Origin of the sequence: Massilia sp. Bi118, assembly GCF_918697865.1 — a bacterium.
Classification (GTDB): Bacteria; Pseudomonadota; Gammaproteobacteria; order Burkholderiales; family Burkholderiaceae_D; genus Telluria.
The window spans coordinates 113,967-211,296 of the sequence record NZ_CAKKMV010000011.1 but is presented as its reverse complement, the minus strand read 5'-3'; the positions used below and the strand labels follow the sequence as shown (position 1 = coordinate 211,296).

Annotated in this window: 91 protein-coding genes, 2 tRNA genes and 1 pseudogene (1 of these 94 running past the window's edge); 42 read left to right on the top strand and 52 right to left on the bottom strand. The window is 64.3% G+C overall.

From position 1 onward, the window contains the following. Positions 1-1,194 (bottom strand): TonB-dependent receptor (locus LQV39_RS17795; RefSeq protein WP_230027472.1); only part of this gene is annotated, 1,194 nt, incomplete at its 3' end. A 12-nt stretch (positions 1,195-1,206) separates the two neighbouring features. Continuing rightward, positions 1,207-4,077, bottom strand: coding sequence for a TonB-dependent receptor (locus tag LQV39_RS17790; protein WP_230027471.1), 2,871 nt, complete (start codon positions 4,075-4,077; stop codon positions 1,207-1,209). Positions 4,078-4,487: 410 nt separating this feature from the next. Here LQV39_RS17790 and aroG point away from each other — a divergent pair, with 410 nt between their 5' ends. Then, on the top strand, positions 4,488-5,546 hold the full coding sequence (gene aroG, locus LQV39_RS17785; protein WP_230027470.1) for a 3-deoxy-7-phosphoheptulonate synthase AroG: 1,059 nt from the start codon (positions 4,488-4,490) through the stop codon (positions 5,544-5,546). Between the two features lie 17 nt (positions 5,547-5,563). On the opposite strand, the gene LQV39_RS17780 is transcribed toward aroG, so the two are convergent. Together LQV39_RS17780 and LQV39_RS17775 are read right to left on the bottom strand one after the other, a co-directional pair. After that, complete coding sequence (locus LQV39_RS17780) at positions 5,564-6,109, bottom strand: PEP-CTERM sorting domain-containing protein (RefSeq protein WP_230027469.1); 546 nt, start codon at positions 6,107-6,109, stop codon at positions 5,564-5,566. A gap of 268 nt (positions 6,110-6,377) precedes the next feature. Then, on the bottom strand, positions 6,378-9,152 hold the full coding sequence (locus LQV39_RS17775; RefSeq protein ID WP_230027468.1) for a TonB-dependent receptor: 2,775 nt from the start codon (positions 9,150-9,152) through the stop codon (positions 6,378-6,380). A 307-nt stretch (positions 9,153-9,459) separates the two neighbouring features. Here LQV39_RS17775 and LQV39_RS17770 point away from each other — a divergent pair, with 307 nt between their 5' ends. The 17 genes and pseudogenes from LQV39_RS17770 to LQV39_RS17690 all read left to right on the top strand — a co-directional run bounded on the left by LQV39_RS17770 (position 9,460) and on the right by LQV39_RS17690 (position 30,498). Beyond that, complete coding sequence (locus LQV39_RS17770; RefSeq protein ID WP_230027467.1) at positions 9,460-10,398, top strand: ABC transporter permease; 939 nt, start codon at positions 9,460-9,462, stop codon at positions 10,396-10,398. Positions 10,399-10,419: 21 nt separating this feature from the next. Next, positions 10,420-11,436, top strand: a complete 1,017-nt coding sequence (locus LQV39_RS17765) for an ABC transporter permease (RefSeq protein ID WP_230027466.1) — start codon at positions 10,420-10,422, stop codon at positions 11,434-11,436. 7 nt (positions 11,437-11,443) lie between these two features. Further along, entirely contained in the window at positions 11,444-13,144 is a 1,701-nt protein-coding gene (locus tag LQV39_RS17760) for an ABC transporter ATP-binding protein (protein ID WP_230027465.1), read from the top strand. Between the two features lie 203 nt (positions 13,145-13,347). After that, complete coding sequence (locus tag LQV39_RS17755) at positions 13,348-14,301, top strand: DedA family protein/thiosulfate sulfurtransferase GlpE (protein ID WP_230027464.1); 954 nt, start codon at positions 13,348-13,350, stop codon at positions 14,299-14,301. A gap of 158 nt (positions 14,302-14,459) precedes the next feature. Beyond that, positions 14,460-15,500, top strand: coding sequence for a glucokinase (locus LQV39_RS17750; protein WP_230027463.1), 1,041 nt, complete (start codon positions 14,460-14,462; stop codon positions 15,498-15,500). Between the two features lie 355 nt (positions 15,501-15,855). Beyond that, positions 15,856-16,479: pseudogene (gene scpB / locus LQV39_RS17745) on the top strand (SMC-Scp complex subunit ScpB); the annotation flags it as partial. A gap of 23 nt (positions 16,480-16,502) precedes the next feature. Then, positions 16,503-18,611 carry a 23S rRNA pseudouridine(2605) synthase RluB gene (gene rluB / locus LQV39_RS17740; RefSeq protein WP_230027479.1) on the top strand — a complete coding sequence of 703 codons (2,109 nt, stop codon included), beginning with the start codon at positions 16,503-16,505 and terminating at the stop codon, positions 18,609-18,611. 287 nt (positions 18,612-18,898) lie between these two features. After that, positions 18,899-19,387, top strand: a complete 489-nt coding sequence (gene rimP / locus LQV39_RS17735; RefSeq protein ID WP_230027462.1) for a ribosome maturation factor RimP — start codon at positions 18,899-18,901, stop codon at positions 19,385-19,387. Further along, the gene (nusA, locus tag LQV39_RS17730) at positions 19,384-20,949 is read left to right on the top strand and encodes a transcription termination factor NusA (protein ID WP_230027461.1); all 1,566 of its coding nucleotides are present in this window, start codon (positions 19,384-19,386) and stop codon (positions 20,947-20,949) included. The genes rimP and nusA overlap by 4 nt, the downstream gene beginning before the upstream one ends. Positions 20,950-20,993: 44 nt before the next feature. Beyond that, positions 20,994-23,867: a translation initiation factor IF-2 gene (gene infB, locus LQV39_RS17725; RefSeq protein WP_230027460.1), complete on the top strand. Its 2,874-nt coding sequence runs from the start codon at positions 20,994-20,996 to the stop codon at positions 23,865-23,867. A 181-nt stretch (positions 23,868-24,048) separates the two neighbouring features. Then, positions 24,049-24,477: a 30S ribosome-binding factor RbfA gene (gene rbfA, locus LQV39_RS17720; RefSeq protein ID WP_230027459.1), complete on the top strand. Its 429-nt coding sequence runs from the start codon at positions 24,049-24,051 to the stop codon at positions 24,475-24,477. Beyond that, positions 24,474-25,394, top strand: coding sequence for a tRNA pseudouridine(55) synthase TruB (gene truB / locus LQV39_RS17715; RefSeq protein WP_230027458.1), 921 nt, complete (start codon positions 24,474-24,476; stop codon positions 25,392-25,394). The genes rbfA and truB overlap by 4 nt, the downstream gene beginning before the upstream one ends. A gap of 303 nt (positions 25,395-25,697) precedes the next feature. Continuing rightward, positions 25,698-27,533, top strand: coding sequence for a translational GTPase TypA (gene typA, locus LQV39_RS17710; RefSeq protein ID WP_230027457.1), 1,836 nt, complete (start codon positions 25,698-25,700; stop codon positions 27,531-27,533). 247 nt (positions 27,534-27,780) lie between these two features. Next, positions 27,781-28,320 carry a DUF6160 family protein gene (locus LQV39_RS17705; RefSeq protein WP_230027456.1) on the top strand — a complete coding sequence of 180 codons (540 nt, stop codon included), beginning with the start codon at positions 27,781-27,783 and terminating at the stop codon, positions 28,318-28,320. Between the two features lie 77 nt (positions 28,321-28,397). Beyond that, entirely contained in the window at positions 28,398-29,177 is a 780-nt protein-coding gene (locus tag LQV39_RS17700) for a hypothetical protein (protein WP_230027455.1), read from the top strand. Continuing rightward, entirely contained in the window at positions 29,177-30,043 is an 867-nt protein-coding gene (locus LQV39_RS17695) for a hypothetical protein (protein ID WP_230027454.1), read from the top strand. The genes LQV39_RS17700 and LQV39_RS17695 overlap by 1 nt, the downstream gene beginning before the upstream one ends. Then, the gene (locus LQV39_RS17690) at positions 30,040-30,498 is read left to right on the top strand and encodes a hypothetical protein (RefSeq protein WP_230027453.1); all 459 of its coding nucleotides are present in this window, start codon (positions 30,040-30,042) and stop codon (positions 30,496-30,498) included. Before LQV39_RS17695 ends, LQV39_RS17690 begins: the two co-directional genes overlap by 4 nt. Here LQV39_RS17690 and LQV39_RS17685 read toward each other — a convergent pair. Further along, positions 30,495-31,529, bottom strand: coding sequence for an AraC family transcriptional regulator (locus LQV39_RS17685; RefSeq protein ID WP_230027452.1), 1,035 nt, complete (start codon positions 31,527-31,529; stop codon positions 30,495-30,497). The two genes, LQV39_RS17690 and LQV39_RS17685, sit on opposite strands and share 4 nt — an antisense overlap. A 139-nt stretch (positions 31,530-31,668) precedes the next feature. Continuing rightward, positions 31,669-32,520 carry a helix-turn-helix domain-containing protein gene (locus LQV39_RS17680; RefSeq protein ID WP_230027451.1) on the bottom strand — a complete coding sequence of 284 codons (852 nt, stop codon included), beginning with the start codon at positions 32,518-32,520 and terminating at the stop codon, positions 31,669-31,671. Between the two features lie 169 nt (positions 32,521-32,689). On the opposite strand from LQV39_RS17680, the gene LQV39_RS17675 reads away from it, so the two are divergent. Genes LQV39_RS17675 through LQV39_RS17655 form a run of 5 tightly spaced genes read left to right on the top strand, consistent with a single transcriptional unit; the run spans position 32,690 to position 37,472 of the window. Beyond that, positions 32,690-33,451 (top strand): C39 family peptidase, encoded by a 762-nt coding sequence (locus LQV39_RS17675; protein WP_230027450.1) that lies wholly within the window; start codon positions 32,690-32,692, stop codon positions 33,449-33,451. Positions 33,452-33,476: 25 nt separating this feature from the next. After that, positions 33,477-34,511 (top strand): transporter, encoded by a 1,035-nt coding sequence (locus LQV39_RS17670; protein ID WP_230027449.1) that lies wholly within the window; start codon positions 33,477-33,479, stop codon positions 34,509-34,511. Next, positions 34,508-36,106, top strand: a complete 1,599-nt coding sequence (locus LQV39_RS17665; protein ID WP_230027448.1) for an OmpP1/FadL family transporter — start codon at positions 34,508-34,510, stop codon at positions 36,104-36,106. Before LQV39_RS17670 ends, LQV39_RS17665 begins: the two co-directional genes overlap by 4 nt. 21 nt (positions 36,107-36,127) lie before the next feature. Then, positions 36,128-36,697: a DUF2059 domain-containing protein gene (locus LQV39_RS17660; protein ID WP_230027447.1), complete on the top strand. Its 570-nt coding sequence runs from the start codon at positions 36,128-36,130 to the stop codon at positions 36,695-36,697. A 22-nt stretch (positions 36,698-36,719) separates the two neighbouring features. After that, positions 36,720-37,472 carry a hypothetical protein gene (locus LQV39_RS17655; RefSeq protein WP_230027446.1) on the top strand — a complete coding sequence of 251 codons (753 nt, stop codon included), beginning with the start codon at positions 36,720-36,722 and terminating at the stop codon, positions 37,470-37,472. Between the two features lie 106 nt (positions 37,473-37,578). Here LQV39_RS17655 and LQV39_RS17650 read toward each other — a convergent pair whose 3' ends face one another. From LQV39_RS17650 to flgB, 12 genes are all read right to left on the bottom strand, one after another. Further along, the gene (locus LQV39_RS17650; protein ID WP_230027445.1) at positions 37,579-38,649 is read right to left on the bottom strand and encodes a hypothetical protein; all 1,071 of its coding nucleotides are present in this window, start codon (positions 38,647-38,649) and stop codon (positions 37,579-37,581) included. Then, a complete protein-coding gene (flgL, locus tag LQV39_RS17645; RefSeq protein ID WP_230027444.1) occupies positions 38,649-39,560 on the bottom strand; it encodes a flagellar hook-associated protein FlgL in 912 nt (303 codons plus the stop codon). Before flgL ends, LQV39_RS17650 begins: the two co-directional genes overlap by 1 nt. Positions 39,561-39,572: 12 nt before the next feature. Then, positions 39,573-40,943: a flagellar hook-associated protein FlgK gene (gene flgK / locus LQV39_RS17640; protein ID WP_230027443.1), complete on the bottom strand. Its 1,371-nt coding sequence runs from the start codon at positions 40,941-40,943 to the stop codon at positions 39,573-39,575. Between the two features lie 47 nt (positions 40,944-40,990). Next, on the bottom strand, positions 40,991-41,338 hold the full coding sequence (locus LQV39_RS17635; RefSeq protein ID WP_230027442.1) for a rod-binding protein: 348 nt from the start codon (positions 41,336-41,338) through the stop codon (positions 40,991-40,993). A 2-nt stretch (positions 41,339-41,340) separates the two neighbouring features. Continuing rightward, entirely contained in the window at positions 41,341-42,516 is a 1,176-nt protein-coding gene (locus tag LQV39_RS17630; RefSeq protein WP_230027441.1) for a flagellar basal body P-ring protein FlgI, read from the bottom strand. A gap of 8 nt (positions 42,517-42,524) precedes the next feature. Then, the gene (gene flgH / locus LQV39_RS17625; protein ID WP_230027440.1) at positions 42,525-43,190 is read right to left on the bottom strand and encodes a flagellar basal body L-ring protein FlgH; all 666 of its coding nucleotides are present in this window, start codon (positions 43,188-43,190) and stop codon (positions 42,525-42,527) included. 13 nt (positions 43,191-43,203) lie between these two features. Continuing rightward, positions 43,204-43,989: a flagellar basal-body rod protein FlgG gene (gene flgG / locus LQV39_RS17620; protein WP_230027439.1), complete on the bottom strand. Its 786-nt coding sequence runs from the start codon at positions 43,987-43,989 to the stop codon at positions 43,204-43,206. Between the two features lie 69 nt (positions 43,990-44,058). Beyond that, positions 44,059-44,784 (bottom strand): flagellar basal body rod protein FlgF, encoded by a 726-nt coding sequence (locus tag LQV39_RS17615; protein ID WP_230027438.1) that lies wholly within the window; start codon positions 44,782-44,784, stop codon positions 44,059-44,061. Positions 44,785-44,787: 3 nt separating this feature from the next. Continuing rightward, the gene (locus LQV39_RS17610; RefSeq protein ID WP_230027437.1) at positions 44,788-45,975 is read right to left on the bottom strand and encodes a flagellar hook protein FlgE; all 1,188 of its coding nucleotides are present in this window, start codon (positions 45,973-45,975) and stop codon (positions 44,788-44,790) included. A 16-nt stretch (positions 45,976-45,991) separates the two neighbouring features. Next, a complete protein-coding gene (locus LQV39_RS17605) occupies positions 45,992-46,657 on the bottom strand; it encodes a flagellar hook capping FlgD N-terminal domain-containing protein (RefSeq protein WP_230027436.1) in 666 nt (221 codons plus the stop codon). Beyond that, positions 46,657-47,061, bottom strand: coding sequence for a flagellar basal body rod protein FlgC (gene flgC, locus LQV39_RS17600; protein ID WP_230027435.1), 405 nt, complete (start codon positions 47,059-47,061; stop codon positions 46,657-46,659). The genes LQV39_RS17605 and flgC overlap by 1 nt, the downstream gene beginning before the upstream one ends. 5 nt (positions 47,062-47,066) lie before the next feature. Beyond that, the gene (gene flgB, locus LQV39_RS17595; protein ID WP_230027434.1) at positions 47,067-47,438 is read right to left on the bottom strand and encodes a flagellar basal body rod protein FlgB; all 372 of its coding nucleotides are present in this window, start codon (positions 47,436-47,438) and stop codon (positions 47,067-47,069) included. 160 nt (positions 47,439-47,598) lie between these two features. On the opposite strand from flgB, the gene flgA reads away from it, so the two are divergent. Beyond that, positions 47,599-48,225, top strand: a complete 627-nt coding sequence (flgA, locus tag LQV39_RS17590) for a flagellar basal body P-ring formation chaperone FlgA (protein ID WP_230027433.1) — start codon at positions 47,599-47,601, stop codon at positions 48,223-48,225. On the opposite strand, the gene LQV39_RS17585 is transcribed toward flgA, so the two are convergent. From LQV39_RS17585 to LQV39_RS17505, 17 genes are read right to left on the bottom strand one after another with little or no spacing between them, the layout of a single operon-like run. Then, positions 48,215-48,949 carry a glycoside hydrolase family 73 protein gene (locus tag LQV39_RS17585; protein ID WP_230027432.1) on the bottom strand — a complete coding sequence of 245 codons (735 nt, stop codon included), beginning with the start codon at positions 48,947-48,949 and terminating at the stop codon, positions 48,215-48,217. The genes flgA and LQV39_RS17585 overlap by 11 nt on opposite strands. Beyond that, on the bottom strand, positions 48,936-49,364 hold the full coding sequence (gene flgN, locus LQV39_RS17580; RefSeq protein ID WP_230027431.1) for a flagellar export chaperone FlgN: 429 nt from the start codon (positions 49,362-49,364) through the stop codon (positions 48,936-48,938). Before flgN ends, LQV39_RS17585 begins: the two co-directional genes overlap by 14 nt. 1 nt (position 49,365) lies before the next feature. Then, positions 49,366-49,650 (bottom strand): flagellar biosynthesis anti-sigma factor FlgM, encoded by a 285-nt coding sequence (flgM, locus tag LQV39_RS17575; RefSeq protein WP_230027430.1) that lies wholly within the window; start codon positions 49,648-49,650, stop codon positions 49,366-49,368. Positions 49,651-49,679: 29 nt separating this feature from the next. Further along, positions 49,680-50,645, bottom strand: a complete 966-nt coding sequence (locus LQV39_RS17570) for a flagellar motor protein MotB (protein ID WP_230027429.1) — start codon at positions 50,643-50,645, stop codon at positions 49,680-49,682. Positions 50,646-50,663: 18 nt separating this feature from the next. Further along, a complete protein-coding gene (gene motA, locus LQV39_RS17565; RefSeq protein ID WP_230027428.1) occupies positions 50,664-51,554 on the bottom strand; it encodes a flagellar motor stator protein MotA in 891 nt (296 codons plus the stop codon). Between the two features lie 33 nt (positions 51,555-51,587). After that, on the bottom strand, positions 51,588-52,319 hold the full coding sequence (locus LQV39_RS17560) for a FliA/WhiG family RNA polymerase sigma factor (RefSeq protein ID WP_230027427.1): 732 nt from the start codon (positions 52,317-52,319) through the stop codon (positions 51,588-51,590). Positions 52,320-52,342: 23 nt separating this feature from the next. Beyond that, positions 52,343-52,795, bottom strand: coding sequence for a flagellar basal body-associated FliL family protein (gene fliL / locus LQV39_RS17555; RefSeq protein WP_307727857.1), 453 nt, complete (start codon positions 52,793-52,795; stop codon positions 52,343-52,345). A 15-nt stretch (positions 52,796-52,810) separates the two neighbouring features. Further along, a complete protein-coding gene (locus LQV39_RS17550; protein ID WP_230027425.1) occupies positions 52,811-54,001 on the bottom strand; it encodes a flagellar hook-length control protein FliK in 1,191 nt (396 codons plus the stop codon). Positions 54,002-54,003: 2 nt separating this feature from the next. Then, a complete protein-coding gene (locus LQV39_RS17545; RefSeq protein ID WP_230027424.1) occupies positions 54,004-54,297 on the bottom strand; it encodes a hypothetical protein in 294 nt (97 codons plus the stop codon). Beyond that, a complete protein-coding gene (gene fliS, locus LQV39_RS17540; protein ID WP_230027423.1) occupies positions 54,290-54,679 on the bottom strand; it encodes a flagellar export chaperone FliS in 390 nt (129 codons plus the stop codon). The genes LQV39_RS17545 and fliS overlap by 8 nt, the downstream gene beginning before the upstream one ends. Positions 54,680-54,690: 11 nt before the next feature. Further along, positions 54,691-56,100 carry a flagellar filament capping protein FliD gene (gene fliD, locus LQV39_RS17535; protein ID WP_230027422.1) on the bottom strand — a complete coding sequence of 470 codons (1,410 nt, stop codon included), beginning with the start codon at positions 56,098-56,100 and terminating at the stop codon, positions 54,691-54,693. A gap of 9 nt (positions 56,101-56,109) precedes the next feature. Continuing rightward, positions 56,110-56,565: a flagellar export protein FliJ gene (locus LQV39_RS17530; RefSeq protein ID WP_230027421.1), complete on the bottom strand. Its 456-nt coding sequence runs from the start codon at positions 56,563-56,565 to the stop codon at positions 56,110-56,112. Then, a complete protein-coding gene (fliI, locus tag LQV39_RS17525; protein ID WP_230027420.1) occupies positions 56,562-57,878 on the bottom strand; it encodes a flagellar protein export ATPase FliI in 1,317 nt (438 codons plus the stop codon). The genes LQV39_RS17530 and fliI overlap by 4 nt, the downstream gene beginning before the upstream one ends. Continuing rightward, positions 57,875-58,570 carry a flagellar assembly protein FliH gene (gene fliH, locus LQV39_RS17520; protein ID WP_230027419.1) on the bottom strand — a complete coding sequence of 232 codons (696 nt, stop codon included), beginning with the start codon at positions 58,568-58,570 and terminating at the stop codon, positions 57,875-57,877. Before fliH ends, fliI begins: the two co-directional genes overlap by 4 nt. Next, a complete protein-coding gene (locus LQV39_RS17515; protein WP_230027418.1) occupies positions 58,567-59,589 on the bottom strand; it encodes a FliG C-terminal domain-containing protein in 1,023 nt (340 codons plus the stop codon). The genes fliH and LQV39_RS17515 overlap by 4 nt, the downstream gene beginning before the upstream one ends. Further along, positions 59,570-61,306, bottom strand: a complete 1,737-nt coding sequence (fliF, locus tag LQV39_RS17510; RefSeq protein ID WP_374199441.1) for a flagellar basal-body MS-ring/collar protein FliF — start codon at positions 61,304-61,306, stop codon at positions 59,570-59,572. The genes LQV39_RS17515 and fliF overlap by 20 nt, the downstream gene beginning before the upstream one ends. A 17-nt stretch (positions 61,307-61,323) precedes the next feature. Continuing rightward, positions 61,324-61,668: a flagellar hook-basal body complex protein FliE gene (locus LQV39_RS17505; protein WP_230027417.1), complete on the bottom strand. Its 345-nt coding sequence runs from the start codon at positions 61,666-61,668 to the stop codon at positions 61,324-61,326. Between the two features lie 349 nt (positions 61,669-62,017). Here LQV39_RS17505 and LQV39_RS17500 point away from each other — a divergent pair, with 349 nt between their 5' ends. From LQV39_RS17500 to LQV39_RS17470, 7 genes are read left to right on the top strand one after another with little or no spacing between them, the layout of a single operon-like run. Next, entirely contained in the window at positions 62,018-62,872 is an 855-nt protein-coding gene (locus LQV39_RS17500) for a FliM/FliN family flagellar motor switch protein (protein ID WP_230027416.1), read from the top strand. Beyond that, positions 62,873-63,229, top strand: coding sequence for a FliM/FliN family flagellar motor switch protein (locus LQV39_RS17495; protein WP_230027415.1), 357 nt, complete (start codon positions 62,873-62,875; stop codon positions 63,227-63,229). After that, entirely contained in the window at positions 63,226-64,014 is a 789-nt protein-coding gene (fliP, locus tag LQV39_RS17490) for a flagellar type III secretion system pore protein FliP (RefSeq protein WP_230027414.1), read from the top strand. The genes LQV39_RS17495 and fliP overlap by 4 nt, the downstream gene beginning before the upstream one ends. Positions 64,015-64,028: 14 nt before the next feature. Beyond that, on the top strand, positions 64,029-64,298 hold the full coding sequence (gene fliQ / locus LQV39_RS17485) for a flagellar biosynthesis protein FliQ (protein WP_230027413.1): 270 nt from the start codon (positions 64,029-64,031) through the stop codon (positions 64,296-64,298). Beyond that, entirely contained in the window at positions 64,299-65,078 is a 780-nt protein-coding gene (fliR, locus tag LQV39_RS17480; RefSeq protein ID WP_230027412.1) for a flagellar biosynthetic protein FliR, read from the top strand. 5 nt (positions 65,079-65,083) lie between these two features. Further along, on the top strand, positions 65,084-66,226 hold the full coding sequence (gene flhB, locus LQV39_RS17475) for a flagellar type III secretion system protein FlhB (protein WP_230027411.1): 1,143 nt from the start codon (positions 65,084-65,086) through the stop codon (positions 66,224-66,226). Beyond that, positions 66,223-68,316, top strand: a complete 2,094-nt coding sequence (locus LQV39_RS17470; RefSeq protein WP_290368601.1) for a flagellar biosynthesis protein FlhA — start codon at positions 66,223-66,225, stop codon at positions 68,314-68,316. The genes flhB and LQV39_RS17470 overlap by 4 nt, the downstream gene beginning before the upstream one ends. Here the strand turns inward: LQV39_RS17470 and LQV39_RS17465 are convergent. Both LQV39_RS17465 and LQV39_RS17460 read right to left on the bottom strand, forming a co-directional pair. Further along, complete coding sequence (locus LQV39_RS17465) at positions 68,313-69,164, bottom strand: hypothetical protein (RefSeq protein ID WP_230027410.1); 852 nt, start codon at positions 69,162-69,164, stop codon at positions 68,313-68,315. The two genes, LQV39_RS17470 and LQV39_RS17465, sit on opposite strands and share 4 nt — an antisense overlap. Before the next feature lie 67 nt (positions 69,165-69,231). Beyond that, positions 69,232-70,104, bottom strand: a complete 873-nt coding sequence (locus tag LQV39_RS17460) for a flagellin (protein ID WP_230027409.1) — start codon at positions 70,102-70,104, stop codon at positions 69,232-69,234. A 278-nt stretch (positions 70,105-70,382) separates the two neighbouring features. On the opposite strand from LQV39_RS17460, the gene LQV39_RS17455 reads away from it, so the two are divergent. The 5 genes from LQV39_RS17455 (at position 70,383) to LQV39_RS17435 (ending at position 77,037) form a co-directional block, all read left to right on the top strand. Further along, positions 70,383-72,617, top strand: a complete 2,235-nt coding sequence (locus tag LQV39_RS17455; protein ID WP_230027408.1) for a tetratricopeptide repeat protein — start codon at positions 70,383-70,385, stop codon at positions 72,615-72,617. A gap of 4 nt (positions 72,618-72,621) precedes the next feature. Further along, positions 72,622-73,419 (top strand): FkbM family methyltransferase, encoded by a 798-nt coding sequence (locus LQV39_RS17450; RefSeq protein WP_230027407.1) that lies wholly within the window; start codon positions 72,622-72,624, stop codon positions 73,417-73,419. 45 nt (positions 73,420-73,464) lie between these two features. Further along, the gene (gene dusA, locus LQV39_RS17445) at positions 73,465-74,469 is read left to right on the top strand and encodes a tRNA dihydrouridine(20/20a) synthase DusA (RefSeq protein ID WP_290368600.1); all 1,005 of its coding nucleotides are present in this window, start codon (positions 73,465-73,467) and stop codon (positions 74,467-74,469) included. 346 nt (positions 74,470-74,815) lie between these two features. Next, positions 74,816-76,621 carry a methyl-accepting chemotaxis protein gene (locus LQV39_RS17440; RefSeq protein WP_230027405.1) on the top strand — a complete coding sequence of 602 codons (1,806 nt, stop codon included), beginning with the start codon at positions 74,816-74,818 and terminating at the stop codon, positions 76,619-76,621. A gap of 74 nt (positions 76,622-76,695) precedes the next feature. Next, positions 76,696-77,037: an energy transducer TonB gene (locus LQV39_RS17435; RefSeq protein ID WP_230027404.1), complete on the top strand. Its 342-nt coding sequence runs from the start codon at positions 76,696-76,698 to the stop codon at positions 77,035-77,037. Positions 77,038-77,093: 56 nt separating this feature from the next. On the opposite strand, the gene LQV39_RS17430 is transcribed toward LQV39_RS17435, so the two are convergent. After that, positions 77,094-77,609, bottom strand: a complete 516-nt coding sequence (locus tag LQV39_RS17430; RefSeq protein ID WP_230027403.1) for a vanadium-dependent haloperoxidase — start codon at positions 77,607-77,609, stop codon at positions 77,094-77,096. A gap of 126 nt (positions 77,610-77,735) precedes the next feature. After that, positions 77,736-78,605 carry a hypothetical protein gene (locus LQV39_RS17425; RefSeq protein WP_230027402.1) on the bottom strand — a complete coding sequence of 290 codons (870 nt, stop codon included), beginning with the start codon at positions 78,603-78,605 and terminating at the stop codon, positions 77,736-77,738. A 305-nt stretch (positions 78,606-78,910) separates the two neighbouring features. On the opposite strand from LQV39_RS17425, the gene LQV39_RS17420 reads away from it, so the two are divergent. Then, positions 78,911-79,285, top strand: a complete 375-nt coding sequence (locus LQV39_RS17420) for a thrombospondin type 3 repeat-containing protein (RefSeq protein ID WP_230027401.1) — start codon at positions 78,911-78,913, stop codon at positions 79,283-79,285. A 610-nt stretch (positions 79,286-79,895) separates the two neighbouring features. On the opposite strand, the gene LQV39_RS17415 is transcribed toward LQV39_RS17420, so the two are convergent. The 4 genes from LQV39_RS17415 to LQV39_RS17400 form a co-directional block, all read right to left on the bottom strand. Continuing rightward, a tRNA-His gene (locus tag LQV39_RS17415) sits at positions 79,896-79,971 on the bottom strand. Positions 79,972-80,045: 74 nt separating this feature from the next. Beyond that, positions 80,046-80,942, bottom strand: coding sequence for a glutamate racemase (gene murI, locus LQV39_RS17410; protein ID WP_230027400.1), 897 nt, complete (start codon positions 80,940-80,942; stop codon positions 80,046-80,048). Positions 80,943-81,002: 60 nt separating this feature from the next. Then, complete coding sequence (locus LQV39_RS17405; RefSeq protein ID WP_230027399.1) at positions 81,003-82,538, bottom strand: fumarate hydratase; 1,536 nt, start codon at positions 82,536-82,538, stop codon at positions 81,003-81,005. A gap of 16 nt (positions 82,539-82,554) precedes the next feature. Beyond that, complete coding sequence (locus LQV39_RS17400; RefSeq protein WP_230027398.1) at positions 82,555-83,163, bottom strand: YqhA family protein; 609 nt, start codon at positions 83,161-83,163, stop codon at positions 82,555-82,557. A gap of 193 nt (positions 83,164-83,356) precedes the next feature. Here LQV39_RS17400 and acs point away from each other — a divergent pair, with 193 nt between their 5' ends. Together acs and LQV39_RS17390 are read left to right on the top strand one after the other, a co-directional pair. Next, positions 83,357-85,351: an acetate--CoA ligase gene (gene acs, locus LQV39_RS17395; protein WP_230027397.1), complete on the top strand. Its 1,995-nt coding sequence runs from the start codon at positions 83,357-83,359 to the stop codon at positions 85,349-85,351. Between the two features lie 163 nt (positions 85,352-85,514). Beyond that, positions 85,515-85,961, top strand: coding sequence for a hypothetical protein (locus LQV39_RS17390; protein WP_230027396.1), 447 nt, complete (start codon positions 85,515-85,517; stop codon positions 85,959-85,961). 4 nt (positions 85,962-85,965) lie between these two features. Here the strand turns inward: LQV39_RS17390 and LQV39_RS17385 are convergent, their stop codons facing one another. The 4 genes from LQV39_RS17385 to LQV39_RS17370 form a co-directional block, all read right to left on the bottom strand. After that, complete coding sequence (locus LQV39_RS17385; RefSeq protein ID WP_230027395.1) at positions 85,966-86,292, bottom strand: KTSC domain-containing protein; 327 nt, start codon at positions 86,290-86,292, stop codon at positions 85,966-85,968. Between the two features lie 98 nt (positions 86,293-86,390). Continuing rightward, the gene (locus tag LQV39_RS17380) at positions 86,391-89,087 is read right to left on the bottom strand and encodes a polysaccharide deacetylase family protein (RefSeq protein ID WP_230027394.1); all 2,697 of its coding nucleotides are present in this window, start codon (positions 89,085-89,087) and stop codon (positions 86,391-86,393) included. A 102-nt stretch (positions 89,088-89,189) separates the two neighbouring features. Continuing rightward, entirely contained in the window at positions 89,190-89,849 is a 660-nt protein-coding gene (locus LQV39_RS17375; protein WP_230027393.1) for a PEP-CTERM sorting domain-containing protein, read from the bottom strand. A gap of 302 nt (positions 89,850-90,151) precedes the next feature. Then, complete coding sequence (locus LQV39_RS17370) at positions 90,152-90,517, bottom strand: VOC family protein (RefSeq protein WP_230027392.1); 366 nt, start codon at positions 90,515-90,517, stop codon at positions 90,152-90,154. Positions 90,518-90,598: 81 nt separating this feature from the next. On the opposite strand from LQV39_RS17370, the gene LQV39_RS17365 reads away from it, so the two are divergent. Both LQV39_RS17365 and LQV39_RS17360 read left to right on the top strand, forming a co-directional pair. Further along, on the top strand, positions 90,599-90,928 hold the full coding sequence (locus tag LQV39_RS17365) for a helix-turn-helix domain-containing protein (RefSeq protein WP_230027391.1): 330 nt from the start codon (positions 90,599-90,601) through the stop codon (positions 90,926-90,928). A gap of 77 nt (positions 90,929-91,005) precedes the next feature. After that, positions 91,006-91,096: transfer RNA gene (locus tag LQV39_RS17360), tRNA-Ser, on the top strand. A 651-nt stretch (positions 91,097-91,747) separates the two neighbouring features. Here the strand turns inward: LQV39_RS17360 and LQV39_RS17355 are convergent. The 3 genes from LQV39_RS17355 to LQV39_RS17345 all read right to left on the bottom strand — a co-directional run bounded on the left by LQV39_RS17355 (position 91,748) and on the right by LQV39_RS17345 (position 94,745). Continuing rightward, a complete protein-coding gene (locus LQV39_RS17355; protein ID WP_230027390.1) occupies positions 91,748-92,488 on the bottom strand; it encodes a hypothetical protein in 741 nt (246 codons plus the stop codon). Next, positions 92,485-93,780 (bottom strand): hypothetical protein, encoded by a 1,296-nt coding sequence (locus LQV39_RS17350; protein ID WP_230027389.1) that lies wholly within the window; start codon positions 93,778-93,780, stop codon positions 92,485-92,487. The genes LQV39_RS17355 and LQV39_RS17350 overlap by 4 nt, the downstream gene beginning before the upstream one ends. Positions 93,781-94,328: 548 nt before the next feature. Then, complete coding sequence (locus tag LQV39_RS17345) at positions 94,329-94,745, bottom strand: hypothetical protein (protein WP_230027388.1); 417 nt, start codon at positions 94,743-94,745, stop codon at positions 94,329-94,331. 1,030 nt (positions 94,746-95,775) lie between these two features. Between LQV39_RS17345 and dinD the strand changes: the two genes are divergently transcribed. After that, positions 95,776-96,792 carry a DNA damage-inducible protein D gene (gene dinD, locus LQV39_RS17340; RefSeq protein ID WP_230027387.1) on the top strand — a complete coding sequence of 339 codons (1,017 nt, stop codon included), beginning with the start codon at positions 95,776-95,778 and terminating at the stop codon, positions 96,790-96,792. A 126-nt stretch (positions 96,793-96,918) separates the two neighbouring features. Here dinD and LQV39_RS17335 read toward each other — a convergent pair whose 3' ends face one another. Beyond that, positions 96,919-97,296 carry a hypothetical protein gene (locus LQV39_RS17335; protein ID WP_230027386.1) on the bottom strand — a complete coding sequence of 126 codons (378 nt, stop codon included), beginning with the start codon at positions 97,294-97,296 and terminating at the stop codon, positions 96,919-96,921. Position 97,297: 1 nt separating this feature from the next. Continuing rightward, positions 97,298-97,330, bottom strand: the end of a protein-coding gene (locus LQV39_RS17330; protein ID WP_230027385.1) for a penicillin-insensitive murein endopeptidase. The gene runs 438 nt beyond the window's last position; the window shows 33 of its 471 coding nt (coding positions 439-471); its start codon lies off the right edge, out of view; it ends in the stop codon at positions 97,298-97,300.

Genomic DNA, 97,330 nt, shown 5'->3' with positions numbered 1-97,330 from the left:
GTCCGGGTGGGTCGGGCCGAGGCGGTTGATGCTGTTGCTGACCGGGCCGCCGGGATAGCCGACCGAGGCGCTGACCCCCGAGGGTGCGGCCGCGGTGCTGGTCTGGCTGGTGTAATAGTTGAGCTCGCTGTAGGCCTGGATGGCCGGGTTTAGCTGCCAGGTGCCGCGCGCGAAGAAGCTGAGGTTTTCCTGCTTCGGTATGGCCTGGTTGTAGAGATTGTCGGCGTCGATCACGCAGCCGCCGCCGGGGTCGCCCTGCGGGTGCGAGGTGAAGCGCGAGCAGGCCGCAGCCGGGATCAAGGTGCCGCGGTTGACGAAATCGTCGGTCGAGCCGACCGGGCGCACGTTGCCGTTGATGGCGCTGCCGGCGGTGCCGCTGCCGGGAATGATGGCGCCGACGCCGCCGAGGCCCTGTTCCGACGAATAACCCCAGGGTCGCAGGTCGTCCTTGCCGATCCAGTCGCGGCTGGTCCGGTCGCGATACCAGATCGGATTGAACTTCTTGTATTCGACGCTGAACAGGAAGTTGTAGCGGTCGGTGTCGAGGTTGCCGTAGCCCGAGGTGATGGCGGCCGTGGTTTCGTGGCCGTCCCAGTACTTGGTGATGCCGCGCTCGGCGCGCATGGTGGTGCCGGTGTAGTCCTTGCGCAGGATGACGTTGACCACGCCGGCGATGGCGTCGGAACCGTAGATGGCCGAGGCGCCGTCCTTCAGGACCTCGATGCGGTCGACCGCGTCGCTGGGGATGATGTTGAGGTCGGAGAACTGCTTCTGGCCGTCATCGGCAAGGCCGTAGGGCGCCATGCGGCGGCCGTTCAGCAGCACCAGGGTCGAGGCCGCGCCCAGGCCGCGCAGGGAGATGCCGGAGGCGCCGGCCGCGAAGCCGGCGCCGAAGCTGGCCGGCACCGAGCCCTGGTTGTCGACCGCCAGGGTCTGCAGCAGCTCGGCCACGCTGGCCTTGCCGGACTTCTCGATGTCGGCGCGGTTCATGGTGATCACCGACGACGCCGTTTCGGCTTCGGAGCGGCGGATGTTCGAACCGGTGATCTCGACGCGGGGAACCGGCTTGGCCTCGGGAGCGGGCGCGGCTTCCTGGGCCAGGCCAGGGGCCGGCAGGGCGAGCAGGGCCAGGCCGACGGCGCCGCCCCCGGCGAACAGGCGGCGTATCGAGCGGGATAGTGGGGTTTCAGTCATGTCCAACTCCATTTAGAAGGAATAGCGTGCGCCCAGCTGGTAGTAGCGGCCGCGGGCGCCGGCATAGTCGAGCGGGTTGTAGGCCTGGGCGCCGTAGGTGAGGGGATCGAGCGGCGCGACCTTGTCGAACACGTTTTCGATCGAGCCGAAGATTTCCCATTTCGGCATCGGCTTCCAGCGCGCGACCAGGTCGAGCGTGGTGAAGGAGGCCAGTTCGCAGTCGCCGGGCGCGTCGGCGCCGTTCGCCAGGTGGCTGGCGCAATCCGGATCGTCCTTGAACAGCCGGTTGTCCAGCTTGCCGCGGAAGTTCACGTTGGCCGAGACCCGCCAGGCGTCGCGTTCCCAGCCGAGACGCAGGTTGGCGCGGTTGTCCGGCGTGCCGGTGCAGTTGGTAACGTCGCAGTTGCCGTGGGTGCCGGCAAAATCGCGCGAGCTGCCGTCCCGCTCGGTGCGGGTCCACTCGAACATGTGGGTGTACTTGATGTCGAAGGTGGCCATGCCCCAGTTGTCCGGCAGCCGGTGGGCGTAGCGGGCGTCGATGTCGAGCCCGCGCACCTTGGTCTGGGCCGAGTTGACGTAGCGCGTCAGCACCGCGGTGATGGCGCCGGGGTCGCCCGGGATGTTGCTGACGCTGGCCGGGTCGCGCACCACGCTGCCGGCGGCGATGGCCGCATCCACCTGGTCCTGGTTGATCTCGTTCTTGCGCTTGATGGTCCAGTAGTCGACCGAGATGCTGGTGCGCGGCAGCGGGTCCCAGATCATGCCCAGGTTGTAGCTGCGCGAGCGCTCCGGCGACAGGTCGGGATTGGGTGAGGTGATCAGGGCGATGGCGGCGGGATTGCAGACGCTGGTCACGCCGAGTGCGCAGCGCAGGGGATCGGCCGCCGTAGAAAAGGCAGCCAGTCCGCCGACGCCGTTCTCGGCCGGGCTCGGCGCGCGGAAGCCGCGGGCAAAGGTGCCGCGCAGGGCGAACTCGCGCATCGGGGTCCACTTCAGGCCGAATTTCGGGGTGTAGGAGTTGCCGACGTCGGTGAAATGGTCCCAGCGCAGCGCCGCCGAGGCTTCGATGTTGTAGGGCAGCGGCGCCAGGGCCTCGCCGTACAGCGCGAACACGTTGCGCTGGCCGGCATAGGCGGAATATCCCAGGCCGATGATGTTGCCGCGCTCGGTGCCGGAGGTCGGCTGCAGCTCCGTCTTCTCGTGGCGCCATTCGCCGCCGAGCGCCAGGCCCAGCGGGCCGGCCAGCCAAGGCATGCCGCCGAACTCGCGCGTGGCCTTGAAGTCCCACTGGCCGATCTTGCTGTTGGCGCGGTTGCCGATGGTGGGCGACAGGGCCGCGTACAGTTCCGGCGAGTTCAGGCCGGCGTTCTCGCCGATGCGCCAGACCGTACCGATCGGCAGGGCCGCATACGCCGGGCTGTTCAGCAGCGCGTTGGCGATGTTGGTGGGGCTCGGATCGAGCAGGGCGAAGGTGACGTCGCGCTGCAGGTAGCCGGTCCGGATGTTGTTCACGTGGCTGTGCGAGAACAGCAGCGAGCTGTCCCAGTCCCAGCCGAAATTGCTGCCCTTGGCGCCGCCCAGCCAGCGGATGAAGTTCGACTCGATGCCCGAACGGCGCGGACCGACGTCCCAGGCCAGGTAGCGCAGGCGCGCGGCGGTGCCGAAGTAGGGGTTGTCCGGGTGGGACGCGCCGAGCTGGACGCCGGCGTTGTTGACCGGCCCGCCGGGATAGCCCACCGATGTGCTGATTGCCGAGGGCGTGGTCGAGGTGTCGCTCTGGCTGGTGTACCAGTTCAGTTCGCTGTAGAGCTGGATGTCGGGCGTGAATTGCCAGGTGCCGCGTGTGAAGAAGCTCAGGTTTTCCTGCTTGGGCTCGATCTGGTTGTATTCCTGGGTCGAGTCGATGATGCAGCCGCCGCCGGGATCGCCCTGCGGGTGCGAGGTCAGGTTGGCGCAGGCCGCGCCCGGGAAGGTCCGGGTGAAGCCGGGTCCGGCCAGGTTGCCGCGGTTGTAGTAGTTGGCGATGTCGGCCGGATTGCGCACGTTGCCGTTGATGGCGTTGCCGGCCGCGCCGCTGTTCGGCACGATGGCGCCGGTGCCGCCCAGCGCCTCGTTGGCCGAATAGCCCCAGGGCCGCAGGTCGATGCGGCCGATGTAGTCGCGGTCGGCGCGGTCGCGGTACCAGATTTCGTCGAACTTCTTGTACTCGAGGCTGAACAGCAGGTTGTAGCGGTCGGTGTCGAGGTTGCCGAAGCCCTGGGTGTACGCGACATTGGTGCGCTTGCCGTCCCAGTCCTGGGTCGCGCCGCGCGAGGCGCGTATCGTGGTGCCGGTGTAGTCCTTGCGCAGGATGACGTTGACCACGCCGGCGATGGCGTCGGAGCCGTAGATGGCCGAGGCGCCGTCCTTCAGCACCTCGATGCGGTCGACGGCGTCGCTGGGGATCACGTTGAGGTCGGAGAACTGCTTCTGGCCGTCGTCGGCAAGGCCGTAGGGCGCCATGCGGCGGCCGTTCAGCAGCACCAGGGTCGAGGCCGCACCCAGGCCGCGCAGGGAGATGCCGGAGGCGCCGGAGGCGAAGCCGTTGCCGAAGGTGGTCGGTACCGAGCCCTGGTTGTCGACCGCCAGGGTCTGCAGCAGTTCGGCGACGGTGGCCTTGCCGGATTTTTCGATGTCGGCGCGGTTCACGGCGATGACCGACGAGGCGGTCTCGGCTTCCGAGCGGCGGATGTTCGAGCCGGTGATCTCGACGCGCTGGATCTTGGGCGCGGGCGCGGCCTCCTGCGCCGCGGCCGGCGCCGGCAAGGCGAGCAGGGCCAGGCCGACGGCGCCGCCACCGGCGAACAGACGGCGCACGGATAGGGATATAGGGGTTTCAGTCATGTCCAACTCCAGTGGCTATGGGGATCCCTGCCGGATTGGCCGGGGCATGCCGCGACTTTTGCATTCCAACGGCATAAGCGACTGACATCCCTCAACCGTCTCTGGGAGACCCCGGAACGGTGTCGGATTCATGCAACCGGATCGCCTGTAAGGACATTCGCATCCGACGGCGTGTTGCGGATAAAGCGCTTGCCAATGCTCATATATTGTTGTTATAGTCAGTCGGACCATCCCGGACGACACCATGCGCCACACTGCCTCCTTTACCTTTTATTTTTGGTTTAGCCATTCCAGCCCAACGGCGGTGGAGTAGCGGCAGGTTCACGCGACAGCAGAACGAAGTCCGACGCAAAATTCCAGAAAAACCGCCAGCGATGGCGGTTTTTTCATTTACAGAACGGAGAACAGCAATGCCACGTACCGACGATTTACGCATCCGCGAAATGAAGGAACTGACGCCGCCGGCGCACCTGATCCGCGAGTTTCCGGTGACGCCGGCGGCCGAGCAGACCGCGGCCGCCGCGCGCGTGGCGCTGCACCGCATCCTGCACGGCCAGGACGACCGCCTGCTGGTGGTGATCGGCCCGTGCTCGATCCACGATACGAAGGCGGCCATGGAGTACGCGCGCCGCCTGGCCGAGCAGCGCACGCGCTTTGCCGGCGAGCTGGAGATCGTGATGCGGGTGTACTTCGAGAAGCCGCGCACCACGGTCGGCTGGAAGGGTCTGATCAACGACCCCTACATGGACAACAGCTTCCGCATCAACGACGGCCTGCGCATGGCGCGCGAGCTGCTGCGCGACATCAACGAGCTGGGCCTGCCGGCCGGCACCGAGTTCCTCGACGTGATCAGCCCGCAGTACATCGCCGACCTGGTGAGCTGGGGCGCGATCGGCGCCAGGACCACCGAGTCGCAGGTGCACCGCGAGCTGGCTTCCGGCCTGTCCTGCCCGGTCGGCTTCAAGAACGGCACCGACGGCAACATCAAGATCGCAGCCGACGCCATCAAGGCGGCCTCGCAGCCTCACCACTTCCTGTCGGTGACCAAGGGCGGCCATTCGGCGATCGTGTCGACCGCGGGCAACGAGGACTGCCACATCATCCTGCGCGGCGGAAAAGCGCCGAACTACGACGCCGCTAGCGTCGAGGACGCCTGCAAGCAACTGGCCGCCAACGGCCTGGCCAGCCGCCTGATGATCGACGCCTCGCACGCGAACTCGAGCAAGAACCCGCAGAACCAGGTGCCGGTGTGCGCCGACATCGCCGGCCAGATAGCAAGCGGCGACGACCGCATCGTCGGCGTGATGGTCGAGTCCCACCTGGTGGCGGGGCGCCAGGACCTGGTGCCGGGGCAGGAGCTGACCTACGGCCAGTCGGTGACCGACGGCTGCATCGACTGGGAGACCAGTGTCGGCGTGCTGGAGGGATTGGCGGCGGCGGTGCGCCAGCGGCGGGTGCGCCAGGAGTAAGTCCTTATCGACAACAATCAGGCGGGCAGCTTGCGGCGGCGCTGCAGGCGGATGCCGGCCAGGCCCATGCCCAGCAGCGCCAGCGTTGCCGGCTCGGGCACGTCGCCAGTGTCGCCGACCGTGATCGCTGCGCCGGTATTGTCGTAGGTGTAGCTCGCCAGGATTTGCTCGCCGCCCTGATAGTTAATGGTGAGATAGCCGAAATAGTTACCGATCGATGTGTTACGAACGGCCAGGTAGTTAGCACCAGCTAGCGTATTCGCGACTGGGGTGTAGCCATAGGTGTGGGATACCCAGTTGAGCGAACCATCGACGACCGAACCAGCGTTGACCCATGCTGACTGGAAACTGGTAGCAAAACTTTCGCCATTGATGTAGGTCTGGTTCGGGGTGCAGCAGTCACGGGCCAGACCGAGATCGTTCACAGCGTCGCCATCCAGGTCGTACAGTTTAAAGCCTGATGGTGGCAGGATTGCGTCAATGTTGGAAGTGATGATGGCTGCCGATGCCATAGTCGACGCGAACAAGGTCGATACGAGGACTGCTGCGGTAAGTGCTTTCATGGTAATCCCTAATTTATGAGTGGCAGAAGCGAATTGCTGACCAAAGGTGAACAACACCGCGTTATAAGCAAAAGCAATGCCAGGCACGTATTTACTTAAAAAAACAAGAAGTTAAAAACCCCTGGCGTCTAAATCTTTAACTTCTGTAAGATTTATCGACAGCAATACAATAAAAAACGGCGAACCGAGGTTCGCCGTTTTGCCAAGCACCGAACCCCGCCTTCGCGGGGGCGACGCCGATGAAGCGCGGGGTTGCCGCGCTGCTGACTTACATCGTCCAGCGCAGGCCGGCCTTGAAGTAGCGGCCGATGGCGCCGCTGGCGTCCATCGGGTTGTAGCTCATGCCGCCGTAGGTCAGCGGATCGAGCGGCGCGATCTTGTCGAACAGGTTCTGGATCGAGCCGTAGATCTGCAGCTGGCGGGTCACGTTGTAGCGTGCCGACAGGTCCAGGGTGGTGAACGAGGCCAGGCGGCAGTTGCCCGGTGCGGCCGAACCGTTCGCGAAGCTCGAGGCGCACTTGTCGCCGGCGAAGTACACGTTCTGCATGTCGGCGCGGTAGTTGGCGGTCGCGGTCACGTTCAGCTTGTTACTGTAGTCCCACGAGGCGCTGGCGCTGATCTTGTCCTTCGGCGTACCGGCGCAGTTCGAGGTGTCGCAGTTGCCGTGGGTGCCGGCGTACTGGAAGCGCGTGCCGCTCTTCTCGGCGCGCACCCACGAAGCGATGTGGGTCCAGGTCAGGCCGAACACGGCGCGGCCGTAATCGCCCAGGCGGACGCGCTGCTTGACGTCGACGTCCACGCCCTTGATCTCGGTGAAGCTCGAGTTCTGGTACGGTGCGTTCGACAGCAGCAGGGTGCCGGTGTTCGGGATCGCGACGCCGTTCACGACCAGGTTGTTGTCGTTGCGGATCGCGGTCGGCAGGGCGGCTGCTTCGACGTAGGACAGCGGGTTGATCTCGTTTTCACGGCGGATCTTGAAGCCGTCGAAGGACAGGCTGGTGTTGGCCAGCGGATCCCAGACCATGCCCAGGGTGTAGCCCTTCGAGGTTTCAGGCTGCAGATTCGGGTTGCCGACCTTGACGGCGCCGATCGAGATCGCGCAGTCGGCCGCGGTGGCGCCACCGGCTGCCGGGACGTTGTTCGGGCAGCGGACCGGATCGCGCACCGAGGAGCTGCCGGTGCTCTGGGAGTCCGTGCCTGCCTCGGCCGGGCCCGGAGCGCGGAAGCCTTCCGAGTAGGTGCCGCGCAGGGCGAAGGTCTTCAGCGGGGTCCACTTGGCGCCCACTTTCGGGGTGGTCGACGAGAAGTTCTTGTACTTGTCGTAGCGGACCGCACCGGTCAGTTCGACGGTCGGGATCACCGGCGCGGCGACTTCCAGGAAGACTGCCGAGATGTTCTGGTCACCCTTGGCGGCCACGTAGGAGGCGTTGATCGAGCCATCCGAGGTGCCCGACAGCGACGGGTTGTCCAGCTTCTCGCGGCGGTGCTCGGCGCCGAAGGCCAGGCCCAGGCCGCCGCCCGGCAGCTGCATCAGCTCGCGCGAGGCCTTGAAGTCGACGATGTCGAGCTGGGTGGTCGAGTGCGAGGTCGCGTTCGTCACCATCGCGGCGTACAGCGAGGCCGGGTTCTTGCTGGCCTGGGTGCCGATGTAGTACGGGAAGTACTGGCTGGCCGGGTTGCCCAGGGCAGCTTGCAGTACCTTCATGTTGATCATGTTGCTGTAGTTCAGGTCCAGCTCGGACTTCGAGTGCAGGTAGGCGGTGTCGAAGTCCCAGCCGAATTTCTGGCCCTTGAGGCCGACCACGATGCGGCTGAAGGCGTTGTCGACGGCGCGGGTCTGCGGGCCGACGTCGAACATCGAGTAGCGCAGGCGCACGTCGGCGCCGTACGGGTTCTGCGGATGCGCGGCTGACACCAGGATCGAGTTGCCGTAGGTGATCACGCCGGTCGGGCTGGCCGCGTTCGGCGGGAAGGCGACGGTCGAGCTGGTGGCCGACGGGGTCAGGGTGAACGAGGTGTCGCGCTTGGAGTAGCCGGCTTCCGCGTACAGCTGCAGGCCGCCGTCCAGGTTGCGGGTAGCACGCGCGTACAGGTTGAAGCCGTCGATTGCCGGCTGCATCGAGCGGAACTGGTCCTGGTACCACAGGCAGCCGCCGGCCGGGTCCTGGTTCACGACCGGCGAGAACTGCGAGCAGCCCGGCAGCGAGACGTAGTTGCCGGTCTTCGGATCGCGCAGCGCGCCGGCCGGGGTCGGGCTGGAAGCGCCCGGGGTGATGTAGCCGCCGGCGAACTGGGTGTTCGCGGCATAGCCCCACGGACGGATGTCGCCCTGGCCGATCCACTTGCGGCCGGCGCGGTCCTTGTTCATCAGTTCGTGGTTGCTGTAGATCTCGACGTTGGTCATGACGTTGTAGCCGTCATTGTCCAGGTCGCCCTTGCCCCAGGTCAGGGTGCCCTTGGCCATCTCGGCGTCGCGGTAGCGCGATTCGCCGAGCTCGACCTTGGTCACCAGGCCGGTGAAGTCCTTGCGCAGGATGATGTTGACCACGCCGGCGATCGCATCGGCGCCATAGGTCGAGGAGGCGCCGTCCTTCAGGATCTCGATGCGTTCCACCGCTTCCATCGGCACGGTCGACAGGTCGGTGAAGCTCTTCTGGCCGTCGTCGGCGCGCGCGAACGGGGCCATGCGGCGGCCGTTCAGCAGCACAAGGGTCGAGGTGGCGCCCAGGCCGCGCAGCGAGATCGCGGTCGAACCGGCGGCGAAGCCGTTGCCGAAACCGGTCGGCAGCGAACCGGCGCCGTCGGCGGTCAGGGTCTGCAGGTATTCGGCGACGGTGCCCTTGCCGGACTTGACCAGGTCTTCACGGCTGATGACCTGGACCGGCGAGGCGGTTTCGGCGGTGGCGCGCTTGATGCTCGAACCGGTGACTTCCACGCGCTGCATCGGGGCGGATGCGGTCTCCTGCGCGTAGGCGGCGACGCCCACGGCCGCGTAGGCGAGGGCGAAGGTGACTGCTTGGGCTACAGCTTTTCTTTTCAACATTGCTACTCCAAGAAATGGTCTGAAGATTGGACTACAAATACATATGCTTTTCTTGCAATTTTTGGCATGCATATGCCAAGAAGTACGAGCACTAGATGTAACCAATTGGCGTTCAGTGAAAATTTAGAATGTTTTCACTTAACGGGCTCATCAAAACACCTGGCTTCACATAGTGTCAATATGATTCATACGTGGCATTGCAAAAATGCCACAGTTGTATTGCTATTCCCCTCGCGCTGGCGGGAGATTTTTTTTCTGCAACAGGTGCGTTCTGGTCTATAGTTTTGTTTTTCATCCGGAATCACCGATGTTTGCTTATATCCTCCGGCGGCTATGGCAGATGCTGCCGACCATGGCCGGCGTCGTGGTGCTGGTTTTTGTCCTGTTCAACTGGGTCGGCGGCGATCCGTCTTACCTGCTGGCGGGGAAGATGGCGGATGCGCAGGCGATCGCCAACATCCGCACGCAGCTGGGCCTGGACCAGCCCTGGTACGTGCAGCTCGGGATCTTCGTCAGGCAAATCCTGAGCTTCGACTTCGGCAATGCCTGGAGCACCGGCGAGCCGGTCTCGCACATCCTGTCGACCAGGCTGGGGCCCTCGCTGACGGTGCTGGTGCCGCTGACGGTGCTGGAGACCCTGATCGGGATCGCGCTGGCGCTGGCCATTGCCTTCGTCCGCGGCTCGCTGACCGACCGCATGGTGATGGTCGCCTGCACGGTCGGCATGTCGATCTCGATCCTGGTCTACATCATCGTGTTCCAGTACGGCCTGGCCTATAAGCTCGGCCTGTTCCCGGTGCAGGGCTGGGGCGACCACTTCCTGGAAAACCTGCTGCGCTACGCCACGCTGCCGATCCTGATCGGCCTGACGGTGTCGGTGGCGCCGACCCTGCGCCTGTTCCGCAGCTTCGTGCTGGACGAAGTGGGCCAGGACTATGTGCGCACCGCGCGCGCCAAGGGCCTGTCAGAGCGCCGCATCGTCTGGGTGCACGTGCTGCGCAATGCCGCCATCCCCATCATCACCTACGTCATGGCCAACCTGCCGGCGCTGCTGATCGGCGCCTTCCTGCTGGAGCGCTTTTTCGGCATCCCGGGCATCGGGCGCGAAGTGATCCTGGCGGTCGAGCGCAGCGACTTCCCGGTGATCAAGGCGATCACGGTTTACGTGGCCGCGGCGACCATGCTGTTCAACCTGCTGGCGGACTTGATGTACCAGGCGGTGGATCCGCGGGTTCAGCTGAAGTAAGCAGCTCAAATGAGTATTTGAATGAATCAAACGATCGAAAATGTGTCGCCCGGCCTGTGGGCGCTCGCCTGGCGGCGTCTGCGTGCCGACCGCGTCGCGATGGCTGCGCTGGCGGTGGTGATCCTGTTCCTGCTGTCGGTGCTGCTGTCCGCTACCGGCCTGGTGGCTGCCGACTGGGAGGATGAGGTGGCGGTGAACTATGCGCCGCCTGGTTTTATCGGTCCCGATCCCGCGCTGGCGGCCCTGAGCCGGCCGCCCGCGCCCACGCCGCCGAATGCCTTCGATCCGCTGGCTTCCGATCTGGCTGCGCTGAAGGCCGAGCTGGCTTCGCATGGCCATGCCGCGCAGGTGGTGAAGGCATCGACCTTGCCCTTCGGCGCCGACAAATGGGGCCACGACATCGTCAAGAAGACCATCAAGGGCGGCCAGACCTCGATCGTGGTCGGTCTGGTGGCGGCCGTGGTGGCGGTGGCGCTGGGGACCCTGTTCGGCGCCATCTCCGGTTTCTACGGCGGCAAGGTCGACGATTTGTTCAACTGGTTCTACAGCATCTTCACTTCGATCCCCTCGATCCTGATGATCCTGACGGTGGCTGCGGTGCTGCAGACCAAGGGCGTGCTGACCATCGTGCTGATCCTGGGCCTGACCGGCTGGACCGGGCCTTACCGCCTGATCCGCGCCGAGTACATCAAGCACAAGGCGCGCGAGTACGTGATGGCGGCGGACGCGATCGGCGCTTCTTCCTGGCGGCGCATGTTCTCGCACATCCTGCCGAATGTCTCGCACGTGGCGCTGGTGCAGATGTCGATCCTGGTGGTCGGCTTCATCAAGGCCGAAGTCATCCTGTCCTTCCTGGGCTTCGGCGTGCCGGTGGGCGTGGTGTCCTGGGGCAGCATGTTGAACGAGGCGCAGAATGAACTCATCCTCGGCAAGTGGTGGCAGCTGGCAGCGGCGGCCACTGCGATGGCCCTGCTGGTGACGGCATTTTCCCTGTTTGCCGATGCGCTGCGCGATGCGCTCGATCCGAAATTGAAGTGAGTTCCAGATGACGCTTGATCAGCCCTTGCCTGACGTACTGCTTGAGGTGCGCGATTTGCGCGTTTCCTTCCGCATCGATAAGAAGCGGACCTTCGAAGCCGTCAAAGGCATCTCCTTCAGCCTGCCGAAGAACGCCACCGTGGCCCTGGTGGGCGAATCCGGCAGCGGCAAGTCGGTCAGCTCGCTGGCGGTGATGGGCCTGCTGCCGGTCGAGACCACGATCATGCACGAGGGCTCCTCGATCCGCTTCGACGGTCGTGAGCTGCTGGGCCAGTCCATCGAGGCGCGGCGCAAGCTGTGCGGGAAGGACATCGCGATGATCTTCCAGGAGCCGATGTCCTCGCTGAACCCGGTGTTCACGGTCGGTTTCCAGATCGGCGAAGTGCTGCGCCAGCACCTGGGCATGGACAAGCGCCAGGCGCGTGCCCGCACGCTCGAGCTGCTGGACGAAGTCGGCATTCCCGACCCTGCGGCCAAGATCGACGCCTACCCGAGCCAGATGTCGGGCGGCCAGCAGCAGCGCGTGATGATCGCAATGGCGATCGCCTGTGAGCCGCGCCTGCTGATTGCCGACGAGCCGACCACGGCGCTGGACGTGACCATCCAGAAGCAGATCATGGAGCTGATCGCGCGCCTGCAGAAGAAGCACCAGATGTCGGTGCTGTTCATCACCCACGACCTGGGGCTGGTGGGCGAGATTGCCGACCGCGTGATCGTGATGCGGCATGGCGAGGTGCGGGAGGAGGGGGCTGCATCTCAGGTTCTTGGCCAGCCGGCCGATGCTTATACGCGCGCGCTGCTGCATTGCCGGCCGAAGCTGGACGAGCGGCCGGTGCGGCTGCCGGTCATCGACGATTATCTGAGCGGGCGTTTTACGGCGGACGCCGAGCTGCCGCAGCGTGCGCGGGGCTATGCTGCGTCGGATGACAATGTCCTGGAAGTGCGCGGGCTGGCGAAGAGTTTTTATCTGCGCGAAGGCCTGTTCGGCAAGCGCGAGTTCAAGGCGGTGAAGGACGTCTCGTTCACCCTGCCGCGCGGGAAGACCCTGGGCGTGGTCGGCGAATCGGGTTCCGGCAAGACCACGGTCGGCCTGACCCTGCTGCGCCTGCACCGCGCCACCGGCGGCAGCGCCCTGTTCGAAGGCCGCGACCTGCTGGCGATGAGCGACCGCGAGTACCAGGCCTATAAGCGCCGGATCCAGATCATCTTCCAGAATCCCTATGCCTCGCTGAACCCGCGCTTCACGGTGGGCCAGATTCTGCTGGAACCGATGCGCATCCACCGCATCGGCGCGAACGATACCGAGCGGGTCGAGCATGCGCATTACCTGTTGAAGCGGGTCGGACTGCCGGAGCAGGCCTTCCACCGCTATCCGCACGAATTCTCGGGCGGCCAGCGCCAGCGCATCGCCATCGCGCGCTGCCTGACGATGAAGCCGGAGATCCTGGTGTGCGACGAGTCGGTGTCGGCACTGGACGTGTCGGTCCAGGCCCAGGTGCTGAACCTGCTGCAGGACCTGCAGGACGAGTACAAGATGAGCTACATCTTCATCTCGCACGACCTGTCGGTGGTGAAGTACATCTCCGACCGCGTGATGGTCATGCATCACGGCAGCGTGGTCGAAATGGCCGACTCGGACGAGCTCTACCGCAACCCCCAGCACCCCTACACCCAAACCCTGCTCGCCGCCATTCCACGCGGCGCCTGAAAATTCGGGGTCGGAAAATTCGGGGTCAGAGCACTTTTTGGCGAAAATTCGGGGTCAGAGCACTTTTTGTTATCTCGATAATAGGGTCGATCTGGCCGGAAGCTCGGCGAACAGGAAAGGTCGGCCGGGTTTCAAAATATCGCTCTGACCCCGAATTTTTCGAGAAATGTGCTCTGACCCCGAATTACCGATAACATACCGGCATGGCCCAGCTGTCCCACCTCATTACTACGTATGGCGCGTTGATCGTGTTCGGCGTCGTGCTGCTCGAGCAGATCGGCCTGCCGATTCCCGCGTTTCCGGTGCTGATCATTGCGGGGGCGCTGGCGGTGGACAAGGGCGCAAACTGGCCGCTGTTCCTGGCGGCCAGCGTCGTGGCCTGCCTGATCAGCGACTTTTTCTGGTTCCGCGCCGGCCGCTTCTACGGCAAGCGCGTGCTGCGCCTGCTGTGCAAGATTTCGCTGTCGCCGGATTCCTGCGTCAGCCAGACCGAAGACAATTTCACGCGCTGGGGCGCCAAGTCCCTGGTGGTGGCCAAGTTCATCCCCGGCTTCAACACAATCGCGCCGCCGCTGGCCGGCGCCATGGGCACCACCACCCAGCGCTTCTTCTGGCTGTCGGTGGCGGGCGGCCTGCTGTGGAGCGGCGTGGGCATGGGCCTGGGCGCCTGGTTCCACGGCAGCGTCGACGATGTCATCGGCTGGTTCGAGACCCTCGGCAGCACCGCGCTGATGGTGGTGGGCGCCTTGTTGGCCCTGTTCGTGTTGCTCAAGTACATAGAGCGCCGCCGCAACCTCGGCGCCGCCGACCTGCCGCGCATCACCGCCGAGGAACTCAAGGGGCTGCTCGAAGCCGGCCACGACCCGCTGATCGTCGACGCCCGCGGCGTCACCGCGCGCCAGCTGGAAGAGGGCATTCCGGGCGCGCTCATCTATGGCGACGAAAAACCCGAGCGGCTGATGGCCACCCTCGACCGCGAGCGCCACATCGTGGTCTATTGCACCTGCCCGAACGACGTCACCGCGGCCCAGGTCGCGAAAACCTTCGTCGCCAACGGTTTTCATCGCGCGCGCCCGCTGCGCGGCGGCCTCGACGCCTGGAACGCCCAGTGCGCCGCGGCCAAGCCGGAAGCCGAACTCAGGCCGAAAGCCGGCTGAATCGCCCCCTGGCTTGGTAGCTCGACTACTCGCCATTTGTGGCGCTTTTGCGCCCAATTCCCAGCGCATCGCAGGTCTATGTACCTAAACTACAATAAACGCTTGCGCGCAAGCCAATAAATCCTTAAGCTTCTGGAATCTGTTTCCGAGCATTCGCCATGACCGTTGCACCTGCATCCTCCGCTCTCCAGCCATCCGCCGCGTCCGTGACCCCGCTTGCCGCTCACGCCAGCCCGTGCCTGCTCGCCGACATCGGCGGCACCAATGCGCGCTTCGCGCTGGAACTGGGCCCGGGCCGCGTCAACCACATCGAGGTGCTGGCCTGCAGCGCTTATCCGACCATCGGCGATGCGATGCGCGCCTATCTCGCTCTGCCGGAAGTGGCTGCAGCCGGTGCGGTGCGCCATGCGGCGATCGCCATCGCCAACCCGGTGATGGGCGACATGGTGCGCATGACCAATCACCACTGGGAATTCTCGATCGAAGCCCTGCGCCGCGAGTGCGGCTTCGATACCTTTGTCGTGGTCAACGATTTCGAGGCGCTGGCGATGGCGCTGCCCTGGCTGCTCGACAGCGACAAGGTGCAGGTCGGCGGCGGTGCGCCGGTGACGGGCGCGCCGATCGGCCTGCTGGGCGCCGGCACCGGCCTCGGCGTGTCGGGCCTGGTCCCGGCCCCGGATGGCAAGAGCTGGACCGCGCTGCGCAGCGAAGGCGGCCACGTCACCTTTTCGCCGGCCAACGAGACCGAAGTCGCGATCCTGCAATACGCATGGCGCGAATTCGAGCACGTGTCGGCCGAGCGCCTGCTGTCCGGCGCCGGCGTCGAGCTGATCTACCGCGCGCTGGCCGACTACCGCAAGGTGGCGGCCGAGCCGCTGGACGCGCCGGAAATCTCGCGCCGCGCCCTGGCCGGCGAATGCGCGATCTGCGAGGAAGTCGTCGAAGTCTTCTGCGGCATGCTGGGCACGGTGGCCGGCAACCTGGCCGTCACCCTCGGCGCGCAGGGCGGCGTCTATATTGGCGGCGGCATCGTGCCGCGCCTGGGCGAACGCTTCGCGCGCTCCTGCTTCCGCCGCCGTTTCGAGCAGAAGGGCCGCTTCGCCGGCTACCTGGCGGCCGTTCCCACCTATGTGATCACGGCCGAGTATCCGGCCTTCCTGGGCGTTTCCGCGATCCTGGCCGAGCGCCTCGGCGCTTGAGCGGGCGCAGGCCGGCCGCCCGCCGCGCGTTCCTCTGCGCGCGGCATCGCCCTTTCCGGGTTTTATCGGGTACAATGGCCGCCAATTGGTAGAAACGATGTCGTACGCTTGCCTGGCACGCCCTGGAGCCTGGCCTCCTTAGCCTGGTTTCCTCCCTGCGCCAGCAGCCCGTTTCTCCTGAAAGTCAATCTTTGCAGCCCGCTTGCCGTCGGGCTGCCGCGTAGCGGCCCCTGAGGCTTCTACGGTACTCCGCCCGGTGCTCCCCACCTGGCCACGGAACCCAGTTTCAACGCTACTGTCTCATCCGGGGGCGTAAGCCGTTGAGCGGTTTGTATGTGATTTTTTCTATGGTGTTATGAACACTGATGAGGCCAAGAAGGTCCTCGAGACCGCCTTGCTGTGCGCACGCGAGCCGCTGACCATCCACGGCATGAAGAAACTGTTTGCCGACGTGGATGCGAACGGCCGGCAGCTTGGCGCGGGCGTGGGCGCCGACACGATCAAGATTCTGCTGGAAGAACTGCGCCAGGACTGGCAGGACCGCGGCATCGAGATCGTCAGCCTGGCATCCGGCTGGCGCTTCCAGAGCCGGCCCGAAATGAAGCCTTACCTGGACCGGATCGCATCGGAAAAACCGCCGAAATACTCGCGCGCAACGCTGGAAACGCTGGCGATCATCGCCTACCGCCAGCCGGTCACGCGCGGCGATATCGAAGAAATCCGCGGAGTGGCCGTCAACTCGCAGACGATCAAGATGCTGGAAGACCGGGGCTGGATCGACGTGCTCGGCCACCGCGAGGTGCCGGGACGGCCGGCCCTGCTGGGCACGACCCGGCAATTTCTCGACGACCTGGGCCTGGCCTCGCTGTCGCAGCTGCCACCGTTGCAGCAGGTGGGAGACGGCACCGAAGGGCGCAGCCTGGCAGCGCTGGAAGCGGCCCTGCAACAATTTGATGAACACGAACCTGCGCCCGCAACCGGCGAATAAGTAAAACACGAATGATGAATCCAACCGACACCAACGAGACGACCCCTGCCGAAGCAGGGCTGGACGCGGCCGCCAAGCCGAAGCGCCGCACGCGCGCGCAGGCCGCCGCCGAGGGCGCGCAGACGGAAGCCGCCGCAGCAGGCGCTGCGGAGGCCAAGCCGAAGCGCACCCGAAAGGCCGCCGCCAAGCCGGCCGAAGGCGAAGCCAGCCCGGCCGCCGCGCCGGCGCTTGAGGCTGCGCCGGCGGAGCAGGCCGCCAAGCCGGCCCGCAAGCCGCGCGCCAGGAAGGCCGATGTGGAGCAGGCCGCAGTAGCACCGGTGTCGGCGCCCGCCGCGCCTGCGGCCGAAGCCGCCCCGGCTGCACAGCCGGCCGCGGCAAGCCAGGCCGAAGGCCAGGATGCGCAGGACGGCGCCCAGCGCAAGCCGCGCGGACCGCGCCAGATGCGCGAACAGCGCCAGGTGCGCGAAGCGCGCCAGCCGCGTCCGCAAGCCGAGGCGGCCGATACCGCCGGAGCTGAGGCGGTCGCCGCCCAGCCGGCCCAGCCGGCCCAGGCCGCTGCGGAGCAGGACGCCGAGCCGCGTGGCGAACAGCGCACCGAGCAGCGCCGCGACGCGCGCCCGGGCCAGAAGAAAGGCAAGAAAGGCCAGCAGCGCGGCCAGCAAGGCCAGCAGGGTCAACAGGCCCAGGGCGGCCAGCCGGGGCAGCAAGCCCAGCAGGGCCAGGCAGCCCAGCAAGGCAAGCAGCAGGGGCAGGGCAAGAACAAGAACACCCGCGGCGGCAAGGACAACAAGGGCGGCAAGCCCAACGACGCCGATGCCGTGTTCTCCTTCGTCACCTCGGGCGATTTCGACGCCAGCGAGGGCGGGCGTGGCCAGGCCCAGCCGTCGAAGGCGCGCCGCGACCTGACCTCGGACGACGACGCGCCGAAGCTGCACAAGGTGCTGGCCGAGGCCGGCCTGGGTTCGCGCCGCGACATGGAAGAGCTGATCATCGCCGGCCGCGTGTCGGTGAACGGCGAGCCGGCCCACATCGGCCAGCGCATCCTGCCGACCGACGCCGTGCGCATCAACGGCAAGCTGCTGCAGCGCCGCGTGAACAACAACAAGCCGCCGCGCGTGCTGGTGTACCACAAGCCGGCCGGCGAAATCGTCAGCGCGGACGATCCGGAAGGCCGTCCGTCCGTGTTCGACCGCCTGCCGAACATGAAGACCGGCAAGTGGCTGGCCGTCGGCCGTCTCGACTTCAACACCGAGGGCCTGCTGCTGTTCACGAATTCCGGCGACCTGGCAAACCGCCTGATGCACCCGCGCTATAACATCGACCGCGAGTACGCCGTGCGCACCCTGGGTGAGCTGGAAGAAGGCATGCGCCAGAAGCTGCTGGCCGGCGTCGAGCTGGAAGACGGCCTGGCGTCCTTCACCAAGATCGCCGACGGCGGCGGCGAGGGCGTCAACCGCTGGTACCGCGTGGTGATCGGCGAAGGCCGCAATCGCGAGGTGCGCCGCATGTTCGAGGCGGTCGGCCTGACCGTCTCGCGCCTGATCCGCACCCGTTACGGCGCGATGACCCTGCCGACCGGCCTGAAGCGCGGCCGCTGGGAAGAAATGGAAGAAAACGACGTTCGCAACTTCATGAGCGCCTTCGGCATCGAGAAGAAGGGCGGCGCCGGCCAGGGGCAAGGCCAGGGCCAGGGCGGCCAGAAGCAGAAGCAGGGCGGCGGCAAGGACCGCGGCGGCCCCGCGCAGGACCGCAGCAACGGCAATCGCATCGACCGCGCCGACGCCAACCGCAATGTCGACCCCTTCGGTCCGCCGGTGGCGCGCGTGGGCAGCCAGCAGGGCGGCCGCGGCCAGCCCGGCATGCCGGGCGCCCAGGGACGCGGCGGCAACGGCGGCGGCTTCGGCGGCGGCCAGGGCCGCAACGGCGGTGGTCAGGGCAGGAATGCCGGCCAGGGTCAGGGCCAGGGCCGCAGCGGTGGCGGCAGTGGCGGTGGCGGCAAGGGTCCGCGTCAGCCGGATCCGCTGCAGACCACCTTCGGCTTTGCCGGCGCCGGCCAGAACCGCCGTCCGCATGGTCCGCGCGTGGCCGATAACGGCATGCCAAGACGCGGCCGCCGAGGCTGATTCAATGGCGATCGGAACGATGTTTGCGCGCGTAAATCAGAGCGCTTTCATCGCTCCGGTCGCCAAAGGTGTAAACTGTTGCATACCTGTTCATTTTGCAGCGCAGCGATTGCGGGCTGCCCTGTATCGGGTTATAATTCGCAACCAATTAAAGTTCTTCCCAGCGTTTAGTTTGGTGCAGGCACTTTCATCTGGTTGGAAATATAAGAAGATGGGCAGTTGCCCATTTTTTTTTTGTTGAATCGTTTTACGAGGTCCGGACCCGGACCGGGAATCTGGAGAAGTCAGTGCAGCTGTTTGATTTGATTGCCACGACAGTCGGAGGACTGGGCTACGAACTCGTCGATATCGAGCGTGCCGAGCGAGGCATCCTGCGCGTGTACATCGATTTTCCGGCGGCGGTAGCGGACGAAAAAGGACCGATCTCGGTCGAGGATTGCGCCACGGTGAGCCACCAGCTGTCGCACGTGTTCACGGTCGAAAACGTGGATTACGAGCGCCTGGAAGTGTCGTCGCCCGGACTGGACCGTCCGGTGCGTACCCTGGCCGACTTCGAGCGCTTTGCCGGCCATGAATGCACCGTCAAATTGCGCGTCGCGATGCCCGGCACCGCGAACCGCAAGACCTGGACGGGCATCCTGCATGCACCGGAAGGCGAGAAGATCGGATTGGAATTTGAAGGCAAGGATGGTCCGGCGTTATTGGAATTTACGCTGGCCGAACTGGACAAGGCACGCCTGGTGCCGAAGGTGGATTTTAGGAGTCGCAAAGCATGAGTCGCGAAATTTTGTTACTGGTTGATGCGCTGGCGCGCGAAAAAAACGTCGATAAAGAGGTCGTCTTCGGCGCGCTCGAATTCGCGCTGGCGCAGGCCACGAAAAAACGCTACGAGGGCGACGTCGACATCCGCGTGAGCATCGACCGCGACAGCGGCGAGTTCGAAACCTTCCGCCGCTGGCACGTGGTGCCGGACGAAGCCGGCCTGCAGCTGCCTGACCAGGAAATCCTGCACTTCGAAGCGAAAGAGCAGATCGCCGACATCGAAGTCGACGAATACATCGAAGAGCCGATCGAGTCGGTCGAGTTCGGCCGCCGTTTCGCCCAGGACACCAAGCAGGTCGTGCTGCAGCGCGTCCGCGACGCCGAGCGCGAGCAGATCCTGCAGGACTTCCTGGAGCGCGGCGACTCGATGGTCACCGGCACCATCAAGCGCATGGAACGCGGCGATGCGATCGTCGAGTCGGGCAAGATCGAAGCGCGCCTGCCGCGCGACCAGATGATCCCGAAGGAAAACCTGCGTATTGGCGACCGCGTCCGCGCCTTCATTCTGCGCGTCGACCGCAACATGCGCGGCCCGCAGGTGATCCTGTCGCGCACCGCGCCGGAATTCATCATGAAGCTGTTCGAGCTGGAAGTGCCGGAAATCGAACAGGGCCTGCTGCAGATTAAATCCGCTGCCCGCGATGCCGGCGTGCGCGCCAAGATCGCCGTCTTCACGGCCGACAAGCGCATCGACCCGATCGGCACCTGCGTCGGCATGCGCGGTTCGCGCGTGCAGGCCGTGACCGGCGAGCTGGGCGGCGAGCGCGTGGACATCGTGCTGTGGTCGGAAGACCCGGCGCAGTTCGTGATCGGCGCGCTGGCCCCGGCCAATGTGTCCTCGATCATGGTCGACGAAGAGAAGCACGCGATGGACGTCGTGGTGGACGAGGAAAACCTGGCGATCGCGATCGGCCGTTCGGGCCAGAACGTGCGCCTGGCGTCGGAGCTGACCGGCTGGAAGATCAACATCATGACCGCCGAAGAGTCCGCCAACAAGGCCGAGCAGGAAACCGCGGTCGTGCGTGCGCTGTTCATGGAAAAGCTGGATGTGGACGAGGAAGTGGCGAACATCCTGGTCGAGGAAGGTTTCTCGAGCCTTGAGGAAATCGCTTACGTCCCCATTTCGGAAATGCTCGAAATCGAATCCTTCGACGAAGACACCGTCAACGAGCTGCGCACCCGTGCCCGTGACGCGCTGGTGACCGAAGCGATCGCTTCCGAAGAAGGCCTCGAGGGAATGGAAGAGGCGCTGGCCAACCTGGAAGGGATGGACCGCACCACCGCCGGCAAGCTTGGCCTGGCCGGTATCAAGACCCTCGAACAATTCGCCGGCCTGGCTTACGACGAGTTCAGCGCCATCCTGGCACTGCCGACCGACCGTGCCCGCGAACTGATCCAAAACGAATTTAATGATGTGACCGACGATGAGATGAAGCTGGTCGACAGTAAATATGATGACCGCGCCAAGGCGCTGCAGGCGAAAGCCTGGAGCCTGGCAGAAACGGCCAAGGCATAATTTGCAAATCTTTATCATCTCGCGACACAAGAAAAGAGGACTGAATGGCGAGTAACAACGTAGCCCAATTTGCCACCGAACTGAAGATGCCTGCGGACTTGCTGCTGACGCAGCTGCGTTCTGCCGGCGTCGAAAAAAGCTCGACGTCAGATCCCTTGTCCAAAGATGATAAGGATAAGCTGCTGAACCACCTGCGCCGTACCCACGGCGCCACCGAATCGGGCGAAAAGAAAAAGATCACGGTCACCCGCAAGGAAACTTCCGAGATCAAGCAGGCTGACGCCAGCGGCAAATCGCGCACCATCCAGGTTGAAGTCCGCAAGAAGCGCACCTTCGTGCAGCGCGACGACCTGGTGACGGCCAAGGCCGCCGCAACCCCGGTCGTCGACGCCGCCGAGCAGGCGCGCCGCGACGAGGAAGCACGCCGCCAGTCGGAACTGCTGGCGCGCCAGGAAGCGGAACTGCGTGAAAAGCAGGAACGCCTGGCCAAGCTCGAATCCGAAAAGGCCGCACAGGCCGCCGCGGCCGAAGAGCAGGCCAAGCGCGACGCCGAGGAGCGCGCCCAGCGTGAAGCCGCTGCCGCCGCCCAGGCCGATGCAGCTGCCCAGGCCGACGCCGCAGCCGGCGCCGCCGATGCCGCAGCCGAAGCCAAGAAGGCAGCCGCCGACGAAGCCAAGAAAGCAGCCGCCGAGGAATCCAAGCGCAAATCCGACGAAGCCGCCAAGGAAGCCGCCGAACGCGCTGCCGCCACCGAGCGCGCACGCAAGGCCGTGGCTGACGAAGTGGCCCAGATCAAGGCCATGATGGCGCAGCCGCGCCGCGTCATCAAGGCGCCGGAAGTGCCGGCACCGAAGCCGAAGACGGCCGAAGCCGCCACCCTGCACAAGCCGGCAACGACGGCCAAGCCGGGCGAAGCCAAGCCGGGCGATGCGACCAGCAACGGCGCGCGTCCGAAGCCGGGCGACAAGAAATCGATCAAGTCGGCCAATGTGGCCTCGACCTGGTCGGACGAGAAGAAGCGCGGCGCCCCTGGCGGCGGCATGAAGGGCCGTGGCGCGCCGTCGACCGGCGGCCGCGATGGCTGGCGTGCCGGCGGCGGCCGTGGCGGCCGTCGTGGTCACGACGATCGCGAATCGAACTTCCAGGCCCCGACCGAGGCGATCGTCAAGGACGTCCATGTGCCGGAAACCATTACCGTGGCCGAACTGGCGCACAAGATGTCCGTCAAGGCATCCGAGGTCATCAAGCAGCTGATGAAGCTGGGCCAGATGTGCACCATCAACCAGGTGCTGGACCAGGAAACCGCGATGATCGTGGTGGAAGAGATGGGCCACAAGGCCTTCGCTGCCGCCGAGGACGATCCGGAAGCGCTGCTGGCCGACCAGGGCGAGCACGCCGAGTTCGAAGCCAAGCCGCGTGCGCCGGTCGTGACCGTCATGGGCCACGTCGACCACGGCAAGACTTCGCTGCTGGACTACATCCGTCGTGCAAAAGTGGCTGCTGGCGAAGCCGGCGGTATTACCCAGCACATCGGTGCTTACCACGTGGATACCCCGCGCGGCATGGTCACCTTCCTGGATACCCCGGGCCACGAGGCGTTCACCGCCATGCGTGCCCGCGGCGCCAAGGCGACCGACATCGTCATCCTGGTGGTGGCGGCGGACGACGGCGTGATGCCGCAGACTAAGGAAGCAATTGCCCACGCGAAAGCGGCCGGCGTGCCCCTGGTCGTGGCGATCAACAAGATCGACAAGCAGGGCGCCAACACCGACCGCGTGACCCAGGAACTGGTCGCCGAAGGCGTGGTGCCGGAAGAATACGGCGGCGAGTCGCCGTTCGTCCCGGTGTCGGCCAAGACCGGCCAGGGCATCGACGACCTGCTGGAAAACGTGCTGCTGCAAGCCGAAGTGCTGGAACTGAAGGCGCCGGTGGAATCGCTGGCGCGCGGCCTGGTGGTCGAAGCCCGCCTGGACAAGGGCCGCGGCCCGGTCGCCACCATCCTGGTGCAGTCGGGTACCCTGAAGCGCGGCGATGTCGTGCTGGCGGGTTCGTCCTTCGGCCGCGTCCGTGCGATGCTGGACGAGAACGGCAAGTCGGTCACCGAAGCAGGTCCGTCCTTCCCGGTCGAGATCCAGGGCCTGACCGAAGTGCCGAGCGCCGGTGAAGAAGTCATGGTCATGGCCGACGAGCGCAAGGCGCGCGAAATCGCCCTGTTCCGTCAAGGTAAGTTCCGCGACGTGAAGCTGGCCAAGCAGCAGGCAGCGAAACTGGAAAACATGTTCGATCAGATGGGCGAGGGTGAAGTCAAGAACCTGCCGCTCATCATCAAGACCGACGTGCAGGGTTCGCAGGAAGCGCTGGTCGGTTCGCTGCAGAAGCTGTCGACCTCGGAAGTGCGTGTGCAGATCGTCCACGCGGCGGTCGGCGGCATCACCGAATCGGACGTCAACCTGGCAACCGCCTCGAAGGCAGTCATCATCGGCTTCAATGCCCGTGCCGACGCCCAGGCGCGCAAGGTGGCGGAGACCAACGGCGTCGACATCCGTTACTACAGCATCATTTACGATGCGATCGACGAGATCAAGACTGCACTGTCGGGCATGCTGGCGCCGGAGAAGCGCGAGCACATCACCGGCCAGGTCGAAATCCGCCAGGTCATCCTGGTGTCGAAGGTCGGCGCGATCGCGGGCTGCCTGGTCACCGATGGCGTGGTCAAGCGTACCTCTTCGGTCCGCCTGCTGCGCAACAACATCGTGATCTGGACCGGCGAGATCGATTCGCTGAAGCGCTTCAAGGACGACGCGAAAGAAGTCCGCGCTGGCCTCGAGTGCGGCCTGTCGCTGAAGAACAACAACGAAATCCAGGTCGGCGACGTTCTGGAAGTGTTCGAAGTGCAGGAAGTGGCGCGTACGCTGTAAGTATTAGCTTGGTAGTACCATTTGGGGTCAGGAGGCTCGCGCCATGTGGCGTGGACCACTGGCCCCAAGTTTTTGTTACCCCGTCGTTCCCGCGCAGGCGGGAACCCAAGTTTTTCGATTCGCCACCGAACTTGGATTCCCGCCTGCGCGGGCATGACGAATCAAAGGCTGTCGAAAAAATATGCCAAAACATAGCAAAAGCATTCCATCGCGCGGCCTGCGCGTGGCCGACCAGATCCAGAAGGATTTGTCGGAACTCATCGCGTACGAGCTCAAGGATCCGCGCGTGGGAATGGTCACCATCAGCGAAGTCAAGCTGACGCCGGACTACGCGCATGCGAAGATCTGGTTCACCCTGCTCAAGGACAGCCCGGACGAGATCAAGCAGACCCTCGAAGGCCTGAACAAGGCTTCCGGCTACCTGCGCAACCTGCTCGGCAAGCGCCTGCATATCCACACGCTGCCGCAGCTGCATTTCCTGCACGACACCTCGACCACCCGCGGCCTCGCCATGTCGGCCCTGATCGACCAGGCCAACGCCACACGCGCCGCTGACTATGTGGACGAGTCCGCCGCGGCCGATACTGACGAAGACGCAGACTCCGAGTGAACGCGCGCCCTCCGAAAAAGCCCCGCGACCTGGTCGACGGGGTGCTATTGATCGACAAGCCGGTCGGCTTCTCCTCGAACGATGCGCTGATGAAAGTGAAACGCATCGTCAACGCCAAGAAGGCCGGCCACACCGGCACCCTCGACCCCTTCGCCACCGGCCTGCTGCCGCTGTGCTTCGGCGAGGCGACCAAGTTCTCGCAAGACCTGCTGGAAGCGGACAAGACCTACCTGGCCACCGTCCACCTGGGCATCACCACCACCACCGGCGACACCGAGGGCGAGGTGCTGGAGACGCGCGACGTGTCCGTGACCACCGAGCAGGTCGAAGCCGCGCTGGCGCGCTTCCGCGGTCCCATCCTGCAGGTGCCGCCGATGTATTCGGCGCTCAAGCGCGACGGCAAGGCGCTGTACGAATATGCGCGCGAAGGCGTGACGCTGGAGCGCGAGGCGCGCCCGGTCACCATCCACGAGCTGGAACTGGTCGCGATTGCCGCCCCGTTTCTGACCATCCGCGTCAAGTGCAGCAAGGGAACCTATGTGCGCGTGCTGGGCGAGGACATCGGCGCCACGCTCGGCTGCGGCGCCCACCTGAGCGCGCTGCGCCGGGTGCAGGTCGGCTCGCTGACCACGGACAACATGGTGACCCTGGAAGAGCTGCAGGCGATTGAAAATCCGCTGTCGCTGCTGGCCCCGGTCGACGCGCTGCTGTCGACCTTCCCGCGCGTCGACCTGACGCCCGAGCTGGAGAAGCGCTTCCTGAACGGCCAGCGCCTGGCGTTGGGCAAGGAGCCGGTGACGGTGCCGCCGGAGCAGGGCAGGGTGCGGGTGTACGCCGATGGCAGGCTGCTGGGCACGGCTGTGTTGCAGGAGTATGCGATTCTGGCGCCGGAGCGCCTGATCGCGGCGAAACAGTAAATATCGGCGGCGGGCCTTGAAATCCGCCGCTGCCCCTCCATATCGTCCCTGCTCCCGGAAAGGCAGCCCCGTGCTGCCGGCGGCGTCCGGGACCTCATCGACATTCAACATTTCGCCGCTACGCTGCTTATTGGCAGCAAATCGTCGGAAATTCAGGTGTTTTCCCGTCGCTGCGGCGCAGCACGACGCATAACCGTGCTATAGTAGCGGGTTCTGGAAATCGGCTATGCCGAGCGCCACTAGCCGAGCGCCCCTGAGCGGACGCCTCCACCCATCACGCAACATTTACTGTTGAAAACGCATATGTCAGACACCAAACGCGCGATTCGTAATATCGCAATCATCGCCCACGTTGACCACGGCAAGACCACCCTGGTGGACCAGCTGCTGCGCCAATCCGGCACTTTCCGTGAAAACCAGGCGGTCGACACCCGCGTGATGGACTCGAACGATCTCGAAAAGGAACGTGGCATCACGATTCTGTCGAAGAACTGCGCAGTCGAGTACGAAGGCACCCACATCAACATCGTCGACACCCCTGGCCACGCCGACTTCGGCGGTGAGGTCGAGCGCGTGCTGTCGATGGTCGACTCGGTGCTGCTGCTGGTCGACGCCCAGGAAGGCCCGATGCCGCAGACCCGCTTCGTGACCCGCAAGGCGCTGGCCCTGGGCCTGAAGCCGATCGTGGTCGTCAACAAGATCGACCGTCCGGGCGCACGCGCCGACTGGGCGATCAACCAGACTTTCGAACTGTTCGACAAGCTGGGCGCCACCGATGAGCAGCTGGACTTCCCGATCGTCTACGCTTCGGGCCTGAACGGCTACGCCGGCATGGACGAAAGCGTGCGCGGCGGCGACATGAAGCCGCTGTTCGACGCCATCCTGAAATACGTGCCGGTGCGTGACGACAATCCGGACGGCCCGCTGCAGATGCAGATCACCTCGCTGGACTACTCGTCCTACGTCGGCAAGATCGGTATCGGCCGCGTGAACCGTGGCCGCGTCAAGACCGGCCAGGATGTGATCATCCTGAACGGCCCGGATTCGACCCCGATCAAGGGCCGCATCAACCAGGTGCTGAACTTCAAGGGCCTGGAGCGCGTGCTGGTCGATGAAGCCGTTGCCGGTGACATCTGCCTGATCAACGGTATCGAAGACATCGGCATCGGTTCGACCGTCTGCGCCGTGGACGTGCCGGAAGCGCTGCCGATGCTGACCGTCGACGAGCCGACCCTGACCATGAACTTCATGGTCAACAGCTCGCCGCTGGCCGGCCGCGAAGGCAAGTTCGTCACCAGCCGCCAGCTGCGCGAGCGTCTCGAGCGCGAACTGAAGGCCAACGTGGCGCTGCGCGTCTCGCCGACCGACGACGACACCGTGTTCGAAGTCTCGGGCCGCGGCGAACTGCACCTGACCATCCTGCTGGAAAACATGCGTCGTGAAGGCTTCGAGCTCGCCGTGTCGCGTCCGCGCGTGGTCTACAAGATGGTCGATGGCGTGCGCCACGAGCCGTACGAAAACCTGACCGTCGACGTCGAAGAAGTCAACCAGGGCGGCGTCATGGAAGAGCTGGGCCGCCGCCGTGGCGACCTGCAGAACATGGAATCGGACGGCAAGGGCCGTGTCCGCCTCGAATACCTGATCCCGGCCCGTGGCCTGATCGGCTTCCAGGGCGAATTCATGACCCTGACCCGCGGCACTGGCCTGATGAGCCACGTGTTCCACGAATACGCACCGGTCGACAACAGCAAGGGCGAACTTGCCGGCCGCCGTAACGGCGTGCTGATCTCGCAGGACGACGGCGCCGCCGTGGCCTACGCGATCTGGAAGCTGCAGGATCGCGGCCGCATGTTCGTCGAGCACAACACCCCGGTGTACGAAGGCATGATCATCGGCATCCACTCGCGCGACAACGACCTGGTCGTCAACCCGATCAAGGGCAAGCAGCTGACCAACGTGCGTTCGTCGGGTACCGACGAAGCCGTGCGCCTGGTGCCGCCGATCCAGATGTCGCTGGAATACGCTGTGGAATTCATCGAGGACGACGAACTGGTCGAGATCACCCCGAAGAGCATCCGCCTGCGCAAGCGTCACCTGAAAGAGCACGAGCGCAAGAAGGCCAGCCGCGAAGCTGCGTAATCCGCGCTTCCTGCTGCATGAAAAGACCCGCTGCTTGCAGCGGGTTTTTTTATGCCTTCGCCAACCGCCAAACGACTGGCTCAGGAATCCATCGATTTGGCTCGTTGAGCCAAGACAAAAAATGCCTTAAATGAAACGGAAGTAATAACATCCTTATCACTTAATTGACTTCCAATTAAGAAATAAGCTCCCAGGCGCTGCGGAGCCGAAGAGACACCCGTCGATCACAATAATTACTGGAGATACCATGAAACTGCTGAAACAACTCGCCGTCGTCGCCGCCCTGTCCTCGATCGCTTCCTACGCATCGGCCCTGACCCCGATCGCCGACAGCGACCTGTCCAAGGTTTCGGGCCGTGATGGCGTGTCGATCGCTGCCGACCTGCATATCAACATCGGTGAATTCAAGTACACCGACACCGATACCAACGGCGGCTCGGTGAGCTTCAACAACATCAAGGTCACCGGTGCAATCGCCGCCACGATCGACATCGTCAACAACGCCACCTTCCAGTCGGAAGCCATGGCAGCCCTGCCGACCGGCGCAGGCGGCGCCATGGTCCCGAACGCCAACACCACCCTGGGCGTGAGCGGCGGTGCCGGCCTGGCTGCCTTCGCACCGACCGGCGACGTCGTCAAGATCGCGATCCCGCTGGTCGACACCACCAAGAACCTGTCGATGAGCGTCGACTCGATCAAGATGGGCAACTCGAGCGCCTCCTACGGCAGCTTCGAAATGAAAGACATCAAGCTGCAAGGCACCACCGTCTACATCTGGGCTCACTAATCCCTGGTTGGTGATGGGACGGCCCGTGGGCGCTTGCCCCGGGCCGTTTTTGACTTGAAGCGCTCGTCGGGATCTCCATGAGCAGACGTTTTTTCCTCGCACTGGCACTCGCCGCATGCAGCCTGCTGGCAGCAGGGCAGGCCGCGGCCCAGATGCGCGCGCTGTCGGACAGCGAGATGTCCACCGTGAGCGGGCAGGGCCTGTTCACCGTCAGTAATTCCAGCTACAACGGTTTCGATTTCACCCGCATCGCTCTCGATGCCGACGTGACCCTGAACGCCAACCTGGCGAACATGCGCCTGGGCGAATACACCTACGGCCCACGCAACGGCAGCGGCGCCGACCTCGACATCAGCGCCTTGCGCTTCGGCCGCAGCGACGCCGGCGACGCCCAGCGCTTGGTACAAATCTCCAATCCCTATTTCGAATTCGTCTACCGTAACACCGGCACCGCCGGCCAGCGCGAAGTCATCGGCATGCGCCTGGGTTTCGACAGCATCGCCGGCGACATCGGCATGAAGATCGCGACCCTGTCCGGCGCGATGCGCATCGACGCCGGCGCGCAAGGCGCCATCGACACCCTCATGGACCCGGGCGGCGGCAAGCGCTGGGACGGCACCTGCAGCGACTGCACGCTCAAGCTGTCCGATGTCGGCGCCGTCACCGCCGGCGACGCCAATGGCCCGAGCCGCGACTTCTGGATCTCGGTGCTCAAGACGCCGGTGACCTTCCAGGCCGCGGCCGGCATGCCGGCCTTGACGGAAGCCCAGGCCGGCGTCTGGCTGAACTGGCGCGACAAGCTGATGGCGCTGAACCTGAACGGCATGGTGCCGGTCAATAATCCGCCGGGACACTGATGCGCCGCGCCCTCACGCCTTGCCTGACTGCGCTGTTGCTGGTTCCGTGCGCCGCGTTCGCGCTGGAGTCGCTGTCCGACAGCGCGCTCGCCAAGATCGGCGGCCGCGACGGCATGAGCTTCAACCTGTCGAACTTCGCGATGTCCGGCAATGCCACGATGCGCTACACCACGCCGGACGGCCGCGGCAGCATCGGCATCGGCAACCTGTCGGCCTCGCGCTCGGACAATCTCGACGCACCCTTTGCCGACCCCTATCGCCTGGATGTGATCCAGCGGGGACAGGGCGGGGCGGAGATCGTCAACATCGCCATGCCGCAGAACGTGCTGGGGCGCGAAGCCTGGCAGATGGCCTTCGACTTCGACGTCGGCGACAACGGTGTCAATGTCTATGGCGGCAGCGTGATCCTGAAGGACCTCGTGTATTACGGCGGCGGCTTCCAGTGGTCGACGCCGGTGACGGGCGAGGGCCTGGCCTTCGGCATGTCTACCCGCATGGAGATCGGCAGCCTGTCGCTGCAGCCGAACGGCCGCGCGGCGACGGGCGAGGCGATGGTGCTGTCCGGCGTGAAGATCGGCGCCGCGCTTGATGACGGCTCGGCGCCGGTGGGGCCATGGCGACTGGCCGACGTCTCGGCCCAAGCCGGCATCTTCAATGCCCGCACCGATGAAGCCGGCAATTCGCGCCTGCACATCGGCATCAACTGGCCGGAGGCCGGCGCGGCGGCCGCCGCCGGCACCCTGCAGATCGAAAACATCAGCTTCCGCAGCGACGCCGGCGGCACCGTGGCGCCGAACGTGGACCTCGGCAGCTCGCGCATCGGCTCGATCCAGCTGCAGTACCTGGACATCAAGTTCCGGCCATGATGAAAATGCCCGCCGCCTTTGGTTTGCTGCTGCCGCTCGCCGCGCTGGCCGGCGGCCCGAAGCCGCTGCCGGACAGCGAACTGGCCACGGTGCGCGGCGCCGACGGCATCAGCTTCGCGGTCGACCTGAACCTGAACCGCCAGCCCGACAACACCACTGGCGACAGCCGCCTGGTCATCGGCCAGAAGGTCGACGAGCGCATGACTTATATCGTGGTCAGGAACCCCGGCGGCAGGATCCAGATGCTCGGCCTGAACATCAGCCCGCAAACAAGCGCCGACGGCACCAATTACGTGGCGCTGACCCTGCCGGGCTACACCCGCTTCACGGACACCGGCTTCGACTCGATCAGCGTGCAGGCCGATCCGCATGGCGCGGTCAGCGGCAACCTGGGGAGGATCAGCCTGAATGGCGAGATGACGATGCAGGGGCAACTGCGCCTGTGGTCACATTAGGCGCTCTTGGCTTTCTGTTGCTGGAACTCGCCGGGCGCCTTGCCGAACCAGCGCAGGCAGGCGCGGTGGAAGGCGCTGGGATCGGAGAAGCCCAGCTTGTAGCTGAGGTTCTTCACGCTGATGCGGTCGCTGCCCAGGTATTGCTGGGCGATGGTGCGCCGCACTTCGTCGACCAGGGTCGAGAAGTCGGTGCCTTCGTCGGCCAGGCGCCGCTGCAGGGTGCGTTCGCTGATCGCGAGGCGCCGGGCGACGGCATCGCGCAGGGCGCCGCCCTGGTCGATCATGGCCGGCAGCATCTCGCGCACGCGCGCCGCGAAGCTGCTGCGCTCGGCCTGCACCAGGCGCTCGTCGAGCAGGCGGAACAAGCCTTCGGCGGCGAGCGGGTTGGCGGTCGGGATCGGCGCGGTGATGTCGGCGTTGGCGAATTCGAGGGCGTTGGCGGGCGCGCCGAAACGCACCGGGCAGCCGAAGCGCTCGGCGTAGGGGGCGCTGTCGCCGGGCGCCGGATAGGCGTATTCGACGGCGACCGGCTTCAGGTCGGGGCGGCCGCCGACGAAGCGCAGGGTGTCGAGCAGCAGGCTCCAGGTGAAGTCGTAGCGCTGCACCGGCACCGGGCGCACGCCGCCGACCAGGTTCAGGCCAACGCGCACGCGGTCGCTCTTCGGTTCGATGGTGGCGCGTACCACCGGCGTCACCAGCGGCATGTAGCGCATCAGGTTGTCCGCGGCCTGCTTCAGGGTCGGCGAGGCCAACATCAGGTGGCCCAGCACCCCGAGCCAGCTGAGCGGATCCGGGGCGCACACGCGAAAGCCGATCAGCGGATCGCCGCTGGCCAGGGCCAGGCCTTCCCAGAGCTGGCTGAACTGGTCGGATAGCGCCAGCAGGTCGGCGGCGCGTTCGGCGCCATCGGCCTGGACCTTGCCGAACCAGCCGAGCCCGGCTTTGCCGAACAGGCCGTCGACGTCGACGCCTTCGGCCGAGAGGCAGCTCCTGATGCGCTGCACCACGTCCGTGGCCGACAAATACTTCACGCCGGCGCCCGCGTTGCGGACGCGCCTTGTGCTGGACCCATGTGCTGTCTCCTTCTTATTTTTTTTATTATGTGTGCATGTGAAATACCCTTGCGTCGGAAAATGATCCTTTCTTTTTCAAAAAACGATCATTTTTTCTTTATAAGCGCGACTGCTGGCGTGCGCGCGCCGGGGTGATGCCGTAGGCGCTGGAAAAGCAGGACGTCATATGGCTCTGGCTGTTAAAGCCGCATTGCGCCGCAACACGGGCGATCGAAAAACTGGTGCGGGTCAGCAGTTCATGCACGCGCTCCAGGCGCAGGCGCAGCACGTAGCGGTGCGGCGTCATGCCCATCGCTTCCTGGAAGATGCGGCGGAAGTGCGACTCCGACACGCCGGCCCGTTCGGCCAGCTCGGCGTTCGAGAGTTCGTTCGACAGATTCTCGCCTATCCATTCCAGCACACCCTGCAGGCGCCCCAGTTGCAGGGCGTCGTGCGGCGCGTGGCGCCCGGTCTTGCCCTCGAGGACGCGGCAGGTCTGCTCGATCATCAGCTGCGAAAGGCGTTCGACGAAACCATGGTCCGGCGTGCTGGTGCGCGCCAGTTCGCCCAGCAGCTGCTGCGCGCTGGCGTTGACGAGCGGGTCGGAAAAGGGCGGGGCCTTGGTGCGCGCGTTCAGCAGGCGCTGCAGATGGCGCACCAGTTCGTGGCCGGGGTCGATGACGTGGAACATCGCCATGTCGATCGCGCCGCAGAAGGTCCAGCGGCTGGCGAAGCCGGGCTGGAACACGGTCGAGGCGCCGGCCAGGAAGTCGAAGGAGCGGCCGGCGCTGCGGCCGGCGGTGGCGCGCGCCCCGCCCAGATGGCAGGCCAGCACCAGCGAATCCAGCGGCGGCACCTCGCAGCCGCCGAGCTGGAAGATGTAGCGCTCGGCGCGCAGCGGCACCCCGCCGATCTCGACGCTGACCACCGGTTCTCCCAATGCACTGCTAATCCTGTCCCAGCTATTCATAGCCGCACTTTCGAATGAGCGCTTTTTTACAAAATCGACAGCGTTTTATAACACCGGGAAAGCTTGCCTGCATACAAAATATAGAAAAACTGCAATAAACGTGGTCAAAACGCCACGCTCGCAAGCAGACAAATTAAGGGAACGCAAGACGCGTCCCGGGGAGACATGAATGATCGCAATCCTGCTGGGAGTCCTGGCGGCGATGCTGGGAGGCGCGGGCGTGCTGGCCAAGCATGAGGCCAAGGACCGTCCGCTCGAACGCTTCGATATCCCGACCACGATGTCGGTGGCCGCCGCCGGTGTGCAGACGGTGAGCATGGAGCCGTTCTCCGAGCTCAAGTACAAGAACATCGTCCACCAGGCTTACGACTACAGCTGCGGCTCCGCGGCCCTGGTCACCATCCTCAAATACCACCTCGGCATCGACGTCAGCGAGCAGCAGTCGATGGAAGGCATGATGGCCTTCGGCGAGAAGGACAAGATCATCGAGCGCCGCGGCTTCTCCCTGCTCGACATGAAGCGCTACCTGGCGTCGATCAACGTGCAGAGCGCAGGCTTCCGCGCCGAGATCGCCGACCTCCTGACCCTCGACCAGCCCGGCATCGTGCCGATCGACTACGCCGGCTTCAAGCACTTCGTGGTGCTGCGCGGCGTGCGCGGCGGCCTGGTGTTCCTCGCCGATCCGGCGATGGGCAACATCACCTTCCCGGTCGAGGAGTTCGCCACGCTGTGGGACCGCAACACCCTGTTCATCGCCTATCCGCCCAAGGACAGGACGCCGGCCCTGAAGCTGGCGCTGTCCGACAACGAGCTGGGCGTGACCGACATGGACCGCGTGCGCGACCGCGGCCTGCTGCGTCCGATCGACGACCAGTTGCGCATGGAGCGCCTGCTGAACGGCTTCGGCGGCGTCTCGATCCGCAAACAATAAACAGACCAATCACGAAGGACCACCAATGAAGATCCGTTCCCTGCTGGCCTTGGCCGTATGCAGCCTGTTCCTGCAACCCCTGGCCTTTGCCCAGCAGTCGTCCACGCCTGCAACCAGTGCGCCGTCTTCCGATGCAGTGCGCGACGCCCTGGCCAAGAAGGAGGGCGATGCCGACAACACCACGCTGCTGAAGGAGACCCTGACCGCCGTCGACAAGCAGTATTCGCTGATCCGCAAGGGGCAGGTGCAGCTGAACTACGAGCTGAATTACGCCTACATCGGCCAGGACAAGATCAACACCGACCTGAGCTCCGGCCTGGCGACCCTGTTCTCGATCGAGAACAGCAGCTCGCACACCGTCACCAACACCCTGATGCTCGACTACGGCGTGCGCAACAACCTGACCGCCAACGTCGTCATGCCCTTCATCAGCCGCTACGCGGACAACGCCGGCTACTCGGGTGTCTCGCACACGCTCGGCGACCTGGGCCTGAACGTGCGCTGGCAGCCGCTCGAAGTCAAGCGCGACGAGCCGACGGTCACCGTGACCAGCGGCGTGCGCCTGGCGACCGGCGAAAGCCCGTTCAAGGTCGACAGCGAAAAGGGCCTCGCCACCGGCGCCGGCATCAACACCTTCAGCCTGGGCGCCAACGTGACCCGCATCGTCGATCCGGTCGCGCTGTTCGGCTCCGTCAACGTCGGCTACGGCCTGAAGGCCAAGCACCTGCACCAGCAACTGTCCGGCGCCACGCTGCGCGAAGTGAAGCCGGGCGCCAGCTTCGGCTTCGGCCTCGGCTTCGCCTACGCGCTGTCGTACAAGATCACGACCTCGTTCTCGTTCCAGGAATCGATCTCGGCGCGCTCCACCCTGACCTTCGAGAACGCCGCCGGTGAGCTGGCCAAGGCGCAGACCCAGACCCAGAGCGCCGGCATCCTGTCGATCGGCCTCGGCTACCGCTTCACGCCCAAGACCACGGTCAACGTCACCGTCGGCGCGGGCCTGACGGCGTCGGCGCCGAACCTGTCGCTGACCATGAGCGTGCCGCTGCTGCTGAAATGATGCGCCGCCTGCTCGCCATCGCCGCAGGATTGTCCGTGCTCGCGCCGGCGGCGCGCGCAGGCGTGACCGACAACCTGGCCACCAGCCCGACCGCGATGGCGATGGGGAATGCGGTGACGGCCGATCCGCCCGGGATCGAGTCGATCCACTTCAACCCGGCCGGCCTGGCGCGCCTGACCGGCAGCCACCACATCGACACCCTCTTCGTGGCGTCGATCCGCAACCCGAACAAGTTCGTGACCGCGCCCGACATCGACATCGGCGGCTTCAAGGACGACCCGATCAACGGCACATCTTCCGGACCGGTGCGGCAGGCGGTGGCGCTGCCCTTCATCGGCATCCCGAAGGCGCGCCTGCCGGCGGTGGCGGTGCCTGGGCTGGGCTTCTCGTACAACGCGCCCGGTTCCAACTGGACCTTCGGCACCCTGGTCTACCTGTCGCAGGCGATGAGCGTGGACCGCACCAAGGACCCGAACGACCCTGCGCGCTTCGACGGCCGCCTGATCCAGCTGCAGCGCCTGAACTACCTGTCGCCGACCGCCGCCTATAAAGTCTCGGACACGCTGCGCATCGGCCTGGCGGTGCCGATCGCGTACACGAACTTCGCGATCAACACCGACTTCCGCGCGCCCAACAAGCTGCTCGGCACCGTCGGCCAGCTACAAAAGGCGATGTGCCCGGACGGTAACGGCACGGTGATCGACACGCTCACCTTCGGCCTGTGCGGCGGCGGCCCGGAAGGCATGGTCGACCCGTTCAAGCGCGCGGCCAACATCGACTTCGACATGCACGCCTCCTTCGATCCGACCTTCAACATCGGCATCCTGTGGGAGCCGAAGAAGTGGATCGCGCTCGGGCTGGTGTACCAGGGCGGCAGCGACACCACTTTCCGCGGCCAGTACATGGTCCACGCCGATCCGATGCTGCGCAGCTTCGTGCGCGGGCTGAATTCGAGCCTGCTCGGACCCATCGTCGGCGCCGTCACCGGCATGCCGGCCGAGATCCCCGAGTACCAGAGCGGGAACATGACCGCCAAGATTCCCTTCCCGTGGCGGGTCCAGGCCGGCATCAAGCTGATGGCCACCGACTACGTGCAGCTGAACGCCGACGTCAGCTACGCCGACTGGAACAAGTGGAACCAGCTGACCTTCGAATTCGACCAGAGCGTCAAGCTGCTCGAGATGGCGCGCCTGTTCGGCTATGCGAACTCGCACCAGGCGACCTTCAAGATGGGCTTCAAGAGCGTGGTCAACTACAGCTTCGGCACCCAGATCAACGTGACGAAAAAGCTCTCGCTGCGCGCCGGCTACGAGCCGCGCAAGAGTTCGATCCCGGGCAACCAGATGAGTCTCCTGGCCCCGCTGCCGGACACCAAGCTGAAGAGCCTGGGCCTGCGCTACAAGTTCGACAGCGGCGCCGAGATCAACGTCACGGGCAGCTACATCAAGGGCAGCTACAACATCCCGGCCCGCAGCAACTGCAACCTGAACTGCGACGATTTCTTCAACCTGATCTACAACCCGTATGCGGCGACCACCGTGTCGGGCAGTCTGATCGTGCGGTACTTTGGCGCGTCCTACGTGCGCCCGTTCTGAACTTTTACCTGGAGTGTGGTGATGAGCATGTCCCGATCGATGTCTGTAACCGCGGTGGCCCTGGGCCTGGTCTTCGGCGGCAGCGCCTGCGCCCAGGCGGCGCCCGCCGTGCCGGCCGAGAAGCAGGCGGTTGTGAACCGCGTCCTGGCCAAGATGGCGCTCGAGAACGTCGGCCTGCAGATGCTGCAGGCGCCGGTGGCCGAGATGGTGCGCCAGTCGCGCGTGGTGGTGACCAGCCGGGTGCCGGCCGAAAAACAGGAAGCGGCGATGAAGGACGTGACGGCGGAAGCGACCGCCTTCCTCGAGAAGGAAGCGCCGCCGCTGCGCGTCAGCACTCAGTCGGTGGTGCAGTCCAGTGTGGCGCCGCTGCTGGCGCAGAAGTTCAGCCTTGAAGAGCTGAAGCAGCTGGCCGACATCCTCGAATCGCCGGTGCTGGCCAAGTTCGAGGGTCTGGTGCCGGAAATGAAGAAGACGGTTGGCGACAACGTGGCCAAGGCCAACGGCCCGCAGATCCAGCCGAAGATGACGGAGCTGCAGAACCGCGTGGGCCTGCGCCTGCGCGCGGCGGTCGGCCAGGCGGGCGGCCAATAAAACCTGAGGGGAGGGCAGGGCGATGAACTGGAGCACGCAGACCCGCGAGAAATCGCAGCTCGGGCAGATCCTGCTCGGCAAGAAGCTGATCTCGGAAGACCAGCTGGACGCGGCAATCCGCGAGCAGGGCAAGAGCGGCCGACGGCTGGGCGAGATCCTGGCCGACATGAAGCTGATCACCGAAGCCCAGGTGCGCGGCGCGATCCGGCGCCAGCGCAACCTGAGGATGGCGGCGGCGCTGGCGACGGCCTTGCTGGGACCCTTGCACGCCTACGCCGCGGTGACGGCGGCGCCGGCCGCCGCGGTCTCGACCCGCGCGCTGGGCGAACGCTCGCTGCGCGAACTGTCCGACGAGGAGCTGGGCGAGATCATGGCCCAGGGCCGCGACGACGACGCGCTGCGCGACCAGGCCCGCCAGCTGGACCAGCGCCTGGCCTCGCTGACCGCCATGGCCGGTACCCACACCGCGCAGAACACGGCGCACACGCTGCCGGACGGCGGGGTGCGCGTGCTGGGCGAACTGGTACAGGTCTTCAATCCGCTGGCGATGTTCCTGTCGGCCGACACCACAGTGCGTGGCGTGACCTACGATGCCGCGAATTCGCACGCGGTGGTGAACAAGGACGGGTCGATCACGCTGCGCATGCCGAGTACCATCGGCGAGATCGCTTTCAAGAATATTCGCGTGGGGAGCGCGCCGGGGCCGAGCTTTGGCAGCGTGGAGATCCGGGATATCGATTTGCGCGGGACGACGATCAGTGTGAAGCCCAGATAGCCGATTGAGCTGAACGTCGTCCCCGCGAAGGCGGGGACCCAAGTTCGTCGAGTATTCGCAAAACTTGGGGCCTCGCGCAGCGAGGCGCCTCCGCGGGAACGACGTGCTAACTTTGTTTCAGGCCCAGCAGCGCCAGCACCCGCTCCCGGCTCACCCCCACCAGCGCCGAAGTCAGCGACAGCAGCGACTCATAATCCGGATTCGACGCGGTAGTCGCGAATTCCTGCGCCGCGTCCTGAGCTTCCGGCGGCGGCGTAGTGGCCTGGGTCATTTCGACCGTGGCGGCCGACAGCGCGTTGCTGGCGGCATCGCGCGAGCGGCGTACGCGTTCCAGGGCCTGCACCACTTCGCGCAGGCTGGCCCGGAGGGCGTCGCCGCTGCCGTTGCCATTTCCCCCGTTGCCGGTCCACTGCTGCGGCGCCAGTTCGGGCGCGACTTCTTCGGTGCCCACGCGGCCGCGGCCGCTGATCGCGATGCTGTCCTTCACCGCAGGCCAGTTGCTTTCCGGCGTGGTGAACACGAAGCCGCCCTGGCCATCGAGGCCGGCGTTCACGCCCATCGGCGCCAGCGCCTGGTTGACGGCGGCGGCGATCTCTTCGTCGGTCTGGCTGGGGTCGATGTTCACCGACAGTTGCGGGCCGCCGATGCCGCCGACCGAGAAGGCCAGGCTTTGCGGGCCGCTGCTGCGCAGCGAAGCAAGATCGAGGCCGTGGATGCGGAAGCGCTGGACGGCCGGCTTGCTGCTGAAATTCAGGTTGCTGTCGACGCCGCCGCCCGCTTTCTTGCGGCGCGCTGCGAGGGTCGAGACCAGCTGGCGCACCTGGGTGTTCAGCTGGGCGCTTGATGCTTGCTGGCGGGTGGCGGAGCGGGCGCCGGCCAGACGCGAGCTCAGTTCGCCTTTCACGGATTCCAGCTGGCCCGCCACCTGGTCGAGGTAATCGAGGGCCTGCTGGGCGCGTGCGACCTGGTCCTGCAGTGCGCCGCCGATGCTGGCGGCCCGGCTGCGCAGCGGCGCGGCGGCGGGCGCGGCGCCGGCTGCGCTATTGTCGGTCGCGGTGTCCGTTGCCGGCTCGGCAGCGCGCGATTGCACCAGGCGCGCCGAGGCGTTGGCGCGCGTGCCGAGGGTGCTGCCGGTGGCGCCGGCAGTCGTTGGTCGAATCGTTGTATCCATTGCCATCAGAGCGCTGCGAACAGGGAGAGATTACCGATCTTGCTGTATGCCTTGTAGCTTGCCTGAAGTGCGGTCGAATAGCCGTTCAATTCGATCGCGGCGGCGCCGACGTCGAGCTGGCCGATGTTGGTGATCGCCATCTGGTTAGACAGGCTGACGTTCTCGTGGTTGGCGTCGATCGTCTTGAGGATGTTCTGCTGGCCGCCGAGCACGGCGATCTTGCCCGACAACAGATCCATGGCGTCGTCGAAGCCGTCCAGGTTGTTCGAGACGACCGTGCGCACGGCCGGGTCGTTGGCGCTCACGCCCGGCGCCGACAGCGTGGCGATGGTCTGGTCGAGCTGGTTCAGCAGCTTTTCCAGGCCATTCACGTTCTGGTTCGCGACCTGGGTGATGCCGTTGCCGACCACCACGGTCTGGTCGTTGGTATTGCCGGCGTAGCTGTAGCGCGAGCCCAGCGGGGCGCCGGCGTCGAAGGCGATCGGCCTGGCATTGGTGACGGTGCCGGCGAAGATGGTGCGGCCTTCCTGGTCGACCGAATTCGCGGTGTACATCAGGCTGTCGCGCAGGGCGGTCAGCGAAGTCACCATCGCGTTCAGGTCGTCGGGGGCGTTCGAGCCGTCGGCGGCCCAGACCAGCAGGTCGCGGCCCGAGTTCATGTCGTTGACCATGTTGCTCAGGTAGCCTTCGTTCTTCGACATGCGCTGGCTGACCGCGGCGATGTTGTCGCGGTACTGGTCGATGGCGGCCTCCTCGCGCTTCAGGCGCGAGATGCGCACGCTGTCGACCGGATCGTCGGACGGCACCTGGATGCGGTTACCGTTGGCCATCTGCTCGGTCAGTTCGGTGATGCGGGTCTGGTTCTTCTGCAGCGATGCATTCATCATCGCCTGGTATTGCGCGGTTGCGATACGCATGATCTTCTTCCTTTAGCCCATCATCGCCAGGGTGGCGTCGAACAGCGCGTTCGCGACCGACATCACCTTCATGTTGGCCTGGTACATATTCTGGTATTCGACCAGGTTCACCGCTTCTTCGTCCTGGTTGACGCCGCTGGTCGACTGCCAGTCCGCCTCGGCCTGCTGGCGCATGGTCTGGAAGGTGTCGAGCGCGCCCTTGTTCTGCTGGCTGTCGACGGCCAGCTTGCCGACCAGCTGGGTGTCGGCGTCGCTCAGCAGCACCGAGCCGAGGCCGGTGAGGGTGAGGGTCTGGTTCTTGATGTCGGCCAGCTTCTGCAGGTTGCCGGTATCGCCGGGCGTGCCGTCGCCGGAGAAGGCCAGGTCGGCGGTCTGGAAGCCGCTCGCCACCTGCAGCATGTTCGAGGTGCTGCCGGTGTTGTAGACGAACAGCGGCTTGCCCGGGTTGCCGTCCATGGTCTTGCCGAGCGCCAGCTGGGCGTTGACCTTGTCGGCGATCTGCCTGGCCATCTCGGCCACGTTGTTCTGCATCGGCAGCAGCACGTCCTTCTCGTAGGTCGTGAGGCCGCCCAGCTGGCCGCCGGCGCGGGTCACGTCGAGGTCGAAGGTGGTGCCGGCGAAGGTCAGGCTGAAGGCCTGGTCGGCGCCGCCGCTGACGGCCAGCTTGCCGGCCACGCCGCCCAGCACCAGCGCCTGGCCGGTCTTCAGCGAGACGTTGCGGGTGCCGTCCGGCTGGTCGCTGACTTCGAGGCCCATCTGGCTGGCCAGGCTGTCGATCGCCTGGTCGCGCTGGTCGATCAGCGAGGAAGCATTGCTGCCGGTGGCGTTGGCGTTGGCGATGCGGCCGTTCAGCGAGGCGATCGCGGCGATCGCGGTGTTGGCCGAGTCGACGATCGCGGTGCGCTGCTGGCGCACCGACTGCAGCTGCGAGTTGTAGACGTTGTTCAGGCTATTGAAACGCTGGGCCAGCAGGCCGGCCGCGGTCACGACCTGCTGTCGCAGCGGGGTCGAGGTCGGGTCGACGCCGGCCACCGCGTTCAGGGCCGCGAAGAATTTGTCGATGCCGCCGGACAGGTTGGCGTCGTCGTTGCCCATCACGGTTTCCAGCTGGGTCATGTAGGGCTGGGTCTGGGCATGCTGGCCGAGGTCGGACGCGGTGCGCCACAGCTGTTGGGTCTTGTAGTTGTCCGAGAAGCGCAGCAGCGAGGTGATGCGCACGCCATTGCCGGCCTGGGTCGAGCCGGCCGCCGGCGCGACGGCGCTCAGCAGCGCAGCCTGGCGGGTATAGCCCTTGGTCTGCAGGTTGGCGATGTTCTGGCTGCTCGAGGAGAGTGCCAGCTGGGAGGCCAGGGCGCCGGACAGTGCGTTGTTCAGGATGCTCATGTGCGCGTCTTTCTTGTGCGGTATCAGTAACTACAGGCGACCGTTCATCAGCCTTTATTAAGTCCCTGCGGCAACAATTGTTTGAGAATCGCGTCCGCCACGCCGAAAGCGCGCTGGCCCGCCATGTGGCCGGACAGCAGTTTGTCGGCCATGTCGATCATGTCGCTGTTGACCGGGTCCTTGGTCGGGCTGTCTTCGGGCGCCAGGGTCTTCGCGCTTTCGCGCATCTGGTGCAGCATGTTCTGGATGAAGAAGCTTTCGAATTCGACCGCGGCCTTGGTGGCCTGCTTGACATAGGCAGGATCGGGCTTGTCGGCGGCGCGCGCCACTTTTTCCAGAGCGGAGGACTCGGCGGCTTGCGCCTGTGCGTTCAGCGGGTTCAGTTTGTCGAGCATGATCAGATCACCACCAGTTCGCCTTCGATTGCGCCGGCCTGGTCCAGCGCCTGCAGGATCGCCATGATGTCGTCCGGCGACGCGCCCAGGCTGTTGACCACGTCGATGATGGTCTGCAGCTTGGCGCCGGCCGGCCAGTGGAACATCTGGCCCGAGCCCTGGTCCACGCTGACCTTCGATTGCGGCGTCACCTGCGTCTGGCCCTTCGAGAAGGGACCCGGCTGGCTGACCATCGAGCTTTCCGAGATCACGACCTTGAGCGCGCCATGGGTGATGGCGGCCGACTTCACGCGCAGGCCGTCGGAGATCACCACGGTGCCCGTGCGCGAGTTGAACACGACCTTCGGCACTTCCAGGCCGGCTTCGACCGGCATGTTTTCCAGCTTGGCCACGAAGGCTACGCGCTCGGTCGGATTGGTCGGCGCAATCACTTCGACGCTGGTGCCGTCGGCGGTGGTCGCGACCTGGCCGTAGCGGCGGTTGATGGCCTCGACGACGTTGGTGGCGGTGTCGAAGTTCGGGTGGCGCAGGCGCAGCACGACCTGCTGACGGGTCGAGAAATCGGTCGGGATCTCGCGCTCGATCTGGGCGCCGTTCGGGATGCGGCCGCCGGTCGGGGTGTTGACCGTAACCGAGGAACCGCTCTTGCCGGAGGCGGACAGGCCGCCGACCACCAGGTTGCCCTGGGCCAGCGCATAGACCTCATTGTCGGCCGCGCGCATCTGGGTCAGCAGCAGGGTGCCGCCGCGCAGGCTTTTCGCATCGCCCAGCGAGGACACGGTCACGTCGATCGCCTGGCCGCGGCGGTAACCCGGCGGGAACACGGCCGACACCATCACGGCAGCGACGTTCTTGTTCTTCGCATCCTGGCCTTCCGGCAGCTTGACGCCGAACTGCTTGAGCATGTTGACGACCGACTGGCTCGAATACTTCACCTGGGTCGAGTCGCCGCTGCCGTTCAGGCCGACGACCAGGCCGTAGCCGACCAGCGGATTCTCGCGCACGCCTTCGACGCTGGCCAGATTGCGCAGCGGCTGCATGCGGGTCTGCGGCAGGGCGGCTGCGGCTGCCGGGCGCGCCACGGCGGCCGGCGCGGCGAAGGAGGGCAGGGCGATGGCCGCCGCCAGCAGCGCGGAAGCGATACGGAAAATCGAAGCTGTTACTGAAATTCGAGTCATGTCGAACCTTAGAAGGGCATCAGCGGACCGGTGAAGAACCGGGTCAGCCAGCCAGGCTGGTTGGCGTCGGCCAGCGAACCTTGGCCGGAGTAGGCGATGCGGGCATTCGCCACGCGCAGCGAGGACACCTGGTTGTCGTTGTCGATGTCGGCGGCGCGCAGGTAGCCGGCCAGGCGCAGGAATTCCTCGCCCTGGTTCAGCTGCAGGCGCTTTTCGCCGGCCACGCGCAGCAGGCCGTTGGGCAGCACTTCCTGCACGATCACGGTGACGGCGCCGGTCAGCGCGTTCTGCTGGGTGCTGGTGGCGTCGCCCTGGAAGCTGCGGTCGGCGCTGACGTCGATGCCGGTGCGGCCGAAGGTCTTGCCCAGCGCCGTGACCGGGTTCACGCCGACGCTCGAGCCTTTGGAAAAGCTGGTGCCGGCCTTCTTGCTGGCTTGCGTGGTTTCCTGCAGCAGGACGGTGACGACGTCGCCGACGCGGAAGGCGCGCGCGTCCGAGGTCAGCGACACGGTATCGGCCGAGAACACGCCGCCGGAGACGCCGGCGCGGACGGTCGATGCCTTCGGCAGGGCCAGCGTTTCGTCGGCCGGCTTCGGATTGTTCAGCGGGACTTTCGAGGCGCAGCCCGCGAGCAGCAGCGTTGCGGCGGCTGCCGCGGTGATCAAGCGGATCATAAGAATAGATAGATTAACGCGAAGCGGAAGCCAGGTACTGCAGCATATTGTCGGCAGCCGACAGCACCTTGGTGTTCATCTCGTAGGTGCGCTGGGCGGCGATCATGTCGACCATCTCTTCGACGACCTGCACGTTCGAGCCTTCCAGCGAACCCTGTTTCAGGGTGCCGAAGCCGCCGGTGCCGGGCTGGCCTTCGTTCGGGTTGCCGCTGGCGGTGGTTTCCTGGAACAGGTTCTCACCGAGCGCCAGCAGGCCGGCCGGGTTGACGAAGGTGGTCAGCGTCAGCTGGCCGAGTTCCTGCGGGGCGGTCTGGCCCGGCATGGTCGCGCTGACCATGCCGTTGGCGCCGATGGTGATGCCGGTCGCGGTATTCGGTACGGTGATCTGCGGCACCAGCGGCAGGCCCTGGGCGTTGGTCATCACGCCGTTGGCGTCGACCTGCAGCTGGCCGGCGCGGGTATAGGCCGGCTGGCCGTCCGGACGGCGCACCTGCAGGAAGCCGTTGCCGGAGATCGCCACGTCGAGCGACTGGCCGGTGGTCTGGAGGCTACCGTTGGTGAAGACCTTCTGGGTGCCGACGATGTGGGTGCCGTTACCCAGCTGGACGCCGTTCGAGACGGTGTTGTCCGCGGTCTGGGCGCCCGGCTGCTTGTCGACCTGGTAGAACAGGTCTTCGAAAACCACGCGGTCGCGCTTGAAGCCGACGGTGTTCACGTTCGCCAGGTTGTTGGCGATGGCCTGCAGTTTCGCGTCCTGGGCCTGCACACCGGTCTTGCTGATCCACATTGCTGGATTCATGGGCTATTCCTTGTTCATGGGGTCAGAGCCCGGTTTTCTCGGGTGGGCTCTGACCCCATCTGATTATGATTAAGCGCCGATGAGACGGTTGCCCGCTTCATTCATGCTGTCGCTGGCCTTGAACAGGCGCATCTGGATTTCGAAACTGCGGTTCAGGCTCATGGTCGCGACCATCTCCTCGACCGCCGAGACGTTCGAGCCTTCGAGGGCGCGCGGCTTGACGCTGACCGCCGGGTCGGCCGCCAGCTGGGCGCCGTCGCGGGTGACGATCAGGCCGGCCTCGTTCTTGGTCAGCTCCGCGCCTTCAGCGTTCACGAGCTTCAGCTTGTCGACCACCTGCATCTGGGTCGCGCCTTCGGTCAGCACCGAGATGGTGCCGTCGGTACCGATCTCCACTGCGGTATGCGGCGGCAGGGTGATCGGGCCGCCTTCGCCCAGCAGCGCGCGGCCGTGCACCGACAGCGCGCCGTCGGCGCCGATATCGATCTCGCCCGAGCGGGTATAGGCTTCGCTGTCGCCGTACTGCACCGCCAGATAACCCTGGCCGCCGATCGCCACGTCCAGCGGGCGCCCGGTTTCGCGCACCGCGCCGGCGCGGGTCGAGACGGTGTCGGCCTGCATGGTCGACAGGTGGCGGTCGTCGTAGCCGAAGCCGGCGAGTTCGCGGTTAGCCGCCACTTCCATGCTGGCGCGGAAGCCGGCGGTGTCCATGTTCGCCAGATTGTTGGCGTGGACCTGCTGCGATCGCAGCAGGCGCTCGGCGCCGGAGACGGCGGTGAAGATGAGCTTGTCCATCGATTACAGCGCCTGCATCAGCGACTGCATCATCTGGCTCTCGGTGGTCAGCACCTTCGAGTTGGCCTGGTAGTTGCGCTGCGAGGTCATCAGGCCGACCAGCTCCGAGGTGATGTCGACGTTCGAGCCTTCCAGTGCGCCGGTGGACAGCTTGCCCGACAGGCCCACGCCAGGGACGTTGTACAGGGCGGCGCCGGAATCGGCGTTGGCGGTCCAGCTGGTGTCGCTGATGGACTGCAGGGCGCCTTCGTTGGCGAAGGTGGCGATGGCGACGGTGCCGACCACCTGCGACTGGTCGTTGCTGTACTTGGCGACCAGCGAGCCGTCCGATGCCAGTTCGACGCCGATGAACGCGCCCGAGGCGTAGCCGTCGCTGCGGTTGGTGGTGGTGGTGGCTTCGCCGGCGAACTTGGTGGTGCCGCTGTAGTCGACGGTGAAGGCGACCGGGTTGGCGCCGCCGGCCGGGGTCAGGGTCAGCGAAGCCGGCGTGGTGCCGGTGACCAGCTGGCCCTTGGCGTCGAATTTCAGGTCCTTGGTGGTCGCTTCCGCTGCGCCGTCGTCGAACTTGTAGTGGACGGTGACGGTGTCGGACGCGGTCTTCACGAAGAACTGCGACACGGTGTGCTGCGAGCCCAGCGAGTCGTAGACGATCGACTGCTTGACCATGTTGTAGCTGGTCGAGTCCTTCGGATCGAAGGTGGGAGTCTTCGGCGCGGTCCAGTCGGCGGACAGGTTGCCGACGAAGGCGATGCCGGTGGTCGGCGAAGCGTCGATCTGGCCGGTCGGCACCTGGATGTCGCCCATCGCGCCCAGCGCGCCGCCCTTGGACGGGCCGTAGCCTTGCACCTTCTTGCCGTTGCTGTCGATCAGATAGCCCTTGGTGTCGGTCGAGAAGATGCCGACGCGGGTATAGGTCATGCCGCCCTGCGGGTCGCGGCTGACGAAGAAGCCGCGGCCGTCGATGGCGGCGTCGAGGCCGCGGCCGGTGGTCTGGGTCGAGCCGTTCTGGCCGATGGTCTGGGTCAGCGAGCCGACCTCCACGCCGTTCGCCGAGGTGCCGGCGTAGACCGACGCGAAGTTCGCGCGGCTGCTCTTGAAGCCGTAGGTGGCGGCGTTGGCGATGTTGTTGGAGGTCGTGTTCAGCGATTCGTTGATGGCCTGGATGCCGGAAAGTGCGATGTCGAAGCTCATGTCGATTCCTTGTTCTTTAAGATTCGGTTTTACCGTTGAAGCCGGTGATGGACGAGGGGGTGACCTCGCCGATGTTCGCCACCTGCAGCACCACGCCGCCGTTCGCGACGCGCACGCTGTTGAGGCGTGCCGCGACTTCGATCTGCGGGGAGGTGCCGTCCGACGGCCTGGCCTGGATCGCATAGGTTCCCGGAGGCAGGCCAAGGGCATCCGGATCGATCGTGAAGCTTTGCGAACCGGAGCCGTGGGCGCCCAGTTCGATCGTGTGCTGCTGGCCATCCTGGCCGGTCAGCACCAGCGAGGTGGCGCTGCTGGCGCCGTTCAGCTGGATGCTGCCGCGGACCGTGCCGCCGTCCAGCTTGAGGGTATCGGTGGCCACCGTGACTTCCGAGCCGACCTGGCTGCCCATGGCCAGGGTCTGCATGCTCTGCAGGATGCTGGCGTTGGCGCTGGTCATCTGGGACAGGTTCTGCAGGGACTCGGTCTGGGACAGCTGCGACAGCTGGTTGACGTAGGTGGTCGGGTCCTGCGGCGCCAGCGGATCCTGGTTCTGGATCTGCGCGACCAGCAGCTTGGTGAACATGTCGCGGTTTTCGTTGGTGCCCGCCTGGGCCGCCACCTTGTCGGTGCCCTTGGCGCCAGTGTTGAACTGGCTATTGGTGGTGGAGGTGGTGGTGACCATCAGCCTTCTCCCAGCTTCAGCAGCAATTGCTGCATGCCCTTGATGCGGCCCAGCACCTCGACGTTGGTCTCGAAGGCGCGCGAGGCCGACATCATGTCCGCCATCTCGGCCACTTCGTTGACGTTGGTGTAATAGACCATGCCTTCGGCGTCGGCCTTGGGATTGTCCGGCTCGTGCACGCGGCGCAGCGGCTCGGCGCTTTGCACCACGTCCAGCACGCGCACGCCGCCGCCGGCGGCATTGTCCATCACCGCCGCGAACACCGGTTTGCGGGCGCGGTAGGCTTCGGCCTCGGAGCCGGCCGAGACGTCGGCGTTGGCCAGGTTGCTGGCGATCGTGTTCAGGCGCACCGACTGCGCCGCCATCGCCGAACCGGCGATCTGGGAGATGTCCTTGAAGCCCATGTCGATTATTGACCGTTGATTGCTTTTGCCAGACCGCGCAGCTGCATGTTGATGAAGGTGAGGCTGGTATTGAAATCCGAGGCGTTCTGCGAGAACGCGGCCTGCTCGACGCCGATTTCGACGGTGTTGCCGTCGGCGCTGGGGTGGTAGGGCACACGGTACAGCGGCGAATCCTCGCTCAGGCTGAGCTGGCCGCTCAGTTGAGCACCTTCGGCATCCTGGCGTTCCTGCAGCATGGCGCCGAAATCGAGGTCGCGCGCGGTGTAGCCAGGCGTGCTCTCGTTCGCGATGTTGGCGGCCAACACCTTGGTGCGCTCGGCGCGCAACTCGAGCGCGTCGGCATGCACCCCGAGCGCGTCCTTGAAGTTAATTATCATGTGCAGGAACCTCCGTGATGGGAAATCTGTGTGATTGGTTAGAATCAGGTTTTTTCGCTGACGCTATTCTCTAATGATTGCTTTCTGTAAGGCAACCCTTGTTGCTTCGACATTTGCGCTATTTTGTGCGTCCGCGCAAGCTGCGGCGCTTTCGCTTCCCATGCAAATCGAACAAGCCGCCCGTGCCGAGCTGGACCGGCAGATGGCCGCCGCCGGCTTGACCGAACCGCAATTCGAGGTTGCCGTCGTTGCCGCCCGCGCCGCGCCGCCGTGTTCGCAAACCGTCGCCATCGAGCCCCTGGATACCCGTTCTCCCCAGCGGATGCGCTTCCTGGCGCGTTGCAACGACACGCCCGGGTGGAGGTACGAATACATCGTCCGCGCCCGTGTGACGGCCATGGTGGCCATCGCCGCGGCGCCGGTGGCGGCCAACGAAGCCTTGACGGACGCACAAGTCACGATAGAGCGCCGTGATATTTCGAACATTGCCGACCCGATCAGTTCGCCTGATGAAGCTGTCGGACAAATGTCACGCCGCATGTTGCGTCCAGGAGACATTTTGCGCAGCGGGCAGCTCAGCGCCCCGGTCCTGGTCAAGCGCGGCGATGCAGTACTCATGATTGCGCGCCGCGACGGCATCGAAGTCAGCACCGCCGGCGAGGCGCTGGACGCCGGCGCGCGCGGCGCCATGGTCCGGGTGCGCAACGCCGGCAGCGGCCAGGTCGTGCGCATGCGCGTGGCTGGGCCGGGCACCGTCGAGCCCATCGACAGCCCGCTCAGCCGCTGATTCCCTGCAGGCGGCCGGCCAGGCGCGACAGCTTGGCCGCGTAAGCCGGGTCGGTCGCATAGCCGCCCTTGGCCAGCCCGGAGGCGAAGGCATGGGCGTCGCTGCCGGTGCCCAGGGCGCCGCGGAAGCGCGGGTTATCGATCAGCATCTGCGCATAGTCGCGGAAGGCGCTGGCCTGGTCCGGATAGGCGCGGAAGCGCGCACTCGTCTTGAGCGCTGCGCCGCCGACATATTCGGTGGTGGCGGATTCGGCAACGTCGCCGGACCAGCTCTTGCCGGCCTTGATGCCAAACAGATTGTGGGTCGAGCTGCCGTCCGCGTTCTTCAGCGGGCGCTGGCCCCAGCCCGATTCCAGCGCGGCGTGGGCCGACACCAGTTCCGGCGCCACGCCCAGCTTGTCGGCCGCTTCCTTGGCCCAGGGCGCGATGCTTTGCAGGAAAGCCTGCTGGTCCAGCGATTGATTGTCGTCGCCATCGCCGAGGATGGCGTTGGCGGCCTGGCTGGCGCGCGCCTGCCACATGCTGCCCTCGGGACTCAGCGCGGCGCTGCTGCCGGCGCTGAAGGAATCGCCGCCGCCGTTCTGGATGAAGGACGTGACTTCTTCCTGCACCGACCCGAACACGCCGCCGAAGCCGTTGCCGCCGCCGATGCCGGCGGTGGGGCGGGTCGGGGCGGTGGGCGCCGTCGCCGGGGTGAAGGCGGTGTTCAGGTCAGCGTGGCGCATACAGCTGGTCCTCGCCGTGCAGCACGCGCTGCATCACGGTGTATTGGTCGGCCATCAGGCTGCCGTTGCGGGCGGTGGCCTGCTTGCAGTCGCGTACCAGCGCTTCCAGGCGCGCCCAGTCGGCGCTGGCGCTGCTGCGTTGCGCCGGGGGCAGGCCATTCAGCAGCTGGTCCATGCCGGCATTGGCGCCGTGCAGGGCGCGCACCAGCTGCACGCGCTGCTGGCGGCGCTGCTCCATGCTGTCCAGCTGGGGCATGAGTTGTTCTGCAAGGCCGCTCAATTCGGCGGCGCGGTGGCGCAGCGCGGCTTCGAACTGGCGCTCGAGCAGTTCGCGGACGACGCCGCAGGCCTCGATATCGGACTGGATGCCGTCCAGCAGGCGGGCGACGGCCTGGTCGCGGGTCAGGCGGCCCATGTCAGCCCTGGCTGCCGTGGAAGCGCTGGATCAGGCCAGCCAGGCGGCCTGCGTCGAACGGCAGTTCTCCCTTTTGCAGGGCGTCGCGCAGTTCGGCGACCTTGGCGGCATCGAAGTCGGGCAGGGCTTTCAGCGCGCTTTGCGCCGGCTGCAGCACCGCCGATTCGAGGGCTTCATTGGGACGGTCCGGCGTACCGGCCGATGGCACGACGGCCGGCGCGGCCGCGGGGCCGCCGGCTTGCGGCGTGATCGTGATGGAAGGAGTGGAGGCGCCAGTGATCTTCATTCGGGATCCTCGGGTTTTGGATTGAATCGTCATGGTTTCTTCGGCAATTGGCTGCGCAGTTCCTTGAGCGCGTCCTCGCCCGGCTTGGTGATCGACACGCCTTCCCGCAGTTCTTCGGACTGGGCGGGCGTGCCGAACATCGCGGTAAGGGAGGCGGCCTGCTTCGTGGTCAGGATCAGCAGTTCGATACGGCGGTTGACGGCGGCGTCGGGTTTGGCGGCGTCGACAGGTGCGCGGTCGGCCATGCCGACCACCTGCAGGACGCTTTCCTTGTGCATGCCGCCGATCAGGAGCTGGGAGCGCGCAGCCAGCGCGCGGTGAGCCGACAGGCTCCAGTTGGAGTAGCTGTTCGGGTCCTTGCTAGTGTACTGCAAGGCGTCCGTATGACCTACGATCAGCATCTGATTTTCCATTTTTTCGAACAGCGGCGCCATTGCGCGCAACAGTTTTGAAAAACGGTCAACGGGAATCGGGCTGCCGCGCACGAACATGCCCTGGCGGTCGGTATCGTGCAGCATCACGCGCAGGCCTTCCGGCGTGACCACGGTGGCAAGGTTCGATGCCAGACCGGCATCGGCGCTCATCTGCTGCAGCGCGTGGGCCAGCGCCGCCAGCTCGGACGGCGATTCGTATTTCGTGCGGGCGGTGGCGGAAGTGGCCTTGCCGCCGCTGTCCGGACCCTGAGCGCCGCCGTTCGCCTTCGGCAGCGGGAAGCGTTCGATCAGGCTGCCGGCCGGGTTGCCGGCGATTTCGTGCTTGCCGCCGCTGCCTTCGATCAGGCCGGCCGCGGTGTTGTCGCGCACGATGTTCTTCAGCGCCGACGACTCGCGCGCGGCGATCAGCCACAGCACCAGGAACAGCGCCATCAGCGCCATGCAGAAGTCGGCGAACGCGACTTTCCACGCGCCGCCATGTTCGTCGTCGTGGTGCTTGCCGCCGCCACGCTTGACGATGGTCTCTTCGTGGTGCTTTTCGCCCTTCTTAGCTGCTTGCATGCTTGTCAGCCTTGGTCTTTAGGCGCGCTTGCGGGACGTGCCGGCGTCTTCGCCGTCGGCCATCGCATTGATCCAGGCTTCCAACTGGGCGAAGCTTGGCTTGGTGTTCAGCTGGATCAGGCGGCGCCCGGCGTCGATCGCCAGCAGCGGCGGCTTGCCGGCCACGTGGGTGCACAGCACGACCTTCACGGTTTCCATGGTCGAGGCTTCCGAATTGACCAGCTGCTTCATCATGTTCGAGATCGGATCCAGCACGCCGTAGCAGAAGAAGATGCCGATGAAGGTGCCGACCATCGCCGCGCCGATGTGTTCCGCGATCTCTGCGGTGTCCGCGCCTTCGCCGACCGAGTTCATGGTCATCACGATGCCCAGCACCGCGGCCAGGATGCCGAAGCCCGGCATCGCCTCGGCCACCTTGTGCAGCGACTTCGAGGGCTGGGTCAGCTCTTCGTGGATGGCATCCAGTTCCTGCTCCAGCACGCCCTCCAGTTCGTGGGCGTTGATCTTACCCATCGCCATCAGGCGGAAGTTATCGACGATGAAAGCCAGCAGCTTCGGCTCTTCGAGGATCAGCGGATAACGCTGGAACATCGGGCTTTCCTTCGGCGCTTCGACGTGGGCGTCGAGGGCCTTCAGGCCGCCGGCGGCGGTCTGCAGCAGTTCGTACATCAGCAGCAGCAGCTGGCGCTGGAATTCCGAGTCGTGCTTCTGGCGGCCGATGATCTTCTTGAACTGGACCAGCAATTCGGCCAGCACGTGCTTGGGATTGCCCACGATGAGGGCGCCGACGGCGGCGCCGACGATGATGAGGAGCTCGATGGGCTGCCAGATGGCGCCGACGGTGCCGCCCATGAAGGCGAAGCCGCCGAACACGGCGCCGAGCACGATGAGGATGCCGAGAATTTGCATGGTGTTGTTACCTTTCTTTTGGTCCGGTCAGGCTCAGGCCTGGGCCAGCGCCGCCTTCATCTTGGCCAGCGCGCTCTTGTTGAGCTGGCAGACGCGGGCGTCGGACAGATCGAGCACGGCGGCGATTTCCTTGTAGCTGAGCTCGAATTCGTAAATCATCTGGATCACGCGCTGCTCGCGCTCGGACAGCGCGCCCAGGGCCTGCTCCAGGCTGCGCCGCACCATGAACTGTTCTTCCGGGCCGGGCGCGCTGTGGGCGCGGTCGGTCGCTTCCTGCAGCACGTCGTCGAAGCTGAGCAGCTCCTCGGCGACGTCGTCCAGCAGGAACTGGCGCCACTCTTCCTGGCTCAGGCCGAGGGCCTCCGCGGCTTCCTTGTCGTTCGGCTCGCGGCCCAGCTTGCGGGTGAGGGCGCGCACGGCGTCGCGCATCCTGTGGCTGTCCTGGCGCACCGCGCGCGGACGCCAGTCCTGGCGGCGCAGTTCGTCGAGGATGGCGCCGCGCACGCGCAGGGACGCATAGCTGGCGAAGCCGGTGTCGGGCGTGCCGTAGCGGCGCAGCGCTTCCAGCAGGCCGATCAAGCCGATCTGCTCCATGTCCTCACGGCCCATTGCTCCCGAGACCTGCGAGTTGAGCTGGCGCGCGATGCGCTTGACCAGCGGCGCGTAGGCGACCAGGTGGCGCTGCTCGTCCTTGGCGCTCATCGCCGCGTGGATGGCGGCGCCGGCGTATTCGGTACTGGCGTAGCTGTCGGCGTAGTCGGTCATGTAACCCACAATGTCCCCGGCTGTTATTCGATGATCAGCTTGCCGATCATGACTTCCGCAAACGGCTTTTCCGCGTGCGTGCGCTCATACTCGGCGTTGAAGGAATGGTTCAGCTGCTCGGCATACTTCTCGACGGTCATGGTGGACGCCTGGTCCATCGTGTAGCTCGACAGCGTGCGCACGGCCAGGCTGCGCAGCAGCGGCAGGTTTTCCTTGGTTTCCTTTTCCTTGGCCGGCTCGGTGGCCAGCACCAGGTCGGTCGACAGGTAATGGCTTTCGCCTTCGTTCGGACCGCGGCGCAGCATCACGATCACCTTGTCGAGGGTGACGTACTTGACCGGCTTGGCTTCCTTTTTCTCTTCTTTCTTTTCCGTGCCCGCGGCGGCGGCCGGCTTGGGCATGAACCACCAGACGGCGCCCCCGGCGCCGGCGGCAGCGATGATCACGGCGCCTGCGATGGCGATGACTTTTTTCATTTTGCTCATTATTGGTTATGCCTGGTCGCGTCCACCGAGGGAGAACGCGGATCCATTGTTGCCCGCCTCGGCCAGTGCGCGGCCGGGCTGGTTCTCTTCCTGTTCGCGGTCCTGCTGGCGGCCGCGGCCCTGTTGCTGATCGTTCGCGAACGCCGCACCGTTCTTCGGCGCCGGCGACACCGTCACGGCGACCTCGGTGAACTGGCGCTGCGACAGGTCGCTGCGCAGGTTGTCGCTGACGGTCTGCAGCTGGCGCAGCACCTCGCTGTTGGAGGCCGAGATGTTCACTTCCAGCGAACCGGCGCTGTGGCGGATCGCGATGTCGATGCGGCCCAGCTGCGGCGGCTCGAGACGGATCGTGGCCTGCTCGATGCCCTTGCCGACCTGGAGATGCATGCGCTCGCCCAGTGCTTCCTGTAGGCTCTGGCGCCAGGCGGTCGGCGGGCCGGCCAGCTTGACGCTGTCGCTTGCCGGTGCTGCGGATACCGGTTGCGAGGCCGCGGCGCCGGCGATCGCTGCCGCCGATGCGGTGTTGCCGTTGCCATTGCCGCCGGCAGCGTGCTCACCGCCGTCCTGGGCGCCGCTGTTGGCGCCTGCGTCGGCCTGGGCGTGGGCGGCGATGCGGATCGCAGGTGCGGCGTCGGCCTGGCTTGCTGCCGGACGCGCGGCCGGTGCGGCGGCGCCGTCCGGCGCCTGGGGCAGGCCCAGGCCACGGTCGGTGGCCGCGGCGCGGCGGCCGGCGTCGTTGCCAATAGTCGCAACGGCTTGTGCGCCGGCGGCCGTAGCGCCATCCTCATCGCCGGCCTGCGCGGCGGCCGGCTGCGCGGCCTGCACGGCTTGCGCCACCTGCACGGGCGTCAGGGGCATCAGCGGCATCGCCATCGCGGCCAGCAGCGCGCCGTCCTGCGGCAGGGCAGCGGTGCTCGCCCCGTCTTCGCCGGCGCCATCGCTGGCGGCATCCGCATCCGCAGCCCGGGCAGCGGCATCCTGCGCGGCGCCATCCGCCGACTGATTGGCCTGGACCGCCAGCGCGGCGGCCTGGGCCTGGTTGCCGAGCCAGGCGGCGAAGGGCTGGGCAGGCGCGCTTTCCTGGGCGGGATTCGGCTGGGCGCCCGCGCCTTGCGCGTCCGCGGCCTGGACCGGCTGGGCCTTGTCAACGCCTTTGGCCGAGGCGGCAGCGGATTGGGTCACGGTATTCATCATCATGTTCAAGCTTCCTGCATCGCGTAGGCGATCCAGCCATCCTTGTTGGCGCGCATGTCGTCCATGCGGTGTTTCAGCGCGTCGGCCGCGGCGGCTACTGCATCGGCGGCATGGTCGTGGGCTTCGCGCAGGCGCTGCAGGGCGCTGCGTTCGGCGCTGCTCAGCGGGCCGCCGGCGGCCAGCGCGTCGAGCTGCGGCGCCAGCGTGCGCGTCATCTGCGCCAGCTGTTCCCAGGCGGCGCCGTCGGCGGCGCTGCGCAGCGAGTCGGCGACCCGCAGGATGGCGGCCGACTTATCCATTGCGCGCCTGCACGCCGGCCCAGCCCTGGCGGATGGTGGTCATGATCTTCACGACTTCGTCGACCATCTTCGGATCCTGCTTGACGCCGGCCGCGTTCAGGTGGGTCGCGCAGAACTCGTACAGGTTGGCGAGGTTGGCCACGACCTGGCCGCCGCTCTCGAAATCGAGGGAGCTGGACAGGCCGTTGATGATGTCGACGCACTTGTTGATGCTGGCGGCGCGGGCTTCATAGCGCTTGCCGACGATGTGGGCGCGGGCGCGGGCCAGCTCTTCGAGCAGGCCGTCGGTGAGGAGCAGCACCAGCTCGATCGGCGAGGCGCGCGAAGTCTGGGCGTCCAGGTTGGTCGCGTGATAGCTGCTGTAGGCTTCTTGATAGGACATCGGAATACCTCTTAATTGGACTTGTCGCTGCTGAAGAGCGCGTCGAACAGCGACACATTGCTGGTCATGGTCGACTGCAGCGTCTGCAGCTGGGTGAATTGTTTCAGGTAGCGGCTGTAGGCAGAGTCGAACTGCGCATCCAGGTCGGTCTGGCGCTGGCTCAGCGTCGACTGCAGCTTGGTGACGGCGTCGTTGCGCTGCTTGATCTGGCCGGTGGCGCTGTTGCTCCACAGGTTCAGGTAGGTGTTCATCGAACCGGCGATGCCGGTCGGGCTGCTCGAACTGGCCGAGCCGATCAGCTCATCGAGACCGTTCGGATTGGCGGTCAGCTGCTTGGTCAGGCGCGTCGAATCGAGGCTCAGGGTGCCGTCGCGGGTGGCGACGATGCCGTAGCTGGCCAGCGAGGACGTGCTGGTCGAACGCACCAGGCTCACCAGACGGCTCTGCAGGGCCTTGATGCCGGCATCGTGGGCGAAGGCGCCCGCCGCCTGGTCCTTGCCCGGATCGCCGGCGTCGACCAGGGTGTCGATCGCGCTTTTCAGCTTGTTGTAGGCGTCGACGAAGGCCTGCACGTTGGACACGGTGCCGTTGGTATCGCCGGCCACCTTCAGCGTGATGTCGTTCTCCGTGGGCGCCTGGGCGCGCGTGAAGGTCATCGACACGCCGTCGATGTTGGTGAAGGTGTTCGAGGCCTGCTTGATCTGGGTGCCGCTGGCCTGGCCGCCCAGCTTGATGATCGCGTCCTGGGCCGCCGCGATCGTGGTGCGCGCGCCGAGGCCGGTCTGGAGAGCGGTGTCGGTAACGCCGGACGCGTCCAGCGACACGGTGTTGGCCACGCCGGTGTTCTTCGACGTCAGCACCAGGCGCGATTCGGTGCCGATGGTGACCACGCCGGCCGAGACCAGGCCGTTGTTCCCGCTCGAGCGGTTGATCGCGGCCGCCACTTCGCGGATGCTCAGCACGCCGTCCTTGTCGGTGTCGGCGCTGGCGCTTGATAAGTCGACATCGAAGCTGGCGGTGGTGGTGCCGGCGCCTTCGTCGGCCAGCTTGACTTTCAGGATGCCGCCGGCGCTGCGGCCGTCCGACAGGTTGTTGTACGAGACCTGGCTCGAGGTGGCCAGCTGCTGCACGAACACGCTGTAGCTGCCGCTCGGCGCGCCGGCCTTGGCGGTGGCGGTGCCGATGCCGGTGTCGGACAGGGTCGCGGTCTGCGCCAGCACCGATTTACCGAGGCCGGTCAGGGAGCTCAGGCTGGACTGGAAAGCGGAGATCGCCGAGCCCAGTTTCGACAGGCCGGTCGAGGTGGCGCCGGCGGTGTTCGTCTGGTTGGTCAGGATCTGCTGCGCGGCTGCAGTCGTCTTCTGCGCCAATGCCTGCGCGGTGGTCGTCGGATCGTAAGCTGGGGCGGTAATGCTGGACATGCGTGCTCCTTATTGATTAGCCAGCCACGATTGCGTGGCGATGTCGTCTTCACGTCTGCGCTGGGCGCGGTCCTGCTCGCGCGCATACGCGGCCTCGTGCTGGGCCAGCACCTTGCCGAGCAGCTCGCGTTTGGTCCAGGCCTGGGCCAGGTTGCGCTGCGAGACCGCCATGTTCGCTTCGTGCAGGTGCAGGTCGGTGCGCTGGGTATCGGCCAGCGCGAACACGGCCTGCTTGTAATTGCCGCAGTTGGCGGCCAGCGCCGGCGACAGCGCAAGGCCGGGCCGGGCCGACGGGCCGCTGCCGACCGCGAGATCGGTCAGGCGGTCGACGGTGGCCTGGTAGCGCGCGCGCATCGCCTCCTGCCTGGCCATGTCGGCCTGCAGGCGCTCGACTTCGGTGCTGCGCAGGCGCACCAGGGTGCCGAGGCTGTCGATTGTGTCGCTTTTGTTCTTCAGATTGCTCATGTCATCATCGCCATCAGCTGGTCGACACAGGGCGAGAAGGGCGCGTCTTCCTTGGTGCCCTGGCACAGGAAGGCCTCGATATGCGGATGCAGCTTCACCGCGCGGTCGGTTTCCGGATCGGCGCCCGGCTGGTAGGCGCCGAGCGGGATCAGGTCGCGCACGCGGGCGTGCCTGGCCATCGCGGCCTTCAGCTTGCGAGCCGCCTGCGAGTGCTCGGGCGAAACCACCTGGGCCATGCAGCGGCTGATCGACTGGGCGACGTCGATGGCCGGGTAGTGGCCGCGCTCGGCCAGCTCGCGGGTCAGCACGATGTGGCCGTCCAGGATCGCGCGGGCGCTGTCGACCACCGGGTCCTGCTGGTCGTCGCCTTCGGCCAGCACGGTGTAGATCGCGCTCATGCTGCCGTGCGGGTTCTCGCCGTTGCCGGCCGATTCGCACAGCTGCGGCAGGTTGGAGAATACCGACGGCGGATAGCCGCGCGTGGCCGGCGGTTCGCCCAGCGACAGCGCGACTTCGCGCAGCGCCATCGCGTAGCGGGTCAGCGAATCGCACAGCAGCAGCACGTTCTGGCCGCGGTCGCGGAAGTGGGCGGCGATCGAGTGGCACATTTCGGTGGCCATCACGCGCATCAGCGGCGATTCGTCGGCCGGGGCCACCACCAGCACCGCGCGTTTCAGGCCCTCGGGGCCGAGCGACTTCTCGACGAATTCGCGCACCTCGCGGTTACGTTCGCCGATCAGGCCGACCACGATCACGTCGGCCACGGTCTGGCGCGTGATCAGGCCGAGCAGCACCGATTTACCGACGCCGGAACCGGCCATCAGGCCGACACGCTGGCCCTTGCCGATCGTGAGCATCGAATTGATCGCGCGCACCCCGACGTCCAGCGGTTCCTCGACCGGCGCCTTGCGCAAGGGGTTGACCTTGGGAGGCGTGGTCGACAGGGGCTGGTCGCCGCCGAGGCGGCCCAGGCCGTCGATCGGCTCGCCCAGGCCATTCACCATGCGGCCCATCCAGGAGGGGCCGATCTGGATGCTGGACTGGCCGGTGACGGGCAGCACGCGGGCGCCGGTGACCAGGCCGTCGGCCTTTTTGAAAGGCATCAGGTAGGTGATCTTGTCGCGGAAGCCGACGACCTGGGCGTCGAGCCATTCACCGTCGACCAGTTCGACGCGGCAGCGCTGGCCGGTGTGCAGGCGTACGCCGACGCTCTCGAGCAGCAGCCCCTGCACCGCGACCAGGCGCCCGGTGGGCGTGGCCACCGGCACCGCGCCGATGTCGAGCGAACGCAGGGTCTGGGCCAGCGCGCTCATGCTTCCTCCTGCTGGGCGTCGGCGGTGGCCAGGCCTTCACGCACCTGTTCCATGCAGGCGGCAAGGCGGCCCTGGCAGCCGGCGTCGACTTCGTGGTCGCCGGCCTTGACGCGGCATTCGCCCGGTTCCAGGCGCGGGTCGGCCAGCAGGTTCCATTTCTTGGCCTTTTTCGGGTCCAGTTCCTGGATGCGCTTCATTTCTTCGGGGTTCAGCATGACCTCGACCTCGTCGCGGGTCGGCGGCATCGCGGACAGGGCTTCGTCCACCAGGGCCAGCATCTGCACCGGCTGCAGCGCCAGTTCGGCGCGGATCACCTGGCGCGCGATCTTGCCGACCAGGTCCACGACTTCCTTGCGCTGGGCATTCTTGTATTCGGTCTTCAGCTTCTTCAAACCACGTAGCATGGCGTCGACCGGCTTGGACATCGCTTCGAGTTCGGCCAGCGCCTGCTGGCGGCCTTCCTCGAAGCCGCGCGCCATGCCTTCCGCGTGGCCGGTCTCGAAACCATCCGCGCGGCCCTGCTCGACACCCACGTCATAGCCGTCCTGCTGGCCCTGGCGGAAGCCGTCGGCCATCGCACCCTGCCAGTCTTCTTCCGGAGTGGACGAGGACGGCGAGGGCGCATTGCCTGCACGGTTGGCCGCCAAAAACTGGGCCAGGGGCGGGAAGTGATAAGGCCGGAACTGCTTCATTCGGCAGTCGCCTCGGCGAACAGCTGGACTTCGATTTCACCGTTGTCGGCCAGGTCCTTCACGGCGGCCATGATCTCGCGGCGGGTCTGCTCGATGCGCGACATCGGCACCGGGCCGGAACGGCGCATCAGGTCTTCGAAGCTCTGGGCCTGGCGCTTCGGCATGGCGCCCAGGATGACGTCGCGGAGTAGCGGCTCGGCGCCCTTGAGGGCGACGGCCCACTGCTCCAGCGGGATCTCGTCCAGCAGGCGCGTGATGGTCTGCTCGGTCTGTTTCGACAGGATGAAGAAGTCGTACATCGACATTTCGATCTGCGACACGACTTCCGGATCGTGGGCGCGCAGCAGCTCGACCATGGTGGCACGGTTGTTCGGCAGACGGTTCAGGATCTCGGCCGCCTGGCGTACGCCTTCCACGGTGGCGCTCTGGGTATCGAGCGCGGACAGGCAGCGCTGCACCAGCTCTTCCAGCTCGGCCAGCAGTTCGCGGTCGATCTCTTCCAGGCGCGCGAGGTTCAGCAGCACCAGCTCGCGGCCTTCTTCCGGCAGCGCGTCGATGATCTGGCCGGCCAGCGCGGGCGGCAGGAAGGCCAGGAACACGGCCTGCATCTGTACGTGCTCGGCGGCGATATAGTCCGCCAGCCACTTCGGCGAGGCGTACTGCAGGCGCGCCATCATCGGACGGATCGCATCGCCGTAGATCGTGTTGAGCACGGAGTTGGCGATCTCGCTGCCCAGCGCCAGGTCGAGCGAGCGCTTCAGGTAGTTGCGCGAGGCGCCGTGCAGGCCGCTTTGCTGGCGGTAGTCGTCGAAGAACTTCTGGATCGAGTTCTTCACGGCGTCGACCTTGATGCCGCTCATCCGGCTCATCACCTGGGTCAGCTCGATCAATTCCTCGCGCTCGAGGCAGCGCAGCACGGCCGCCGCCGGTTCTTCGCCGATCGACAGCAGCACGATGGCAGCCTGTTCGACCGGGGTCAGCGCCACTTCCTGCACGTCGTTATTGTTCAGATCCGGCATTTTTCTTCTGCACCCATTGTTTGACCACTTCCGCCACCCGCTCCGGCTCCTTGCCGGCCAAGACCTTCAGGTGGTCGACCATTACGTCCACTGCCGAACCGGCAGGTGGCAAATCATAGTTTTCCAGCAGCGGCTGGACCGGCATCGCGCCGCCCAGCGAAGCCGCGCCCGCTGCCGCCGGCAGGGCCGCCGCCGCGTTGCCCGGCAGGGCCTGGGCGCCGGGAGCGGCCAGTGCGCCGGCCGCGCCGTTTGCAGCAGCGCCGCCCGGCAGCTGGGCCAGGGCCGGCGCATTGCCGCCTTGCTGCCTGCCGCCCGTCAGCATGCGCATCAGCGGACGCAGCACCGCGAACCAGGCGAACAGGGCGCCGACGATCCAGGCCAGGTAGCCGGTGATGTCGACCACGTTGTCGCGCTGCTGGTACCAGGGCTCGACCGGGGCCGGGGCCGGGAAGTTCAGCGAGGACACGGCCAGCACGTCGCCGCGGTTGGTGTCGATGCCCAGGCCGCCGCGCAGGATCTTGTCGATGTTGGCGATTTCGGCCGGGGTCCAGCCGGTCTTCGGCACCGAGGCCTTGGCGTTGTTCAGCACCACCGCCACCGACAGCTTCTTCAGGCGGCCGCGCGAGCGCTTGATCTGGGTGATCGCACGGTCGTAGGCGTACTGGCGGGTGGTGGCGTTCTTGCGCGCGCTGCCGTCGTCGGCCTTGGCCGCGTTCGGATCTGCGGCGGCCGGCGCGGCGGCCGCATTCGGATCGGCCGACACCGGAGGACGGTTCGACAGCGTGCCCGGCACGCCCAGCGCCATGCGGTTCTTCTCCATCTCTTCGCGCATCGCTTCGCTGGTGACCTTCGGGGCTTCGCCGTACTTTTCCTGGGTCTCTTCGATCTTGTCGTTGTCGACGTCGGCGGTCACGCTGACCTTGAAGTTGTCGGCGCCGAGGACGGGGCCGAGCAGCTCGTTGACGTTGGCGCGGACTTCGTCCTGGAAGCGCTTGGCGGCGGTGTCGCCCTGGGCGGCGCCGTCGAAGCCGTCGCTCAGGTCGACGCGCGAGGACAGGTAGTTACCGTTCTGGTCGACCAGCGAGACGCGGCTCGGCGCCAGGCTGGCGACGCTGCCCGAAACCAGGTTCACGATCGCGGCGATCTGTTCGTTCGACAGGGTATGGCCCGGCTTGACCGCGACCACCACCGAGGCCGAGGACTTGTCGCCGTCGCTGGCCACGAAGGAGGTCGACTTGGCGATCGCCAGGTGCACGCGCGCCGAGGCGATCGCATCGATCGTCAGGATCGACTGCGACAATTCACCCTCCAGGCCGCGCCGGAAGCGCACGTCCTGCACGAACTGCGACACGCCCAGCGGATCGCTCTTGTCCATCAGCTCGAGGCCGGCCGGCAGCTGCGCGGTCACGCCTTTCGCTGCCAGCAGCATGCGCACCTTGCCGAGCTGGGAAGAGGGGACGAGCACCTGGCCGCTGTCCGGGTGGACGCGGTAGGGCACGTGCTCGGCTTCCAGAACGGTCATCATGTCGGCGGCAGCGACCTTTTCGCGGGCGCCGAAGACCGGCTTGTAGTCGGCCTGGTCTTTCCACATGAAGAGCGTGACCGCGGCGGTGATGGCGATCGCCAGCACCAGCATCGGGGTCAGGTTTTTCGACAGTGCCGGCGGCAGCGCCGGCAGGCGTTTTCCGCCGATGGCGGATTTGAGAGCAGCAATCACGGTGAGCTTCTTCCTGATCAGACGGGGAGCTTGAGCAGTTCGTCGACGGCGCCCATGACCTTGTTACGGACCTGCATCAGCATCGAGAACGACAGGTTGGCCTGCTGCGAAGACAGCATCGCGCCGACCAGGTCGTCGCTCTTGCCGCTGTCGACCGCGGCCATCTTGTCGGCGGCGGCGCGTTCTTCGCCGTCGACGTGGGCGAGGGCATCTTTCATGCTTTGCGCGAAGGAGAAATTACCGGCGGCGGTGTCCTGGGCCGGCAGTCCCATGTCGACCGACGGCGCCACGGATAGGCGGCTGGCGTCGTTCGTCAGGGCTGCCAGATCGGCGCGGATCAGACCAGCAAGTTCAGTTCCCATCGTATTTCCCACTCCCATGCGTAAATATCGTGTGTGACGGTTGGTAGCGATTTGACAGTGTTTCCAGGTGTCAATGTGTCGCAATTTTGATGGCGCTTTGGAAATTGTTAAATTTTTAGGTTCTTCCTGACGCTTGGTTTCCATCGCGGAACCGGAGAGAATACCAGCTTCACTAAACGTTACCCAGTGAGAATTTCTCTCGTTCAGCAGCGAATACGAACATCTTACCGTACGGCAATGGCGAATTCAAAGAGGAATCTCAAGTACTGTGACACAATTTAGCAGGTATAATAGTTGCCCATGGGAATGAAAAGAAAGCATTCCCGCTTATTAGATTGTTAATTCCAAGATGCCAATCGCAAGCCCCGACTCCGCCGCGCAGTACCAGGTGCTCGACCCCTGTCTTCTAGGGCGTCCGGTGCACCTTCTGCCCCAGTTCGCGCTACGCCTGCAGGACGACCTCGACACCGCAATGCAGGGTCCTGCGCGCCGTTATTGGGGCGGCTGGCGTCTCGACAGCGTCGAATTCGGGCGTGCGCCGCAGGATGCCGGCCTGCGCTGGATGGCTGCAACGGGCGTCCTGGGCACCGTTTCGGTAGCATTTGAACGTGGCTTATTACTGACACTGTTGGAACGGCGCTACGGTGGGCGTGGTGCAGGCGCAACTCAGCGGGACCCGGGCAGCGAGCGGGTAACGGCCACGGAAGAGCGTCTCGTGGTCGTATTGACGCAACAGATGGTTGACCTGTTGTATGCGCGCGTCGCTGCCAGTGTGGCAATGGAAGTGGCGCCGGAGCCGGTGCCGGCCGGCGCCGTGGCCGCTTCGACAATGCCGGGCAAGAGCGCCTGGACGGTCTGCGGAACCTTGCGCGATGCGAATGGTGCAATGGGCCGCTTCTGGATTGCGCCGGATCAAAGCCTGATGGCGGCGATCCTGGGCAGCCTGCGCCCGGAACAGCCGCGCACCCATGCGGCGCGCGGCCCGGCCGAGCCGCTGTCGTCGAAGCTTCAGGTCAAGCTCGACGGCCGCCTGGTCAGCAAGGAAATCACGCTGGGCGCACTGTTCGACCTGAAAGTTGGGGACGTGATCCCGGTCAATGTAGGCCGGACCGACGTCCTGCTCGACGAAGCCTGCCTGTTTACGGCCGCCGTCGCCGAGCACAAAGGTAAGCTGTGTTTAACCTCTTTTGAAGATGCCGAATAAATGGACATGAACCTCAACGACCAAATCGCCGGTGGCGACATCATCATCGACGATCTGGAAGGCGCCGAGACCCCGGCTGCCGCAGCGCCGGCCAAGTCGGCCCGCCTGCCGCAGATGATGCGCCGGATTCCGGTGACCCTGACGCTGGAAGTCGGCTCGGCCCGCATCTCGCTGCAGGAGTTGATGGATATCGGCCCGTCTTCCGTGCTGCCGCTGGACGCGCTGGCAGGGGAGCCGCTGGTCATCAAGGTCAATGGCGCCGCCATCGGCCGCGCCGAAGTGGTGGTCGCGGGCGAGCAGTATGGCCTGAAGGTGATCGATCTCGATGGCCTCAACCTGGACCTGATCGCACCATGAGCTTCAAGCAGGGCGGCGCATGCCTGCGTCGTTTCGCGCCGGCCTTTGCCGGCGTTTGCCTTTTGCTGGCCGCCGGCGCGGCAACGAGTTCAGCGCATGCGGCGCCGCAGAATCCCGACCTCCTGCCCGGGATCATTCCCGGCACCGGCAGCGGCCTGACCGTGAAGTCGCAGATCCTGGTCCTGATGACCATCCTCGGGCTGCTGCCCGTGATGGTCATGATGATGACCAGCTTTACGCGCTTCGTGATCGTGCTCTCGCTGCTGCGCCAGGCCCTCGGCCTGCAATCGGGCCTGCCGAACCGGATCGTCACCGGGGTCGCGCTGATCCTGACGCTGCTGGTGATGCGCCCGGTGGGCGAGCAGGTCTGGAACGAAGCCTTCGTCCCCTACGACAAGGACAAGATCACGCTCGAGCAGGCGCTCAAGACCGCCGAGGTGCCGCTGTCGCGCTTCATGCTGGCCCAGACCAGCAAGGCGGCGTTGGCCCAGGTCGCGCACCTGGCCGGGGAGCCGGCCGAGATGGCGCCGATGGCGCGCGGCTTCACCGTCAAGCTGGCGGCCTTCGTGCTGTCCGAGCTGAAGAGCGCCTTCCAGATCGGCTGCATGCTGTTCATTCCCTTCCTGATCATCGACCTGGTGGTGTCCTCGGTGCTGATGGCGATGGGCATGATGATGCTGTCGCCGCTGGTGATTTCGCTGCCCTTCAAGCTGCTGCTGTTCGTGCTGGTGGATGGCTGGACCCTGACCGTGAACACGCTGGTCGGCAGCATCCACGGCTTCTAGAGAGGGATGAAGATATGACTCCCGATATCGCCGTCGACATCATGGTCGAAGCGCTGCAGCTGGTGATGCTGCTGGCGGCCGTGCTGGTGCTGCCGGGCCTGATCACCGGCGTGATCGTCGCCGTGTTCCAGGCCGCCACCTCGATCAACGAACAGACCCTGAGTTTCCTGCCGCGCCTGCTGGTGACCCTGCTGGCGCTGATCGTGGCCGGCCACTGGATGACCGGGAAGCTGATGGATTATTGCGTGCACGTGTTCCAGCGCGCCGCGCAGCTGGTTGGCTGAATGCTCGAAGTCGTCGGCTTCCTGCTCCCGCTGATCAGCGCCCTGTGGTGGCCCTTCGCCCGCTGCATGGCGATGTTCACCACCGCGCCGGTGCTGGGCGAAGCCTACGTGCCGCTGCCGGTGCGGGCGCTGCTGTCGGTGGCGCTGGCCTTCATGATGCTGCCGCTGACGAAGGGGATGCCGATGCCGGATCCGTTCTCGCTGGCCGGCGTGGTGGCGATGGTGGAGCAGGCCGTGATCGGCGGCGCGATCGGCCTGGCGATGCAGCTGACGATGGCGGTGGTGGGCATGCTGGGCTTCCTGGCCTCGAGCCAGATCGGCTTTTCGATGGCGCAGATGAACGACCCGATCAACGGCCAGCAGTCGGACGTCATCTCCGGCATGCTGGGACTGGTGGCGATCCTGGTGTTCTTCGCCATCGACGGCCACCTGGTGCTGGTGGGCGTGCTGGGGCAGAGCTTCCGCGCCTGGCCTGTGGGTAGCGGCTACAGCGGCCTGCTGCTGCACACCATCGCCCTGAACGTGGGCTGGGTGTTCGCGGCGGCGATCCTGCTGGCGCTGCCGATCATTTTTTCGACGCTGGTGGTGCAGATCGGTCTCGGCTTCCTGAACCGGGTGGCGCCCTCGCTGAACCTGTTCTCGCTCGGCTTTTCGCTGGTGACCCTGTTCGGTCTGATGATGCTGACCCAGGTAGTGCGCTTCGTGCCCGAGCATTACGTGCAGATGACCAACCAGGTGCTGGAGATGCTCCAGCAGCAGATGAGGGCGGCCCATGGCTGATCGATATGGCTGACAGCGGCAGCGGCGGCGACAAGACAGAAAAGGCTTCAGCCCAGAAGCTGAGGAAGGCGCGCGAGCAGGGCCAGGTGGTCCGGTCTAAGGATTTGGCCACCGCGGTCGGCATCCTGGCCAGCCTGAAACTGCTGGTGTTCCTGATGCCGGACTATCTGGAGTCCTTCCGCGCGCTGTTCCGCCTGGTGTTCGTGCCGGTGGGCGAGGCGGGCGCCATCGAGAATGCGCTGTCGATCGTGTTCAGCAGCGCCGCCATGTTATTGGTGAAAATGCTGCTGCCGCTGTTCGGCGTGACGCTGGCGGTGGTGCTGTCCAGCCTCGTGCCGGGCGGCTGGAACTTCTCGACCGCCAGCCTGATGCCGAACTTCGGCCGCTTCTCGCCGGTGTCGAATCTCGGCAAGCTCGCCTCCGGCAAGCACTGGAGCGACTTCGGGATCTCGGTCGCCAAGGCCATCGTGCTGGGCATCGTGCTGTGGTACGTGGTGCGCTCGGCGGCGATGTCGTGGATCGACCTGCAGCGCATGCCGCTGTCGGACGCCATGCTGCGCGGCGCGTCGCAGATGTTCGATGCCCTGATGGCGCTGATCTCGGTGTTCCTGCTGTTCGCCCTGATCGACGTGCCGCTGCAGTCCTTCCTGTTCGCACGCGGCCAGCGCATGAGCAAGCAGGAAGTGAAGGAAGAATACAAGAGCTCCGAAGGCAAGCCCGAGGTAAAGCAGCGCATCCGCCAGATCCAGCAGCAGCTGGCGCGCCGCAACGTGAACAAGACCGTGCCGGGCGCGGACGTCGTGATCGTCAACCCCGAGCACTACGCGGTCGCCCTGAAGTACGATGCCAACCGCGCCGAGGCGCCCTTCGTGGTGGCCAAGGGTATCGACGAAATGGCCCTCTACATCAAGGCGGTCGCCGCCAGGCATAAAATCGAAACGGTCACGCTGCCGCCGCTGGCGCGCGCGATCTACAACACCAGCCAGGTCCAGCAGCAGATCCCGGCGCAGCTCTACCAGGCGGTGTCGCAGGTACTGAACTATGTGCTGCAACTGAATGCATTCCGTGACGGCCGGCGCCAGGCGCCCCCACGGTTCCCGAACGAAGTCGTCGTCCCTGCCCATTTGAGTGAGGTATCCGCAACATGAACATGATTAACAGCTTGATGGCCGAGCTGCGCCGCCAGAAGTTCGCCACACCGGCGTTCCTGCTGACGCTCCTGGCGATGATCATGCTGCCGCTGCCGCCGGTGCTGCTGGACGTGCTGTTCACCTTCAACATCGTGCTGGCGCTGATCGTGATCCTGGTGTCCGTGTCGGCCAAGCGTCCGCTGGACTTCTCGGTGTTCCCGACCGTGATCCTCGGCACCACGCTGATGCGCCTGGCGCTGAACGTGGCCTCGACCCGCGTGGTGCTGCTGCGCGGCCACGAGGGCACGGGCGCGGCCGGCCACGTGATCGAGGCCTTCGGCAACGTCGTCATCGGCGGTAACTTCGTGGTCGGTATCGTGGTGTTCGTGATCCTCATGATCATCAACTTCATCGTGGTCACGAAGGGCGCCGAACGTATCTCCGAAGTCTCCGCGCGTTTCACTCTGGACGCGCTGCCCGGCAAGCAGATGGCGATCGACGCCGACCTGAACGCGGGCCTGATCAACCAGGAAAAGGCGCAGGAGCGCCGCAAGGACGTGTCCAACGAAGCGGACTTCTACGGCGCCATGGACGGCGCCTCGAAGTTCGTGCGCGGCGACGCCGTCGCCTCGATCCTGATCCTGCTGATCAACATGATCGGCGGCGTCGCCATCGGCGCGCTGATGCACGACATGTCGATGGGCGAAGCCTTCCGCCAGTACGCGCTGCTGACCATCGGCGACGGCCTGGTGGCGCAGATCCCGGCGCTGCTGCTGTCGGCCGCGGCGGCGATCCTGGTGACCCGCGTCAGCGATTCCGGCGACCTCGAAAAGCAGGTCGGCGGCCAGCTGCTGGCCCAGCCGGGCGTGCTGTTCTCGGCCGCAGGCGTGATGGTGGTGCTGGGCCTGGTGCCTGGCATGCCGTGGTTCTTCTTCTTCACCTTCGCCGCCGTGCTGGGTTATGTGGGCTACCGCCAGTCGCGCGAGATCAAGGAGCCGGACCGCGAGAGCGTCGCGGCGATCGAAGCCGCGCTGCGCGACGACCGCGTGCCCGACCTCGACTGGCAGCAGCTGCCGGTGGTGCAGCCGATCTCGGTGGCCGTCGGTTATAAACTCGTGCACCTGGTGGACAAATCGCAGGGCGAGGCCCTGACCAAGCGGATCAAGGGCGTGCGCCAGAGCCTGTCCGAGCAAATGGGCTTGCTGTTGCCGGCGATCGGCGTGCGCGACGACCTGACCCTGCGCCCGAACCAGTATTCGATCTCGGTAAACGGCACCGTGGTGGCCGAGGGCGAGGTGGTGCCGGAAGCGCTGATGGCGATCCCGTCGCCGACCGTGTACGGCCAGCTGGACGGCATCCCCGGCATCGAGCCGGCCTTCGGCATGGCCATCACCTGGATCGATCCGGAGCAGAAGGCGCACGCGCTGGGCCAGGGCTACCAGGTGGTCGAGGTGGCGAGCGCGATCGCGACCCACGCCTCGAAGATCGCCAAGGATTATCTGTCGGAGCTGTTCCGCCACGAGGACGTGCCGGCGATGATGGACCGCCTGACGGCGCTGTCGCCGAAGCTGGCCTCGGCGCTGGACAAGGCGCTGACCCACACCCAGCTGCTGCGCGTGTTCCGGGTGCTGTTGGCGGAAAATGTGTCGCTGAAGGACATCGTCGTCATCGCCACCACGCTGCTGGACAGCTCGGAATCGACCAAGGATCCGATCCTGCTGGCGGCCGAGGTGCGCTGCGCGCTGCGGCGCCAGATCGTGTCCGGCCTGTACGGGAAGAAGAAGGACATGCCGGCCTTTAACCTGTCCGGGGAGCTCGAGAACATGCTGCTCGGCTCCCTGAACCAGGCGCGCCAGAACAACGGCGGCAAGGTCGCGCTGGACAACTACCCGATCGATCCGCAGCTGCTGTCCCAGCTGCAGCTGAACATGCCCGTAGCGCGCGAGCAGATGAAGCAGCAGCATACGCCGCCGATCCTGCTGGTGCTGCCGCAGGTGCGACCGCTGCTGGCCCGCTACGCGCGCCTGTTTGCGCCGGGGCTGCATGTGCTGTCGTATAACGAGATTCCCGAGAACCGGGAAGTGTCGATTATCGGTACGGTGGGTTAATGCGCCGGTAAAACCAGCGCCATTTCCGCCATCGCCCGAAACACCGGCAAACTCAAGGCCGACGCCGCATCCGTCGACGGCAGCCTGATATGCGCCGGCCCCATCGGCAGGCTGTCCCGGTACTTCCATCCCAGCACGCGCAAGCCCGCGCGCGCTACCGCCGTTTCGAGTTCCGGCTGCAGCGCGCGCAGGCGCGCGAGGCTGGCCGCATCCGGCGCGCACAATTCCAGGCGCACGCCGTCGGCGAGCGGCTCGGCCTGCACGGTCACGATGGTGCCATCCTGAAGCACCAGTTCCAGGCGCAGGGCCGCACGTGCGCGACGGCGCTTTTGCTGTTGCTGCGCTTCCTGATCTTCCTGCACCACCCGTAAATGCTGGTCCTGGGCGCTGCCCGCGTGCACCGTGAAGCGCCAGGCATCGAAGGGCGCGCCTTGCTGATCCATCTGGCGCAGGACCCTCGGGTCCTGGCCGGCCTGCAGCATCGCCAGCGGCAGCTGCCCCGGGCGCGCCTGCAGATCGCGGTTCGTGAGCTGGGTGCCGTAGCTGCGCACCATGCTGCGCCAGGAACTGGCCAGGGTGCCGCCGTCCTGGTTCGGCCAGGTCAGCTGGCGCGCCATGACCAGCTGGTCCGGGCGCATCGCGGCCCCTTCCTGCATCGCCTCGGCGGTCGCGCCGGCGGCGGCCGGGGCCGAGGCCGATGCGCCGGGCAAGGGCAGGGGCAAGTTGTCCATCTCGGCCAGCAGCGCGGCCGGCGCAACGGCGGCCACGGGGCCGACAGGCAGCGCAGGCCCGGCGGGAACCGCGGGCAGGACTGGCGCAAGAAGAGGAGGGAAGGACAGGGAGGCCATGGCAATGCAGAGTAGCAAGTAAAAAGGCCAACCGCAAGGCTGGCCTTTGGAAGGAGCTAGTCCGAAATTACTGCAGCAGGGACATGACCATCGACGACATGCTGTTGGTCTGCTTCAGCATGGCGGTCGAGGCTTGCAGCAGCATCTGGTTGGAGGTCATGTCGGCGCTTTCCGAAGCGAAGTCCACGTCCATGATGCGGCCGGTAGCGGCCTTGGTGTTGCTGGTGATGTTCTGCAGGTTGTTGTACACGTGGTCCAGACGGTTAGCAGTTGCACCCAGGCTCGAACGCACCGAGCTGATCTTGTCGATGGCGGTCGAGATCAGGTTGATGGTGGCGTTGGCGCTCGAGGTCAGTTCGACACCGGCGGCTGCGGTCGAGGCGGTGGCGCCGGCGTAGGCCGAAGCGCTGCCCAGTGCGGTCAGGACGGTGCCCGAGGCGCCCATGTCGGCCGACAGGTCCAGGGTCATCTTTTCCGACGAATCGGCGCCGATCTGGAAGGTGATCGAGCTGGAGATGGTGCCCGATTTCAGCAGGGTCTGGCCGCCGAACTTGGTGTTCGACATGATGTTCTGGATTTCTTTGCCCAGGTTGTCGTATTCAGCCTGCATTGCAGTCTTGTCCGACGAGCTCGACGATGCGTCCGAAGCCTGGGTTGCCAGGTCTTTCATGCGGACCAGCATGTTGCCGACTTCGTCCAGCGCGCCTTCGGCGGTCTGCAGCATCGAGGTCGAGTTCTGGGTGTTGCGCATTGCGACTGCCATGCCGCTGGTCTGTGCTTTCAGGCGGGTGGCGATCTGCAGGCCGGCGGCGTCGTCCATTGCCGAGTTGATGCGATAGCCGGTCGACAGACGGGTCATCGAAGTGGTCAGCGAAGTCTGGGTCTTCGACAGGGACGATTGGGCGGACAGGGCGGCGTTGTTGGTGTGAAGGCTCAGCATGATTACTCTCCTGATGGGGTGTTCTGTTCGGGTTCGTGTCGTTGGAGCCGCGGTTCGTCGCGCTCTCACAAGTACAAGACGACCACTTTCTCAGGTTCATTAAATTCCACATGGAAATTTTTTGAATTTTTTTTCGCAGCCCATTTCATGGTCCCGGATGTCGGTGCGATGCCACAGTCGCGCTTGATATATCTTGCGCTTCCGGTACTTTTTTGCTCTACGGCAAGTATTGACCGTATACTGGCGCCATCGCACACATCTATATAGAGGTCGTTTCCATGACCGAGTCAGCCCAGCTTTCCTTCGCCGAGTCCGCCCCGGTGGACGTCCACGCCTTGTTTGCCGAAGGTCTGGCCCTGCACCGCGAGCAGCAGCTGGAAAGGGCGATGGCGGTCTACGAGCAGGTGCTGCGCCGGATGCCGAACCATGCGGGCGCCCTGCACCACGTCGGCCTGATTGCTTTCGCGGCCGGTAATTACAATATTGCGGCCGGTTTCATCCGCGGGGCGCTGGCGCTCATCCCCTCGAGCGCCGCGCACGGCGACCTGGGCAACGCCTATAAAGAGCTGGGCCGCCTGGAAGATGCGCTGGCCTGCTACGGCGAAGCGCTGGCGCTGGACGCCGGCAATCCCGACCTGCACTACAACCGCGCCACCGCGCTGCAGGCGCTGGGCCGTTTCGATGAAGCGCTGGCCGGCTACGACGCCGCGCTGGCCCTGAATCCGAACGACCCGGAAGCCCGCAACAACCGCGGCGTGGCGCTGAAGGAGCTGGGCCGGTACGAAGAGGCGCTGGACAGCTTCGAGCTCGCCCTGGCGATGGTGCCCGGCTATGCCGACGCCCACAACAACCGCGGCAACGTGTTCATCGAACTGAAACGCTTCGACGAGGCCCTGGCCTGTTACGACACCGTGGTGGCGCTCGGCGCCGCATCCGGCGAGACCCATTTCAACCGCGCCCGCGTGCTGCAGACCCGCGACGAGGACGCTGCTCTGGCCGCCTACGACCAGGCGATCGCCCTCGACCCCGAGCTGGCCAAGGCCTATAACAACCGCGCACTCATATTGCGCCGGCAAAAGCGCTACGAAGAAGCGCTGCGCGACTGCGAGATGTCGATCGCGCTCTCGCCGGACTATCAGGAAGCCCATATCGGCGCCGGCAACGTGCTGCGCGATCTGAAGCGCCACGATGCCGCGCTGGCCTGCTACGACGAGGCGCTGCGCCACGGCGAGCGCGACGCCGGCCTGGTCGACCTGCGCGGCATGACCCTGCGCGAGCTGCGCCGCTACGACGAGGCCCTCGAAGCCCACGAAGAAGCGCTGAAATCCGACCCGAACCTGGCCAACGCCCTGCAAAACCGCGGCAACGTGCTGCGCGACCTGGGCCGCTTTGACGAAGCGCTGGCCTGCTTCGACCAGGCCCTGCAGATGGAGCCGGGCAGCGCCCAGGCCTGGGTTAACCAGGGCGCGATCCTGGCGGCGATGGGCGATTACGAGGGAGCGCTGGCGAAGTACGACCGCGCGGTAGCGCTCGACCCGGAACTGGCGGTGGCCTACTGGAACCGCAGCCTGCTGCATCTCGAGCATGGCAATTTCAAGGATGGCTGGGCCGACCACGAATGGCGCTGGCAGACCCCGCACTTCCTGAATTCGCCGGACATCCGCCCCTTCGACGCCCCGCTGTGGCTGGGCCGCGAAGACATCGCCGGCAAGAGCATCCTGCTGTATTCGGAACAGGGCTTCGGCGACGTGCTGCAGTGCGCGCGCTACGCGCCGCTGCTGGCGCAGCGCGGCGCCACCGTGATCCTCGAGACCCACCGTCCGCTGGCCGGCCTGCTGGCGCGGCTCGAAGGCGTGTCCCAGGTGATCCCGCGCGGCGAACCCGTGCCCGTCACCGACTGGCGCTGCCCGATGATGAGCCTGCCGCTGGCCTTCGGCACCGAGCTGTCCACGATCCCGGCGCCGAATCGCTACCTGCGCGCCGATCCGGCGAAGGTCGAGGCATGGCGCGAGATCCTCGGCCCGGCCGGCAAGCCGCGCGTCGGCCTGGTCTGGAGCGGCAACCCGACCCACGGCAACGACAATAACCGCAGCCTGGCCTTCGAGCAAATGAAGGCGCTGCTGTCGGACCGCTTCGAATTCTTTACCCTGCAGCGCGACGTGCGCCCGGCGGACCAGGCGGCGCTCGATGCGGACGGCCGCGTGCGCGGCTTCGGGCACCAGCTGAAAGATTTCAGCGACACCGCCGCCCTGTGCGAACTGATGGACGTGGTGGTGACGGTCGATACCAGCGTGGCCCACCTGGCGGGCGCCCTCGGCCGTCCGACCTGGATCCTGCTGCCGGCGGTGGCCGACTGGCGCTGGCTGCGCGAGCGCCGCGACAGCCCCTGGTATCCGTCGGCGCGCCTGTTCCGCCAGCCGGCGGCAGGCCGCTGGGACCTGGCGCTGGGCCAGGTGCGCGCGGATCTCGAACGCTTCGCCAGCGGAGACATTTTCTCAACCACACAGAAATAAGAACATGAATAAAGCGACCCTGCGTCCTACCGCTTTCGTACTGGTCTCCACCAACCACGGCAGCATGCTGGTCAACCGTCACGACTACCGCCTGGTGGAAGGGGGCGCCTACGGGGTCGGACACCAGTTGTTGTCGACGACTTCCTTCGACCAGGAAGAAGTCGACATCGCGCTGAAGCTGCTGCAGGCGCGCCGCCAGCATTTCGGCGACGGCGTGGTCGCCATCGACTGCGGCGCCAACATCGGCGTGCACACCATCGAATGGGCCAGGTTCATGTACGGCTGGGGTGAAGTGGTCGCCTTCGAAGCCCAGGAACGCGTGTACTACGCGCTGTGCGGGAACATCACGATGAACAACTGCTTCAACGCGCACGCGGTGTGGGCGGCGGTGGGCGCGGAAAACGGCCAGATCGCGGTGCCGGTGCCGGATTACTTCACGCCTTCGAGCTTCGGCAGCCTGGAACTGCGCCAGCGCGAGAACAATGAATTCATCGGCCAGCCCGTCGATTACTCGCTAGACAAAACCAAGGCGACGCCGCTGCTGGCGCTGGATGGCCTGGACATGCAGCGCCTCGACTTCATGAAGATCGACATCGAAGGCATGGAGATGGAAGCGCTGAACGGCGCCCGCCAGCAGATCGAGCGCTTCAAACCGCAGCTGATGATCGAAAAGATCAAGTCGAACGAAGCAGAGATCGGCGGCTTCCTGGCGAATCTCGGCTACAGGACCTTCCCGCTGGGCCTCAACCTGCTGGCCGTGCACGGGAGCGATCCTGTAGCCGGGGAGATCCGCATCGGCTGAGGGTTTGCGGTAAAATCGACCCTTTGCCCGCATTCGAATCACCTTATGGAAGTCCCAAGCAAGCTGCCCAGCCGTCGCCTTTCGGTTGCCCCCATGATGGACTGGACGGACCGCCATTGCCGCGTGTTCCACCGCCAGATCACCCGCCACACCTGGCTGTACACCGAGATGGTGACGACCGGGGCGCTGGTGTACGGCGACGTCGAGCGCCACCTCCGCTACGACGGCATCGAGCACCCGGTCGCCCTGCAGCTGGGCGGCAGCGAGCCGGCCGACCTGGCGAAAAGCGCCAAACTGGGCGAGCAGTGGGGCTATGAAGAGATCAACCTGAATTGCGGCTGCCCCTCCGAGCGCGTGCAGAAGGGCGCGTTCGGCGCCTGCCTGATGAACGAGCCGCAACTGGTGGCCGACTGCGTGAAGGCGATGCGCGACGCCGTGTCCATCGACGTGACCGTCAAGCACCGCATCGGCATCGACTACAACGAAGACTATGGCTATGTGCGCGACTTCGTCGGCACGATCGCCGACGCCGGCTGCCAGACTTTCATCGTGCACGCCCGCAACGCCGTGCTGAAGGGCCTGTCGCCCAAGGAGAACCGCGAGATCCCGCCACTGCGCTACCAGGTCGCCTACGAACTCAAGCGCGATTTTCCCGACCTGGAAATCATCATCAATGGCGGGATCAAGACCAGCGACGAGATCGAAAGCCACCTGCAGCACGTGGACGGCGTCATGATCGGCCGCGAGGCGTATCACAATCCCTGGCTGATGGCCGACTGGGACGCTCGTTTCTATGGCGACGAGCAGGGCGGCCCGGCCTCGCGCGAGCAGGTGCTGGAAGCCATGATCCCCTACATCCGAGCCGAACTCGAGCGCTATGGACCGCTGGGCCTGCGCCTGAACAGCATCACCCGCCACATGCTGGGCCTGATGGCCGGCATGCCGGGTGCGCGCGCTTTCCGCCAGTTGCTGTCGGACTCGCGCCGCCTGGCCGAGGGCAATCCGGAACTGCTGCTGGAAGCCGCCGGCCGCATGCGCAAAGCAGCTTGAGTTATTGACTTTTTGTTACGGCGGCGCCAGGCAGGGCCGCCTCGTCTGTTCATAATTCACCACAGGGCCGCTTGTCTAGACAGCCGGTCATCTTCATTTTCCTTGCCCGACAGCAAGAATAGACCCATAATTCGGGCTCTTCTCCCCGCATGACCCGTCGTATTGTTGTAGTAGCGAAACAGTATTGAGATGGATCATGTTTACTCGATGCAACCGCCGAGTTTTGATTTATCCTGACGGAAATACACAAAAGTTCACGGAGAAGTTGAACTTTTAGTAATAAAAGCGACGCGCGGCGCAGAAACATCCGGGCGGATCCAATCATTTGAACCAGGGAAGACAGTAAATGAATTTATCCAACATGAAAGTCGGCATGCGTTTGGGCCTGGGCTTTGCGCTCGTGCTCGTGCTGATGGTCATCCTCACCGTCGTCGGCGTGGTCCGCATGGCGCAGATCCAGAACCGTCTGGATCACGTGGTCAGCGTGAACAACGTCGTGACCCGCCTGGTCGTCGACATGCGCAACAACGTCAGCGAGCGCGTGACCTCGCTGCGCACCCTGACCCTGATGACCGATCCGGCCGACATGGAACCGGAACTGAACAAATTCAAGGAGCAGACCGGCAAATACGACGCGCTCCAGCAGAAGCTGGCCGAGAAGTTCTCGGTCGAAGCCTCGGCTGAAGAGAAGGCCCTGCTGGCCCAGATCAAGGATGCGGAAAGCGTCGCCATGCCGGCCATCGCCAAGGCATCGGCGCTCTACCTCGCCAACAACGCGATGGACGCTACCCGCGTGATGGTCAAGGAAATTCGCCCGGCCCAGAAGAAGTGGCTGGACGCGCTCGATCAGCTCGGCTCGCTGGAAGACAAGCAGAACAGCCAGACCCAGACCGACGCGGAAGCCCAGTTCGTCAGCGCACGTAACTTCATGCTGGTCCTGCTGGCCCTGGCCGTCGCCATGGGCGTCGCTGCTGCCTACATCATCACCCGCGGCCTGCTGAAGCAGCTGGGCGCCGAGCCGAGCTACACCTCGAAGATCGCCACCAGCATCGCCGAAGGCGACCTGTCGATCGCCATCGACACCAAGTCGTCGGACCGCGGCAGCCTGCTGAGCGAAATGAAACAGATGCGCAACAGCCTGGTCGACATCGTCAGCCAGGTCCGTCGCGGCACCATCACCATTACCACCGCATCGCGTGAAATCGCCGCCGGTAACACCGACCTGTCCTCGCGTACCGAACTGCAGGCCAGCTCGCTGGAGAAAACCGCGTCGGCCATGGAAGAGCTGACCTCGACCGTGAAGCAGAACGCCGAGAATGCCCGTGAAGCCAACCAGCTCGCCGCCACCGCATCGGATGTGGCGCGCAAGGGCGGCGAAGTGGTGTCGCAAGTGGTCGGCACCATGGGTGAGATCAATAGCTCCGCCAGCAAGATTGCCGACATCATCGGCGTGATCGACGGCATCGCCTTCCAGACCAACATCCTGGCGCTGAACGCCGCCGTCGAAGCGGCCCGTGCCGGCGAACAGGGCCGCGGTTTCGCGGTCGTGGCTTCCGAAGTGCGTAACCTGGCCCAGCGTTCGGCTGCGGCAGCGAAAGAGATCAAGACCCTGATCGGCGACTCCGTCGAGAAGATCGGCCGCGGTTCCAAGCTGGTCGGCCAGGCCGGCGTGACCATGGATGAAGTGGTGGGCAGCGTCAAGCGCGTGACCGACATCATGAGCGAGATCGCCAACGCCAGCGCCGAGCAGAGCGCCGGTATCGAACAGGTCAACCTGTCGATCATCGAAATGGACGGCATGACCCAGCAGAACGCCGCCCTGGTCGAGCAGGCAGCCGCCGCCTTCCAGAGCCTGCAGGATCAGGCTGCCGAGCTGCAGCGCGTGGTCAGCATCTTCAAGGTCGAAGGTGAAGAAGCCGCGGCCGCGGCAGCACCGGCAGCGCCGGTCTCGACCGCGGTGGCAACCCGCGCCGTGGTCGCCCGCCCGGCCCGTCGGCCGGCCGCATCTCCGCAGCTCAAGAAGCCGGCCGCCGCCCGCAAGCCGGCAGCGCCGAAGGCAGACGAAGCACAGGCGCCGGCATCCGGCCACAGCTCGTCGACCTCGAAGAAAGTCGCCGCGGCAGCCGCCAGCGATGACTGGGAAGAATTCTGAGCCAGGACGGCTCGTCAAACGGCCGGTAAGCCTACCGGCCATTTAAAAAACTTTGTTATTTAGGGGAAATTAAAATGTCCAACAAGAAATTCGCCGCTGTCCTGTTTGCTGGCCTGTTCGCTACCGGTTTCGCTGCTGCCGCTGAAACCCCGGCTTCCTTCGACCCGTCGAAGTGCAAGGTCGAATACCCGAAAGCTTCGCTGATGAACGAAGAGCAGGGCGTGACCTCGATGTCCTTCCAGATCAACGCCGACGGTTCGGTCGCCGATTCGAAGCTGGAAAAGTCGAGCGGTTTCAAGGGCCTGGACAAGGCAGCCATGAAAAGCCTGTCCGCATGCAAGTTCAAGCCGGGCACCAAGGACGGCGCACCGACCCAGACCTGGACCAAGGTCGACTACGCATGGAAGCTGGACTAATCCTGCGTTTCTCCCAGATGCACCAGAAACCGGCCCCGCAAGGCCGGTTTTTCTTTTTACTGGCCCGGGCGTACCAGTCCACGTCTGAACACGTAGTCCGCCACCCGGTGGCCGACCTCCAGCCCCTCGACTTTGTCGAACCGGAAGTGGACGCCGAGGTAGATCCGGCTTTGCCCGGCTTCTTCCTCGGCCTGTGAGAACGTGCGGTAGCTGCGCGGCAGCTTCGGCCGGACCCAGCCATCGTTATCGCGCGTGATGCCATTCCACTCGTCCGAGACGAAGGTGAAAGGGACTCTGTCGCCGTAGAGCTTGCGCAAGGTCTCGAATACTGCGCCGCCGGTCACCGCGTGTCCCGATGGATAGGAGGGGAAGGCCGGCGTGAAGTCCGGCCCGGTCATATTGCTGGCCGGTGCGCCCAGCGGCGTCCAGTTCGGATCGGCCCTCGTGTCGGGATTGCCGTCGCCCTTGCCGGTCGGCCCGGTACCCGGATCCGCTTCACGCACGGCGTGTACGGGACGCCAGAAGCGGTAGTAATACTTTGCCTCCCAGGCGGCGATCGTCGAATCCGCCATTGCCACATTCAGCAGCGCCAGGACGCGGGCGAGTTCGAGTGGTTCCGATGTGCGTGTGAGCGCCAACTGCAAGCCGATCTGGTTGTACATGCGTATTGGCGAATCGAGCCAGGCTGCGTCGTCATATCACCAGAAAATGCCGATCCTGGTCTGCTCCTGGGTCCGCCTGGTTGCGGGGCCGTCGCCGCCCACCTGCTTCACCTCGTTGAAGTCGCGCGCGTAGACGGCGCTGGTCAGGGGTGGCGGCGGCGGTGCGCGAAACGCTGCGGCCGAAGGCAGCACGAAGGGCTTCACGTAGCCCCACCAGGCGCCCAGAGCGATCGGGCTCCGGCCCACCGGATCCGGCCGCCATTTGCCCGGTTCGGTATAGAGTGGGTAGTCTTCGCCGACGACCGGATTGGGGCGGTTCGATCCATCGTCGGCACGCAGCGCCAGGATTGCGGCTGCGGCCCGGCGGCCGATATCGATGCCGTTCTGTTTGGCGCGACCGTCCGACAGCCTGGCCAGGTCTGCTCTCAACACGGCGTGCAGGCGGTCGGCCTGGCGCGTATAGAGCGCGACGAGGACGTCGTGTGCGGCCTGGGCGATCGCTGCATCAGGCAGGCTGTCGGCGAATGCCGGCAGGGAACCACTATAGCCGGGAGAGCGCTTGTAGATCGCGTTCAGGGCGTCGTAGATAGCGATGTGGAAGATGGCCATGACGCGGCTGCTGCGCGTCCGTCCGCGCTGTTCGGCATACGTGAACGAGCCGGCCGGCGGCGGCGTGACATCGAAGACGGCGCTGCGCCAGGCCTGTTCGCTCCAGTAGGCCAGGCGCGCCTTTGCGTTGACGCCGGACGGGGCGCTGTAACGCGGCGGCAGTTCACGCGTGCCTGGCTGGGTCGGATAAGGATTGCGGTCCAGCGGCCTGTCGGCAGCCGGAGGAGGGGCGCCGGCACTGGCAGCCAGCATGGGAAGGAACAGAATGCAGAGCAATGGCTTGATGCGCAATTTCATGGCGGGACTCCGGTCGGAAACGCGAAGGGGCCGGCGTGCGCCCTGCGCCGCGCGAAACGCAATGGCGAGCTCGGTCATTCGACGTTACGGGGTCAGCCTTGCGGGGACAAGCACAACAGCAAGCGGCCTTGATCCGGCACAGTCGAAATTCCGCCAGGAATCGAAAGACGCTTAACCTGCCGCAACACCAATCCCTGTTACATATTTGTCGCGCACTGTGTCGATTGTAAAATCTTGCATCAAACTCACTGTGCGATAGCTCGGATCGCTATAGTGGAATCACACCAACCGAAAGGAGAAGCATCATGAAACGAATCCTCTGTGCCGCTGCCGCAGCCCTGATCAGCACCGCCGCATTCGTCCCGGCGCAGGCCTTCGCGAAAGGTGACGTGCTGGTCGTCCGTACCGCTCCGCCGGCTCCGCGCCACGAAGTCGTGCCCCATGCACGCCGCGGCTTCGAATGGGCCCCGGGCTACTGGAACTGGAACGGTCACCGCTATGTGTGGCAGAAGGGCCATTTCGAGAAAGTTCGCAAGGGCTACAGCTACCATCGTCCGGAATGGCGCCAGGATGGCAACGGCTGGACGCTGGTTCGCGGCGGCTGGCAGCGTGGCGACCGCGACGGTGACGGCGTACCGAACCGCCTCGACAACCGCCCGAACAATCCGAACCGTTCGTAAGCCTTCTTGGCTTTAGCTGATGCAAGAAGCCAGTCCGTGTGACTGGCTTTTTGTTTTTCGGCAGTTCAGCCAGTGAGAATGCGCAAGTCGGCCATATGCCGCGTGCCTAGCATGGAAAGTCCAGATATTGTCGGAATTACACCATGCGTTATATTGTTGGCAATAAAATCGGTTTGGCTGCGCTGTTGCTGTTTGCGTGCTCAGCGCAGGCTGCCGTGCTGGAATGCCCCATCAATGCGCCGGCTGACTGGAAGGCGCCCAAGTCGAGGCTGGACCGGGCGCGGGTGGTTGCCTATCTGCCCAGCACGCGGGCGGATGAACGTTCTTTGGAGAGGGATTACCCGAGAAGGAGTGGCAGACCGGCGGGACCTTGTACCAGGCCTGGAACATGAAGGCCGGGCCGCGTTCGATGATTCGGCAGGTTTATTGCAGTTACACGGGAACGGGCCGGTTCATTCGTTTCGATGCACGTTCGACGGCGCGCTGCCTTGCCAAGCGGCGGGTGCGGGGGGATGCCTTGATGGCGGGGTCGCTGGAGTTCCGGTGCAGGTGAGGCGCCACGAAAAACAAAAAGCCCGGTCTTGCGAACCGGGCTTTTCATCATATTCTTTGGGGTGGCTGATGGGACTCGAACCCACGACAACAGGAATCACAATCCTGGACTCTACCAACTGAGCTACAGCCACCACTGTCTTACTTGCTGTCTCGTTGTTGCCGAGACAGAACGAGATTATAGCGGCGACTTCTCCATCTGGCAAATCTAAATGCGCTGAGCAGTGCGGAGCTCGGCAAAGTCGGTCTCCTGCACCGGCACATCGATGCCAACCAGGCTGTTGAAGGCCGCCGACAGGGCGGTCGCGCTGGCGCTCGTATAGCCCTCCAGCCGCGCCGGTGCGGCCGTGGCGGAACCCGAGCGCAGCAAGCCGCCGGCTTCCAGCAAACGCCCCAGCTGGCGCGCGACGGCATCGCCGGTGTCGATCAGCGCTATGTCGCGGGCGCCGGCGGCAGCGATCACCTGTTCGATCGAGGCCTGCACCAGTGGATAGTGGGTGCAGCCCAGCACCAGGGTGTCCGCGCCCTGTGCCAGCAGCGGGTCGATGTAACGCCGCAGCATGGCGGTGGTGTCGTCGGAGTCGAGTTCGCCGAATTCGATCTGGTCGGCCAGGCCCTGGCAGGGCTGCAGCAGGAACTGGGCGCCGGTCGCTTCCGCGATCTGGTCGCGCAGTTTGAGGAACTTGGCGCCGGCCAGGGTCCGTTCGGTGGCCAGCACGCCGACCTTGCCGTTGCGGCTCGCGGCGGCCGCCGGCTTCAGGCCGGGTTCGACGCCGACGATGGGCATACCGGGATAGCGCGTGCGCATCAGCCTGACGGCCGACACGGTCGCGGTATTGCAGGCCACGACCAGCGCCTTGATGCCCCGATCAACCAGGAAGTCGGCAATCGCGAAAGAACGTTCGGCGACCACGTCTTCCGGCTTGTCGCCGTAAGGCGCGAAGCCGGAGTCGGCCACGTAGATCAGGTGTTCGTGGGGCAGCTGGGCGCGGATATGGCGCAGCACCGACAGGCCGCCGACGCCGGAATCGAAGATGCCGACCGGCGCGTCGGGGAGGAGGGAGTAGGGTGGGCACACCGTGCCCACCGGGATTGGTCGCGTCATGTTGGCGTACATGGTGGGCACGCAAATGAGGCCACTGGCCTCATTTGCCCCACTCTACGATTACGCGGTCGTGACCGGAATGCCCTTCAGCGACTCGATCTTGGCAGCCCATTCCTTCGGGCCGGTCGTGTGCACCGACGTACCGGTCGAATCCACGGCCACGGTCACCGGCATGTCCTTCACCTCGAACTCATAGATCGCTTCCATGCCCAGGTCTTCGAAGCCCAGCACCTTGGCCGACTTGATCGCCTTCGACACCAGGTAGGCCGAGCCGCCGACCGCCATCAGGTAGGCCGACTTGTGGTTCTTGATCGATTCGATCGCTGCCGGGCCGCGCTCGGCCTTGCCGATCATGGCGATCAGGCCGGTCTGCTCGAGCATCATGTCGGTGAACTTGTCCATGCGGGTCGCGGTGGTCGGGCCTGCCGGGCCGACCACTTCGTCGCCGACCGGATCGACCGGGCCGACGTAGTAGATCACGCGGTTGGTGAAATCCACCGGCAGCTTCTCGCCCTTGGCCAGCATGTCCTGGATGCGCTTGTGCGCGGCGTCGCGGCCGGTCAGCATCTTGCCGTTCAGGAGCAGGGTCTGGCCCGGCTGCCAGGATGCGACTTCTTCCTTGGTCAGGGTGTCCAGGTTCACGCTCTTCGACTTCTGCGTGTCCGGGGTCCATTGCACGTCCGGCCAGGTCGACAGCGCCGGCGGTTCGATGTACGACGGACCGGAGCCGTCCAGCACGAAGTGGGCGTGGCGGGTGGCGGCGCAGTTCGGGATCATCGCGACCGGCTTCGACGCCGCGTGGGTCGGGTACATGTTGATCTTCACGTCCAGCACCGTGGTCAGGCCGCCCAGGCCTTGCGCGCCGATGCCCAGCGCGTTGATCTTGTCGCACAGTTCGATACGCAGCTCTTCCAGCTTCGTCGAGGGGCCGCGCTGCTTCAGTTCGTACATGTCGATGTCTTCCATCAGCGACTCTTTCGCCATCAGCATCGCCTTCTCGGCCGAGCCACCGATACCGATGCCCAGCATGCCCGGCGGGCACCAGCCGGCGCCCATCAGCGGCACGGTCTTCAGGACCCAGTCGACCAGCGAGTCGGACGGGTTCAGCATCACGAACTTGGTCTTGTTCTCGGAGCCGCCGCCTTTTGCAGCGACCATGACGTCGACGGTGTCGCCCGGGACCAGTTCCATGTGCACGACGGCCGGGGTGTTGTCCTTGGTGTTCTTGCGCTCGAAGTGCGGGTCGGCGACGATCGAGGCGCGCAGCTTGTTGTCCGCGAAGTTGTACGCGCGGCGCACGCCTTCGTTGACGGCGTCCGTGATCGAGCGTTCACCGAAGCCTTCGAAGCGCACGTTCATGCCGACTTTCAGGAACACGTTGACGATGCCGGTGTCCTGGCAGATCGGGCGCTTGCCTTCGGCGCACATCTTCGAGTTGGTCAGGATCTGGGCGATGGCATCCTTGGCGGCCGGGCTCTGCTCGGCTTCGTACGCGCGCGCCAGGTGCTGGATGTAGTCGGCCGGGTGGTAGTAGCTGATGTACTGCAGTGCGGCGGCGACGGATTCGATCAGGTCGTCCTGTTTGATGACAGTCATTTCGTTCTCGTTCAGGTTAGTGTTTGGTGATGCTTGCGGTGTTGGTCATGATGCGGTCGGTATAGGCGATGGCCATGGCCGATACCAGGAAGGCAATATGGATGCAGGTCTGTGCGATCAGGACCTTTGGCTCGTACTCGATCGCGTTGATGAAGGTCTTCAGCAGGTGGATCGAGGAGATGCCGATGATCGCCATCGCCAGCTTGGTCTTCAGGACGGAAGCGTTCACGTGCGACAGCCATTCCGGCTGGTCCGGGTGGTCTTCGAGGTACATGCGCGAGACGAAGGTCTCGTAGCCGCCGACGATCACCATGATCAGTAGGTTCGAAATCATCACCACGTCGATCAGGCCCAACACGACCAGCATGATGGTGGTTTCGTTCAGCTTGCTTGGAGGTTCGGCGCCAGGCACGGCGACGGCCTGGAAGATGTGCTGCAGGGCGCTCTCGTTGCCCATCGCGGCCAGCACCAGGTCCTTCAGCTCGACCCAGAAATGGAACACGTAGACGCATTGCGCCAGGATCAGGCCGAGATAAAGGGGCAGCTGCAGCCAGCGGCTGGCGAACATGAAGCTGGCGAGGGCGCTGCGCTTGCGTGGTACGGAAGAGGGTTGCGATTCGATCATCTGTGATGAGTGCCGGTCGGGCGAGGACCAAGGTCGGGGTCAAGACAGCTCGACATTCTACACCCGGAACGGATGGCTGGCTTGCCTCTTCGTTGTTCCGCAAAGGTTGGTAGAATGATCTCGGGATGCCTGTAAGGGCTCAGTAAGCGAGCACCGATATGGTATGTGGCAAAACTACTACTAGGAGACAAGAATGGCTGAGACTGAGACCAACCAGCAGCAGGGTCTGCAAGAACACCGCGTGTTCAACCCGCCCGCTGACTTCGCCGCCAATGCAACCATCTCCGGCATGGACGCGTACAACAAGCTATGCGCGGAAGCCGCGAACGACTACGAAGGCTTCTGGGCGCGCCTGGCGCGCGAGAACATCGCCTGGCACAAGCCGTTCACGCAAACCCTGGACGAATCGAACGCCCCGTTCTACAAGTGGTTCGCCGACGGCCAGCTGAACGCCTCGTACAACTGCCTCGACCGCAACCTCGAGAACGGCAACGCCGACAAGACCGCGATCATCTTCGAGGCCGACGACGGCCAGGTGACACGCGCCACCTATCGCGAGCTGCACGAGCGCGTCTGCAAATTCGCCAACGGCCTGAAAGCCCGCGGCATCAAGAAGGGCGACCGCGTCATCATCTACATGTCGATGTCGATCGAAGGCGTGGCCGCGATGCAGGCCTGCGCCCGCATCGGCGCGACCCACTCGGTGGTGTTCGGCGGCTTCTCGGCGAAGTCCCTGCAGGAGCGCATCATCGACGCCGGCGCCGTCGCCATCATCACCGCGGACGAGCAGATGCGCGGTGGTAAACCGCTGCCGCTGAAATCCATCGTCGACGAAGCCCTGGCGATGGGCGGCTGCGACACCATCAAGGACGTGATCGTCTACAAGCGCACCGGCGGCAACATCGCCTTCCAGCAAGGCCGCGACCTGTGGCTGCACGACCTGGTGGACGGCCAGTCCGCACAGTGCGAGCCGGAGTGGGTCGACGCGGAGCACCCGCTGTTCATCCTCTACACCTCGGGCTCGACCGGCACGCCGAAGGGCGTCCAGCACAGCACCGGCGGCTACCTGCTGTGGTCTGCGCTGACGATGAAGTGGACCTTCGACATCAAGCCGGACGACGTCTACTGGTGCACCGCCGACATCGGTTGGGTCACCGGCCACACCTATATCTGCTACGGCCCGACCGCCGTCGGCGCTACCCAGATCATCTTCGAAGGCGTGCCGACCTTCCCGCACGCCGGACGCTTCTGGGAGACCATCGCCAAGCACAAGGTCTCGATCTTCTACACCGCGCCGACCGCGATCCGTTCGCTGATCAAGATGTCGAATTCGGATGAGAAGGTGCATCCGAAGAGCTTCGACCTGTCCAGCCTGCGCCTGCTGGGCACCGTGGGCGAGCCGATCAATCCGGAAGCCTGGATGTGGTACTACAAGAATGTCGGCAACGAGCGCTGCCCGATCGTCGACACCTTCTGGCAGACCGAAACCGGCGGCCACATGATCACCCCGCTGCCGGGCGCAACGCCGATGGTGCCGGGCTCCTGCACGCTGCCGCTGCCGGGCATCATGGCCGCGATCGTCGACGAAGCCGGGCATGACGTCCCGAACGGCAACGGCGGCATCCTGGTGGTGAAGCGTCCGTGGCCGTCGATGATCCGCACGATCTGGAACAACCCGGACCGCTTCCGCAGCGCCTACTACCCGGACGAACTGGGCGGCAAATACTACCTGGCCGGCGACGGCGCGATCCGCAACAAGGACACCGGCTACTTCACCATCACCGGCCGCATCGACGACGTGCTGAACGTCTCGGGCCACCGCATGGGCACGATGGAGATCGAGTCGGCGCTGGTGGCGCACCCGGTGGTGGCGGAAGCCGCCGTGGTCGGCAAGCCCGACGAAACCACCGGCGAAGCCGTGTGCGCCTTCGTGGTGCTGAAGCAGGCGCGACCGACCGGCGAAGAAGCGAAGAAGCTGGCGGCCGAGCTGCGCAACTGGGTCGGCAAGGAGATCGGTCCGATCGCCAAGCCGAAGGAAATCCGCTTCGGCGACAACCTGCCGAAGACGCGAAGCGGCAAGATCATGCGTCGCCTGCTGCGCGTGCTGGCCAAGGGCGAGGCGATTACCCAGGATGTGTCGACGCTGGAAAATCCGGCGATTCTGGAGCAGCTCAAAGAGTCGGCTTAACCAATGACGTCATTCCCGCGCAGGCGGGAATCCAAGTTCGATTGATAGCAGAGTTACGCCGCATCGCGAAAAACGATGCGGCGTTTTTTTTTGCGCTGCCTCAACCCTCCCAAATTGACGACTGGCAATGTATCAGCGTCACTTAACGTAAGGAGGGGAGAACATGAACAGAGCAAAATACGTCGAGTTCGCCACCGACGTGATGTGCAACCGGACCTGGCCGACCTCGTACAACTGCATCGACTACGGCGGCCGCAAGGAACTAAAGGTCCATTTCAAGGGCCACTTCACGGTCTCCATCCACTTCGTCGACACCTCGACGCGCTACATCTCGCAAATCCACGTCGACAACACCCTGTTCGGCAGCTACGAATGCTGGGGCACGCGCGCGGTGCGTAACGAAGAAACCGACCGCAACACCTGGTACGGCATCCCGGAAGCCAAGCTCGAATACTGGCTGGTCAAGGCCTGCCTGGGCGTGGTGCCCGACGACGTCAAGCAGGGCAACCTGCGCTACTGGGCCGGCAAGCGCGGCGACGTGCCGCAGAGCGAGGTGCAGGGGCAGCTGTGGTATCAGGTGCTGCTATCGCCCGACGGCAGCTGGGCTTGAGGCCTTAACTCTTGTCTTCGTCCGGAGAGCCGAACAGCGCATCGAGCGGGTTCGGCTTTTTTGGTGCTTCGGCCCCGCCGAACAGCGCGTCGAGTTCGGCACGTTGGCTGGCAACCGCAGCGCGCCCGCGCGTGCCGGCAAACTCTTCCTCGATATTGTCGCGGTAAAAACTCCAGGCGGCGCCCGAGGTCGAGAAGCGCTTCCAGATCTCGCTGCCCACGTTCGCGTAATCGATGGCGCTGCCGTCGTCGAATTCCACGCGCAGGGTGCGCTCTTTGGTGTCGTAGCCGATGGCGCGGAGTTTGCCGGCGTTGATGCGTTTCATGTCCATGATTGTTGTCCCCAAGTCCGTCGTCCCCGCGAAGGCGGGGATCCAAGTTCGCTGGCTATTCGCAAAACTTGGGTTCCCGCCTGCGCGGGAACGACGAGTTAAAGCTTTTCCAACTGCTGCCTGGCATACCCCGCAGTCGGGCTATTCGGCGCCAGCTCCAGGTAGGTCTTGTACGCCGTCCTGGCCTTCTCTCCCTGCCCAGCCCGCGCATACGCATCGCCCAGATTCATGTACGCGATCGCGCGCGACGGATCCATCTTGATCGCGTTTTCGAACCAGCGCGCCGCCTCCGCATACTTGTCCTGCTTGTAGAAGACGAAGCCGAGATTGTTGGCCGCCAGCGCAAAGTTCGGCCGCAGCTTCAGGGCCTCCGTGAACTGCGTCTCGGCCTGCGCATACTGCTTCTCCTTGTACAGCTGCAGGCCATGGTCGTTGGCGCGCTGGGCCTGCTGGCGGCTCGACACCGGCACGGCGGCGGGTGCGGTGATGGTCGCGGTGCCGCCCTGAAGGTCCTTCACCACCACGGTGGCGGAACGGGCCGAAGCCTTGGCGTCCAGCTTCGTATTCAGCGCGATCGCATCGTTCGACAGCTGGGCCGTATTCGTATTCAGGAACTCGGTCTCCTCCGGCAGTTCGAAGACGAAATCGCCGCCCTCGGAACCGGGCAGGCTGCCGAAGGCCGGCGTCTGCTGCGAGACGCTGGATACCGCCGGCGCCACATAGGCCGCCAGCTCCGTCGCGGTGATCAAGCCGTCGCCGTTCAGGTCGGCCTTGCCGCCCAGGCCCTGCAGCAGGGTCCAGGTGAACACCGAATGGCCGTTCGGGCCGCCGTCGGACACCAGCTGGTCGGTGCCGCCGGCGGTCAGCATCTGGCGTCCCAGGCGGCGGCCGTTCTCGCGCAGGAAGGACGCGTTGGCGCCGCCGCGCGTCAAACCGAGGCCGCTGTAGCAGGCGTCCATCACGAACAGCTCGTGCTTGGCCGGCAGGCTCTCCGCGATGTTCTGGATTTCGGTCATCGGGATCGCGTCCGTCGCCAGGTTGTCCGGGTCGGCATCGTAGGGAACGATGTAGCCGAGGTCGCGGCCCGAGCTGAGCTTGCGCGTTGCGCCGTGGCCGGCGAAGAACATGAAGACGCGGTCGTTCGGCTGCAGGCCGCCCGCGTTCTTGCCGCGCTCGAGCAAATCGTGGAAGGCGCCGAGGATGCCGGCGCGCGTCGCCTGCTCGTTCTTCAGCGTGATCACGCGCTCGGGTGCGAAGCCGAACTTCTGCACCAGCACCTGCCCGACGCCTTCGGCATCGCGCACCGCATACTGCAGGCGCGGCCACTTCTTGTACTCGTCGACGCCGACCAGGATCGCCCACGAATTTGCGTAGCCGGTGGTGGCCGCGCGTGGCACAGGCGCCGCCGCGGCGGTAGCGCTTACCTTGAATGTGCTGCCATCCCAGCCCGCGAACTGGTAGCCCTCGGCCGCCAGCTTCTCCAGCACCAGCGGCAGCGCTTTCACGGTGCGCTCGTGGATGTCGTGGAACAGGATGATGCCGCGGCCTTCCTTGTCGACGGAGCGCAGCACGCGGTCCGCAATCGAGGACGGCACCGGGTCGGCCCAGTCCAGCGAATCGATATTCCACATCACCGACTTCAGGTGGGCATCGGCCAGCATGTGCATGCCTTCCTTGTTGCGCGCGCCGTAGGGGAAGCGGAAAAGGGCGGAGCGTTGCGGGTTGACGGCCTTGAGCAAAGTGTCGGTGCCGAGGATCTCGGCCTTCAGGCCATCGCCGCTCTGCTTGGACAGTTGCGCGTGCGTCAGGCTGTGATTCGCCAGCACATAGCCGGCCGCCATCAGCTTGCGGCTGACCTCCGCGCCGGCGTTCAGGTGCGCCTCGCCCTTCGCATCGAGCGAGCCGATATTGCGGCCGACGCTGAAGAACACGGCCGGCGCGCCATACTCCTTGAGGATGGCGGCTATCTCCTCGCTGTAGCGGCGGTGCGGGCCGTCGTCGAAGGTCAGGACGATGGTCTTCTTCGGTAGCGCCTTGCCGAAGATTTCGTCTTCGTCTTTCTGTGGCTGCTGGGCCTGGGACGGCGTGCCCGGCTCCGCCGGTTCAGGCTTGGCAGGGTAGGGCAGCACCACGCCGTAATCCTTGAGGATGCGCTCGCGCTGGTACAGTGTCTTCAGGTAGGCGGTATAGCTGTCCCACTTCTCGCGCTTGAGAGCGATCGAGCGCGACTCGAAGCGCCCGAACACCGCGCGGATCTCCTTCTCGTAATTGCGCTCGATCTCGGCCAGCGCATCGAGGTCTTCCGATACACGCTTGTGCAGCTTGATGGCCGGCAGCGACGAATCCTTGGCCACCTGCCCGAGCAGCGACTGCATCAGCTCGCGGAAGGCGAGACGGTCGGCGTCATACAAACCCTCGCCCGACTCGACGTAATCGAGCAGGCTACCGACGGCATCGAAGCGGCGTGGATCGCCGGACGCCAGCAGCTTCGTGAGCGCCTCATCGACCTTGCCGATGCGTTCCTGGTTCTCGTGGAAGAGCTGCTGGCCGACTTCGTGCGTCTGCGCCTTGGCGGCGTCCGACAGCTTGTCGTCATCCAGCGTCAGCACGATCATCTTGCGGTAGGCATCGAGCATGCGCGCCAGGTCGGCCGAGATGGCGCTGACGTTCATGCCCGGCCCGGCGGCTTGCGGCGCCGCCGGCGGGTTGGACTTGCGGGAAGCGATCCAGGTACCTGAACCGGCGCCGGCAGCGGCGACGGCGAAGATGACGAGATAAAGGGCTTTGCGTTTCACGGCCGGGTGTCAAAAGTTTTAACTCGGCAACAATATCACCTGTTGGCGGATCTGGAACAGGGGAGGGCGCGAAATGCGTCAAACGCCAGCAAAAAAGCTGCACTACGCCCGGCGCCGGCGCAACAAAGCCAGCGAACCCAAACCAAGCAGCACCAGCGCAGTACTAGCCGGCTCCGGAACGTCAGCCGATTGGTTGGCATCCCCCGCCTCGATCGGGAAACCGCCGCTAACCAGCGTCAGCGAATTATCGTCAATGAAGGAATCCAGATCGAGACCAAAATTCCGATGGAAATACATCGTGTAATCCACCGACCAGGCCGACAGCGGCACATCGAAAATCCCCTGGTACTGCGTCCACTCACCGTCATGCGAATCGATCGTCGCGGTCGACACGCTCGAAATGACGCTGCCGCTTTGCGTGCGATAAGTCAGCGAGACATAGGCGTCATCGCTGGGAATATCCTGGTCCAGTCCCTGTTCCCAGAACGACACCGCCACCTGGCGCATTTGTCCAAAGCCCGGCAGCAGCACGTTCTGCGTCAGCGTGCCCCAGGCGCCGCTATAACCACTGAACATGTAATTGCCGGTGCGTGGGTTAATGCCCGGGTCGAAGCTGCCATCGTCGACGCGCGGATTGGAGACGCCGCCGACGGTCCAGCCCTGCAGATTGCCGGTCTCCGCGCCACCATTGGTCAGCAGGGTGGCATGGCCGGACATGGAAACCATCAGGGAAGCAAGGGCAACAGCGAGCTTGAGGCGCATGGGAACTCCGATTAAAGGTTGTGAAAGGTCGATGCTGGAAATCGCCGTCCGGCACGCATGACGCAAGCTGTCTTCGGTAGTTCGAGGGAGTTTTTGGCCCATGGATCCGATAACGGCGCGTGCGTTGACGACGGTTACCGGCAGGGATGGGGCCGATGAGATGCTGGAGCGGGCATCCGACTCGGCTGGCAGGGAGTGGATGCGGTTGGGCTCTGCTCAGCAGTGTAGCATGAATTATATTAACGTCGTCGTCCCCGCGTCTTTCTACGTCGTCCCCGCGAAGGCGGGGACCCAAGTTCGTCTTACGAAGACGACAGTACGAAGGTATTCCCATCCGGGTCCTTAAACTTCGCAAATGAACCCCAAGGCTGGACGGTCGGCGGATCGAGGAACTCGACCCCACGCGCGCTGAGCTGGCGATACGTCGCCTCCACGTTATCGCATGCAAACGCACCATTGAAGAAAGTTCCGATCCGGTCTTCATGCCCATCCGGCGTGAACAGCACGACGCGCGTGCTCGACATCGCCACGCGCAGCTCGATCCAGCGCTTGCCCGGGCCCATCGGCTGGTCGGTTGAAATTTCGAAGCCGAGTTTCTCAGTGTAGAACGCGAGCGCGCGGTCCTGGTCGGAAACGGGGATGCCGACGAATTTGAGTTGGGTGATCATCTTTGTTCCTGTTGAGCTTGTTCCGACCAGCATTATCGTGTCAGTATCGCCGTCGGTGTGCTTTTAACGACTATAGTATTTATGACTACCCTGAGTGCGCGTCAATCTACGCTCGATGCCTATGTGTTTGATGTGCTGATGCCCGATCTGGTGGGCCATGACCGGCGCCCGGCTGCTTTCGTCGTGTATTTGTTTCTGCTGCACAGCGCTCAGGCGCTGGGGCGGGACCAAGTGCCAGCCAGTTTGCAGACGATTTCGGTGAAGACTGGATTGTCGAAGTCAGCGGTGCAGGTGGCCTTGCGGCACCTGAAGCGGCGCGGGTTGATCGGTTCTGAAGAAACGGGGAGCCAAGTGAACCCGGTCAGGCATGTGCTCAGGCCATGGAGGCGCCGTCTGGAGGCCGTTGCGTGACGCGTGGACGGTTGCTCTTGTACTGCTGGGAATCCTTGCTATAATAGGCGGCTTCGCAGCGATGCGAAAACCCATCAGGAGAGATGGATGAGTGGTTTAAGTCGCACGCCTGGAAAGCGTGTGTAGGTTCATAGCCTACCGGGGGTTCGAATCCCCCTCTCTCCGCCAAGAACAAGCTTCAAGAAGTCCAAGAATGTCTAGAAACCCGCGACTCTCCCTGTGAGAGCGCGGGTTTTTTGTTCGCCAACGGTTTTTACCGTCCATTGAAATCCAGCAAGTTTGGCAGTATGGTTGACGGTATCTACTCATACCGCCAAAGCTCATACCGTCACCATGCCAAAACTTGCCGTTCCCCTTACCGACATCCAACCTCGCACAGCCAAGCCAAAAGACAAGCCTTACAAGCTATCAGACGGGGCGGGCTTTACCTTCTGGTCAATACTGACGGCGCGAATATTGACGTATGGATTACAGGTTCGGGGAGGCTCGGCGAACACTCGCATTCGGCAAATATCCCGAAGTGAGAAAAAACGGCTTTACCTGATGCCCTTCATTAAACCGGGCATGCATTTTTTAAAACCGATCCATATACACTTGAAACCGCAAACACCCACTATAAGAAATCACCTCTCGAACCCCTTAACCTCATCAATCGAACGATTGGACAAAATCCGACTAGGCGGCGATCAGTTGCTGATGTTGCCTATAAGGAGGGGGCTAAGTTGTTAGAAAAAAGTTTATCCCGTTTCTGCCCTTGGCGATCTAACTGAGCAAACGCCAGCAAAATAACCGCAAAGTAATCGGCCCTCACGCGATGACTCACTCCGTCAACAATTCTGGAATTCCCGCAAGTGTATTTACGTACTTTTTTACTATTTCTGTAAGTGTGGTGCGATTCTTGGCACACTCGCGAAGCTCATCCCGCGAAAATAGCAGGATGACACGATTTTGGACCGCGTATATCTGAAGTTTCGTCGCAATACTCCCACCCCTGCCTTTTCCTGACGCAGCTTTTTTGGTAATAAGAATACCAGCCGACGCTTTCTGGGCTACAAGGATAGCAATAAGCTGGTCAATCCAATCTCCATCAAAGCGTGTTTCATGGAACTTGCACTCACAAACAAAGTGTGCCCCCCATTCATTAAAAGCAGGGATAAGCTTTGCAAAGGGTTCCATCCTAACTAGCAAGTCAAGTTGGTTCACGGTAGTGGTGACGTTCTTCTCAACCTTAAAACACCGGATACCATCCATGATGAGTCCGGAAACCGCTTCGAAGAGTTTCCCTTTCTTTGCGCTCTGCTGTGAGCTGAAAGTCGCTTTTTTCATCGGCGCATGAACCGCAGCGTCGTATTTTTCAGCATCAATGACATCTAGTTCATCAAGCAAAGCTAAGATCGCTGGCCCATCTGTTTGGTCTAGCGAGGCATATATCCGTTCATTCGTGAAGCGTCCTGACGCAATTAGACCAACCACCATGTCTAAGGTGGCAGCGTCATCGCCTGAGACGGCACTGCTATGAGAAGGGATGACAACATGCGCTGAAGTAGGTGCTGGTTTCATTTCGCACCTCCAACAAGTTTGAAGCCCACCTCAACGTTTTTCGGATCACTTAGCTCAAGCCTGTTCCCAGAGATTGTCGTGACCGACGGCGGTAGTTCTCCCAATGAAGAAACCCAAGCGTTATCGCTGTCTTGAAGGTGCTCGCGGGTATGGAAGCGATAGCGAAGCTCCGCCTCGCCCTCCACCGTCTTTTCGAGTAAAAATTCTAATGCCGCCGGGAGGGCTACCGAGCCTGCTTGAGCCACGTCGCCAGGCACAACTAGGCCCCAATTCGACAGCCGCGCAAATGCGTCATCCAAACGACGACGCGCATCTCCCGACCAAGTTTCTGAATTTTCTACAAGCCGCTTAATAATATGGTCTGTAGTCGCAAGAGTCTTAGCCGAACCACGTCGCCAAAGGAACAGAATGTCTGACGTATTACCAACGAAATTGACACGGGTAGCCATTTTCAGCTGAGGCCACTTCAGCATTATGTTCTTATTTGTCCAAGGGGATACCGCAATAGTAGGGTTTATTCCAGGAAACGCTTCGGCGATAAAAGAGTTCAGATCGCCCTCATCGCTTTCATCTGCATCAATTGAAATGTTTCCGTTTTTAAAGCGAGATTTAATTCCAAACTGAGCGACTTCTTTTGGATGTTTGACCAGCATCGCTTCGATTGAGGAACGCAGAACCAAACCATCTACGGACTCGCCCAGCATTGACTCAACAGCATTCCGACAATCTTCTGCAATATCTGCGTAATCAAGCTTCTCTTCTAACGGAGTTTGCTTAGTTTGTTCGAAGCCATCAAAACGTACTTCGACGATGCCAAGCACGGGCTTAATCGCTATGATTACTGCGTGTCTTGCGTGACGTTGACGTAGTTCGAACAAAGTCTGGCTAACGCGTTCAATAACGTAATTGGCTACCGGCTGAACGAACCGCAGAGATATATATTCCCCAATGTGAAAGCTAAGGGGATACAAATTTGTATTCCCCATACACTTTTCGCTGTTCAAAGCGAACCACTCTACAACCACGGCGGTACTAATTTTCTTAGCCGCCGATTCGCTTAGACGAAAGATGTATGTATGTTTGTAAGCCTGCGTCAACTCTAGTTTTGCGAGCAGATCGTGAATGCCATCATCACGAATGCCCTCTAACACTTGGAGTAGCTCAGAGCGTGATCTAGGTATGTTTTCAGGACTTTTTGTATAGGCAAAGAGAAGGCTTCGCAGTTGCGCAACTTCAAAAGCTGTAAAAGGCGCATGTCGGAGTTCTTCAGGCAATATTTCGCTTGGTGCCATTTCTTACCTTTTAGTCATTGATCTACTCAAGTCGAGAGGGGCCGCAAACAGTAGAGCTGTGTTGCATCTTGGCATCATACATTAAAAGCAACTTATGTTGGAAAATTATATTGACGTCAACTTTTCAGGGCGGTGGAGTTACCCTCAACCAGCATCAGCGCCATGCTAGGGCAGAAGATCGGGCGGCTGTTGTGGATCACCAACAAAAAGAAATAGACCTACCAGTCGACCGTGGGCACTCTCGCTGGCGCTGGTCTACCAACATAATATCCGACGAGACCAAAATTTTTGACGGTATGGTTGACGGTATGATGCGAATTTGAATAGTTAAAACCTAGAATCCATGCGGGTCTCAAGGCATGATTCGACTTCCCCTCTCAGAGTAAAGAGGTGCAGTTAATTTTCTTTACCCCCAACCACCCTCAAAAAGATTGAGTTCGTGGGCGGTGACCTGAACTGAGCCCGCCATTGTGCGGGCTTTGTTGTATCTGGGCTCCGGCTTTTAGGCGTGCTCATACCCTCGGCAACATGGGACTTAGTCCAACACTTTAAATTTGAACAGCGCCAACCTGGATTAACGTCAACAGCACTTCAACCTCCTGATTGGGCTTGCGAAAGTCGGGCGCACTCGGCAAGCCGAACACACGTCTTTTTAGGTCTAGCTGTCGGGTGATTAACGATGGATCGGACATTAGCAGCTCCCTTGCCGTCAGCGCAAAGTCAGCCGAACGCTTACCTTCAGCCGCGGGACAGCCGCCGCCAGCGACATCTGCGACAAGCCCGCGATTGCAGAGGATGCTAAATGCCCATTTCGGGCATGTATGCTGTAGCTGGCTCTTCACCTTGTCTGGCGGGTACACTTCTCGGAGACCCTCAGTCCATGCCAGATCCGGCCGCATCCCCTGTCGAGCAAAGCGGTGGGCGATCAAAGTCACTTGCTCGACTTTTACTTCGCGCGTGATCACTTGCAGGGGTGTCTCCTCCTCGGGTTAAAGCCTCACCGACTCGCTTCGATGAAGAAAGGCCGCAGCGTCCTGCTCGGTAGGGCGAATTAAACGAATTCGTTCGAAAATCAGTTTTTTGTGAAGCCAAGATCCACTTCTTCGACTGGCTCCCATAGTGCAGCAACCAACTGTTTGTAAGCGTTGCTCATCAAATTAACGGAGCCACTTGTAAAGCTTGTACCCAGCAAAGGCTGTTACGCCGACCGCTGCCGCTGGCCAAGCCGCTGCTCCGACTAAAGTCATAACCCCTGCGCTCATTCCACCGCCACCTGCCGCCACAGCACCACCGCCGAGCGTGGCCAAAGCCGACGTGGTAGCCGCAGCGCCAGCTAGGCCACCTGCCTCGGCCGCCGCCACCGCCCCTGCGTACATCAAGCCAGCATTAGCAATTCCAGCGGCCGCCCCAGTAGCTACAGCTGAACCCGCTACGACTTTCTCTGTGCTCATGTTCAATCTCCAATTGATGAATTGTGTGCCGAACGACGCTGGCGTGGGATAAATCGTGGAGGTCGTATCTCGCCAGCTTTACTAAGTAAACCCGAGGTGTTGCCTGCAATCATATTACGTTTTACTGTCGTTTTTGCAACTTCAGCTTAATTACATCGCGTTAATATGTCGAAATGCCCAGGAAACGCAGGAAACTATGCAGCTCGAATTAACGGATTTTTGAGCAACCGCTTGAGCACGGGTTTTTAGGGACGAGACGAGCGAACGCAGTCCAGCTAGCGCGGTAAAAGAGTAGAGCCAGCGATGGCGGAGCGGCACCAGAAGCAAAGTGGGAATCGTCGGTGCCTTTCGATTCACACCGTCAAGGCGGTGGTCCAAATGTCACCGCGAGACGCACGCAGCAGGCTCAGCAAGATATACTAGACGAGTTGGGTGCAGTTGACTGTGGTAATGCGCCGATCCACCATTTTTACTGGCGCTGTAGTTAGCCATGCTTGGTTGAAGACGTAGGGTAATTCCGACCTTAATTTGCTGAGGAGACAGGATGACTGACGAGAACGAGAAAAAGCCAAGCAGTAAGGAAACGGGACAGGCGGCGATCGCCAATATTCGTCGAATGCTCGACGGGAAGGTGCCATTCCCCGAAAACGAGGCGGCGGCCACCGAGATGGTCAAGGCGGCTGAACCGATCCAGGTTGCGCCCCCAGAGGACCCACCTTTTCAGGGGACTGCTGAAGAGGTGGTGGCTGGCTTTGAATCCGCTGCTCAGCAATCCGGCGAGGGTGTCGAATTCTGGAGCGCACGGGATTTGATGACGCTGCTCGGTTACGGCAAGTGGCCGAGCTTCCAGGCGGTGATCGAGAAGGCGCAGATGGCATGCCATCAAAGCGGGCATAGGATTGCGGACCATTTTGCGGATGTCGGCAAAATGGTTGAGATCGGCTCGGATGCTGAGCGCTCGGCTGGTGATACTCATGTGACCCGATATGGCGCCTACCTAATCGCGCAAAGCGGCGACACGAGGAAGAAACAGGTCGCTTTTGCGCAAACCTATTTCGCTGTACAAACGCGCAAGCAGGAGGTTCAACAAGCCGACCATCAAGGACTCTCCGAGGACCAGAAGCGGGTCGTCTTGCGGGATAGAATTGCTGAGCACAACAAGGATTTGGCAAGTGCAGCAAAAATTGCCGGAGTAGGACGGCCTGTGGAGTTCGCCGTTTTCCAGAATCATGGGTATCAGGGACTCTATGGAGGTCTCGACGTAAACGGAATCAAGGACGTTAAGGGTCTGCCAGGTAAAGCGCAAATCTTGGACCACATGGGTAGTACCGAGTTGGCAGCGAATCTCTTCCGGGCGACACAGACCGAGGAGAAGCTGCGTCGAGAGAGTATTAAAGGTCGTGAAAATGCGAACGCAGCGCATTTCGTGGTTGGGCAGAAGGTAAGAAAAGCGATCGCAGACATTGGTGGCACCATGCCCGAGAGACTGGAGACTGCCGAGAATATTGACAAAGTGCGCAGGCGGCTGGCACAGAGCGAACCGCCCAATGCGATCGAATGACCAATTTTGGTCAGCATGTCATTCGATCTCATCGCCGACTTTCTCGGCCAAAAACAAAAGTCACCCAAGGGTGACTTTTGTTTTTGGCGTTGAAGCCGTTCTAGCTTCAGGGACGCCGACAGTCGCCTAACAAATCGACCCATACGTACTCTTTCCAGTCCTTAGATTGATCCCGAAATGACAGACATACGGTGACGATTTAGCGCCCTTGTCATATGTGCAGTCGAGATCCCCCTTTTGCCGCAGGCGCATTCCAGAGGAGGTACCGCAGGCATCCTTCAGATCGGGTCCGATGGATTCAAACAAGTTTTTTGCGACGTCCCCCTGAAGCATGAATGCAGCTTTGCGATCGGAAGATGTCGGTGCAGCTTCTTCGCCCAGATCGCCGGAGTAGATAAGATACTCGCCCCTGAACGCCGCATAGCTGCCATCCCAAGGCTTTGCGGCGTAGGCTAGGGAAAACACTGCCATCGCTGCGAGGACCGCCAAGGCCAGCTTCTTCATCTCATACCTTCAGTTCGACATGAAAATGGTGATC

Coding starts and splice junctions, on each gene's coding strand:
- LQV39_RS17680 (WP_230027451.1), bottom strand. CDS start 32,520: ATGAATAGCTGGGACAGGATTAGCAGTGCATTGGGAGAACCGGTGGTC.
- dinD (WP_230027387.1), top strand. CDS start 95,776: ATGACTGACGAGAACGAGAAAAAGCCAAGCAGTAAGGAAACGGGACAG.
- LQV39_RS17405 (WP_230027399.1), bottom strand. CDS start 82,538: ATGACTGTCATCAAACAGGACGACCTGATCGAATCCGTCGCCGCCGCA.
- fliD (WP_230027422.1), bottom strand. CDS start 56,100: ATGTCCAGCATTACCGCCCCAGCTTACGATCCGACGACCACCGCGCAG.
- LQV39_RS17705 (WP_230027456.1), top strand. CDS start 27,781: ATGAAACTGCTGAAACAACTCGCCGTCGTCGCCGCCCTGTCCTCGATC.
- LQV39_RS17430 (WP_230027403.1), bottom strand. CDS start 77,609: ATGGCGGATTCGACGATCGCCGCCTGGGAGGCAAAGTATTACTACCGC.
- aroG (WP_230027470.1), top strand. CDS start 4,488: ATGCCACGTACCGACGATTTACGCATCCGCGAAATGAAGGAACTGACG.
- rluB (WP_230027479.1), top strand. CDS start 16,503: ATGAATCCAACCGACACCAACGAGACGACCCCTGCCGAAGCAGGGCTG.
- LQV39_RS17550 (WP_230027425.1), bottom strand. CDS start 54,001: ATGATGATGAATACCGTGACCCAATCCGCTGCCGCCTCGGCCAAAGGC.
- LQV39_RS17515 (WP_230027418.1), bottom strand. CDS start 59,589: ATGCCGGATCTGAACAATAACGACGTGCAGGAAGTGGCGCTGACCCCG.
- fliP (WP_230027414.1), top strand. CDS start 63,226: ATGAGCTTCAAGCAGGGCGGCGCATGCCTGCGTCGTTTCGCGCCGGCC.
- fliS (WP_230027423.1), bottom strand. CDS start 54,679: ATGTCCTATCAAGAAGCCTACAGCAGCTATCACGCGACCAACCTGGAC.
- LQV39_RS17755 (WP_230027464.1), top strand. CDS start 13,348: ATGGCCCAGCTGTCCCACCTCATTACTACGTATGGCGCGTTGATCGTG.
- rbfA (WP_230027459.1), top strand. CDS start 24,049: ATGCCAAAACATAGCAAAAGCATTCCATCGCGCGGCCTGCGCGTGGCC.
- LQV39_RS17365 (WP_230027391.1), top strand. CDS start 90,599: ATGACTACCCTGAGTGCGCGTCAATCTACGCTCGATGCCTATGTGTTT.
- LQV39_RS17460 (WP_230027409.1), bottom strand. CDS start 70,104: ATGCTGAGCCTTCACACCAACAACGCCGCCCTGTCCGCCCAATCGTCC.
- LQV39_RS17790 (WP_230027471.1), bottom strand. CDS start 4,077: ATGACTGAAACCCCTATATCCCTATCCGTGCGCCGTCTGTTCGCCGGT.
- flgC (WP_230027435.1), bottom strand. CDS start 47,061: ATGGGCTTCAAGGACATCTCCCAGATCGCCGGTTCGGCGATGGCGGCG.
- LQV39_RS17655 (WP_230027446.1), top strand. CDS start 36,720: ATGAACTGGAGCACGCAGACCCGCGAGAAATCGCAGCTCGGGCAGATC.
- flgB (WP_230027434.1), bottom strand. CDS start 47,438: ATGATAATTAACTTCAAGGACGCGCTCGGGGTGCATGCCGACGCGCTC.
- LQV39_RS17455 (WP_230027408.1), top strand. CDS start 70,383: ATGACCGAGTCAGCCCAGCTTTCCTTCGCCGAGTCCGCCCCGGTGGAC.
- LQV39_RS17385 (WP_230027395.1), bottom strand. CDS start 86,292: ATGGACATGAAACGCATCAACGCCGGCAAACTCCGCGCCATCGGCTAC.
- LQV39_RS17390 (WP_230027396.1), top strand. CDS start 85,515: ATGAACAGAGCAAAATACGTCGAGTTCGCCACCGACGTGATGTGCAAC.
- fliH (WP_230027419.1), bottom strand. CDS start 58,570: ATGAAGCAGTTCCGGCCTTATCACTTCCCGCCCCTGGCCCAGTTTTTG.
- LQV39_RS17400 (WP_230027398.1), bottom strand. CDS start 83,163: ATGATCGAATCGCAACCCTCTTCCGTACCACGCAAGCGCAGCGCCCTC.
- LQV39_RS17670 (WP_230027449.1), top strand. CDS start 33,477: ATGAAGATCCGTTCCCTGCTGGCCTTGGCCGTATGCAGCCTGTTCCTG.
- flgL (WP_230027444.1), bottom strand. CDS start 39,560: ATGCGTATCGCAACCGCGCAATACCAGGCGATGATGAATGCATCGCTG.
- LQV39_RS17435 (WP_230027404.1), top strand. CDS start 76,696: ATGTCCAACAAGAAATTCGCCGCTGTCCTGTTTGCTGGCCTGTTCGCT.
- LQV39_RS17465 (WP_230027410.1), bottom strand. CDS start 69,164: ATGGCCTCCCTGTCCTTCCCTCCTCTTCTTGCGCCAGTCCTGCCCGCG.
- LQV39_RS17335 (WP_230027386.1), bottom strand. CDS start 97,296: ATGAAGAAGCTGGCCTTGGCGGTCCTCGCAGCGATGGCAGTGTTTTCC.
- fliR (WP_230027412.1), top strand. CDS start 64,299: ATGCTCGAAGTCGTCGGCTTCCTGCTCCCGCTGATCAGCGCCCTGTGG.
- LQV39_RS17370 (WP_230027392.1), bottom strand. CDS start 90,517: ATGATCACCCAACTCAAATTCGTCGGCATCCCCGTTTCCGACCAGGAC.
- LQV39_RS17665 (WP_230027448.1), top strand. CDS start 34,508: ATGATGCGCCGCCTGCTCGCCATCGCCGCAGGATTGTCCGTGCTCGCG.
- LQV39_RS17635 (WP_230027442.1), bottom strand. CDS start 41,338: ATGCTCGACAAACTGAACCCGCTGAACGCACAGGCGCAAGCCGCCGAG.
- LQV39_RS17650 (WP_230027445.1), bottom strand. CDS start 38,649: ATGGCAATGGATACAACGATTCGACCAACGACTGCCGGCGCCACCGGC.
- LQV39_RS17605 (WP_230027436.1), bottom strand. CDS start 46,657: ATGGTCACCACCACCTCCACCACCAATAGCCAGTTCAACACTGGCGCC.
- flgM (WP_230027430.1), bottom strand. CDS start 49,650: ATGAAGATCACTGGCGCCTCCACTCCTTCCATCACGATCACGCCGCAA.
- LQV39_RS17675 (WP_230027450.1), top strand. CDS start 32,690: ATGATCGCAATCCTGCTGGGAGTCCTGGCGGCGATGCTGGGAGGCGCG.
- dusA (WP_290368600.1), top strand. CDS start 73,465: ATGGAAGTCCCAAGCAAGCTGCCCAGCCGTCGCCTTTCGGTTGCCCCC.
- LQV39_RS17695 (WP_230027454.1), top strand. CDS start 29,177: ATGCGCCGCGCCCTCACGCCTTGCCTGACTGCGCTGTTGCTGGTTCCG.
- flgK (WP_230027443.1), bottom strand. CDS start 40,943: ATGAGCATCCTGAACAACGCACTGTCCGGCGCCCTGGCCTCCCAGCTG.
- motA (WP_230027428.1), bottom strand. CDS start 51,554: ATGCAAATTCTCGGCATCCTCATCGTGCTCGGCGCCGTGTTCGGCGGC.
- LQV39_RS17660 (WP_230027447.1), top strand. CDS start 36,128: ATGAGCATGTCCCGATCGATGTCTGTAACCGCGGTGGCCCTGGGCCTG.
- LQV39_RS17690 (WP_230027453.1), top strand. CDS start 30,040: ATGATGAAAATGCCCGCCGCCTTTGGTTTGCTGCTGCCGCTCGCCGCG.
- LQV39_RS17560 (WP_230027427.1), bottom strand. CDS start 52,319: ATGACCGACTACGCCGACAGCTACGCCAGTACCGAATACGCCGGCGCC.
- LQV39_RS17775 (WP_230027468.1), bottom strand. CDS start 9,152: ATGTTGAAAAGAAAAGCTGTAGCCCAAGCAGTCACCTTCGCCCTCGCC.
- LQV39_RS17450 (WP_230027407.1), top strand. CDS start 72,622: ATGAATAAAGCGACCCTGCGTCCTACCGCTTTCGTACTGGTCTCCACC.
- LQV39_RS17545 (WP_230027424.1), bottom strand. CDS start 54,297: ATGGATAAGTCGGCCGCCATCCTGCGGGTCGCCGACTCGCTGCGCAGC.
- fliI (WP_230027420.1), bottom strand. CDS start 57,878: ATGAGCGCGCTGGCCCAGACCCTGCGTTCGCTCGACATCGGCGCGGTG.
- LQV39_RS17615 (WP_230027438.1), bottom strand. CDS start 44,784: ATGGACAAGCTCATCTTCACCGCCGTCTCCGGCGCCGAGCGCCTGCTG.
- LQV39_RS17495 (WP_230027415.1), top strand. CDS start 62,873: ATGGACATGAACCTCAACGACCAAATCGCCGGTGGCGACATCATCATC.
- LQV39_RS17440 (WP_230027405.1), top strand. CDS start 74,816: ATGAATTTATCCAACATGAAAGTCGGCATGCGTTTGGGCCTGGGCTTT.
- LQV39_RS17760 (WP_230027465.1), top strand. CDS start 11,444: ATGACGCTTGATCAGCCCTTGCCTGACGTACTGCTTGAGGTGCGCGAT.
- LQV39_RS17585 (WP_230027432.1), bottom strand. CDS start 48,949: ATGCGCCACGCTGACCTGAACACCGCCTTCACCCCGGCGACGGCGCCC.
- LQV39_RS17750 (WP_230027463.1), top strand. CDS start 14,460: ATGACCGTTGCACCTGCATCCTCCGCTCTCCAGCCATCCGCCGCGTCC.
- flhB (WP_230027411.1), top strand. CDS start 65,084: ATGGCTGACAGCGGCAGCGGCGGCGACAAGACAGAAAAGGCTTCAGCC.
- flgN (WP_230027431.1), bottom strand. CDS start 49,364: ATGGGCCGCCTGACCCGCGACCAGGCCGTCGCCCGCCTGCTGGACGGC.
- fliQ (WP_230027413.1), top strand. CDS start 64,029: ATGACTCCCGATATCGCCGTCGACATCATGGTCGAAGCGCTGCAGCTG.
- LQV39_RS17765 (WP_230027466.1), top strand. CDS start 10,420: ATGAATCAAACGATCGAAAATGTGTCGCCCGGCCTGTGGGCGCTCGCC.
- LQV39_RS17350 (WP_230027389.1), bottom strand. CDS start 93,780: ATGGCACCAAGCGAAATATTGCCTGAAGAACTCCGACATGCGCCTTTT.
- infB (WP_230027460.1), top strand. CDS start 20,994: ATGGCGAGTAACAACGTAGCCCAATTTGCCACCGAACTGAAGATGCCT.
- acs (WP_230027397.1), top strand. CDS start 83,357: ATGGCTGAGACTGAGACCAACCAGCAGCAGGGTCTGCAAGAACACCGC.
- LQV39_RS17500 (WP_230027416.1), top strand. CDS start 62,018: ATGCCAATCGCAAGCCCCGACTCCGCCGCGCAGTACCAGGTGCTCGAC.
- LQV39_RS17470 (WP_290368601.1), top strand. CDS start 66,223: ATGAACATGATTAACAGCTTGATGGCCGAGCTGCGCCGCCAGAAGTTC.
- LQV39_RS17630 (WP_230027441.1), bottom strand. CDS start 42,516: ATGACTCGAATTTCAGTAACAGCTTCGATTTTCCGTATCGCTTCCGCG.
- LQV39_RS17530 (WP_230027421.1), bottom strand. CDS start 56,565: ATGAGCAATCTGAAGAACAAAAGCGACACAATCGACAGCCTCGGCACC.
- flgA (WP_230027433.1), top strand. CDS start 47,599: ATGCAAATCGAACAAGCCGCCCGTGCCGAGCTGGACCGGCAGATGGCC.
- LQV39_RS17770 (WP_230027467.1), top strand. CDS start 9,460: ATGTTTGCTTATATCCTCCGGCGGCTATGGCAGATGCTGCCGACCATG.
- murI (WP_230027400.1), bottom strand. CDS start 80,942: ATGACGCGACCAATCCCGGTGGGCACGGTGTGCCCACCCTACTCCCTC.
- LQV39_RS17700 (WP_230027455.1), top strand. CDS start 28,398: ATGAGCAGACGTTTTTTCCTCGCACTGGCACTCGCCGCATGCAGCCTG.
- LQV39_RS17610 (WP_230027437.1), bottom strand. CDS start 45,975: ATGAGCTTCGACATCGCACTTTCCGGCATCCAGGCCATCAACGAATCG.
- LQV39_RS17420 (WP_230027401.1), top strand. CDS start 78,911: ATGAAACGAATCCTCTGTGCCGCTGCCGCAGCCCTGATCAGCACCGCC.
- LQV39_RS17570 (WP_230027429.1), bottom strand. CDS start 50,645: ATGCAAGCAGCTAAGAAGGGCGAAAAGCACCACGAAGAGACCATCGTC.
- fliL (WP_307727857.1), bottom strand. CDS start 52,795: ATGAAAAAAGTCATCGCCATCGCAGGCGCCGTGATCATCGCTGCCGCC.
- nusA (WP_230027461.1), top strand. CDS start 19,384: ATGAGTCGCGAAATTTTGTTACTGGTTGATGCGCTGGCGCGCGAAAAA.
- LQV39_RS17355 (WP_230027390.1), bottom strand. CDS start 92,488: ATGAAACCAGCACCTACTTCAGCGCATGTTGTCATCCCTTCTCATAGC.
- LQV39_RS17375 (WP_230027393.1), bottom strand. CDS start 89,849: ATGCGCCTCAAGCTCGCTGTTGCCCTTGCTTCCCTGATGGTTTCCATG.
- flgH (WP_230027440.1), bottom strand. CDS start 43,190: ATGATCCGCTTGATCACCGCGGCAGCCGCCGCAACGCTGCTGCTCGCG.
- LQV39_RS17505 (WP_230027417.1), bottom strand. CDS start 61,668: ATGGGAACTGAACTTGCTGGTCTGATCCGCGCCGATCTGGCAGCCCTG.
- LQV39_RS17425 (WP_230027402.1), bottom strand. CDS start 78,605: ATGAAATTGCGCATCAAGCCATTGCTCTGCATTCTGTTCCTTCCCATG.
- LQV39_RS17780 (WP_230027469.1), bottom strand. CDS start 6,109: ATGAAAGCACTTACCGCAGCAGTCCTCGTATCGACCTTGTTCGCGTCG.
- typA (WP_230027457.1), top strand. CDS start 25,698: ATGTCAGACACCAAACGCGCGATTCGTAATATCGCAATCATCGCCCAC.
- flgG (WP_230027439.1), bottom strand. CDS start 43,989: ATGAATCCAGCAATGTGGATCAGCAAGACCGGTGTGCAGGCCCAGGAC.